This window comes from Cohnella sp. WQ 127256 (assembly GCF_024519285.1).
Classification (GTDB): domain Bacteria; phylum Bacillota; class Bacilli; order Paenibacillales; family Paenibacillaceae; genus Cohnella.
The window spans coordinates 230,687-346,029 of the sequence record NZ_JAMZCY010000003.1 but is presented as its reverse complement, the minus strand read 5'-3'; the positions used below and the strand labels follow the sequence as shown (position 1 = coordinate 346,029).

Sequence of the window (115,343 nt, the reverse complement as noted above, 5' to 3'; positions counted from 1 at the left end):
TGTGGGTTCCTTATCTTTGTCAACAATTGGTTTGTTATTATTAATATATACCACACTTCCAATAACAATCGAAGGGGAATCCTTAATGTTAGGTAAATTTAGGAGAGAACACCCCGTTCGTGCGCTCCGTCATTCAATTTGAGCCCTCACTATATGAAGCCTTCTTAAATGTTTAAAAAGAGAAAACACCGTAGAGCAATTTTCATCACTCTACAGTGTTTTCATTTTACAGAATGTAGGAAAAATGTGGGCAATCAGTGTTGCCCCGAGGAGAATCCCTTGCTACGCAAGGATTCGCCCTTATTACATCATGCCGCCCATTCCGCCCATATCAGGCATGCCGCCTGCTGGTTTGTTTGGTTCTGGCTTGTCAGCGATAACCGCTTCTGTTGTTAAGAAGATAGCAGCTACGGAAGCAGCGTTCTGCAACGCGGAGCGAGTTACTTTAACAGGGTCGATAATTCCAGCTTCGAACATGTTAACCCATTCGCCAGATGCTGCGTTGTAGCCTGTGCCAACAGCTTCCTTCTTCAGACGCTCAACGATAACGGAACCTTCTTGGCCAGCGTTAGCCGCGATTGTACGGATTGGCTCTTCCAGTGCGCGAAGAATGATGTTCACGCCTGTTTTCTCGTCGCCTTCAGCTTTAACAGCTGCAACAGCATTGTATACGTTAACGAGTGCAGTACCACCACCAGAAACGATACCTTCTTCAACTGCTGCACGAGTCGCATTCAAAGCATCTTCGATGCGAAGCTTGCGCTCTTTCAGTTCAGTTTCAGTCGCTGCGCCAACTTTGATTACCGCAACACCGCCAGCTAATTTAGCAAGACGTTCTTGCAATTTCTCACGATCGAAGTCGGAAGTCGTATCTTCGATTTGAGCTTTGATTTGGTTTACGCGAGCATCGATGTCAGCTTTGTCGCCAGCACCATCAACGATGATCGTGTTTTCTTTATTTACACGCACTTGACGAGCTGTACCCAACTGTTGAACAGTTGTGGATTTCAGTTCCAAGCCGAGTTCTTCTGTGATCACTTGACCGCCAGTAAGAGCCGCGATGTCTTGAAGCATTGCTTTACGACGATCACCAAAGCCTGGAGCTTTAACGCCAACGCAAGTGAATGTACCGCGAAGACGGTTAACTACTAACGTAGACAATGCTTCGCCTTCGATGTCTTCTGCGATGATCAGCAATTGCTTGCCGGCTTGAACAACTTTTTCTAGAACAGGCAAGATCTCTTGGATGTTCGAGATTTTCTTATCTGTAATTAGGATCAACGGGTTATCAAGATTAGCTTCCATCTTGTCTGTGTCCGTAATCATGTAAGGTGTAATGTATCCACGGTCGAATTGCATACCTTCTACAACTTCAAGATCCGTGTTGAAGCCTTTGGATTCTTCAACTGTAATAACGCCGTCTTTGCCGACTTTATCCATAGCATCCGCAATCAGTTGGCCAACTTCGTCATCCGCAGCAGAGATTGCAGCAACTTGAGCGATATCGTTGCGGCCTTCAACTGGCTTGGAAATCTTTTGAAGCTCTTCTACTGCAGCTCTAACCGCTTTATCGATACCTTTACGGATAACCATAGGGTTAGCACCAGCTGTAACGTTTTTCAGACCTTCGCGAATCATCGCTTGAGCAAGAACTGTTGCAGTTGTTGTACCATCACCAGCGATGTCATTTGTTTTCGTTGCTACTTCTTTAACTAGTTGAGCACCCATGTTCTCGAATGCGTCTTCTAGCTCGATTTCTTTAGCAATTGTTACACCATCGTTAGTGATAAGTGGGGAACCGAATTTTTTCTCAAGTACAACGTTACGACCTTTTGGTCCTAGTGTTACTTTTACTACGTTCGCCAATGCATCAACACCGCGAAGCATCGCACGACGAGCATCTTCACTAAATTTAATTTCCTTAGCCATCGTTAATTACCCTCCTTATGATCTGTTATGGATTAGCCTACGATCGCGTGAATATCGCTTTCTTTCATAATCAAATATTCTTTACCTTCATATTTGATTTCTGTACCTGCATATTTAGAGAACAACACACGGTCGCCTTCTTTCACTTCGAGCGCGATCCGTTCACCGTCTTTAGTCAAAGCTCCGCTACCTACCGCAATAATTGTTCCTTCTTGCGGCTTTTCTTTCGCATTATCCGGCAATACAATACCGCTAATCGTTTTTTCCTCTTTTGCGTTCGCTTCTACTAGAACGCGGTCACCCAAAGGTTTAATCATGTAAATAGCCTCCTTCTTAAATAGGTGTGATTTTTGAAGCCATTCTCTGTTAGCACTCGATTGTGTTAAGTGCTAATAACCATTTTCTATGATACGGTTTTTACGGATGGTTTTCAAGTCCTTTTACGTTAAATGCTGCACAAAAAAATGCGGATCTGCAATTCCTGCAGATCCGCATCCAGCAAACAAGCCATTTATTGATTTCTTATTGCCTTAATTAAGAATAAACTCATTTAGGTCTTGAAGTTTCCTACCAAGCCTTTCAGGCGAGATGCCATCGAGCTTAAGTTCTCAGCCGTCCGCGCCATCTCTTCCGTGGAGGATAATTGCTGCTCTGTCATCGCTGATACTTGTTCAGTGAAGGATGCAGTCTCTTCCGTAATCCGCGAAATGTCTTGAATCGATTGAACAACAGATGTGCTTCCCGCAGACATCTGCTCGACAGAAGCCGCAACATCCACAATGTTGGCGCTAAGCATACCGACCTTATCCACGATATCACGGAATGTTTCCTCCGCATTATGCATGCCTTCAACTGCAGAGAATACTTGACCGGCGCTTTGCTCGAACATAGTAGCAACCCTGCCAATATCGCCCGACATTGTGCCTATCGTATTTCCAATCTGAACAGCGGATTGTTGTGTCTGATCCGCAAGCTTACGAATTTCCCCTGCAACAACAGCAAATCCACGTCCATGTTCACCTGCACGAGCAGCCTCAATAGCAGCATTTAGCGCAAGCAAATTGGTTTGGTTAGCAACTTCCGATATGTATCCGATAACTTCACGTACTTCTTCGGATTTATCATTCAACCCTCTAACGACCTCTTGCAGGGAACGGAATGCCTTATCTACTTGAGCGATTTCTCCAGAAGTCGATTGCAACAATACTGAGCCTGCTGCTGCACGGCTTACAGTCGTTTGTGCCGCATCAGAAACTCCTGTTGTTGTTCCAGCGACCTGATTCAAACCATCAAGCGTCTCCTGCATCGTAGCAGATATTTCCTGAGACTGAGCAACTTGAGTCTCTGAGCCTGCTGCTACCTTCTCTACCGCTTTGGAAACTTCACTGCTCACTCGGGCATTCTCATCCGCACCTTGCTTAAGCAATATCGCGGATGCAGCTAGCTCTGCAGTGCTTTCACGAAGCTCTTTCATCATCTTCTGTAATCCATCAAGCATCTGATTCGCCGCTCCAGCCAGATCACCCATCTCATCCGTGGAGCGAATATGTATACGTCTAGTGAGATCTCCTCCAGAAGAAGCAATATTCCGAAGTGTACCCGTTACAGCACCGATAGAATCAGTGAGATTAGTTATCAACCACTTTAGTCCGAAACCGCCTGCTCCTGCCAAAATCACGAAAATAACAATTAGCTCGATGAACAGGGTCTTATTCTTCCCAACATCCATTCCTGTCAGTAATAGTAAGCACGCAATGATTAACAATACAACCATACCTAAGTACCCAATCGTGACTTTACGACCTAATGTCATATCGCGCATACACTTGTCCCTCCCATAATAGCCCATGTAAGCCCTTACTTTGAACAAGTGTACCATATTTTTCCGTTTTAGAATATCGAAATTTGAAGCTTTTTGTTTCTTTATCGGAGAAAAAATAAAACCTATGACCGAGAAGGTGGGGGCAAGTTAATCGTCCTGCTCTAGTTCTTTCTCCTCACGAATTTTCATGCGTTTTCCATATGCGATTTTCGACAAAATTACGCTGAGTTCATATAGTAAGATGAGGGGTACAGCAACAAGCAAATCCGATACGACGTCCGGAGGCGTAACCATGACACCAATAATAATTAAGATAAACCAAGCGATCTTCCGCATTTTTTTAAGTATTTGGGGCGTCAAGATTCCAATTCTGCTCAAAAATAAGATGATTAGTGGAAGCTCGAACAATAAGGATATGGGAAGTAGGATGTTGAATAAGAATGAGAAGTACTGAGTTACTCCATACGTCTGTTCCAAACCCAAGTTATCCGTGATTTTCTCTGTGAATAGAAAAGCCATAGGAAACACAACAAAATAGGAAAAGGCTAATCCGATCAGGAACATAACTAAAGCCCAAGGTACAAATTGTAGCGTAGCCCTCTGCTCCTTAACACCTAGCGCAGGCCGAACAAAAGCCCACAACTGAAACACAGTAAATGGAATAGCAATGATGAAGGAAATTAATATAGCGAACTTCATATAGAGCCCAATTGCATCCCATGGTGAGAAAGCATGCAAATCCAGATTGTCAATCGGAGCAGCCGCAACCAAATAATCGAACACTGGCTGAGATCCGAATAACCCTCCAACCAATCCGAGAACAAAAACGATTAAGCTATAAATAATCCGTTTGCGTAGCTCTCCCAAATGCTCTGTAAGCGGCATCCATGGGTCTTCTCGCGTAGAGCTAGAATTTTCACTCATTTCTATTCTCACCTCCATACAAGTGGACTACGACAAATCAATTCATACGACAACAGGGCTGCCCCCGTTCGCAAATGGATCATCTGCGGCGAGGGACAGCCCCTTTATTCATTCCTTGTCCATCCCGTTTATTCCGGGAGACGCCGTTCCGCCTTTGGTTTCTCCGCCTCTTCAGGAGAGACGTCCACACGGTTAGCTTGACGATCCTTAGTATCATCCAGCAGATCGTTCGCGCCCTTCTTGAACTCACGCAGCGTGCGGCCGAAAGCTCTTCCTAACTCAGGTAGCTTGTTCGGACCAAATAGTAGCAAAGCGATAAGTACAAGCAATATGATTCCTGAAGCACCAATTCCACCCATTCGTTAGCCCTCCATAATTGTACATATTATATGCAGGATACTTAACAGCGAAGAAGTCCGCCGTAACCCATATCAACGATATCTTCCTTAACGATACAATCCCCAGCCAATATTCTCGGCAACAAAACATCAAAAGAAGTATACGGATCATGCATGACGCATCCAGGTAAGCCAAATATCGGCACACCCTTTAAGTATCCAAACAGAAGCATCGATCCAGGCAGCATTGGCGTGCCATAACTAACGATATCCGTTCCCGCTTCAGCAATTGCCCCGGGTGTTCGATCATCGGGATCTACCGACATTCCACCAGTCACGAGTATCATATCATAACCTTGTTTCAGGAAATAGTGAATTTCATTGACAATTTTATGTCGATCATCGGGTGCAAATCGTTGTTCAGCAACTTCTGAGCCTAATGCTTCAAGCTTAGCCCTTACCGCAGGACCAAACTTATCTGTTATTCGACCCGTGAATATTTCACTTCCCGTTGTCAGCAAGCCAACATTGAGCGACCGAAATGGCCTTACGCTCACCGGTGCGACATTGTGCTTTTTTCGGTATTCCTCCGCTATTTTCTCGACTGCTCGCACTTTGTCCTCAGGTACGATAAGTGGAATAGCTCTAGTGGCCGCCAAAGCATCACCTGGGTTCACCACACGATGAGTCGTTATCGTAGCCAAAGCGATTTCACCGAGACGGTTAATCTCATCAACGACCTCACCTGAAATACGAGCTAATCCCGTAATTTCGGATTTTATGGAAACTTTGCCTTCATGCGGTTGTCCGAACACGGTGTTAGCCCCGCACAAAGAAACTGCCATCCGGAGTGCAGCATCATCTTCATGTAGATCAGTATGAGCAAGCTCAATAACGTACAGATTTTCTTTACCTATATCTTTCAGCTTAGGAATGTCATCGCTGACGACGACGTGGCCTTTACGGAACAGCCTCCCTTTAAACTCACCCGGAATAATTTGGGTGAGATCATGAGCAAGCACCATTCCGATAGCATCCTCAACTTTAACTTCTCTTAATAGAGAGGAGCTAATTAAGGTTGAATGAGTATCCGAGTTCATATCCGAAGGTAACCTAGAAGCTGTCACTTCGTATTCTCCCCTCGTAAACCTTTCACCTGGTCAAGTGCTTCAGGAAGAATATCCATGATTGCCATCAAATGATCATGAACTCCTTTTGGATCACCTGGCAAATTCAGAATCAAGGTCCGACCGCGAATCGCACATATTCCGCGAAACAGTATTCCTTCGCGTGAGCGCTGAGTGACGGTCGCGCGCATAGCTTCGGGAATCCCAGGTACAATTCTTTCTGCGATCATGAGCGTTGCTTCAGGTGTAACATCCCGATAGGCGAGCCCAACCCCTCCCGTCGTCAATACGAGGTCCGCTTGAAAGTAATCAGCCATTTCAATAAGAGCGGCACGAATTTCGTCTTGATCGTCTGGTACGATCCGGTAATCGACGATATCACCATGTAATTCCTCTTCAATTAATTCACGTATAACTTGAGCACTTGTATCTTCGCGTTCCCCGCGCGAGCCTTTGTCACTAGCTGTCAATAAAGCAACTTTCCAACGCATTATTCATCCCTCCGCACCCATGAGTACGAGCATTATCATGTTCCATTAATTCGACTATTCGGCAGCCAAGGCATAATCCCCGCTTTTGCCGCCTGTCTTTATAAGAAGCTTAACAGGTCCAATAACTATATCCTTCTGCAATGCCTTACACATATCATAAACAGTTAGCGCAGCCGCGGAGACAGCCGTTAATGCTTCCATCTCCACACCTGTCTTCCCCGTCGTTTTAACTTCAGCAGTAATCGTTAACGTGTCTTCACCATTATCCGAGAAATGAACATTCACACCTGTCAATGGAAGAGGATGACACATCGGTATCCAATCCGATGTTTTTTTAGCTGCCTGAATCGCTGCGATTTGTGCAACCGCTAGCACATCCCCCTTGGCTACGGATCGATCTCGGATACGCTGTAGTGTACCAGGTGCCATCGTCACTTGACCTTCGGCAATGGCGGTTCTCACCGTTACTTCCTTATCCGATACATCTACCATCCTTGCACGACCCTGATCGTTGAAATGTGTTAGCTTATCCTCATTGTTATCCATCATCTATCCCCCCATTAGAACCAAATGGCCTGTTCATCCGTCGCTAGACCATTTAATCGGAGATCATGCGACTCCATCGGCAACCGCTCTGTTACAACTTGATTTGCGTAGGCAAAACCGATCCATTGTGTATTATCGTTACGTGTCTGCTCTATTTCAGCGTACAAACGATCATAGTAACCCCCACCGTAACCCAATCTCCCACCCTGCAGATTAAAGGCCATACCAGGTACGAGCACCACATCAACGGGCTGCGTTATTTCCAATAAAGAAGTGCACTTCGGATCCGGCTCCGGTACTCCCCATCTTCCGGGAATCCAGTTAGACAAGGTTTCGACCTTGCGCAGCTCCATTCCTTCTTTGTCTGACAACATTCTTGGGGCAAAGATTTGGTCCCCCTTCTCCCAACACCATTCAAGCAATGGTAAAGGCGAGGCCTCCGAGCGAAAGGGCGCATAAGCACACAAATTCAAAGGACGATTTAACCGATTTCTTATTATACGGAGCATATTCTGCTCCAAAAGACTACATAACTTAAGGGAACGTTGCTCTCTATCCTCGAGAGATAAGCTATCCCTAACTGCTGCCATCTGACGACGCCATCTCGTTTTATCGAAATTTTCTTGGGTTTCATCCATTAGTGAAAAGCCTACCTTTAAAAGTCCGTGAAAATCTATTATCATTTTATCATTTAATGCCTAATTTCGCCAAAGAATAAGGGCTTGGACTTTTCTAACAGGTTTACGGTACACTTGGATCAAGATCAAAATGAATATTTCGGAGGGATTCCTCTTGCTTTTACATGCATCCAGCATTACTAAACATTATGGTGTTACACCCGTTCTTGACGGAGTTTCACTATTAATCAATGAACGAGACAGAATCGGTCTGGTCGGTGTCAACGGGGCCGGAAAATCTACTTTCTTGCGCATATTAGCCGGGGAGCTGACTGCAGATACAGGTTCGGTATCTAAGCCTAGAGAGTTAAAGATTGGATATTTGGCCCAAAACGGCGGTTTACAAGGACACCGTACAATTTGGGAGGAAATGAATTCTGCTTTCGGACCTCTGCTCGACCAAGAAAGAGCATTGCAGGAATTAGAAGCTCGGATCGCCGATCCGGTGGAGCTTGAAAATTCAGAACGCTACGAGGCATTACTCGTGCAATATGCCGATGTCAGCGAGAAGTTCCGTGAGAGTGGCGGGTATGAAATGAAAAACAGAATCCGCAGCATTCTCCACGGGATGGGTTTTGGGAGCTTCGCACCTGAAACTGAGGTCTCTTCTCTTAGCGGTGGACAACGGACTAGACTCGCATTAGCGAGGCTATTACTTGTCCAACCCGAGTTATTGTTACTCGATGAGCCTACCAATCATCTGGATATCCAAACACTGACTTGGTTAGAGCAATATTTACGATCTTATGCAGGTGCCATGGTCATCGTATCTCATGATCGCTATTTTCTCGATGCCACCGTCACATCCATCCTGGAGATCGAGCGTCATGCGGCAACTCGGTACACAGGGAACTACAGTCGTTTCATGGATTTGAAAGCAGCCGCTTTCGATCAACAGCTTAAGCTTTTTGAACAGCAGCGTAAGGAAATATCGAAAATGGAAGATTTCATACAACGCAATATCGTACGTGCCACCACGACTCGACGTGCGCAGAGCAGACGTAATGCACTCGAGAGGATCGAACGTCTAGAGAAGCCCGGCACACTTCGCCAAGCGAATTTCTCATTCTCTACAGAGCGTCGAAGTGGTAAAGAGGTACTTAGGGCCTTTAATTGTGCTGCAGCTCCGAAGGAAGATATGGCTCCATTGTTTAGCAATGTAACTTTTGAGGTTAAACGAGGAGAAAGGCTTGCCTTGCTCGGTCCTAACGGTGTCGGGAAAACAACGCTGCTGCGCGCACTTATCGATAGGCTTCCACTACGAGCGGGAGTCTTTGAGTGGGGGGCTGGTGTCTCGCTTGGTTATTACGATCAAGAGCAACGCGAGCTTAATCCATCCAATACGGTATTAGAGGAAGTATGGAGTGCCTATGCCCAGCATCCCGAAGCAGAGATTCGCACTGTGCTTGGTAATTTCCTATTCAGCGGAGACGATGTCCGTAAGAAAGTCAGTGCTTTAAGTGGTGGTGAAAAGGCACGGGTTGCCCTGTCTAAGCTCATGCTGCTCAAAGCAAACGTCCTTCTTCTCGATGAGCCGACGAACCATCTGGATCTGATGAGCCGCGAAGTGCTTGAAGCCGCACTGGATGAATACGAGGGAACATTGATCTTCGTCTCTCATGATCGCTACTTTCTTAATCGGATTGCCGATCGAATTGTCGAACTGGCACCGGACGGCACTGAACATTTCCTAGGAAATTATGACGAAATGGTTGCTAAAAAGCAGGAAATGCAAGAATGGGAAGCGTCACAGAACGATACCTCTTCGCAGCCTGCTCAAGGTGCCTTAAGCAATTACGAAGCGGATAAGCAAGCAAAGCGTGAAGATAGAGCACGTACTCGTAAACGGGAGCAAGCCGAAGCGGATATTGCTCGGTTCGAGGAGGAGCTTTCCGTGCTTGAGCTCGAAATGGCTTCTCCGGAAATGGTAACGGATTATATGAAGCTAAGAGAGAAACAGGCCGAAGCAGAACAGAAACGTCTAGCCTTAGAAGATGTTTATAAAACATGGGAAGCTTTAATGGAAGAGTAAGCTTTCGCGTTCGAAATGGCTTCGAAAAAGATATTCACACAGTTATGCACAGCTTGCAAAGGCCAATAGTGATCAGAGGTGTTGTTAGAACTTCCTCGAACTATTGGCTACGCAGGCTTTTTTTGTCGTATTTTTGAAGAATGGTACAGTTTTCCACCGTTTTATCCACAGTATCCACATTGTCCACACTTTTTTTTGCAAAAACTAATCCCATTTTCAATATCATTCAATGATTGATGTACCAGCACATTTTGTACATTGTCCACACTATACACATGGGTTGTGGATAACTTTGTCCACATCGCAAAAAAGTACTGTTGTTACGCCTATCTACAACCGTCTTCGATGTCCATTTGTGCGCTACAGTTCGGTTTGACCTAACTGCAGCACTATAACAACATAGCAAAGGGACTCCTTAAGCAATATGCTTATAGGAGCCCACAATCAACAATGAATCTATTCTTTTCTACCTATATAGAGCAGATGTGACGAACTCCCCAGTATATAAGGGCTTTCCGACGCCTCCATAATTAACTGTACAATCTGATCGAATGCTTCATCTCCTTGCTGCCGCCAATAGTCCCATTGCTCCGGTGTCATGGCTCCTGCAATGCTTCCAGATCCAATCAGTTTCAGACTCTCGAAACCATGAGCCTCCATGAAGGGCTTAACCTCATCGATATCGTAGTAATAGGCGCCCGTAAATCTCCCCTCATCTTGATGGTTGAAAACTCCCGTAGCAAGAAACTCCTTAATCCCGTTAATCGTATCGTTTGGTTTCCATGTCATGGGGAACAACATGGACGTCGTCAGATGCCTGATTTTAGACATAAAAGCAACAAAAACAACTCCGCCCCTTTTCGTAACACGATGCATCTCTTCCACAGCTTTCACACGATCAGCTTTAGTTTGCAAATGATACAACGGCCCCAGCATGATACATGCGTCAAACTGCTCATCTGCATACCGCCCAAGATCTCGGGCATCGTCGACATGAAATCCACTGAATCGCGATGCCACTCCAGACTCATGCGCTTTAAGCTTCGCTAACTCGACAAGCTTTGGTGTAAGATCCGCTAATGTAACCTCATAACCACGTTTCGCTAACTCAATCGAATACTTCCCTGGTCCCGCTCCGATATCCAAAACTCGGCCATTCACAGGGAGGTTCGCACAGATATGATGAAAATTAACCCTAAATTCAATAGGTTCACGATCCAAACGGCCCCATTCATCAAAAACACTGTAATACTGAATCATTTTCTCCAAGGGAATTCGCCTCTCCTATGAATAAACTAAGGACCGAGTTCCTGCCCCCTCATTCCCCTACAGCTTCTTGCCGGGATTCACTCATTTTACGAGCAAGAATGACACCATTAACCGCTGATACATAAGCCTTCGCGGCTGCCAGTATGATGTCCTTATGGATTGCGGTACCGATGTTTCGCTGCCCTCCGCTTACTACCGTGACAACAGCTTCACCGGAAGCATCCTCTCCTGTGGATAAGGAATGAAGCTCCAAATCCTCGAACACGGCATCGACTGGCATTGCCTCGCGAATACATTGGATAACCGCTTCAAGTGGGCCATCTCCAGCTCCTGTATAGGTGCGCTCTACCCCATCCTCCGAACTGAATATGGTGACAGATGCAATCCGAGAACGATTGGAACCGGCCAGCACTTGAAGGTCGACCAAGGCGTACGGCTGCACGATCGTATTTGTCGATTCACCAACCAACTGCATCAATACGTCATCCGTAATAATTTTCAGCTCATCCGCCTTTTCCTTAAAGCGGTTGTACAAATCCTCCATCTCGGAATCGCCCAGCTTAATCCCATATTCAGCTATCCGATGCTTAATGGCATGGCGTCCAGAATGCTTACCCAGAATAATCATGCTACGTGGAATACCCATGGCTTCCGGATCCATGATCTCATAGGTGTTACGATTTTTAAGCAATCCATCCTGATGGATGCCGGATTCATGTTGGAAGGCATTACGACCGACAATCGGCTTGTTGAACGCAATTGGAAAATGCATCGTACGGCTTACCATACGGGATGTTTCGAAGATGTGCTCTGTCGCAATCCCTGTTTCGACACCCATGGAGTCGCCCCGAGTTTCAATCGCCATAACCAGCTCCTCCAAGGAGCAATTCCCTGCGCGTTCACCCACACCATTCACACTGACTTCGACCTGCGTAACGCCATGACGGATAGCAGCAAGGCTATTCGCAACCGCCAGACCCAGATCGTTATGACAATGCGTGCTATAGACGACTTTATCTCCGCCCCGAACGCCTTCTCGAACACGAGTGAACAGGGGACCAAATTCCTCAGGTAGCGCATACCCCATCGTATCTGGGATATTAATGATCGTTGCTCCTTCTTCAATCGCTGCTTCTACCACTCTGAACAGAAACTCCTCACTGGAGCGAGAAGCATCCATCGGGGAAAATTCGATCTGATCGACGAATTGCTTGCCATAAGCAACCATTCCGCGAAGCATCTCAATCACTTGATCCTGCGTCTTGCGCAGCTGGAAATCGAGATGAATCTGCGAAGAGGAGATGAACAGATGCAATCTACGACGAGCAGCATCCTGAGTTGCCGCGATAGCCGAGTCAATATCCGCCTGAACACAGCGGGCGAATCCACAAATTTCCACATTCTGAAGCTCTCGTGAAATTTGCTGGATCGCTTGAAATTCGCCAGGACTAGAGACTGGGAAGCCTGGCTCGATAATATCAACACCCATACGTGCCAGTTGGCGAGCAATGACGATTTTCTGCTCTGGTTTCATGGAGGCACCCGGTGCTTGCTCGCCATCTCTTAGCGTTGTATCGAAAATTTGAATGCGTCTTTTAGCTGCTGCAGGCATTATGATTGTATTTACATCAGTGTTAGTACTTGCATTCGTAGTGGTTGTGTTAGTATTCGTTGTCATAGGTTTAACCTCCTTAGATTCATCCCAATTGGGATGTCCGATCAATCTAAGAGAACGACGGGTACAGAATTCCAGAAGCAGTAGGCGCGCTACCTATGACTGCTACCGGATAACAGAAAAAGCCCGTCGTCTCTTAAGGCTAGAGACGACGGGCTTGTAAGCCGCCGCGGTACCACTCTGCTTGGAGGGGTTCGTCTTCCGACGGACGAATTGATCCTCCCACTTGTGCGTGATCTCCATTCGTTCGGTCGATTGGAAATCACGAGCGCCCGATATCGAGGGCCAACCGTAGCGATGTACCAGAACCCAGCTAATTTAGCCAAGTTCTCTTCCACCGATCCGCTCCCGGGCGAGTTCGAATCCCTCTTCGTCTGCGTCGCACCAACCCGCAGCTCTCTGCTCCAGAGGAAACTCTACTACTCCCGTTCATTGCGTATAAATATATAAAAGCCCACTGTCTCTGTATAAGAGACGGTGGGCTTATTTAGCCATCCGCGGTACCACTCTTGTTGATATTTCCGATTGCCCTCTTAGCTTAGCATGGCTGGAAATATCCGCTTTGTGCCTGATCACGGGGGTTAACCGTATGAATGTACGCATCGGTTCTCAATTCCGAATGTTCCATTCATCCGCTCCCAGGTGAGTTTCTGGTTCCCGTCTACTGCGTTGCACCGTCCCGCAGCTCTCTGAATTCAGGGAGTACCTTACTATTCCTGTTCATCGCGTTTGCTTAAGTATGTTCCCCTTGGGGATTGGTTCTTATTATATTCACCATAAAATAATCTGTCAATTCATTTGTGCAAATTTATTTGTTCAATTCCTTGTTCAATTCATTTTCATACCGACCAATCTTCCAACGACAATATCGGCTCGGCCTTCAAATCCAAGGAAGAGAATTGCCCTCTCCGATATTTCAAATCAGCCGCCGCAGCGATCATGGCTGCATTGTCAGTACACAATTTGTTCGTTGGGATGAGCAAGGGCAAGCCAGCTTCCTCGCACAACGAGCTAAGTCGATCCCGCAACCCTCGATTTGCTGCGACCCCACCGCACAGAAGCATCTGACGAACGCCGAACTCCTTCGCTGCGCGAATCGCTTTTGTCGTAACCACATCAATAACGGATTGTTGGAACCCGCGAGCTAGCGCGGAGAAATCAGGAGACTCCCCCTTCATTCGGGAGCGATTGATCTCCGATAGAACAGCAGATTTCAAACCACTGAAGCTGAAATCATAGGAATCAGGCTCTAACCAAGCTCGCGGAAGCACCACTTCCTCCGTTGCTTCTTGGGCAAGCTTGTCCACATAAGGTCCACCCGGATAAGGAAAATGAAGTGCTCTTGCAACCTTATCGTAAGCCTCCCCAACGGCATCGTCTCTAGTTCTGCCGATAATGCGGAATTTCCCTTCTTCCTCTAACAATACGATCTCTGTATGTCCACCGGAAACGACAAGTGCAATCGCTGGATATATGATATCTCCGACCAAATGATTAGCATAAATATGACCTGCAATATGATGCGTGCCAATGAGAGGAACGTCCAACGCCAAAGATAAGCTTTTCGCTGCCACAACTCCGACTAATAACGCTCCAATCAGACCTGGACCTTGCGTCACCGCAACTGCATCAATATCGGGCAAGCTCACTCCCGCTTCGCGAAGGGCTTGCTCAATAATAATCGTAATGCTTTCCACGTGTTTCCGCGACGCGATCTCCGGAACGACACCACCAAACTTCTTATGTGTTTCAATTTGACTAGAAATGATATTAGACAGCACTTCCCGTCCATTTCGAACGAGTGCGACTGACGTTTCATCGCAGCTTGTTTCGATTGCTAGCAGCAAGTAATCACTATCCGAAGAGGGACCTGTCGAGCTGTTCATGTCGCTCATGCTTCTTCCCCCTCTGCCGCTCCTGCGACTTCCAAATCTTCGTTGTCTTCGGGCACTAAGTCTGCCCACATAATAAGCGCATCCTCCAAATTATCAGAGTAATACGCAGGTCGAACACCGGATGGATAAAATCCCATTTTACGATATAAGGACTGTGCGATTTCGTTAGAAACTCGAACCTCTAAAGTCATTCGCCTTGCACCGAGAAAATAGGCCGTTTTCATCATTTCTGAAAGCAGCTTTTTCCCATTGCCCGTCCCTTGATATCGTTCTCTAATGGCAATGTTCGTAATATGCGCTTCATCAATGATCAACCACATGCCGCCGTAACCTAGAATGGTGCCCTCAAGCTCCATGATCATATACTTAGCGAACAGATTTTGTGTTAACTCATTGCGGAAAGCATCGGCCGACCACGGAGCTGTAAAAACCTCACGTTCGATTTCCACAATCGTGTCGATATCGTCAAAATTCATCAACCGATAGATCATAAGGTCACTCTCCCCGCGAAGCAGCGAGAAGCTTCGCTTCTGCTTCCGTTATCTGCGTATAATTAGGTACGAATGTATGAATATCATCTCGCTCTCCTCGTCGAAAACGAAGCTCTGCAAGCTGGCCCACTGCTGCCGCATTCATATCGCACGCCATAATACGCAGCCTAGCTCCGGACTGCTCTGCTAACTCAATCGTCGCTTGATGGGGAGCGGTCTCCCCGACGAACCAGATTGCAGCAACCTGCGATTCAAGAGTTGCCTCCTCCTCAATTCGCTTAGCCCAATCTACGATCAAGCGGATTCCATCACCATCTACGGCTTCCCATTTGCCACAATGATCGGTCGTGAAACGCGAAGTATACACTTGGCCCCTGCGAGCATCCATTAGCGGGATAATCCAAGTATCGCGATCCTGTGCCATGTCCTCGTTAGCTTCCTGAAGTCCCTGCCATGCTCCATATGCTAGAGCTTCTAAGCTAGATACGCCAATAAGCGGCTTGCTCCAAGCCCACGCTAATGTCTTGGCTGCCGTTACCGCAATTCGGACTCCCGTATAAGAACCTGGTCCTTGTCCAACTGCAACAGCGTCCAAGTCAGTACCTTGCAAACCATTGCGGCTAAGAAGCTCCTTGATTTCAGATAAAATTCTAACGGAGTGATTACGCTCTGTGAAAGAGATAATAGAGTCGATTAGGATACCATCCCTGACAATGGCCGCCGTAAACGCTGCAGTCGATGTATCGAACGACAACACCGTCACGGAACTATCATCACTTTTCTTCTCATATCGCTTCATGCTGTCGGACCCTCCTCTTTTACTGCTTGTACCTGTAATTGTCTACACCATAATTCGTACTCTCGCCCAATGGGCTGGCAGGTGATTTTCCGCGATTCGGAACCCGTCGTCTCCAGATGAATATGCAAACGCTCAGACGGAAGAATAGGCTCTATTAGAGATGCCCATTCGATCAAAGTGACTCCTTCGCCATAGAAATATTCATCTAATCCCAGCTCATCCGCTTCTTCTAATGATAGTCGATAGATATCCATATGGTAAAAAGGGAGCTTAGCTCCCTCATATTCTTTAATAATCGTATAAGTCGGGCTGTTCACGATTCCTTGCACGCCAATTGCAGCTGCGAAAGCTTGCGCGAACCGCGTTTTGCCTGCACCTAAATCACCGTCCAATGCGAGAACAGTTCCAGGCTTAACAAGCTTCGCTAATTCCTCAGCAAAAGCGATCGTATCTTTCTCGGTCGATGCTTCCCTAACCATTCTCATTAGTGAATCGTCTTCCTGATTCCGTTGCATCCGTCACGTTATCCCTTCGAAAAATGATTATAACCACGCTTCTCTATTGGTTTCCTTACACCAGACACGCTTTCCATTATAACAGCAGGCGTTCCATCTTCAACTTCACCTATGAAAAATAGAGGGATTCCTTCCTTACGGAAGCATTCCCTCATCAACAGCTCATACTTCCTATCTACTGTTCCAAGGAGAACATAATCCTCTCCACCATAGAGTACAAAATCTAAAGGCTGGATGCCATTATGATGAGCATAGGCTGCTAGTTCACCTGAAACGGGAAGTAGCTCTTCCTTCAATATAAGCCCCACCTGTGAGGCTTCAGCTATTTCCCATGCTTCACTTGCAACTCCATCGCTCACATCATTAAGCGAGGCGCCCCAACCCTTCTCTAACAGGATTCGCCCCGCTTTAACGGATGGTGTCGGTCGTTGATGGGCTTGTACTAATCTTGGCGGGAGCGGTTCTGAAGCATGTTTTCCGTTGTCCGTCGCCTTCTTCAGCAAACCATGAAGACCTCCGGCCGACAATCCTGTAGGTCCCGTCAAAAACACTAATTGTCCAGGTTTAGCACCGTCGCGGCGAATCGCTTGACCCGCCTCAACCGTTCCCATAACCGTAACGGATACAACAAGCTGCTGGGGTGCCGATGTGGTGTCTCCCCCAATAATAGCCACGCCATATCGGTCTGCACATAAGTACAGCCCATCGTATAATTGCTTCATCCGTTCAGCATCCCATGACGGGGGTACGCATACTGACACTAGAGCAAACTTCGGAATTCCGCCCATTGCCGCGATATCGCTAATGTTAGCGGCGAGAGCTTTGTAACCGACATCCGATTCTCTCATCGTCACATTACGGAAATGAACTTCCTCGACCATCGTATCCATAGCAAGCAGCCACTCTTGAGAAGCGGAACCCCCATATACAACAGCAGCGTCATCCCCAATTCCTAGCGTCACACCGGCCTTAGCAAGGTAATCCGCGGACTGACGGCCTTCCGTCCAGACGCGAATGAGTCCGAATTCGTCCAGTGGCGGCACGACATATCCCCTTCCGTCATTTTGTTCCTTCATTATATCGGGGTGCACACGAACATGCAAAGCCCTCTTGACTTTATCTGGATTTATCTTGACAAATCATAATCAAATTCTCATCCGGATCCTTCAAGACGAAGAAGGAGACTTCTCCATGGTGTTCAAGTTGACCATGAAAGGACATTCCGCAATGGAGCGCGTAGTCATAAGCAGCTTGAATATTGCAAGTATCGAACATGAAGAGAATGTTGAATGCTTCTTGTTGTACATAGCGATTGCTATCTAACAACAAGGAGCTCCCTTGTGCTACGGGTACCGAATAAATGGACTGTGTCGCGGAATGTTCATCCACTGGCAATCCGAGTAAATTCGTATACCAGCTTGATGCTTTGCGCATATCCTTCACATCCACGAAGGTCCCGCTAATTCGTGCAGAGATTGGATGCGTTGTGTCCGGAAAATGATCCTCCTGACCCCCGTCTGCACTCCAACAAGCCATGATTACATGACCTTCGACATCTCTGAAATTGAAATAAGCCATAGAACCGTGGTGCTCAGGCTCGGAGAGCACTTCCGCTTTCTCTCGAATATAGGTGTAGGCTTGATCTATATCTGTGACCGGTAGTATGAACATCGGTTTCATATCCTCATTCCAATTCGGATTTTGTCGGTTATTCCGATTCGAGTCGAGAATGAGTCCCGTGCCAGGGAAATCAAGCCAATAAACTGGACCTCCATTCATTCTTTCCTCCATTAAAGGCAATCCAAGTAATTGACTATACCATTCGGCAGCACGTTGCAAGTCCGTCACATGAACGAATACGCTCGCAACTCGATTGTCTAAAGGCAGTGCCTGTTTCCTGCGGATAGGAAACCAAATCTCCATGATCGAATCCTGATGATCGTTTCCTAAATATCGCTCATCATAATACTCGAATTCTGCTCCAACAGCACAAGTATAATCAGAACTCGGGAGCCAGTCCTTGTAGTAATAATTGAAGGCTTGCCCTATTTCGTCGATAGGTCCTCGCCGTTGAATAACACAATACAGACCACCAGGTAATGACTCAGCAATCATCCCCTCGGGAACATGGTCTACGGACGAAACACTGACCCCTGCTAGGTAATCAAATGGATTACCCGGCACCATATCCACGTCAAATAGGCATAGTCCATAGCTTCCGCCGTTAATGTGACTGATTTCACGTCCCCGAGGGTTGAACCGCTGCCACAAATGAGAAATCTCATTCTCCGAAGGTGCCTTATCCTGTGTCGGTGTATAACGAATTTTCTGACCTACCACTATAAAAGGCTCTTTCCACGCAATTCGGGCTTCAATTTTCACTCAAATGCTCCCTTTCTGATTAGAAATGATTTGGAAAAATGGCTTTTATATCGCATATATGCGAATGTATATTCGCCTTTTCACCTGGAAATTCCTCCTTATTTAATTATGAGAATTATATTATTTAAGAGATTTTGGACTGATCTAGCAATAAAAACAAGATAAATCCCAGCTAATTGGAAGTATTTATAAAGTGATTTAAGCGAATCTAGCTGATAGACTTTGAGATATTCCAAGCCTAAGTCCACAACGGACGCGGAGAACCCAAGTTCACTGGGGTGAAGTCGCTATTGTGCGGCAGGGTAACTTTGAGCCCTAACCCGACAGCTAACTCTGTAGGCAAACAAAGGGAGGAATATCATTCATGAACAAGAACAACAGCAAAGGTCTGAAGAAGACTCTTATATTAGGAACACTGGCACTCGCCATTTCCATTCCAACAGGCGTAGGTGCTGCATCAGCAGCGAGTACAACTGGAGACAATTACGTGAAGTTACAAGTCTCACAATTAAATAGCCGTTTAGGTATCGATTTGAATGCATTACTTCAGCAATTAAAAGACAAATATCCGGAATTAACAAAGCCGTCCACTGGTACTGGAAACGGTCAAGTGACTCAACCAAGTAAGCCCACTGAACCTTCTAAACCTTCGAAACCGAACACAGGTACAGGATCTAACAACGGCTCTGGCTCTAATAACGGAAATACGAATAACGGCTCTGGCTCCAATAACGGAAATTCCAATAACGGAACTGGAACAGATACGAACACAGGAACGGGCACTGAAGCAACATCTGCCTACGCCACTCAAGTAGTTACACTTGTGAACCAGGAACGCGCGAAGGCTGGACTTAGCGCACTTAGCATGTCCAATGCTACATTAAACAAGATGGCTATGGATAAAGCGAAAGACATGTATAACAAGGGTTACTTTGATCATACTTCTCCGACTTATGGCTCCCCCTTCGACATGATGAAGCAATACGGAATCAACTACCGCAGTGCGGGTGAGAACATCGCCAAAGGTCAGCGTACTCCGCAAGAAGTCATGACAGCATGGATGAACAGCTCTGGTCATCGCGCTAACATTCTTAGTGCTAACTTCACCACAATTGGTGTAGCTTATTACAACGGTGTATGGGTTCAAGAATTTATTTCATAGAACCTGAATAGAAAGCTGTAAATAAAACAGGCTAAACAGTGTTGCCTTGGCAACCGTTTAGCCTGTTTTATTATTTATATTCGAACAAGTGAGTCCCTCTATTATTTAGGGGTTACTGCATTATCAACAGATGTTACGATTACAACTTCAGCATTCGTGATTCCTGGTAATGAACGTGTCATGACCGGAGAATGGTATGCCACAATTTTCGTACCCACCCTCAATTCAGTTCCAGATGATAGCAATGGGATCACTTTTGTCTTCTCCCAGATGTTCAGAATAATATCGTTGTTTGTGGATTGGTCAGAGCCTACATCGACATAGACTTGGCCTTCCGATGTATGGTCGGATGCCATGATCGTACCCTCAACTTTTATAACCTCCGTTGCTTTAACAACGATTTTGTCCGCATGTGTTTGAGCTGGATAGCTCATCGTCATCACTTCACCATAGTAGGCATCGATGCGAATATCACTTTTCAGAGCAGCTAAAGTTAATGGCTGTCCGTTCTGGTCCACGATTTTAGTTTTCTCATCCACTTTGAGAACAACGTAATCCGCCCCACCTTTTTCCATTGGATTCCCAATTACAGTGACATAACTATTTGTGATGTTTGTGATAATCCCATCTGTGCCTATAACCGTTTTCTGATCCGTTTCTTGGACTCTAGTGTCCACCAAAACATAATTTGCAGTTGATTGAGGCGGATTACTCTTCGTGGCTGCTGGACCATAGAAGGCTTTGACGCTCATACCTGGTTGGATTGCGCTTGCTTTGATCGCTTTGCCCTCTTGATCTAAAATCTTGGCTTTAGGGGCAAACCGTAACATTACGGTTTCTTCCTTCGAAGAATAGATACCTGTGCCTTTTACGACAATCCCGTTATCTTTAACTTCGGTTATTGTACCGTTTATACCAAGGAAGCTTTGTTCCTGGGCAACAAGCTTTATCGCTGTTCCCCTTGCTGGAAGGCTTCTCGTAATGTTGGCGCCGTAATAGGCTTTAACGACCATTTTCTTATTTATGATCTTATTTAAAGAGACCTTTTTACCTTTGGAATCAACAATTTTAGTATTTTTCGTAATAGCTAGAACGATTTCGCTTTGATCCGTTACAGCAAGGCCGCGACCTGTTACAGTAATGAATTTCCCCGTTTTATCGTTGACATAATCCGTAATTTTACCAAGTGTGCCAGGAGAAGTGTTCGCTTGGTTAACAATGAATCCATTGTGACCATTGTGAGTCGTTGCGGGTGGAACATCCTGGTGTTGTATATTTACTTGTCCAAAATGCTTGTTTACGTGTGACACACTCTGTGCACTTGCGGCGATTGGCATGGCAGCCATCGCTAGAATGGATGTGGTTGCTAACACCTTGTACATTTTATTCATCTGTCATTCCTCCATTGTGCCTGAATTTGTGTGATTTCGGATAGTCTGCTTTTCTTACATCCTTCTAGACGCTGATCAACTAGAAATGTTTCACAACTGAGGAAATTATCATTTCGCGTCTCCCTTCATGTCACGAAGACGGCAAAAAAAGACTTCACAGTAGTTAAGTAAACTAATGAGAAGTCTTTGAAACTATATAGGGGCATTCCGTGGCATTCAAGAAATCCAACTTCATAAATCTCTTTGTTTTTAAGCCATTTAAGCCTTCAGAACATCATGATCCACATACCGTTCGCCATTGAGCTCGCTAACAACATTAATGGCAACTTTAGCCCCATCTCCAGCGGTGACGATCGTGTGCATACTCACACCTGCTACTGTGCCGGCGGCCCAAATGTTGTCAATGCTTGTCCTGCCATCAGATGAGCAGTCCACAATTGTTTTGATTCTCGGCTCCGTACCTGGCTTAGTGCGAACCCCACTTGCTTCCGCCACATCCAGGAACATGCCAGTGGCAATAATAACATGACTCGCGACATAGGTTTCCCCATCGGTTTCAATCGTAATACCTTCATCTCCCGCGATCAGCTTCGTTGCCTTGGCTGCAACGATCTCAGCTCCTAATTGGGTTGCTTGCTGCTTACCTACAGCGACAAGGTCCGGTCCTGAAATCTCTGCTACTCCATAGTGATTTAGTATCCACGCACGTTTCGTTACACTTTGGTCACTATCGATGACAAGAGTTTTCTTTCCTGCTTTAGCAGCAAAAATTGCAGCACTTGCTCCTGCAGGACCGCCGCCGATAATTGCGATTTCATACACTTAAAATCACTCCTTCTGGGATGTATTGGAACTTCCTTATTGTAGCATGTGCAACACATACTTTCAAAAAGTAAGCCTCCAGGAGTGATCTTATTCTTTCATGACTTTTTCATACGATTAATTCGTAGGCTCTGTTAGCCTCTCTACCCGAACCGTCTGTGTATTCGTCGGACTTTCTCCAACCTGCACCGTGGCCATACCATTAGCGATATCGACATTCTCAATCCATACCGATTGACCATCATCTAATCGAACTGCGAAATTGGTGGACGAATCGTAAATTTCCTTCGCTCGTTGTACATTCATGGGATATCGTCCTCCATTGCGGCGGTTGTTGTTTCCGAGATTAATCCATTGTGAAGGGTCACTTGACCTCCTCCTAATCCTTCATTAACCATCCGATCAACATCCATGTCGTAGGCATCTCTGCCCTCGTATATGGAATCCGTACTTTCCTCTACATTTTCTTCTGTATCCATTGTTGTAATCTCCCTTTCTATTTCCATAATGATTGATGACCTTTTCCAATATTCCCTGCGTGATTGATTTCCATTCGGAGTGGGAAGCTTAAGGGGAAGAAGAAATATGAAGCAATCAGATGAACGGAGTAAAGGAGACTTCCTCTATGCATACGGTTTGGAAAGGTGCAATTAGCTTCGGACTGGTACATGTACCTGTTAAGATGTTTACCGCCACGGAGGATAAAGACGTTCATTTGAGACTTATTCACAAAGAATGTGGTACACCCATAGCCAATGTTCGAACATGCCCTCATTGTGAGAAGGAGGTTGAATGGGCGGATATTTCTAAAGGCTATGAATATGAAAAGGGACGGTTTGTATTGTTCGAATCAGATGAGTTAGACGCGATCAAACCAGAAAATACACGAACCATTCAAATCTTGGACTTCGTTGATTTGACGGATATTGACCCCCTTTATTATCAGAAGGCTTACTATCTCTCCCCAGACCAAGCAGGCTCAGGTGCCTACAATTTATTACTCGAAGCGATGCGCCAATCCGGGAAAATCGGCATTGCCAAAATCGCAATCCGCAGCAAGAGCAGCCTTGCTGCCATCCGAGCTGTAGACAACTGCATTTGTATGGAAACAATGCATTACCCCGATGAGATTCGCTCACTACAGCAGGTACCGAATTTACCGGAGCAGACAACCGTTAATGAAAGAGAGCTAACGATGGCGAAGATGCTTATCGACCAGCTCTCAGCGCCATTTGATCCCGCTAAGTATACAGATGATTATCGAGTATCTCTGCAGGAAGCGATTCAGCGTAAAATTTCTGGTGAAGGATCGGATATCGTCACGGCTCCTTCCGCAGAAAGAACCAATGTCATTGATCTTATGGCCGCACTACAAGCTAGCTTAGAAGCCGTTAAGCCAAATACCCCACCCCCTACAACCGATACAGACGACGGGGATCGGAGTAAAGCAAAACCTCGTGGGGCTCGCGGGCGCAAGAAAGAAGGGGCTGTAACTTAATTAGATAAATGAGCTTTAGAGGTGATGTATGGAGCCCATCCTTCCGTTTGAACCCCTTGTTTCTTCCATCGTACCTACCGGTGATAACTGGGTACATCAGGTCAAGTGGGACGGAGTAAGAATGCTATCGTATTACAATGCCAACGAGATCAAATTATTCAACAGGAAGAAACATGAACGTACCTATCAATATCCTGAATTGCTTACACCTTCCTATTGCAAAGCGAATTCTTTTATTGTTGACGGTGAAATTATCGCACTGGCTAGCGACGGTAAACCCTCTTTCCATGAAGTGATGCGGCGAGACGGCATTCGTGTAACGAGCCGGGTGCCTCAGGCCGCACAAGCTGTCCCGATCACCTATATGATTTTTGACATGATTTGGTGCAATGGAGAATGGATAAATAACAAGCCATTACACGAGCGTCAGCAGTTGTTGAACGATATGATCCTTCCTAATGAACACATCCAATTAGTAACTAACCATCTGGATGGTAATGCCCTCTTAGAGGCGATACGGAGCAAAGATATGGAAGGGATCGTATCCAAAAAATTAGATAGCCATTATTCGTTAGGGAGCAAGGATGGACGATGGATCAAGATCAAAAATTATGGAGATATTATCGCGGTTATTGGTGGCTTTCGGATGGAGGGTGGTGTAGTTAAAGCCATTTTAACGGGGCTGTATCGAGAAGGCAAGCTTATTTTTATCGGTAAAGTTGGTACTGGTAAATTGAGTTCAGCAGACTGGCGAGAGCTGACGGAGAGGTTAGTCGCGATCGAGACGATACATTGTCCCTTTGCTAATCAGCGTGATGAGTTTAAGAATGCCCGATGGGTCTTACCTCTGCTGACTGTCAAGATTCAATATTCGGAGTGGAGACAGCATGAGAACAGAACGATGAGACAACCAAGCATTCAAGCGTTCGTCGATAAGCCACCGATGCAATGCCTATTTGAATAACAATGGGAACAGGGGAGAATCGAATGGCACAGCCAAAAACGTTCGTAAGGCTAGGTGAATTTGAACTCGCTATCTCTCACCCAGACAAGTTGATCTGGCCGGAGGCTGGCATTACTAAGCTTCGCTATGTGCAAATTCTAGCTGGACTAGCGCCCTACTTGCTCCCTTATACCATGGATCGCTATCTAACCACCATTCGCTACCCAGAAGGGATACATGGCATTTCCTTTTATCAGAAAAATTGTCCTGAGCCCACGCCAGATTTCGTCCATATTGCGCAGGATGGCGATATCCGATATGTCGTTATAGATTCCGTTCCTACCTTACTGTGGCTGGGAAGCTTATATAGTCTGGAGTTCCATGTCTCTTCCGATGAAATTACCAATCCGTTGCCGAATACATGGATGCTTGATATGGATCCTACATTAGAGGAGGAGCCCCGTCTTATGGAGGCGACAGCCCTTGTTGGACAATTGCTGGATTCGCTAGGCTTACGCTCCGTACCGAAAACATCCGGAGCTACCGGCGTACAAATCGTCATGCCGATTGAACGAGGTCCAAGCTTCGAGGATTTGAGGCGCTTTGGAAAGTTCGTCTCCGAGTATCTGGTCGTTCAGCATCCTAAGCTGTTTACGGTAGAACGGATGAAGAAGGATCGTGGCGACCGCATCTACCTAGACTATCTTCAGCACTACGCAGGCAAGACGTTGCCGGCCCCTTATTCTCCACGCGCTCGATCGGGAGCTACCGTTTCTACACCTCTTGCATGGGAAGAAGTCGCCCGCGACGTAAAACCAACTGATTTCCACTTACTCAACATTGGAGCGCGACTTCAGGCTCAAGGTGATCTTCTCGCTTCTGCTCCCCGTCAGTCACTTGCCCCGATCCTCGACAAGCTTCCGCGCAAATAACTCTTCATAATAAGGGAGATAGAATACGGGACATCGCTTCTCTTGCTTTTTGTCTGCGCGGACGCTTTTGAAACTTTTGTAAATTAATTTCCACACTGTCCTTCAAGTCCTGTAAGAAATCCTTCTCCACCTGAGAAATCGCAATGGGATCGAATAGATGTGCATTAATCTCAAAATTACTGTAGAAGCTGCGCAAATCCATATTTGCCGAGCCAACAACGGAAATAAACTTGTCCACGACTAGTGTTTTTGCATGAACGAATCCTTTTTTATACTGCCATATTCGGACTCCTGATCGCATCATCTCTTCGACATAAGACAATGTCGCATAATGTACAAGCCAAGTATCTGGAACATACGGAATGATAATTCGCACATCCAAGCCACTTCTTGCCGCGTCTTGAAGAGCCATAGCAATACTTGCACTTGGAATGAAATAGGGGGTCGTCATCCATATTCGCTCCCTTGCTGAAGTCAGCATCGCGAAGACGGAATCGTGAATCGCATCCCCTCGACGATTAGGCCCTGCAGGAACGATCTGCACAGCCTCGTTGTTCTCACAGCTATGTATGGGAAAGAATGATGGATCATCAGGCTTCTCACTTGTAGCCATCTCCCAATCTCTCAGAAACACCTCCTGCAGCCAATACACAGAATCCCCCTCTAGCATGAGGTGGGTATCCCTCCAATAGCCGAGTCGCGGATGTTTCCCTATATATTCATCCCCTATATTAATGCCACCAACAAAGCCGATCTCCCCATCCACTACGAGGATTTTTCGATGATTACGATAATTCATTCGTTTCTTCAGAAAGGTTGGTCTTAACGGAAAGAAGCAGGCGCACTCCACGCCGCCCAGTTCCAATATCCGTATATAGGATTCCGGTAGCTTAATGCTGCCAATTCCGTCGTACAGCAATTTCACCTTTAAGCCTTCCCGTACCTTCTGAATCAGCGCTTGCTGAAATTCCCTTCCGACCCCATCATCCCTAATGATGTAAGCTGAGAGATGTATGTGGTTAGTCGCATGACGAATAGCTCTGAGCATTGCCTCGTAGGTATCCATGCCATTATTAAATATTTGGCTTCTATTTTTACCGGATATCGGCAGTTCTCCAACCTTAAGCATCGCCCGGAACAATCTCGTACGCGGAGCTTGCTCGGACATCGGCAGCTGAGAGGCATTTGTAATATTGGTGCTCATCGCGAGCAATCTCGCTCTTCTTCGCTGATTCAAGTTGCCACGTCGACGTGCTTTTCTGCTTCTGCGGTATTCCGTAGCTAGAAAATAATACAGAATAAACCCGACCAGTGGAAACAGGAACAGAATAAACAACCAGGCCGTTGCATGTGCGGGTCTGTGAAATTCAAGCACCAATATTGTAGCCGCTTGGAATATAAAGATGAACAAAAGGATGCTTAGTCCAAGCATAATCATTCAATTACCCTCGCTGTCTCTTAATGATTTATTGGAATGAAAGAAAGGTTTCAAGAATAAATAGCATTATGACAAGTTTACAGTTAATTACGAAAGCGAAAGGAGAGCCGATGGCACATCGTACACGAAAGGACAAATGGTCGCTTCTGCTCATCAGGGACGCTGATCGTCGAGTCAAGCAATACCGAGTGTCCAGGAGAATGGTGGTGTGCCTCCCTCTCACTGCGGCGATTGCCGTCGCGGGTGGATTCGCCTACCTAGAGCTGAAGTCAACGAACCGAATTCACGATTTGGAATTCCTTCTTGCTCAGGAGACCGCTCTTAATGACAACATCGTGGCTGGGAAAAACTCCGAAGTGAAGAGCTTACAGCAGAATCTCCGGCTACTCAACTCTCAAACCAACCGTCTGCAAACTCGGATGAACGAGTTGAGCGAACTAGAAGGAAAGCTTCGGCAATTCATCGGCAAATACGGAGATCCTACAGCTGATTCATCCCTTGCCGAATACTCACCCGCTTCGGAGGTCGCTGCCTCCGTCGTTAGCTCGACTTTACAATCGGATCGTCTATACTCAGCCGCCACGGAGTCAACGATTACGGATTTCATCGAGTTATCACAGATGCTAGACGGAATGGCGAACGCCATGGAGGACAATCTTCGCAAAGCCGAGCTTAAACGTGCTGAGATCGCTGCAATTCCCTCTGAATGGCCTACAGTATCAAGACGGCTTACCTCCGGTTTCGGTTATCGGACTGATCCTATTACAGGTCAATCCACGTTCCATGCTGGCGTCGACATCACCGGGGATATCGGAGATCGGATTTATGCAGCCGGAGATGGTAAAGTCAGGGACGCCGGATTCAATCGTACACGTGGTAATTATATCATCATTACCCATCGTAATGGATTGGAATCATGGTACATGCATTTAAGCGTCATCGGAGTGAAAATAAGTCAGCAAGTCAAGCGTGGAGATTTGATTGGAGAGATGGGAAATAGCGGGCGAAGCACAGGGCCACATTTACACTTTCAAATCGTCGCCAGCGAGGAACCCGTTAACCCTCTTCCTTATTTACGACAGGTGAAGGAGGACTGATGACCATCTTCAATAACAAGAAGCATCCGCCAGGCATGACCGATACACTTATCGGAGCTGGTACAGAAATGAACGGATTTCTAAAATCCCAAGTGGGTGTAAGAATCGAAGGAGCCTTCTACGGGGATATCGAGAGCAAAGGGGATATTGTCATCGGAGAAGGTGGTGTGGCGAAATCCAACATTACCGCAAGAAACGTTACAATTGCAGGCAAAGTCTACGGGGATGTACATACCCTCGGCAAGCTGATCATCACCCCAACAGGGCAATTGCACGGAAGCTCGCATGCAGCTATTCTTAACGTGCTAGTGGGTGGCATTCTTAATGGCAGCAGTAAGATGGAGCAAGTTGAAGCGATATCCAACATTGCTCTCTCGGATGGCTCCATCGCGATTTCTGGCTCTATCTCGTTAGGTCATGTAGAGAATAAATCGAAACAGGCGGGTTAGTATCCCGCTTGTTTCTTTATATGATGATCATAGACATTACCCAAGCGACTGAACTACCGACACAAATCCCGCCCACAACTTCCATCCGTGTATGTCCCATACTCTCTCTTAACGGCCGTGGCTGTACACCCACGATACCTACTTGACCGATTTGATTCAGAAACTCAGCATGCTTCCCAACCGCTCTCCTTAATCCCAAAGCGTCGATAATGACGATAAAACATACCGCAATACCTAATGCAAAAATCGGATTATCGAAGCCTTCTCTAAATCCGATTAGAAAGGTCACTGTCGTTATTATCGTCGTATGAGTACTAGGAAATCCACCGTTTCCAATGCGACTTCTTGCCTCTTTCCCATAACGTAAAGAATTAATTAGAAATTTAAGTGTTCCGGACACCAACCAACCTAATAAAGGCGCCAATAGATACATCATGATTCCCCTACACTTCCTTCTATCGTCTTAGTCACGCGCTTCTGAGTGGCATTAGGTTTAGACCACGCTCTGGACAGTCCTTTAACCGCCTGCTTCCCCAAAGTAATCATTGGTTTCTCGATACAAAGATACAATAAATAAGAAAGCAGGATGTTAATCATCATGAATACGGTAAAAGCGAGCATGATCGTAAGTGACTTACTTTCTAAATGGAGTTGAATAAAATAAGCAACAATTGCTGGGAATAGGATCATGTGGGATAAATAGAGTGAATAGGAGACATCCGCCCCGAAAGTAGCAAGTCTGATGGACAGCATGGACTTGCCCGCTGCGATGAGTTTATGAATGCTAGGATGAATATAAGCCTTTCCTTCATTAGAGAACAGGAGACCAACTAACATGATAATGATCAAGCTAGTAACGAAATCCTGGAAAGAAACGATTAATAGCAGCGCTATACCGAGATGCCACTTGCTCATTTTGTTCAATGCCACACTGGCCATGATCACACCTAGAATAAAAAAGTTCAGCTTGTACGTAATCAAGGAGGGTGAACCAAAGGTTAGAAACATTCCTTCGTCCCAAACGCCCATTGCTTTGAGCGATACTCTCTCCAGGAGGACCGATAGGATGAGTAGAAAAGAGATCCGCGAGTTCACAAGCCACTCGCTCTTAAATAGGAACAAAAACAAAAACGGAAAAATCATATAAAACTGCATCTCTGTTCCCAAGCTCCAGGCAGGGTTTAGGATGCTAATATTCATCCCGGGAATAAATCCGTGTATAAACGTCAAATGTCCGAATAATCCCCAGAGGGTAGGAGGATCATTATAAGGAGCATTACTCTCGTAAGCATTACCCGTTACATATAAGAAATTATCGCTTATGAAGTCTGAATTTATTTTATACAGAAAATAGGCCGCTAAAATGCAGACGAGATAGATCGGATACAGCCTGAATAACCGTCTAAGCCAGAACAGTAGGAACGTCTTCCTATCCTGGGGATTTTCCACACCACTTCTTAAAATATATTGATAGGTCATTAGGAAACCGGTTATGATCATGAACCCATTCACTGCCGGGTCTGGATTCAAAATAATGCCATCGATATATGGATTATTAGAACCTCCTAAATAATCGAAAAAGTGACCGATCACGACCCAAATAGCAAACAAGAATCTCGTTCCGTTCAGAAAACCCGTATCGATCTGCTTCATTATTGAATCCCTCTTTATCTTTAGAGCCTAGGATTGAGAAATCATAATCACTCCAGCCACGATGGTAATCAAGCCTGCGATCTTGATCGTAGAAATCGGCTCGTTGAATAAGAAGTAAGAGCATATAAATACGAGAACGTAGCCAACTGCAACCATTGGGTATGCCTTGGAAAGATCCACCTTGGCGACCGCGAATATCCATGTCACAGACGATAGCGCATATAAGCACAAGCCCAACAGCACGGAAACGTTCGTGAAATACTTCATCAGTAATTCCTTAGCGCCCAATCCCTCCTGCGTAACGCCTAGCGTTCCCCACTTAATAGCCACTTGAGCAGAAGCCCCAAGCACAACAGAAACAAGTATTAACAGTAACGATTTAACCATAGTAGAATAGAATGGCCGTCGTGAGTAACCCATACAAGGCGACCGTCATCAAAATGGGCTTATCCTCAAACAATATTTTTTCTGGACTACCACCAGAGCCTTTCACGTGAATCAGATAGAGGTATCTGAAAATGCCATAAATGACTAGCGGAATCGTCCACATTAATTTCAAGGAATGCCCCGAAGTAAAAGTAAACAAGGAGTAGCAAATAATCGTCGCTGTTGTCACAATACTACTCATTTGGTTAATGAGCTCTGAAGAATATTGATCCAGAACTTTACGATGTGAGCTAGGACTGCTATCAAGAATATTGACCTCGTGCCTTCTCTTACTTATGGCGAGGAATAATGAAATCAGCATAATACATAATAGAAACCATGGAGTTAGCTCTTCCTCGATGACAACTCCACCGGCAATCGCTCTAAGTACGAAGCCGAACGCTATCGTCATAATGTCGAATAGGACGATATGCTTTAGCTTGAACGAATAGGCAATGTTCAGTACGAAGTAAAGCAATAACAATCCTCCAAAGCCTGCGCTCAAGTAGAATGCCCCTGCAACGCTTGTAACGAAGAGCAGAACACCTATTGTAATTGCAACGCTGGGGCTTAAAGCACCGGAAGCCATCGGCCGAAACCTCTTCGTCGGATGATTCCTGTCCGCTTCTCTATCTACATAATCATTCAGAATGTAAACACAGCTTGATACAAAACAGAACATCAAGAAGGCTACAAATACCTGAGCAAAATTCGACGAACTAATGGTATCAATCGAGAAAATCGCAGCAGCAAATATGAGCAGGTTTTTCGTCCATTGCTTCACTCTCAGTTGCTCGATAATGAGTAATAACTGATCGAATGGCCTGACCTTAATGCCCTTCTCATCTAAGCTTGAGTGTACTGCTTGGGGAGATTCCATTACGCTGACTTCCCTTCTTTAGTAGAACTCTTGATCATGCCGTTCCTGATCTGGATAATATTTCTGAGGGGTTGAACTTTCTATCCACCAGTTCTCCCCTCAAGTCCTCACTTGTTTGCGTGACGATCATTTCGATCTCTTGGTTGGAATAAAGATTGTATGAGCTATTTGCATTCATGGAAATGACATGACCCGCGGTAATTTCCATAATTTGATTTCCGTTGACTAGTACTCCACTTCCGGATAAAATCGTCCATATTTCGTGGTGGGATTCAGGGAGCTGATCCCTCTTGTTTTTCTCCGCGAACATATGCACTCTCTTGGTAATCGTTCTACTCCCGTTCTGTGTCTCTGTTTGATCAATAATCCGGTAATGCCCCCAGCTTAACTCTTCATACTTCGGGCTCTGTTCTATTTGCTCTACCCATTGTTTAATCCCTGGTGTCGCACACTTGCTAGCCACGATAATGCCATCTGGACCTGCAGCGACAATGATATCTGTTAAGCCGATCACAGCAACCGGAATATCTAATTCGTTTACTAGATGCGTATTCGTGCAATCATCGCTAATGATCCCTTTGCCGATAATCGAATCAGATATTTCTTCCGTTAACGTATTCCACGTTCCAAGATCCTTCCAGAAGCCAGTATAGGATATGACCGCAACCTGTTTGTTTTTTTCTACGACTGCACGATCGAAACTAATCTTCGGTAGCCAATGGTATTGTTCGAGAAGCAATTGATATTGAACTGGAAGATCCTGATCCAGTAACAATTCAATAAGGGTTCTTAATCTTAAAGCAAACACTCCACAATTCCACATCGCTTGCTGCTCTATGAATTCCATCGCTTGTTCCGTGCAGGGCTTCTCATGGAAGAGTTGAATTTTTCTCCAGTCCTGAGCTTCATCACCTTGTTCACCCGGAATGATATATCCGTATTTCTCAGATGGATGAGTTGGCTGTACTCCCATTAACACGATTGCAGCTTGAGATTCATTCAATGCTGTTTCTAGTTGTTTTAGCCTCTCAAAGAAAGGGGCGTCTACGTATGGGTCAACCGGCATAATAATAATCACTTCATCCAAATCGGTCTCTTCCATGGAGTATAAATAAGAGGCTGCCAATAAGATGGAAGGGTAAGTATCCCGACGTTCCGGCTCTACGATCAGTCGCAATTGATTGCCTAATTGGTTGCGTAACACCTCGAACTGGCTGTCGTTGGTCGCAAGATATGTTGAGGGCTGTAGGCCTGCCGTACCGAGTTGTCTCCATACCCGCTGAACCATCGACTCCCGTTCACCCTCGTCGTTAAGAAGCACTTTAAGAAATTGCTTAGATCTGCTATCATTCGACAACGGCCACAGTCTCTTGCCCGATCCTCCGGACAATAACACTAGCTTCATTTCATCCCAACCTTCTGTAGGAGATCACGGTTATTCGTCTCTTCCAAGTGGCACTCAGAAATAAATTCTCTCATTTCCATGCGAAATCTTTCCTCAGAAAACCGTTCCGCATTTCTCCGGCAAAAAATCGGCAAGAACAGGTGTTGCGTCTCTTCAAAACGGAGAACCGCATCGATAATCGATTGAGGGGATTGCTCGTAGAAAAATAATCCCGTAGGCTTTCCATCCGACTCTGTTCTGACTGTTTCCAATGCGCCTCCTTTGCCAAAGGCGATTACCGGAGTTCCGCAAGCTTGTGCCTCCACTGGAGTAATCCCGAAATCTTCTTCGGCTGCAAATACAAAAGCCTTTGCCCGACTCATGTACGATTTCAGCACTTCTAATGGCTGATAACCTAGTAATTCAACATTGGGTCCTGCTTTAGCGGCAATTTTCTTGAAATCTGATCCATCACCAATCACAATTAGACGTTTATCTTTCATCTGGGTGAAGGCTTCAACAATGATATCCATTCTTTTATAAGGAACCATTCTTGAAGCCGTAAAATAAAAGTCTTCCTTGTCGGTTTCGCATTGAAACTTCTCAACATCTACCGGCGGATAGATGACCTTGGATTCCCTGCGGTAAACCTTCCAGATTCTCCGAGAAATATATTGCGAGTTAGCGATAAAATGATTCACACCGAACGCGGTTCGAGTATCCCACAATCTCAACTGATGGAGGAAATATCGGGTCATCCATCCCTTCAATCCTTTTCCCGAGCCCGATTCCTTCAAATATTGATGCTGCATATCCCAAGCGTACCGAATCGGAGTGTGCACATAGGAAATGTGCATTTGGTCCGGTCCCGTAATGACGCCTTTGGCAACGGCATGATTACTGGAAAGAATGAGATCGTATCCAGTCAGATCGAATTGCTCGACGGCTAGCGGCATCAAAGGAAGAAACATCCTGAATTTTCTTCGGGCGAATGGAAGCCGCTGAATAAACGAGGTAAATACTTTGCGATCCCCGATGAACGCGCGGTTGTTCGCATTCAAGAAGTCAACTGTCGTATATAAATCCGCTTCCGGGTACAGGAGTAACAATTGCTCCAGCACACGTTCGGAGCCTGCGTATGTATCTAGCCACTCATGAATAATTGCGACTTTCACCGTCGATCACCTCTTTAATAAGAATCGCTGTCCGTTCCGCACAATCTGACCAATGATACTGCCTCGCCCTTACATTGCCCCGTTCGCGTAAGCTGATCTTAAGCTCTTCGTCGCTCGAAACTCGCAGCATTGCACTAGCCAACTCCGCTTCATTATCGGCCGTAAAATAAAGTGCCGCATCTCCGCATACTTCCGGTAAAGACCCTGACGTTGAAGCAATGACGGGAGTGCCTGCAGCCATTGCTTCCAGTGGTGGAAATCCGAAGCCCTCATACAGGGAAGGGAAAATAAATGCCGTTGCTTGTGCGTAGTATTGATGGAGCTTTTCCTCTTCCACAAAGCCCGTAAAAATTATTCGATCTTTCAAGGAAGTCATCTCTCGAAAAACCGACTCATCCTCCGTCATGAAGCCTTCCTTCTTGCCTACGATAATGAGTCTATGCGGGAGCCGATCCGCAAGTAATCGGAATGCACGTATGAGCACAGATACATTCTTGTGCGGCTTCACGTTGCCAACGTACAAGAAATAGGGAACTTGTTCGTTACTCCCTTGTACAACTACGGCTTTTCCCTCGATCTCATACCAGCTTTGATCGATGCCATTGTATATCGTCTTGAGTTTGGGGGTAACACCGACCCATTTCTCAAATTCATATTTGGTAAAATTCGAAACGCTAATAATATCCTGTGCTTTGCGATGAACCGCTTGGAACATTATCTTTGCATACCATTGCTTATGAATGCCTTTAACAAAACGACGCATCGCGAGGTGAAATACGTCGTGTACAGTTACGAGTTGCTTTCCTTTATAGAAAAGCGGAATGTTATAATGCGGCGTCCACAGCAGCGTTGTTTCTTGCGGAATCGCCCGATGCATCGCCCATTGCTCCTTCAGGGAATACACTTCGGCATCAACTGAACGAATAACAACCCGTTCCTTGTAAGGCTCAATCCATTGAGAAAGATGATTCGGCGAACCGATGAGGCAGATTTTAACGTTAGGGAGCTTCTCTATCACTAGCGGCACCAATTGCCGAATATACGTACCGATCCCGGAATGATTAATCATTCTAACGTCTATCGTCAGCATGAGTTAATACGCTCCCTTTTGAAACAACACCAACAGGATCGTCTTAAAGAGAATATAGAAGTCAAGGCGAAGGGATTGGTTGTATACATAATGAAGCTCCAGATCTTTCCGCTCCGGATAACCGACGTTGCTTCGGCCCTTAATCTGCCAATAGCCGGTTACTCCAGGCTTGACGGATAAGAAGTCGAAGGACTGCTCCCCATACTCCTCAAGCTCTTCATAGATGATCGGCCGAGGACCTACTAAGCTCATCTCCCCCCGCAATACATTTATCAGTTGGGGCAGCTCATCCAAGCTCGTTCTTCGAATAAATTTACCTATTCTCGTAATCCGAGGATCTTCATCCCCTTCAAGCTTGTAATTGTTGGCTACGTACTTTGCGAATAGTGGCTTGTTGTCCTTCAATATTTTCTCCGCGTTATGGACCATGGATCGGAACTTTAACATTCCGAACATTTGATACTGATGTCCAATCCGTTGTTGTTGAAACAATACGCTACCTTTAGGATCGCTAATCTTGATGATCACCGTGATCACTAGGAATAGGGGAGCTAGCAATACGAGTCCACTAAATGCCCCTATAACATCTATGATTCGCTTGGATATGTAATGTAGTGGAAAAGCAGCCTTGATCGGCCGAGCAGCCGCCCTGATTGTACCCGGCCATTCTACTGAGTCTAATCTCATTTTCTCCATATTTGTTCCCATGCACTCACCTTTCTTTTCCTATCAAAATAAGAACATCACCAGCCAAAAAGATACAATAAGTATCACTTAATGAAAAGATGAGTGCGCAAGCTCTCTTCGTACACCTAACTTTAAGCTACAATATGTATCGTGTCAAGATTAAAAAAAGCCTTATTTAATCATGTTTTCGAATAATATCGACTTGTTTTCAAAATAAAATAAGAGGTATTGATACAATTAGTGTCATTGTGTTATGATACGAATTGTTACATTTAAATAATGAGGATTTGAATGGAGTTCATGATTTGGAAGGAGTTTGTTCCTATGAAGATATCCCTGGTTCTATCGACTTTGGATAGAGTGGAGCCTCTTGAAAGGTTCTTTCATGGCTTGCGAAGCCAAAGCTATCGTAATTATGAAGTCATCATTGTCGATCAGAATGAGGATGATCGTCTTACCGGCTTAATTAAACAATATGAATCGGAGTTCACGATTAAGCATGTTACTTCTCCGAAAGGGCTTTCCATTGCACGAAATAATGGGCTCGAGCACAGTGAGGGGGAGATCATTGCGTTCCCGGATGACGATTGCTGGTATTCTGCCGAAGTCTTACAACAAGTTGTTACTTATCTCAGAGCTCATCCTGAAATGGACGGAATAAGTGGACTTTGCAGAGACGACAATGAAACCGTGATCGGAAATCCATCCCCTACAGCGGGGACGATCAACAGAAGATCCGTATGGCGAATGGGGATTTCCTGCGCCATCTTCATTCGCAGGAATCTGATTGAATCCGGCATACGATATAATACTTCGCTTGGCGTAGGCTCAGGTACTCCATTCGGCTCCGGCGAGGAAACTGACTTCTTGCTTCAAGCCATTGAACGCCATTTCCGAATTTACTATACTCCCGAACTGGTCATCGGTCATCCCGCTCCAATGTTGATCTATTCAGAGCAGCAAAACCGCAAAGTTTACGCTTATGGTTGTGGATTTGGACGTGTGCTTAGGTTGAACGCTTACCCGCTTCACCAGGCACTGTACTTTTTTGCAAGACCTCTCGGTGGCATAGTCGTTTCGTTATTACAATTTAATAGAAGAAAAGCGATCTACTACTACAATTCGTTGTCGGGAAGAACGAAGGGGTATTTCTCAATTCAGTAGAATAGTTTTTCTTGGTTTACGGAGAATTGGAGGATCAGAGCGCACCATGCGGACGAAAAGAGCGATTCACAATTTTGCTACAAGTGTACTGATGCAATTCACTGCATTTTTACTAGGTCTTATCATGCCCCGGCTATTCATCTCAACTTACGGTTCTGAGGTTAACGGAATGATTTCTTCTATTAGAAATCTCCTTGCTTATCTCATGATTGTAGAAGGTGGAGTCCGGAACGCTTCGATCTCTACCTTATATACCCCCTTGTCCAACAAGGATCAGGGGGCGGTGAATGGAATTTTATCCGCTTCGAGAGTTTTATTCAAACGCGCCGGCTATATTTTCCTCGTGTTAATAATCGTCGTGTCCGTCTTGTATCCCTTTATCATATCTAAACACGTGGACCCCATCACTTCTCTTCTTATGGTGCTGCTGCTAGGAATGACGAGTTTGGTGGATCTAGCGCTCATCGGGAAATATTACGTACTTCTAACCGCAGATCAGAAAGGCTACATATTTACTTACATTCAAATGATAAGCATGGTGTTAACTGCCGGGATTAACATCATCTTGATCTACTCTGGCTTTAGCATTGTTGTCGTGACCGCCGCAGCAATCATCGTCATTGCTTTAAGAGTTGCGCTGTTAAGGACCTATATCTATAAGAGATATTCGAGCTTCAATTATCATTCGGAACCTAACAAACAAGCGATAGGACAACGTAAAGATGCTTTCGTTCATCAAATTACCGGCTTGGTGATTGTTAATTCGCCGATTCTACTGATCACATTATTCTGCGGACTAAAAGAAGTAAGCGTATTTGCCGTGTACAGCATGGTTGTATCCGGAGTCATCACTTTAATATCGGGCTTATGCGACGGAATGCTGGCTGGACTTGGAGATGTTATCGCTAAGAACGAGAGCTCAATACTCAAGAGAAGCTTTGCTAGCATAGAATTTTCCTACTTTCTCATTATCTCCTGCTTATATACAACAACGTTCCTACTATTGATTCCTTTTATCAAACTCTATACTTCGGGTTTTACGGATGCAAATTACTTACGGCCAACTCTGGTCATAATGTTCATTGTCGTAGGAGTGCTACAAAATGTTCGTGAGTTATTCAAAACGGTTGTCTACGCTGCTGGTCACTTCAAGCAAACAAGGAATCGCTCTTTGATAGAAGCAGGAATTAACGTAGTGATGTCCATCCTCTTTATTTACCTTTTCGGAATGGAGGGGGTTCTCCTCGGGGCGATCTGTTCTTATACCTACCGAACAATTGACTTCGTGAGGTATGCGTCCATTCACATCCTCAAGCGTTCACCCCTGTTGACCTTACGTAAGGCATTACGCAATGCCTTACTGGCCTTGATCGCGGCTGTCCCGCTCTTGGTCATGCCGATCGGGGCAGCCAACCTATTCCAACTTTTCTTATGGGGAGTAACTATTTTCATTTGGTCTTTTGTCATCATTTTTGGCGGTAACGCCTTACTGGAACGAGATGCAGCACGGGATATCGTGAATCGTGTCAGAACGATGGTGAGCTCTAAGATCAGGACAAACCAACAGATTTCTGAACATTAATACGATTCTGACTAATTAAGAAGGTGATGAGCATGAAAAGAAAGACTTTAGCCATTATCGTTAGTGGATTAATTGTTCCAAAGTGGATATATGATACCCTCTCAAATCTCGTAGCAAATCCGGGGCAAGATGTTCATATCGTCGTCATTCCGAACCATCCGGTTAAAGGGATATTCTCATGCGACGGTATGATCGGAAGATCCATTGACAAGCTTCCTTCCAAGATCAAGAAAGTGCTCGGCAAAGGGAACAGGAACGCCTTCAAGCCGATGGATATCCGTCATCTCACGGAGCGAACATCTAGGGAAAATAATACCCGATATAATCAAATCGATCAGGTACTTTCCTTAATCGGTCCGTTGCCTGAGTTGATGCTTACCAATCTTAGGACACACCAGTGCGGCATCGCAATTTTAACCGTTCAAGCAGCCTACTTAAATTCACCTCAAGATCTGAACAACTTTGACTATACGGAGCCTGGTAGCGGACTTGCGCTGTTCGAATACGAAAGCGTCTACGGTGTCTTCGCGCAAGATATTAGTACGACAATCGCAAGATCCAATAGCTGGATATTGAACAATCTTTGCTCAGTTCTTCCCTACGTCATTCCTGAGCTCTTACATAAGGCACTTTCCATTAGTTCAGAGCATTCAAAACAAAAGAAGCTTGGAGGTTCAGTTAAGCCTCAACAGCATCCGATCAGCATCTCCCCCAGCTTAGATCGAAACCTAAAATACGCGATCGACAGATTCAAAGCTCCTCCGAAGTGGGAGTTAATGTACGCCCAGCGAAATATGGACCTCTACGACCTATCCTCCTACCGGCGATTGCAGATCCCTCTTTATACGGAGTGGGCAGATCCCTTCGTAGTTAATCATGAGGGGAAAAGTTATGTATTCTACGAAGACTATCCCTACCGACTATCTAAGACAGCACATCTATCTGCAGCGGAAGTCCGATCCGACGGCACTCTGAAGCTTTACGAGAAAATTATCGTCGAGCCCTTTCACTTATCGTATCCGCAAGTATTTCGTATCGAGAATCAATATTATATGTTGCCAGAAACGAGCCAAGATCGCTCTTTACGACTCTATCGCTGTCTAAGGTTTCCTGATCAATGGACACTTGAAAGACGACTAATGCAAGGAAAAGACTGCGCGGATAGCACTTTATTTTATTCTGAGGACCGCTATTGGCTATTTACAAGCCATTCCACCGGGAGTGAGGGCCATAACTCGAACCTATATCTGTATTCCACAACCGATTTGTTCGCGGACGAATGGACCTCCCATCCCCAGAACCCGATCCATACGGACATTAGGCGCTCAAGAATGGCTGGCCCGATTTATGTAAAGGACGGTAAGAGATACAGGCTATCCCAATACTCAGAACATTACTACGGAGAAGCAATTAACTTCAATGAAATCATCGAGCTTAACGAAAGAACCTATCGTGAGAAGCCAGTTAGTCGCCTAGGACCTTCAGAAGATCATCAGATTGCCGGCATACACACCTATACGGAAACAGAAGAGTTTCGATTTGTAGATGTATTAAGAAAACGATGAAAGAGGTGATATCAGATGAATGAAACGATTGGCGTTGTCGGATTGGGTTATGTAGGTTTGCCATTAGCGAATGCATTTGGTGAGAAGTATACCACAATCGGCTTCGATACTAATGAGCAACGGGTTAATGCGCTAATTCAAGGAATTGACCACACCGGTGAAGTTGGATTGGCGGAACTTAGAGCTTCCCGGATTCAATTCACGACGGATCCTACTCGACTAGAGGAATGTAGGTTTATTGTCGTCGCAGTCCCTACTCCAATTGATCATGCTAAGAAGCCAAATCTAACACCTTTAATTAAAGCATCAGAGACAGTCGGCAATCATTTACGAAAGGGGACGGTCGTCGTATACGAATCCACCGTCTACCCTGGCACAACTGAAGAAATTTGCATTCCAATTCTGGAGCGTCATTCTGGATTGATAGCAGGTAAGGACTTCAAAATCGGTTACTCGCCCGAACGCATCAATCCCGGGGATAAGCAACACACGTTCAAAACGATTACGAAGGTCGTATCCGGTCAGGATGAGGAAAGCTTAGAATTGATCGCCGATGTTTATGGCTCCGTCGTAGACGCTGGGATCTTTCGAGCAAGCTCAATCAAAGTAGCTGAAGCGGCTAAGGTCATAGAGAATACACAGCGTGACATCAACATAGCTTTAATGAACGAATTAGCCATTATTTTCGAACGATTAGGTATCGATACCACGGAAGTACTGGAAGCATCCAGTACAAAATGGAATTTTCTGAACTTCAAGCCTGGTCTAGTCGGTGGACACTGTATCGGTGTCGATCCCTATTACTTAACTTATAAAGCCGAAAGTGTCGGGTACCACCCCGAAGTCATTCTCGCTGGTCGCCGTGTCAACGACAGAATGGGCCAATATGTCGCCACAACCCTTGTTAAGCAGATGATTCTGAGAGACATCCCTGTACAAGGCTCCAAAGTAGCGGTATTAGGGCTGACCTTCAAGGAGAACGTTCCTGATATTAGAAACACGAAGGTCATCGATATTATCAAGGAATTAAAGGATTACGGAGTAGAGGTTAACGTGATCGACCCTTTCGCCAATGCTGAAGAAGCCATGCAAGAGTATGGCATTCAACTTAAAACGATGGAGAGCGTTTATTGCTCGAACGACGCCGTCATCGTTGCTGTACCGCATAATGAATTTGTTTCCATGGGTTGGAATGGCATCGTATCTTTGCTCAGGAACACCCATGGGATCGTCATCGATGTGAAAAGCACACTGAAGGTTGATGGATGCCCGAAGAACATTACCCTTCGCCGCCTCTAGAGACCTTAGGATTCGGAGGAATAGAGATGAACCACTTTGACAAGATCAAGATTTTATACGTCCTCCCCCAATTGATTATCGGGGGCGCTGAGAAGCAGGTATTGGAAACCATAATGTACTTGGACAGGAATATCTATGAAGTTTACGTATGCTCCTTAAGCCGCGACAAAATGAGCTTAAAGGAACAATTTATTAGCGCAGGTGCGCGCGTAATCGATATTCACAAACGCTCGAAATACGATTTAGCAATCGTATGGCGATTATCTCGATTCCTCAGACAACATCGAATAGCAATCGTACATTCCTATTTGAATAATGTATGGGCCAGAATTGCCGGAATCTTGGCGCGCACTCCAGTCATTATCGCTGCGGAAAGAAGCGTAGATAGCTGGTGGAAATCGAGCTTCCACCTGTTTGTCGACAGTGTATTGGAGAGATTTACTGATCATATCCTCGTTAACTCGGAAGCCGTTCGGAATTACTATGCCAAGCATTTACGGTTTGCCAATAACGGCAAGATCAAAGTCATCTATAACGGAATCGATGTTAACCGATATGCCAATGGTATTCCTCCCGAGGCAATGAAACAGCAGCTCGGTATCGATGGCAATCAGATCACCGTTGGCATCGTGGCCAGTCTGAAGGAGGTCAAGGATCATTGGACCTTCTTCAGAGCGGCGAGACTTATTCTGGATCAAGTCAGCAACGTGACATTCGTGATCATTGGTGATGGAGAGTTGCGGGAGAGGCTACAGGAGTTCACTAAGCAGCTGGATATCCAGGATCAAGTCCGATTTCTTGGTCTGCGCAATGATATTGCCGAGTTGATGGCTGGGATCGATATTAGTGTGCTCTCTTCCATCCAAGAGGGGTTTTCCAACTCGATCCTCGAAGCGATGGCTGCAAGCAAACCTATGGTAGCTACGGATGTGGGTGGCAACGCGGAAGCTGTCGTCGATGGCGAAACCGGATATATCGTCCCTTCTGGAAGAGAGGATCTATTAGCAGATGCTTTACTGGAATTCATTCGAGATGAACGGAAGAGAAGTGAGTTTGGCGAGCGAGGACTCAAGAGGGTCAATGAACACTTTGGAAGAGAAGATCGATTTCTAGAGTTGCATGAGTTATATGTTCAATCGCTTCAATTGAACGGAAAATATACGATGAAACAGGAGAGATCCCAATGGCAAAATGTTTAGTTACTGGCGGTGCAGGCTTTATCGGATCAAATTTAGTAGAAGCTTTACTTGCAGCCAATCATGAGGTTCGCGTGCTAGACAATTTCTCAACAGGGAAAAGAGAGAACCTACAAGAGTTTGGCAATCGAATCGAATTATTCGAAGGAGATATCCGCGATCTTGAGCTATGTCAGATGGCAGCGACCAACATGGACTACATCTTCCACCAAGCCGCTATAGGATCCGTTCCACGATCTGTATCTAGTCCTCTTCATTCCCACGAGAATAACGTGAACGGCACGTTGAATATCCTCATAGCTGCTAGGGATAATCATGTCAAAAGAATCATACTCGCTTCCTCATCTTCTGCCTATGGAGACAGCGAAGTAATGCCTAAAGTGGAAACGATGAATGTTCTGCCTCTATCCCCCTATGCGGTTACGAAGTTAGTAACGGAATTCTATGCTTCGGTCTTTCATAAGGTTTACGGCTTGGAAACCATCTCGCTGAGGTACTTTAACGTATTCGGACCCAAACAAGACCCTGATTCACCTTACGCAGCCGTCATTCCCAAATTTATCAAATCTCTCCTCAACAACGAAGGCCCTGTCATTCATGGAGATGGCGAGCAGTCTAGAGACTTCACATATATCGATAATGTCGTTCAAGCTAATCTAAGGGCAAGTGAAGCTCCAAGTGACGCCTGCGGTAAAGTGTATAATGTTGCTTGCGGCGATCGGATTTCTATTAATGAGCTATACGATAAGCTATGTCTAATGCTTGAAAAAAGCGTAAAGCCGAATTATGTGGAAAAGCGTACGGGAGACGTTCAGAATAGTCTGGCCGACATTGGCTTAGCGACGACCAACTTAGGTTATTATCCGGATGTTACTGTAGCACAGGGATTAGAGAGCTCCATTAAATGGTACACACAGCAACTCACTCGTGTGGCATCCTATTAATTTTGGCTAGTTTGCTCCGTTAGGGAAATCAAAAAAATGTCTCCAGTCCCTCTGCTAAGAGGTTACTGGAGACATTTTTCTTTGCTTTAGAGAGGTTCCACGATCAGGTTGTCCCATCTGGCTTTTACAGAAGGAGAGCCCAGGATCGTCAAGTAAAATCCGACACCGCGAGAGGAACCAAACTGTGCGAACAATTCCGGAGAGAGAGTATGATCTATGATGAGAACATCATCCTTGAACACCGAGATGCGATTTCCTCCCGCTCTGATCCCGATTTTGTAATACACACCATTCATTAGTGGAATATTCTTGGACGCGAGCACAACCGTTCCTGTAGAGTTGTCCCTTTTATAGAGCCAAATCCCGTCGTATTGCAACTGTACACGCAAGTAATCAGTCGCATTGATATGATGAAAAGTAATTCCAGGGGAGTAGTAATTCGAATTACTCGTGTGATCCCCTTTGACTTTGCAAGAAACAAAAAAATTTGCTGACCCGACGTCAGATATCGCAACTGCTAGGTTCGTCGACTTCTGTTCGGAAACATTATACGCTTCGTTGCTTATGATTCCCCAAGTGCCGTTATACGCTGTCCAAGTCTGACCCGTATTCGCAGTCCCCATCGAGGTTACGCTATCCGCGCGATCGAACAAATCATAGGCTAGCGTACGGTGCGCTGTCGCAAGCACCCCAGTATCTGAAACCGTGAGAGTAAACGGTACTCCACTTGGAGAACGAATGACGCAACCTCCAATATTTCCGCTCAGTTCCGTTTCGCCAATCGGACAATTCATGGCGTTCGAGAGGGTTCGATATACCGTTTGGGCGATATACCTGTAACCGACATCTCCCGGATGAATGGCATCACTGCCAGAGCCTCCGCTATAATCCAGGGGATGAATTCCGTACAACCCTTGCACGTGCGCGGCTTCATAATTAGAGAACCAAGCCTGATACCCATCGATAAGCGCGCAATCGTATTGGTTCGCCAGTTCATACATAACCGCTACAAAGTTAGGCCAGCTTCCCCAATTTCCCCAGCCTTCGCCTGGAGGTTGCGTCACATATAGTAGCACCGGCGTTCCTGTCGCTTGAAACCCACTAATTATCGTACCCATATGCGTTTTGAAAGTGCCCGCTACGTAATCCTCCACATCATTAGCACCTAGTGCAAGGATAACCAGATCTTGAGGGGCTTTCTGCCATGAGGCAGCCGGATTGTTAATCGCCCAATCGTTAGCGTTCCAGCCTTCTATTCCGACACGGCTTAAGAGAATACTAGGGAAATTTTTCTCGACGACTATCCCTGCTGTATTGAAATTGCCGCTAGTCGCACGTATTCCTATCGTATGAGTGCCCGGTGTGACAGTAAACGAAAGCACTCGAGGAGTATCTGAACTAACCGAATTGTCACCAATGTTAGTCTGTACGGCTACTCCATCTACATAGACGCTGCATTTTCCGCCGTTAGAGCCGTTGCAATCCATGTACAGCAAAGTGAACTTACTACAGTCCACGTTCATATAACGGATTTCATCACCACTAGCATGTCGAATATATTCCCCGCAAAATCCCCCGAGTACACGTGTACCCGTAAAAGGTAAACCAGTCGAAGCCGTTACAAACTGTACGCGTTTAGGCTGTCCATTCAACCCGGATGCCGCATTCGGCTGACCAATAAGCGGACTCCCTTCCCGAGCTGCAATACAGCCAATTCCTGCATCACCATAAGCTTCTGTGATCAGTGAGTATAACTGGGCGACCCATGATTGGGTCGTCTCATTTGAGCTGTATACTCCTCGAGTAATGGAATCCCCTAGGCATAGAATACGAGTTATTCCTGTCCGGGTTTTCGCTTTCACCGAAACATTCGTAATGGCCGACAAGTTGTACCCGAAGTCTTGCGTGGGCATTAGTTCAGTCATCATTCCTCATCTCCTCATGGTCTTGTTAGCGCAGCGGCCTGTAATGTAACGTTGCCATCTCCATAGTCCTCGTGCAAGGTATAGGTTACGATCAAGCTTTGTCCTGCGCGATTTCCTTTATAAGAAATGGTGTACATCCCGTTCTCCACATCTGAGGCATTATCTATAGAGCGATCTGACCCTAATATCGTCCCATCGCTCAACGCTACCGTTAGTTCCCCCTGCGCTCTGTACGCACCCACATACAATTTCAGTATTTGCTCGGTTTGATCGGCGGGAAGCTGAAGCTTAAACCCATTGCCTTCACCTGGAGCGAACAGACCCCCATCGTTCTTGACATCGTTAATCGAATGAGTTCCATTCACCCAGCTATATTGAATGTAATTGTCCGAATAGGGCACGCTCTTGCCTAGTATCGTATATTGGATTTGTTGAGTCACTCCGTTCTTACGGTCAACCTTTGCCCCCCAATGCACCCAATCCGTCTTCCCTTCATCCGATAGATGAACATGATTAGGAGTTGCAGCTATTCGGTAGGGCAATTCGGGCTCAGTGATAGGCAAACTATTCGTTCGCTCATGACGAGATGGTGTCCCAACATCCTGAACTAATCTAAAGCCGATAGTCCCAGAGCGGTCTCGTCCCGGTGACATCAACAAATATTTGCTATGTTTATTCAGCTCATAAGCTTGTGGAAAATACCATTTGGAGCCTTGAGGCGAATAATAGCTTCCCCCACGTAGCACGGCTGTGCGAGTATGCTCGTCCGTATATTCATCCGTCCATTGCCATACGTTTCCGACAAGATCCATAACCCCGTATGAACTTGCCCCTAGAGGATGCGCATCAACCGTATCGGGTGAAGTCAACGAGCGACCTTTAGCTGGAACAGGGACCACAGATGATTTGAAGATATTCCCCCAAGGATAAAGCCGGCTGTCCTTGCCTTGGGCCGCTAACTGCCATTCCCATTCATGTGGCAATCGCTTCCCTTTCCATTGCGCATATGCCCGGGCATCTTCGATCGAAATCCATACAACTGGCTTGTTTCCCCAGCCGGCTGGGTACGTTCCGTTCACCCAATGCTTAAGAAAGTTATCACTATCGTTCGGCTTATATTTCGTGGCAACGATAAATTCCCTAAATTCGGAATTCGTTACATTATATATATCGATATAATAGGGTCTAATCGTTAACATCTGCCGATGGCTTCTGGAAGGCTGACTTTCCCATGGATATTGAACATCATTCCGATACTCCCCTCCCTCGATTTCCGTTCCGATCACCTCGAAGTCGTACTCTCCGCCTGGAATATAAACCATTCGACCAGGTGTACTAGACGCAGGCACTGTCGGTGGGATAAGCGTTATCTTCTGTGGAAGGAAGGTAAGACTATCGGAATAACGACTCAACGGCTTTTGGGAGTAGCTCTTCATCAATGGAATAAATTTCGTAAAGAAGTCTTTAGGCAAATCCAATGTCGATTCATAAGATAGAATCGCGCCAAACCCACTACCTTCTATTTCAAAGCTCAATGTAGCGCTCGTTCCCTGGATTGAAGGGATTAGCTGCTCTCCATGCCATAGATCGAAATAGGTTGTTCCAGGCTGATAGGGAACTTTGATTTGATTCCCGTTCAGATTCCCGTTCCCCCGATTCACCAATGTCCACAACACTAAGTCGCGATCGACGTCGGGAAATTTACTAGCAAACACATCCGATTGCTGAACCGTTGGTGTAAACGGCTCCCACTCTGGACTCGTCAAAAGCTTCGCGAACTTTCTTTCGATTGTCGCGACTCGCCGGATGGCTTCCATATCCCTATCGGTCATCTGGTTCCAGATTCCCCAAACATTTTCCCAGGTTTCCAGCCCCACCCCGTTGAAAAACGCAGATTGCAGCATTCCGATTTTGTTGGTGGACCAACGAGAATTGACATGAACCATTTGTCGAGGCTCAAGCCATTTATTCTTGCTGACATATGGAATTTTAGAATCCGACACGTCCGTGCACCAATACCCCCAGCTCATCGTATTGTGAGATACCCCTTGCAGGTTGTCCTCCAAGCCCTTTTCCGGCTCTAACGCGAGCGCTTTGCCCAAGGCAAGACCTTGATCCCAATAAGTTCTCGGCAATTCATACATCACATCGCCGTTAATGCCATCTGCACCTATATCCACTAGTAGCCTCGTAAGTGCCTCACTATAGTCCTTATGGATGCGGGTTCCGTTATCCCAAGGATATATCGGAAACAGCACCCTCACATTGCGTTCGTGAAAGTCCGAGATCATCCGTGTTACACCGTCGATCCCCCCCGGCATCCCACGAATCATATCCACTAAATTACGGTCATCAATTCCAATGTTCGGATATCCCGGCCATAGGAGCACAGAATCAATTCCACCATATCGGCTATTGACGTCATCCAAATATTTATCCACCGTATATCGGTCAGTGATTGGATCATAGAAGTACGTATCCTCGATCATCAGTTGCGTTTGGATCAAGCTGCTCTGAGTCCATTTCAAATCTGGTCTTACATAAGGGGAATTGGGGCTGGATGGATCGTAAGGGATGGAGGCGAATTGACTATCTCTCCACTCCTTCATCGCCTGTAGCCAATTTGAGAATTGAGAAGGCTGCGAAGGACCTGCAATTTGTTGTGGACAGGTTGTTGCATCCAAGCTATATGCATAAGAGTTCCCGTTATGGAGGGGAAGTGCAGTAATAAGGAGGACAAATAGGCTAACAATAATCTTCATGAGTTGACCTCGACCTCTACAAACGAGCATCTCTATCTCCCCTATCGCGATCCCATCTGTTAGTTGAAGCTACCAACCTTCATTACGTAATCGGTAATCATAAGCGAATTACTAACTACTAATATTAATATAATTAAGCTCAATACGACTTTGCCGAACTGCTGACGATTTTTGAAGAGATCATTAAAGATCAAAGCAAGCGATATTAAGAATGCCCATGCGAAATAAGAGGTATACAAGACAAACGACTGTTCCACCACGCCCCACCCAATAATTCCGATTAACAATAAGGATATGAATACCCAATAAACACTGATTAAAGCTAACCTAGAACGTTTGAGCTTTGAGAGGCTAAGGCAGGATAATAAGAAAATCGTAATTCCCAGTACATATTGAAATCCGCTTGCTTCACCGGAGGAAATTATTCCATCAACGATGAGAGAATCAGGCGCAATGAACAGGGAAGGAATGAATTGAACATAATAGAGTAGCTTGTCCCATTGGGTAATACTTTCCCCGTAAGCATATTGCGAATATGCGAACAATTGATGGACTGCACTTAAGAGCTCATACAATTGTCCGAAAAACACGATCACGCAAAATGTTGCAAACATCATCTTAAACGCCTTTACCAAGTAGCTTCTCCAGTCAGCCTTCTTATCGAACACCACAAGGGGAAGCATTGCGAATGACGACGTTAGAGTTGAACCTGCTACCACTAATGCTGATCTCCCATCTGCTCTTCTCACGAACAAATAGACGAAAATAACGAGAGTAAACGTAGATAGTGCATATTGCTCAATGGTCATTGTGAAAATAAATGTGGAGAATGAAACCAAATAAACGACCGCAAAGAGCCTGGCAAAGGATAAGTTCATCTCCTTACTCAGCATTTTCTTAATCAAGATGGCGCTAATCGCGAACATACCCGCTTGTCCGATCGAGATCAAATATCCATAAATGGTTTCGAATGGGATTGGAGCCCCCGACGATTCAACAAACAATTGAATGACATAGGCTAGCGGTGTACAAATCATAGATAGCGGAAAACCGATAATTCCAAACAGTAGCTGCCTAAAGTCGTTCTCCGACGAATTGGGGGTAGTAAATCCGTCAATCGGATACAGCAGTTCTGCCGTATCTGTATTAAAGATGACATCTCCGGCTATGCTCCCATCACTCATAGGGAAAATAAAAGCACTTGTTCTAAGCAATACAATGAGATTAACAATAGCAAAGAGAATGATGTAGCCATAAATCAGGGAACGATCAAACAGGTCCAGCTTCTTCCCGAAGGAGATGAGTTTTCTTAGATACTTACTAACCAGTACATACCACAACATAAAATAATTAATCGTCAAAATCATGATCAACAATAAGAGAAGCCCCACAACTACATAGGTATTAGTAGAATTCGGTAAGAATCCATGTAGCGTGCTCTTAATGCGACTACAGTAGGCAAACAGAGACAATGCGGTCAGAACCAATACGAGCTTAAAGTGACGAAATCTTAAAAACTGCTCTTTGTAGGCCTCCCAATCCAACTTTCCCAGAGCATAATACGATATTCCGAAAATAATCAACACACCTGAAGGCAACGAAAGGAATAAGTAGCTAATATCTGTAAGAGAATAGATCGCTGTAAAAGAAGATAGTAGACTGGCCATTATTATTCTCTGTGATTGTTTAATCAAATCAGTGAACCCCCATTTCATCAGGCCCTGAAACTGCCAAGACTATAAATATATTGAACGATATGATAGGCATTGAATAGGAATACGACCAGGACCAAACTGATTAGTACGCTTTTCCCGGCGAAGATATGCTTTGCGAATAATCTAGCATATCCTAATGCGAACAACACGAGGAATGCCCAGCCAAAATAAGAGGAGTAGAGGATTAAAGATTTCTCTACCGTTCCCCACCCCACAACCCCTAATAGTAAAAAGGAAATGAGTACCCAGTACATAGAAGCCAACGTCAGACGTGATTTCTTCACGTACAACAGGTTGGAGAGAACCACAAGGACAATCATTGCGCTTAATGCATTGTAAAGCCAATTCGCTTCACCAAGCCTTAGAACATCTTGGACAATAAACGTCGCTGGCGCGATAAACATGGATGGCAAGAATTGATAGTACTGAACGATCTTATCCCACATTGTAAGACTTTCACTGCTCGAGAATTTGGTCAATAAATGAGTCACTTGGTCAGTTCCTTCCATGAGCTCATAGAGCTGACCGAAGAATACCAACGCGAATACTGTCAACAACACGATATGAACTGTTTTCATCAAATAAGTTTTCCAAGTCCCATTCCTCGATTCGAATACAACGAGAGGCAGCATGGCGAACGACGAGGTTAACGTTGTGCCTGCTACGATGTATGATAGAGTACCACTTCGCTGATTCACATAGAAATATACAAAGACGAGCAAGGTTAGAAGAGATACCGCATACTGCTCAATTGTCATCGTAAAGAGGAGTGTAGAAAACGATGTTAGGTACAGCAAGGCAAATAGATTCGCATACGTTTCATTCATTTCTTTATGTAACAGACGCTTGATTAATATTGCACTAATAGCGAAAAGAAGGGCTTGTGCTACGCTGATTAAGTAGCCATAGATGATTTCGAAGGGAATTGGAACTTGCAACGAATTGAGAATAGTGTGAATGAAATAGGATATCGGAACGAAAATCATTGCAAGCGGAAACGCGACAATTCCGAACAACAGCTGCCTAAAATCATTTTCACTCGTATTTGGTGAGGAGAAAACATCGCGTCCATCCAGGAGCTTCGCGCTATCTGTCGAGAAGATCACATCGACTAAATAATTGCCATCAGGGTCCACCGGATAAATAAACGCGCTTGTTTTTAGTAGTACGAGCATACTCACTATCGCGAAGATAGCAACATACCCATAGATCATGCTTTTCTCTGTTCTGCTTAATTCCATTACCGATAGCATTATTTTTTCTAAATACCGCTTCATTAGCAAGTACCAAAGAGTAAAGAAATTAACTGTTACGATAACGAATACTATGACTACTGCAGCAGCGATTAAAAAGGTATTTCCGGTTTTGTCGAACGCTGTTTCAAGCGTTGTTTGGAACTGTTTCATAAAGGAGATGACAGACAGAATCGTACAGGTATAAATGGTTTTTCTATATTTGTATTGGGGAAAATCCTTCAATTCTTTAATGATGTCGAATTTCTTCAACAGCTGGAAGATCACAATGAGTACAAGACCGACCCCGATTGGAATGGGAAGAATCCCATACTTGCCAGACACAACTAAGGAATAAACCGCAGTGAAGGACGCCAGCATTGCTGTAATCATAATTCGGGAAAGTAAAGTGTATTTCATACAGTCCTCTCATTTCCATCCATTTGGTATTTTATAACGTAATACAATGCCGAAATAATCCCAATATGTAGCCATAAGTAGGGTCTGAGTATGTTTTGATTAAATTGCAAGATGACCAATAAAGCAGAGAGTGAGTAGATTAAGCTCAACAAAATGTGCTTCATTTCATAGCTTGTCTTTTTTATCAGTTTGAGCGGAGCGCAGATGATCAACCCAATGTAAATGACAAAAGGGATAAAACCAAAAACTCCACTCGCTGCAAGAACCTCAGCAAAAATCGAGATTCCTTCATACCTCTTTGCATCACTCTGATCCAACACTCTAACTCCATTTAGCTCCCCGATAGCAGGAGAAACGCCACCTAGACTATATCCAACAATCGGACTGTTGGTAAAAACTGTATAAGTATCATCGAATTGCTGCATTCTCCCGATGGATGAATGAGCAGCCGTTCCTTGCAAACCAGTTCCGTTCAAAATAAAATTCAAGTTTTGAAATCCAAAGAGAAGCTGGTAACCCATTATCGATAAGGAAATCAGAAACAAGATACCGAACAATTTAATGTTTATTCTCCCTTTGGTAAATATCCCGATCACAGATTTAGTTAATTTGAATGCCACAACACCTGCCATCAGCATCCAGCCGATTCTTGACGTAGTAAGAACCATAGCGCCTGAGATCACATAGAACATTATTTTTAGGTGTTTTTGCGGTATCAACGAAATTTGGAAGTGGGATAGGTAGTACACCATAACCCAACCAATAAATAAATAAGTAGAGAAGTAAGAAGGTTCATACGAGAAACCATTCACTCTTGGAAATCCTTCCTTAAACCACTGCTGGATAAAGAGATTAATGCCCAAGACACCTGCAGCAAATTGGATATAGCTGAATGCGGACAAACAAACAAATGAGTAAACATAATACCTATACAGCTTTAAAAATTTCTCCCTGGTATCGAATAACGCGAATGTAGAAAGTATCAAAAAAACATTAAAAATATGCCAAACAAAATATCCAATATTTCGTGTTAGGTATGTGGTGTTGTTTATAAATAAAAGTAAAAACACTGTCCAGAAAAACAAACTAACAAATCCAAGCGGCAGTCGCTCTTTTTTCACAATAATAAAGACTACAGCACCTATCCCCATAGGAATTGACAAAAAAATTTGCGACAGACGAAACGTGAAACCACCAATGGCCACGGATAGAAGATCGAACGATATCGTAAATACTCCACAATAAAAGAGAAAATGAACCATTTGAATTAAGCTGGACTGGATCTTGCCTTCAACTCTCGAATCAGGCGTATAAGCAACATTCATTCCCATTTTCCTCGATTCCAGATTCGGCTGCTTCTTCTATGCTGTATTCGCTACTCTTAATAGTAATAGACATAATCATTTTTCGTTCTCTTTTTGTTGTTTAAGATAACCCCAATGACATTCGCCTTTACATGTTCAAGCTTCGCCAGTGCTTTCTGCGCCGCTTCCCGTTTCACCCCGCCATGTTTAACAATAAATAAGACTCCCTCGCATTTAGAGGAAAGGACCATGGAATCGGAAACGGCTAGAATAGGAGAAGAATCAATAAGAATGATGTCGTAAAGCGGCTTCAACTGACTTAACAATACCTCCATGCTTGAAGAGTCAAGAAGCTCCGCTGGATTAGGTAAGAGCTGTCCCCCTGGGATGAGATTCAGATTAGGAATTAAAACATCCATAATGACATCTTCGATCTTACATTGGTTCACAAGTAGATTGCTTAATCCTAAGCGATTGGAAGCATGAAAAACTCGATGTAAAGTCGGGTTTCGCAAATCCGCATCTATGAGTAACACCTTTTTCCCAGCTTGTGCATAACTGATACCTAAATTACTTATCGTTGTGGATTTCCCCTCGTTCGGAAACGTAGATGTCACCATAATAGTCTTAACTTGCTTCTCTACGGAAGCATAATGGATATTCGTGCATAAAGATCGATAGGACTCTGTGATCACGGATTTTGTATGAAATTGAGGTATCAATTTATACTTGTTGATTGATACTGACATGAATATTGTCACCTGCCCTGTTTTTCTTTAAATATACCTTGTTAATTTCTGATTTTTTTATTTTTGTAATGACACCTAGCGTAGGCTGACGGAGATATTGCAGAACGTCTTTTTCTGTTTTGATCGTATCGTCGAGATATTCCCAGATCATTACAATTCCTACGGAGCACATCAGTGAAAGTATGAATGCAATTACTAGCTTGAAGATTAAACCATGCGATACTGGAGCAGGTTGTTCCGTCATTCTTGCTTCACTTAATATTGTTACATTATCTACATTCATAATTTGCGGAATTTCCCGCTTAAACATTTGAGCGATCGCATTAACCGTAATTACCGCCTGTTCGAACGATGTATCACTCAGAGAAACATTAATAACTTGTGAACCAGAACTGGATACCACTTTCACACCAGATACGAGCTGATTAACATCTAAAGTAATATCTGGGTGCTCCAGCAACACTTTATCCAAGATAGCAGTCGATGCAATAATTTCTTTATATGTCCCTATTAGCATCATATTGGAACTGATTTCGTTGGAATCCGGTACCCCCAAACCTCTATCATGATTCACACTTGTCACAATGAGCTTTGTACTAGCTACATATACAGGTTTAGAGTAGAGATAATGATACGTGACAGCTATTCCACAAATCATCACAACAACACCACAGATGAACCAAATCCTCTTTGCCAAAATCCTGAAAAAATCCTTAAGCTCTAGCTCCATAATGTTTCTTCAATCCCTTTCAATGAAACATATTGTATCATTCCCATCTTTAATTTATGATACATTTAGTAACATGTCAACACTTTTTTGGTTTAAATATTAGTAGTTCCCATCGCCGAAATGCAAAAAAAATAAGCAATATCGCTTATTTTTACGGTCAGTTGAATATTAATGCCTTATTTAGCAATCCAACCACTACTCCCTGTCCCACCCGACTCCTTCACATAAAGCGTTTTTTTCGAGCCGCCATCCGTTCTCATATAGATTGAACCCACGCTTGCACTTACTTTACCGCTAGGATCTCCCTTACCAGAGTAAATGCCAGCACCAGATTGATATACTTGCGGCTTCAGTTCCCCTAACCTGCCAACTTGAAACACCGTGCGTGCAGCAGAAGGCGTGCTATTGTAAGGAACCGCTTTAATCAGCAGAGCGTTGTCTCCACTGTCGTACATCGAAATATAGGGAGAATCAATACCGTCCCTGGAATAGAAGCCATAATTTGCGACATGATAGACATCCGGGTTCTCCGTAAGCATCGCCGTAAACGCATTTCCATTGCTATCGGTTCCGCTTTTATTATCAAGTGCGCCATTTAAGCTCCGTATATACATGGATCCCTTCTTCAGGTCATTACCTACGCCTGCAATATTAATGAAGCCTTCCCCTTTGATCGTTCCGCCTTCCATTTTAATCCCCAATTGTACGTCACTGTTCCACCCTTCGCCAACAATAAATAGGTTACTCTTCTCTAGAAGCACGTTTCCTCTACAAACCATTCCAATGGCACTCTTGCTTTCATCCAACCATAGAGTCCCTTGTAAGATAGAATGATAAATATAGATCGCTTTCCCGGTAGTCCCCCCCAAATCAATGCCAATTCCGCCCGATGGAACATTAATCATAAAATTCCTTAGCCGAGTATATCCAAAGCTATTTGTCCCGTTCTGCCGTTCAAATTGTATACCCACCTTACAGTCTTTAATGATCAATTCATTGCTGAAGGTACCTTCCGCCCAATAATTTCTATTCGTGATTTTAACGCCTACACCGTTCACATAGTTCTCAATTTGGAGATGATCGAGTTCGAAATCGAGTGTGTCTACAACTTCGATAGCCGCAGCATTCAATTTGTCATTTCCTCTAATTGATAAATTATAAACTCCTGCTCGTTCAGAATAGTCTTGGTTTGAGATCATCTGAATCGCAAAGTCATTCGATACATGATCGATCAGGGTGCAGGATATACCAGATCCTACAATCATAATGTTGGGGTACGTGATTAAACCTTTATCCAACCGATATACACCACGCGGTAGTTTGACGACCCCCCCGCCCTTAGAACGACAATCATCGATGGCCTGCTGAATACCTTTAGAAGAGCTTGTCTTTCCAGTAGGATCAACTTTATAATCAGCCGGATAAACAATCGTTTGGGTTGAATCATCCATGAGCTTCACACCTTTCGCTATCTTTTATACTCATTTAATTGTATTCAGACCCAGCAATTCTGGTATAGATGAAAATCCAATTATTTAAAAATAGTCATAGACTTAAAAGTTTCTTTTTTGTTTCCACAGAAGAGGTGACCACCAACGTTTAGTCCGATGAGGGATAACAGGTGTTCCTCTATCAATAGCCCCCCCATGGGCCAATTGCTGCGCGTTCGCACGTAAGATCTCCACTCTATCGTGACCAAGCTCCGATTCTAGTAGCAAATAAGCTTCACCTAATCTAAATCCCCGCTTATTAAGATCATGAGCATCGGATGCCAGTATATGAATCCACCCATTTCTCGCCATTAACCATGCTGCTTGTTGTACAGATTGTCCAAAGTGGCCAATTAAAGAAGGGGCAGTTAGTTGAAATAGAACTCCCAACTTTATTAATTCATAAAGCTTTTCCGGTTTTCGAATAAAAGGAACATGGCGTTCTGGATGAACGATGATAGGAATATAGAGATTAGCTATTAAGACATTTATAAACGAATTCAAGCTTTTGGGAGTTTGACGGGATGGAAGTTCCACCAATACATATTTGCTATCTCCAAGTGTTTGAAGATCGCTCGCTTCAAAGTCACTTCTATGATGGATACCCAAATGATACTCTTGCCCTACCCAGACCTTTAATGGAATATTGGCGACTCCTAATTCATTGTTCATTTGATTTACTAATGATCTAATCTTGTCTGAACGATTAATATAATTCCCTTTGCCATGATGAGGCGTCGCGATAATTTCCGTTATGCCATGTCGTATAGCTTCTCTAGCCATTTCCAACGATTGATCCCAATGATCTGGTCCATCATCGCACATGGGAAGAATATGACAATGCGTATCAATCACAATAATCGCCTCCGGATGATACTTTTATATATACAATTTGTATTATTTTTTTCAAACTTAAGATACACTGAGCACAGATGTCAAGTTTTTCTCTTTTTTGCAACAAAAAAAAGATCGCCCCAGTGAAGCGCCCCCCCTTAGACTGAACCATTGCAAGAACGAGAACTAAACCTAGGTAATCCTCCTAAGAATGTGGTATAAGTCTTGAAGGAACCTTTAACTACATATCGACTTCCAGCAGAACCCAAAATTGTAGGTAATGTATTTTTCACATAATCTCCTTGATTGTAAGGACCACTTGTTGGCATAGAAGGCCTATAACATGTTTTTTTACTGCCTTGGTATTGTTAGTCATAATATAGCACCATCCTTATTCAGTAATGATCTTACTACCTCACTACCTTGACTAGGGATCAAAATGAGTTAGTTGTGCGCAGTAGTTTAAGGAGCATCGATAATGTACGAATTATAGAAGCCACGCATGTCTGAATCAAGCCCTGCTGTAGCTACAAGTTGTTTCGTATTAACTAATGAATATACCGACTTCTGCTACGATCCTTGCCCGTTTAATGATACTCAAAAAGACATTTAGTAACCAAATCAAATATTGGTGAGACAGGAATACTCCTGACTCACCAATTTTCTGAAGTTTATATAATTCTTAAAAAATGAGGAGTTACGTAAGTGAACCTATCTACTTTCCAGACGATCCTTTCTTCTACCTTTATCATTATAGTTCCTATGCCGTAATATCTCGTTTCCGGAACACCGTCCAGGATATCAAGTTAAATATGGCAAAGTAGGCAGCAAGAACCCCTAGGGAGAAGCCTAACGTCATCGGATGACTCGGAATAGGTCCGGTTCCCCCATCCATGTAGGAAGTGAGGTCGAGATGCATGAACAGTACATACTTAACCCACACCTTATCCGCCATAGCGAACAAGCCTGTGATGATATTGCCTGCGAAGAGGAAGCCGATGGATAATCCGATTGCTAGACCACTACTACGGAATGCGGAAGACATCATAAAGCCGAATGTAACAATGATAATCAAAGTAACAAATTGGTACAAGTAATATTGCAGGACATCACCCCAACCTACTATCCCCGTCGACACTATGCCTCCAAGATCGTTAGAATCAGAAGTAGACCCGAATAATGCCAGATTAATGAGCATGGTAACAATAAAAGCAACAATCGTAAAAAATAATGCAAACATCATAGTCGCAATATACTTAGATAGTAATATAGCCGAACGACTCCAAGGACGAATTAATAGCAGCTTTATCGTGCCACGCGAAAATTCGCCTGCTACAGTATCTGATGAGACAACGACAGTAAAGATGATAATGAGACTAAATAAAAAATAAGATTCCAGCATGATTAAGGGCCAACTGGTCGTGTCGTCATCTCCACCTGCAAGAAGTACGACTAAGGATACGAGAATCGGAATTAGCACAATAAAGCTAAGCATAATCCAAGTACCTACACGGCGGTATATTTTCATATTCTCATTTTGAATAAGCTTGATATAGTTAACCAATCGTTTCACTCCCCGTCATCTCGAGGAATTGGTCTTCCAACGACTTCGTCTTCACACGAATTCCGTAGATATTAATTCCTGCTTCTACCAATCGACGATTGATAGCCGCAATCCCCGCACGATCAGAAGACAACGTTAGCAGGCCATCACTAATACGACCCGAGCCCTGACCTTCAAGAATGCCTAACGCTGCATCCGGATGGTCCACGTCAAATTGTACTTCTTCCAATGTGGGCTTACTTCCAACACCAGATTCCCCTCTAATAGAGCGGACATCTATGATCTGACCCTTCTGCAAGATCGCTACTCGATCACACATCAATTCCATCTCGGATAACATATGTGAGGACACGACTACGGCCGTTCCTTCATCTCTAGCTAACAAGCGTAAATAATCCCTAAGCTCACGTATTCCAGCAGGGTCCAAACCATTCGTCGGCTCATCAAGCACTAGGAGCTTAGGTCGATGCATAATCGCCTGAGCAACACCTAGTCGCTGTCTCATTCCAAGAGAATACTTCTTGACCTTGTCGTGAATGCGATCTTGAAGTCCTACAAGCTCGATAGCTTCCTGAATTCTTTCCTTCGTAATAGAAGAGTTCATCCGAGCATAGTGAAGCAAATTCTGATATCCCGTTAGAAACTTGTACATCTCCGGATTTTCTACAATTGCTCCAACTTGAACAATTGCTTTAGGAAAGTCCGTGCGGATACTGTGACCCCCAATATGAATATCTCCAGAGGTCAATCCCATTAATCCTACCATCATTCTTATCGTTGTCGTTTTCCCTGATCCGTTCGGACCCAAAAAGCCAAAAACTTCGCCCGGTCGCACCTCAAAGGACACGCGGTCGATAATCGTTCGTTTGCCGATAACTTTAGTTACATCCTGCAAGCGAACGATAGGAGCCTGTGACATGAATTCCCCTCCGTCTACTAAATTAACACTTCATAATTATACCAACAGAAGGTAGGAAATCCATATTTTTATGTAAATTTAAGCTGATCTTGATTGATGCTCGCAACGAACACAGCAGCCAAGGGGATAGAGTACACGATAATACCCGGTACGAAATAATGCCATTGCCTGCTCCATCGTTTTCAGCTGATTGCATCTCACACAATAGAATAAGACGGATTGTTCCATAATAGCCCCCTAGTGGATTGAAATAACGTTATGAATCCATAAGCATTCTCGATTGAATTCTCTGACGTTCTGCCGGTGTAACGGTATAGTAGTAAATTCCGTTAATCATCTTCCCTTTTCCTTCCAAATATAAGGTTTCAATATTATGGATTACGGGACGGTATTTTATTGCCAGATTAATCATGTCCTTCGAGGTCAAATTGGTGCGGACATAATCAGAAAGATGTGATAGGAGACGCGGAAGCTTTGTTATCGAATTCACACTTATAACCTGATCGACAGCACTGGATAGTACTTGTCTTTGTCTTTGGGTTCGACCAAAGTCCCCTTGTGGATCTTCCTTACGCATACGGCTATAGGCTAAGGCTTCCTCTCCGTCCAAATGCTGTGCTCCTAAAGGGAAGGACCTTCCTTCATATTCGAACGCTCTTTGGTTAACAACATCTACACCATCTAATGTATCTACAATATTAACTAAGCCTTCCATATTCGTTTTCATATAATAGGAGATGGGTACTCCAAACAAATGCTCAACAGCCTCAACCGCCAAAGAGGACCCCCCGAAGGCATACGAATGATTAATTTTGTCGTATTTCCCTGAGTTAGGCATCAACGTTCTTGTATCACGTGGAATCGAGATAGCAACAACTTCTCCTTTCTTAGGTTCAATTGTCATTAAAATCATCGTGTCACTACGTCCTCGATCGCCTGCTCGCTCATCTACACCAAGCAACAAAATGCTAAAGGGATCCTCTTCCGATAAATTCGGGTTTCTTAGTCGCTTTACTCCTTCTTCATCGAGAGAAAGTCTAGATTTCTCATCCATAGGAGCCACTACGGATACCTCTGGGCCTAAACGTCCTTCATTATTCGAATCTATGTCCGTTGTTACAGGAGTATCCATTTTCTCAGCCTCAGGCTCTATTTCAAACACAGGATTTACCCACTTCGTAGAAGGAAGTGGCTCATACATCGCATCCATTGTTTTTTGCATGGAGTACCAAAGATAACCCCCACTTAGAATTGCAATAACAAATAGAGAGATTAGGGAATAGACGATAATCTTAATTACTAAAGCCCGTTTCACAGTTCGTTTCTCCCTTCCTTCCCACCCTATGAAGTAACATCAAATTGTCTAAACTGCCCATCATTGTTGCGATCGGAGATTTTCTTATATAACGTATGAATATGCGGACTTGATATGATGACCTTCTGCATGTAATCATTTAATCGATACTGATATGCCTGTCTCTCTAGGCCAGTCATTAACCATCTCGCTCCATAAGTATGTAGACCATCCTCATGACCTGTGTGTACAATAACAGTTCTCAATTTCACAAAATAATGACCCATCCTATACTCAATAAGCCACTCTACGTCCTCACGAACTGGAATGAGCAAATTTGTAGTAAACTGACAGCCTCCCACACTCATATTGTTGAGTAAGATAACCTGTTTTCGGCTTCTAATTTCTCGCACATCAACACGCCAGAGCGACAACTCTGCGAATAGTGGCGTAGTTAGTTTAAAGCGAATATGTTCGCGCCGATTCTCTACAAGCACATCATCCATGTCATCACCTTATTTCTCAAACGCTACAAATCGTATCTAACACATAAATTCAATGTACGATACACAATGTAACACGTCAAGAGAAAAATTGGCTCTTTTAGATGAAAACTTATGTTTATCACACTCGAAAAGTGGATATTACTATAAAATAGTAAAACTTTGCGACAATTTGTTTCAAATAATGCATTTATCTTCTATCCATATTATGATGAATTTAATGACCATCCTGGGAGGGATATGATGGATATCGGCAGTCGTCTCGCTTTCTTAAGAGACCAACGCGGTTTGACCCAAGAAGAGCTATCTTCATCCCTTGGTATCTCACGTGCGGCTCTATCACACTATGAGAAAAATCGTAGGGAACCAGATACGGAAACATTGGGTAAAGTCGCAGACTTGTTCCAGGTTTCGATAGACTATCTAGTAGGAAGAACCCCTCAATCCACTGTTACCTTGGATCCAGAAGTTCGCCAATTCACTGACGAGCTGGAATTAGCAGACGACCAGCTACTGGAGCACTTTGCTCTAACCATTGATGGCCGTAAGCTGTCTGCCGAGGAAGCTCGTCGATTCATAGCCTTTGTCCGTGCAGAACGGAATATGGATAAGTAGGGGCAATAATTAATTAGACAACAAAATAAACCCCAGTAGCTAATCAGATGAACGAACACATCTGTTCCCCTACTGAGGTTTATTTGAGTTTTCATTATGTATCGAAAGTTAGGATAAGCAAATTAAGACCGCTGTACTGAATTCTTATATTCCTCCGGCCATTTCTCCTTCTGAATCCCTAGCTGCTCCAAAATCTTGCGGATGTCTACTTCCAATGGTTGATTACTTAAGTTCAAACCTATCGGTATATCCCTCTCCATCTCCGCTCCCAAGCCCTCTCTTCGATTTCTCGGTTTTGAAACACTAATATCAGTATAGTTTAAAGACTATGCGGAGGGTGTCGAGTGATAGGACAGGAGGTATAATTAATATTCAGAACTTTTGTCGAATAAGCCCAGTTCTAGGTGAAATAACCTATAACATAAAAAAAAGAACCAGCTCCTGAAATTCAGCTAGTTCATTTCGTATTTCGTTCAATCCAGGTCATTATCATTTCCTTAAGCTTGCCGATATTCATGAAAGCAACAATAGCGCTTTGACTACGACTATTGGAACTTATTTGTTCTTCAAAATACACTAATCCATGCTTCAAATCAAACTCTTTCACTTTTTTCATATTCACTAAGTTCGTTCGATCTAGCTTCTCGAAGCCAAGTGCTTCCGTATGTTTCGCGTACATACTAAGTGATGGAATCAGAGGATAAAAGCTGCCTTCGGGCGTATGGAATACAACTGCTCCATCCTCTGTCTGGATATATAATACGTCTTCCATATCCATCATGATGACTTCACTATTGTTGTTTCGATCCCGTGTGACTGGCTGATTCATGAGTTCCACTCCACTGTTATTTCCCGATCGTTACGGGTAGACGGCTGCTGGAGATACTCCAACAGCCGCGTAGCACCTACTTATTCAATAACTCAGCTGGTACATCTGGACGATGACCGAAAAAGGCTGCGCAGGCAGTAGTAACGAATACAACAGCAACCAAACCAAGTGCAGTAGCTAATAAACGCGCAAACTTCTTATTCATGTGACTCCACCCCCTTATATGGTAATAATGTCAACGAAATAATAAACCAAGAGACTGCCAAGATTTCCGATTGAATTAGTATATTTGAAAGAACGAGCACTAATCCAGTGTATTTCATGATGTTTAGTGTCCGATCGGAAATCCGCGTCTTCCCCCGCATATCAACAGGCGCATATTTCCATACCAAGAGTGCACTTATTGCAGTAAAGGTGTATAGGATCGGTGTGCTTATCGGAATAAACGGTACAACCACTACCGCTGCCGAGGAGAAAATGATACATAAAACCGGGGAACTTAGATGATGCCCACCTGCCAAATATCTTAAAGACGTCATTGCCAATACGACTATACATGTCTCTTGAAACTTTCCAATCATAATTCCAATTACTAGACTCAACACTATCGTTAAGGTGTGTGTTAACAAAGCAATAAGAGCAAATTTCATCACTTCTTGGCTGACATGTTGACGGTCATTATGACGATAGACGTAAGCGCTAATACGTGCAGAAAAAGCTTCGATCACGTTATCATCTCCTTCTTATGAGCGATTTTTAGAATAATCAGAATGGCGAGGAAACAAAGTAAACAGCTTGCAGTTAGCGTGCTGTGCAAAAAGCTTAGCTTGAGAAACACGAAGACAAACCCCGATATAAACAGACATGAAACAATGGAGATGACCAACAGCGCTATATTTAACTTATCCATTGTCACCTTTTCATCCATACGGTCCGGAACGAAAGAAAATCCTATTCTTTTTCTAAGCAACCAAAGTGCGATTGCTAGAGTTAATGTCGACCCTACAACTTGAATCAACTTCGCATTTAACAACGTACCGCTAAGCTCTTCGAGTGTGAAGACACTTTGAAGTAATAATACAATTGTAGATTGGACTAAGATATAAACTAAATAACCCGTTATAACCATCAATAAAGCATAAAATATATGAATTCGGAATATTAACCAGGCAAAGATTATGAACCATAACAGCATAAAGAATGGTGTAACACTATCCATATCCAACACGAATCTCAGTAAATAAGAGGTTTGTGCCATGACAGCCGCTGCAATAAAGGTATATGTCAAATATCCTTTTATCGAAAATCTAAAAATCGCCAACATCAAAGCAAACATTGCAATAACTTCATACATATTCACCGAGATATCTAACAAAAATTGAGACATTTTTTGCCTCCCGCAATGCTACTTATAGTCATTTTAATTTTACACCTAAATTTACCATAATGGAACAATTTTAATAGATTTGTATATAAAGAGATTGCATGGTTTCTGATTCCATGACAAAAAACGCCGATAGAAGCGCTAGTGCGCACCTCTATCGGCGTTTTGATGAATTGTCTATTCGATTTAGTTGCCGCCAGCGCGGGATAGATCACGCATATTAGCTTCGAATGCAGCTAGCAATGCTTGTTCTCCGCTAAGTCCTTGTGCCTCAACTTTGGCAATTTGCTCCATCATCCGTTTGTAATCCTTCGGAATGATTTTAACCACATTCTTAACCATGTTACCCCAATCAGCTAACACTCGGCTACCCAGTTCACTGTTTGTGAATTGGACATGGTTACTAATCATTGAGCGCACTTCTTCGATCTCAGCCGCATTCTCTAGATGCTCTAAACCAACCATTTCGAAGTTGCAGCGTTTCACGAATTGCCCATCCCAATCGATGACATATGCGATACCGCCCGACATACCTGCTGCAAAATTGCGACCCGTCTTACCAAGAACGACAACGCGTCCACCTGTCATATACTCACAGCCGTGATCGCCCACACCTTCAACGACAACATTCGCACCGCTATTACGCACCGCGAACCTCTCACCAGCAACGCCGCGAATATAAGCTTCACCGCTCGTCGCTCCGTAAAGTGCCGTATTCCCAATGATGACGTTATCCTCCGCAGCGAATGAAGCTTTCGAGGACGGATAGATGGCAATTTTCCCGCCTGACAAGCCTTTACCCACGTAGTCATTGGAATCGCCTTCGAGTGTTAAAGTCATTCCTTTAGGAATAAACGCACCGAAGCTTTGACCCGCAGTTCCTACAAAATGGAATTGAATCGTATTTGCAGGCAAACCGTCTTTGCCGTAGCGTTTCGTTACTTCTGAGCCCACAATCGTTCCAACAACTCGATTCGTATTTTTAATCGGGAACGTCATTTGTACTTGCTGCTTACTTTCCAATGCCGGAGCCGCAGCTTCAAGCAAGGATTGCATATCAAGCGACTCTTCCAACAAGTGATTTTGTGCCTTAGCATTATAGCGATATGAACCCTCTGGCAATTCCGGCATATATAGCAATGGCTTCAGATCGATCCCTTGCGTCTTATAGTGCTTAATCGCCATGTTGGAATCCAAGCGATCTACACGTCCGACCATCTCTTCAACCGTACGGAAACCGAGCTCCGCCATAATTTCTCGGAATTCCTCTGCCACAAATTTCATAAAGTTGATCGCATGCTCAGGTTGACCCATGAACTTCTTACGCAGCTCTGGGTTTTGCGTAGCGACACCAACCGGACAAGTATCCAACTGGCACACGCGCATCATCACACAGCCGAGCACGACTAGTGGAGCCGTGGAGAAACCAAATTCTTCTGCGCCGAGTAATGCAGCAATTGCAATATCACGACCGGTCAACATTTTACCATCCGTCTCAACAACAACACGGTCACGCAAGTTATTCAAGATAAGCGTCTGATGCGTCTCTGCAAGACCAAGCTCCCAGGGTAAGCCCGCATGGCGGATCGAACCGATTGGAGAGGCTCCCGTTCCTCCGTCATATCCGCTCACAAGGATAACATCGGCACGCCCTTTGGCAACGCCAGCTGCAATCGTGCCTACGCCAACCTCAGATACGAGCTTCACGTTAATACGAGCACTCGGATTCGCATTTTTCAGATCATGGATCAACTCAGCTAAATCCTCAATGGAGTATATATCATGATGTGGTGGTGGAGAGATAAGCCCCACGCCCGGTGTCGTTCCCCGAACTTCAGCTACCCATGGATAAACCTTGCGTCCCATGAGCTGCCCGCCTTCACCTGGCTTAGCCCCTTGTGCCATCTTGATCTGGATCTCTTCCGCATTGGTCAGATAATAACTCGTTACTCCGAAACGACCCGAAGCAACCTGTTTAATTGCGCTCCGACGCGAATCACCATTCGCATCCGGAATGAACCGAGCCGGATCTTCTCCACCCTCACCGGAATTGGATTTACCCCCAATTCTGTTCATCGCAATAGCTAGTGACTCATGCGCTTCTTTACTAATTGAACCAAATGACATCGCACCGGTTTTGAATCTTTTGAAAATCGCTTCAACAGGCTCCACTTCTTCAATCGGAACTGGAGGTTGATCGAAGTTAAATTTCAATAAAGAACGAAGGGTACGTACCTCCTCGTATTCGCCTTGAACAAGTGCCGAATATTTCTTATACGTAGCGTAGTTGCCCGTACGGGTTGCTTGTTGAAGCGTATGAATCGTCTGTGGATTAAACAGATGATCCTCCCCGTCTTTGCGCCATTGGTATTCTCCACCGGAATCTAGCTCACGCTCGGCTCCTGCTTGTTTGGAGAACGCACGTTGATGCGCAACTAACGTCTCTTGTGTAATGACATCAAAGCCTATTCCTTCAATTCGGGACGCTGTACCCGTGAAGAATTGTTCGACGACTTCTGTATTCAGGCCGACTGCTTCGAAGATTTGCGCACCACGGTACGACTGAATCGTAGAAATCCCCATCTTGGACAGGACCTTCACGACACCCTTAGTTCCTGCTTTAATATAGTTTTTGACCGCTTTCTCATGCGAAATGTTCCGAATCATGCCTTCGCGGATCAGATCATCTAACGTCTCGAAAGCAAGATACGGGTTAACCGCACTTACACCGTATCCGAGCAGCAGTGCAAAATGATGCACCTCACGAGGTTCGCCGGATTCAAGCAGGATACTCACTTTTGTCCGAGTTCCTTGACGAATCAGGTGATGATGCACGGTCGAAACAGCAAGCAAGGAAGGAATCGCCGCATTATCGGCATCCACACCCTTATCGGACAAAATGAGGATGTTATGTCCTTTGGAAATAAGACGATCCGCTGCTTCACATAGCAGCTTAAGTGCTTCACGCAAGCCAGCTTCTCCATCTTTAGCCGCGAAGAATATCGGCAACGTGATCGATTTGAAGCCAGGACGGTGGACATGACGCAGCTTCGCGAACTCTTCATTCGATAGAATAGGCGTGTATAGGCGAATCTGGCGACAGCTTTCCGGTTCCGGAAGAAGCAAATTCCGCTCAGGTCCAACGGTTGTATACGTCGACGTCACGATTTCCTCGCGAATGGCATCGATCGGTGGATTCGTTACCTGTGCGAACAATTGCTTAAAATAATTAAACAAACGCTGTGGTTTCTCCGACAGCACAGCTAGAGGGGAGTCGTATCCCATTGAAGCAAGTGGCTCCACACCCGTGAGCGCCATTGGCTCCATCACTTTACGAATATCCTCAAATGAATATCCGAACGCTTGCTGACGCAATTGTACGGTATCATGATCCGGTTCAGGAAGCTCCGCTGCATCTGGGAGATCTTCTAAATCAACCAAGTGATTATCCAACCATTCGCGGTACGGATGCTCCGTCACAATCCCACGTTTCACCTCTTCATCAGAGATGATGCGTCCTTCCTTCGTATCCACGAGAAGAATACGACCTGGGCGTAAACGGTCCTTCAGTACAATATCTTCTTGAGGAATATCGACAACCCCAGCTTCAGAAGCAAGTACGATCAGATCGTCCTTCGTAACGTAATAACGGGCAGGACGTAAGCCATTGCGGTCAAGAATGGCTCCAATTTGTACGCCATCCGTGAACCCTACAGCAGCAGGACCATCCCATGGCTCCATCAAGCAGGCATGATATTCATAGAAGGCTCTTTTCTCTTCGTCCATATGCTCATCGTTCTGCCAAGGTTCTGGAACCATCATCATCGCTGCATGTGCCATAGAACGACCAGACAAATACATGAACTCGAACGTATTATCGAACATGGCTGTATCAGATCCATCTGGAGCGATGACCGGTTTAACTTTGTCCAGATCATCCCCGAACAGCTCGGAGTTAAACAAGGTTTGACGAGCGTGCATCCAGTTCACATTGCCTCTTAAAGTATTAATCTCACCGTTATGAATCAAGTAGTTGAACGGATGCGCTCTTTCCCAGCTTGGAAAAGTATTCGTGCTGAACCGGGAATGCACAAGAGCCATCGCTGTTTCTAATTCCGGATTGTGAAGCTCACTATAGAAGAGTCCGACCTGTTCCGTCGTGAGCATCCCTTTATATACAATTTTCTTACTCGACAAGCTCGGAAAATAGAACATGTCCGCGCCTTCGATACCGGAGTAACGAATCGCTTGCTCCGAACGCTTACGAATGACATATAACTTACGTTCGAAAGCCATATCATCTGCCAACACAGCTGAGCGTCCAATAAACGCTTGACGGACAAAAGGTTTAACCTTCTTCGAGGATTCGCCTAATGACTCATCGTTAGTCGGAACCGTCCGCCAACCGAGTAAAGTCTGACCTTCTTCTGCTATAATCGACTCGAATATTTGCTCGTGATTACGGCGAGTCAATTCCTCTTGCGGAAGAAATACCATCCCCACCGCGTATTGACCTTCTTCAGGTAGCTTAAAGCCGAGCTTTGCCGTCTCTGCGAGGAAGAAGTGATGTGGAATTTGCAATAAAATCCCTGCTCCATCTCCCGTGCTAGGCTCACTCCCCTGACCACCGCGATGCTCCATATTAAAGAGCAGCGTTAAAGCCTGCTCGACGATATTATGTGATTTCTGACCCTTGATATGTGCGACAAACCCCATACCACAAGCGTCCTTCTCATATTGGGGATCATACATTCCCTGTTTAAGAGGTAATCCGTTACGCATCTCTCTCATAATCAATCAACCTTTCTATACACAATGTTGAGAAAATAAACAATAACGGCTACAATTCCCGTCCAAAATGACCTAAAATAAAGAGGTTAGTGGAAAGTACGGGAAGAACCGGGGATTTGGAGGTAATGCGAGACATTCGCGGCGTTCATAAATATACACTTCATATTTATATAATTTTAACACCGCCGCCAAAAGAATAACAATTTAATATTTTTATGGTTTTGATAAGCATTGTTATATGCCAAAGCGATTTATCATGATATCCAAGGAGGAATTTACCACTATGAAAATCAACTTTCGCAAACCATTAGCAACGATATTTGCAGCAATCCTAACCCTAACTGTAGTCTCTACTGCGACCGCTGCCAACAATGAAACGACATCCCAAGACATTTATCGGATCGTTGCTTTAGGTGATTCGATCAGTGTAGGCTTTGAACCGACACCGGAGATCATTGCCGAAACATCAGCACCTTATGGCTACGTCGATCGTTTGTATGAACAAGCGTTGTTCCACAGTCGTTCCGAATTTGCTAACTACGCCATTATGGGCTTAACGACTCCAGGACTTACCAAGCTACTACAAGGCGCAACAGACAGAAAGCCGTTGTCCTCAGCCGACCTACAGGATTTCTCCTCTTTCCAAGCGGGAGTATCCAAGCAAGCAGATCGCATTGCCGCGCTAACCCCTCAGCTTGCAACAGATCTTGCCAAAGCCAATCTCGTCGTATTGACGATTGGCGGCAATGATTTCAGTTCCATTGTTAAGGACGCAATTGACATTAGTAATGACAAGCCTATTGAGTCTGCACGACAAATTATACAGGACAGCTTCGAGATTAGAATGAATGAATATACAAAAGATTTGGATAAAATGATGAGTCACTTGCACGAGCTCGCCCCTGACGCACAAATTGTCATCTCGGATCAATATTTGCCTTTATTTAAGGGTCACCCTTTGTATCCTGTTTTAGTGGAAGCTGTTAATAAACTTGCTGATAAATTAGATACATTCGCAATTGATCTTAACCAAAAAGGTATCCCAGTTCGTATCGCTCACATCTCCACTAAATTTATAGGGAATGAAGCATCATTTACTTACTTTAACGCATGGGAAAAATATGATACTCACCCCAAGCAAGCCGGATATGAAGCCATCGCACAATCCTTCGCTGAGATCGTTTGGAAGCAGTATGTTAAACCTGCACCTCGAGCGGCTGATGTTCCTATCTCCGTAGTCATTAACGGTAAGGAGCCTCCCAACAAAGCTGTATTGCTCAAGGGCACTACCTTCCTAGCACTACGCGACGTAGCGAACGCGGTTGGCGCTGATCTAAAGTGGACTCAAAAAACCAATACGGCCATCTTCTCTAAAAATGGTCGGGAAGTCATCGTCACGATCGGAGCAAAAACCATTATCGTGAACGGTGTGACTCAACCCTTAGAAACACCAGCCTACTTCCAGCAGGTCGGCAAAGAACAAAAGACGTATGTACCACTCGCTGTCATCAGTAAAGGCTTAGATTATCAAGTCATCTACAGCAAGAAGCTGAATACTGCCTTTATCAATTCCTAGTCATCTCGTTATGATGTCTCATTCATAGAAACAAAGGGCTCCCTTCGAAGTCGAAGGGAGCCCTTTATTCATCGCTTACACTTTAATATCTAGATTTCCGCCCATGTGCGGAAGCACACTTTTTTCCATTAGCTGTATGAGTTCTTGTCCCTGTTGCTTCATTGAATCCTGCGATTTAGCGAGTACTGCAATACCAACCTGCTGTTTAAGGGAACCACTTGCTGCTGATGCCAATCCACCAATGCTACTCATTATCTCACCTCCATCTACTTAGCTGTGACGCGAACTGTGACCGTCTTGCCACCGAATGTCGCTTTGATCGATGCGCTTCCTTTGCCTTTTACGGATATCTTACCATCAGAGACAGTTGCTACAGATGACTTGGAAGTTGTCCATACCGCTTTGGAGGTCACATCATGAGATTTACCATTCTCGTATAATGCTGTCAGGTCCACGCTAACTGAAGCACCGACATTGGACTTAAAGGTTGTAGATGATGCTGTAAGCTTGGTTAGCTTGGCTGTAACCTCATATGGAACTACCAAGGTCTTCTCTTGGATTGTTGCCGTCAGATTCCCGCTACCTTCGCTTAAGCCTTTCACGGATGCTCCTTTAACCGTAACATGATCCTCGTTCGAAGCCTTCCATTCAATTCTAGAACCTAGAATTACTTTCTTGCCACTTTTCGTCGTTCCCGTTACTTTAATCGATTGAGATTTCTTTAAGGTTAAGCTAACATTCTTTGGCTCGATGAGGAAAGAAATAAATTCTTCTTCTACCGTTACTTTAATCTTGACCGTATGATTCAGATAAGTTCCAGTTAAAGTTGCAGTTGTTGCCAGCAACCCTTTCATTTTCGTTTCTTTAACTAATAGCTTCGGTGTTGAAGATTTCCACACGATTTCATCGGTAACTGGTGCTTCTTCCCCATTCTCGTAGATGAGTTGAACTTGCGGAAAATCAACCTCTTTACCTATAACGACACTAATCGTTTCCGTAGAAGGGATCAATGTTAGAATTTTGTCGTGGACTTGTACGTAAACCGTATCGCTAACAGAAGTACCTGGAGAGGTCTCCATTGATGCCGTTAGAGTTGCCGTACCTTTACCTATAGCTTTCCATTTGCCATCCTCAATTTTAACGACTCGTTGGTCGTCCGATGACCATTCCACATATTTACCGATATCTTTCTTGTCGCCCGCTACGGTTTCACCAGATACGTCTGGAAGAGTACCGGTTTCGTCTACAAAGACATCCAACGAATCTTTTTCGATCTCAACCGTGTTAATCGTTGGATAGACCGTAATGGAGACATTTTTGGATATTCCCAAATAAGATGCGGTGATTTGTACAGTACCTACACCCTTCGGCACGGCATATACTTTCCCGTTTTCTTTCTTAATAATAGCGACCGCTTGGTCGGCATCCGCGATTTTCCATTCAACCAGATTCGTTACATCTTGTGGAGTCGCTGCACCTTTAATCGCTGTTGCACTTAATTCAACACTTGTTCCATACAAGGTGACATAGATTTGTTTCTCCGGAGTCACTTTTAGAACCTCGTATTCCGTTCTTACGATCACAGTGACGGAGTCCGATACGCCGTATTTCGTGGCAGTTATGACAGCTGTACCTTGTCCGACGGCTGTTAGCTTACCCTTCTCATCGATCTTAACGACAGAAGCGCTGCTGCTGGACCATGTAGCGGTTTCAGTAGCTGTTTCCGTACCACCCGCCTTAAAACTAGCTATCGCTGCCAAGTTCAAGTCTGGGGCTCCGACATACATTTCGATCGGTCCCGAGATGGAATTGCCATCCTTCTTAATATCAATCGAAGAATATGGCGTCTTGGCCGTAAGGGTGATCGAGTCCGATTTCCCCTTCAACTTAACAGTGATCGTAACCTCACCTGTACCTAGCAATTTAACCGTACCATTCGTTACGGTTGCAATTGCGGAGTTAGATGTTGTCCATGTGGCCGTGGAAGTAATGTCCTCCTCAGGGGAAGAGCCTTTAATTGCCTTTGCCGTAAATAGCAGATCCAGACCTAAATCAACATCCTTCTTATCTGGAGCATCAACGGATTCTAGCTTGAGCTTGATGTCGTCATAAGCATACTCAGATGTCACATAGAACGTATCTGTTTTGTCACTGTATCTTGCAGTAATGGTAGCTGATGATACAGCACCTGTAGCTTTTACGACACCTTTAACAACTTGCACGGATGTCGAAGTAGAAGACCATGTCGCGGATTCCGTTATGTTTCTCGCTACGTTATCACCACTGATATTCGCATACGCGTTTAAGATGATCGAATTATCATCAACATATAATTTTCCGGTTTGAACATCAGGGGTAATAAAAATGGAATTAACCGTTTCCGCAGCGGAAGCGACACCGCCATACGTACTGCCAACTAAGGCGATAACAAGGAACATCGCGAGAATACGATTATAAAATTTACTGGGACGGGGAGACGGTGACTGGTGTTTCGCTGTTTTGTTCCACATAATCATTTGTAAGCATACCCTCCATAGACAGTTAGTCTAATTCCATAAATTAAACACTCTTCTTATATAACGGCTTCAACCTCCTATTATTGAAGGTGAAATTTAAATTTCTCTTTTTTTCGACACAAAAAAAGCTGTTCCCAAGTTCAATTTGAACTCTGGAACAGCTTCCTTATTGCGTTTAAGCCCCGTAATCGTTACGCAAAATATTCAATTTCTCCAAACACAGCTCCGACCAGCGCTTTAATTGATCTATTCGCTCCATCTCGGCATGAAGTGCAGTATGCAGTGACTTAGTGTAATCAGGGACTACTCCTGTATAGGATTGTGCGACCTGAATCGGCACCCAAACCTTCTCTGTGTAGGAGAGTGCCCTCCGTTCATGGAATATAACGACATCTGGATCTTGCGAGCTATGGAGATCACCTTGAGTTGGATGCTGCAATACCGCTAAAACTTTCACTAATACACGCCGATCATCGCGATCTATGATTTCACCGACATAATTCGCTGTCTTGTGCGCAAATTTTACAATTTCTTGGGCTACACTCGTTTCTTCCATATCATTCATTATCTCCTTTAGCTGTTTCTTATCATTGTACCACTTGTTACGAGTCCCGCTTCAGCGTAATATAGTAGTAGGAAAAGTGGAGGAATATTTCTATGCGTAAAAAACGAGTTCTGCTGCTTTCCGAAGGTTTCGGTACCGGACATACTCAAGCCGCATATGCGCTGTCGGTTGGTTTGCGCCAGCTTTCTCCGCGAATTCAGACACGCGTCATTGAGTTGGGCACCTTTCTTAATCCTATTATTGGTCCCTTGATTTTATCCGCATACCGCAAAACTGTAACCAAACAGCCTAAGCTAGTCGGCAGAATGTACCGTAGCGGCTATCATAAATCATTAAACCGGATGACGCAATTCGCGTTACATAGATTATTTTACAATCAAGTAGCAGATGTTGTCCGCCAATTGAAGCCTGATTCTATCGTCTGTACTCATCCAATCCCTAATGCAGTCGTGAGCCGTTTAAAACGACTAGGACTGGATGTCCCTTTGTATACGCTAATAACCGATTACGATGCTCATGCGACCTGGACCAATCCTGAGGTTAACACCTATTTGGTCAGCACGCCCGCCGTGCGCAACAAATTAATCGCTCGCGGGGTTCCTCCGACTTCCATCGAAGTGACTGGCATTCCCGTACATCCGAACTTCTGGCATCCTCATGACAGAGCTGAAATCCTTAATCAGTTTAAGCTCAAGGACATGCCTACCGTTCTCATTATGGGCGGTGGCTGGGGCCTCCTATATGGAGAAGAGCTGGTAGAGTACATGGCTTCTTATGCCGATCGGGTTCAACTCATTTTATGTATGGGCAATAACGTGAAGGCACGTGAAAAGCTGCTATCTGATCCACGCTTCCAGCATTCCAATGTTCATGTGATCGGATATACGAATGAAATCAGTAAGCTCATGGACGTCTCCGACTTGCTTGTCACCAAGCCCGGGGGGATGACATGCACCGAAGGTATGGCTAAAGGCATTCCAATGCTCTTCTATGAGCCCATTCCAGGTCAAGAGGAAGAGAATGCCGAATACTTCGTTACCCATGGCTTTGGCGAGCTAATGAAGAACAATGAGACGATCGACCGTTGGTTCCGATTGATTCAAGAGCCGTATGCAGCATACCAGCATCGAGATACGTTACTTGCTTTACGTAATGCGGAATATCACCCAGCTAAGTGCTCTGAGGCGGTTCTCGCTTTAATGGAGTAGGGGCATCTAGTAAATAGCCAGCCCACATAGGCAAACTTAAAGAAGCACCTTCAACCATTGAGCGGTTAAAGGCGCTTCTTTGTCTTATCCTCCGATACAATCCCCAGCTCCTTCTAATGAATTTTTACGGTATTGCTGTGGAGTATAACCCGTTATCTTCTTAAAGGTTCGGGTAAAGTGAGATAAATTATCATACCCCAAATGACTCATGATATAACCGATTCTATGCTCCGATCGCACCAACATTTCTTTAGCACATTCAATACGTTGCCGAACGATGTATTCTGAAAGTGAAAGTCCTGTCTTCTTACGAAAAAATCGAGACAGGTAAGCTGGATGGAAGTGCACGTATTGGGCAATTTCTTCTCGTGTCATCTGCTCTAACAAATGCTCTTCAATGTAGTCTATGATTTGCCGCAAAGAAGAATCGTTGGAATGGCGAGCATGCCTCATATGCAGCAGCTTATTGATTTCGTTCCACTGCTCATCCATAGGTTCCTCAGCCTTCTCTTGAGGCAGCTCACGCATCGGAACGGATTGGCCAATCTCAATATCGACGTCGGCGTACAAGAAGCTATTGGCAACCTTACGCAGTTGCCTGCAGCGATGCTCTAATCCTGAAGTCATCGGATTCGCACTAGGTAATCCGAACAGGAAAACAACAGTTCCATGGTGTATTCGTAAAGTCGTTCCACTAAGCGGATATCTAATCATTTCATCGGATGCATTACATAGAGCATATTCCAATAAATTGCGATCATGATCGGGTAGGGGAATATGCCATCTTCTCACTAAAATCCTAATAGGCAATATCCAACTGCTCTCCGACCCTGTAAAGTCCATCTATTCCCTCCTTCCTCTATAGACTTCAGCGATAGTGTACTAGAATGGAATAGAATTTATCTATATACAGTGATGACTTACATAGCACTATGATGACTTTATTTATGATTCACACCTCTATGATTACAAATGGAAGGGAAAAGCCTCCAGAACCACTCTACTTCAGTGATCATGGAGGCTTATAAATCTAAGTTAAGTTAAGGTTCTATTCCCCAAACCAATGCACCGTTTACATACAGCGTCACTTTACTCCAATCAGCATAAGCTGCCTTCGTCGAATCGAATGAGTAATCGTTCGTTTCGTTGAAATTACTCCAGTCCGTCTTCGACATTCTCAATTGAATATCCCCTGACTGCCCGTTCGGCGCTATCGAACCCGCCCCGGAGGTGAACGATAGCTCCGCATAGGTGTCCGCACCCGTTCCAGATGCGCTACCGAACGTAACTTGAATGTTCGTGCCGCCAATCTGCGCCCAATCTATCCAGGCATTCATCGCCGCACTACTATCTTTCGTAAAGTAATATCTCATTTTGAGATTACTCATGCTCACCGCTGCTGTACCTGTATTCTTAATGTTCAGATGCGGTTTAATTTGGTTATCCGTCGCGTTCGTATCCCCGGCCTTGTACTGAACGACCAAGTTTCCTGTCGGCGGCGCTTGCGGTGTTGCGCTTGCTTGCCCTGAATCCACACTCGGTCCCGCAGCGTTCACTGCATTGACGACATAATAGTACGTCGTTCCGTTCGTTAACCCAGTGTCCGTGAAGCTCGTTGCGGTTACGCCCGTTGCAATGCTCGTGTAGGGTCCACCGTTAGTCGTCGCCCGCTTAACCGTATAACTCGTCGCTCCGCTTGACGCCGTCCAGCTTAAGGCGACTTGCGCATTGCCACCCGTTGCGGTCAAGCTAGTAGGCGCTACGGGAACCGTCAGCACAGCTAGCGGCGTTGCGCTCGCTTGCACTGAATTCGTACTCTGTCCCGCTGCATTCCCTGCGCTGACGACATAATAGTACGTCGTTCCGTTCGTTAACCCAGTGTCCGTGAAGCTCGTTGCGGTTACTCCCGTTGCAATGCTCGTGTAGGGTCCACCGTTAGTCGTCGCCCGCTTAACCGTATAGCTCGTCGCTCCGCTTGACGCCGTCCAGCTTAAGGCGACTTGCGCATTGCCACCCGTTGCGGTCAAGCTTGTAGGCGCTGCGGGAACCGTCAGCACAGCTAGCGGCGTTGCGCTCGCTTGCGCTGAATTCGCACTCTGTCCCGCAGCATTCCCTGCGCTGACGACATAATAGTACGTCGTTCCGTTCGTTAACCCAGTGTCTGTGAAGCTCGTTGCGGTTACTCCCGTTGCAATGCTCGTATAGGGTCCACCGTTAATCGTAGCCCGCTTAACCGTATAGCTCGTCGCTCCGCTTGACGCCGTCCAGCTTAAGGCGACTTGCGCATTGCCACTTGTAGCGGTAATACCTGCTGGCGCTGCTGGAATCGTTGGCGTAGTAGTGCCACCTAGCAAGCGATCATATTCTGCGTATGCCGTCGCAATATCCACTTGCGACCAGAACCGGTGATACTTGAAGGTAGGTACACCGTTATCCCATGTTTTGGTCGTTTGATTATAGGAGCTGTTATAAAGATTAGTTAAATAAGACCACTTCGGATCCTGCGTAATTTTGGGACGAAGCTGTGCATAGCTAATATACGTACCATTTCCGCCTTTAGCTGGATCAGAAGCAATCCCCCCGGTTCCAGGAATCGTGTTGCCTTGTCCGAAAGTACCGCTCCAGCCAGTAGGAATATAGATTTCCTGCGTAAAGTAGCGGTTGTAGTCTTTACGTTGCTCATCTATGGCAATTCCAAGTCCGTCGTTATAGTTCCAGGCTGTACTCAACAGCCCATCCGCAATCGTTTTCGCTTGATTGCCCAATGGTGTAAAGTTACCCGTCTCAGCCTTCGTCCCGGCAGCAAAGTAGGAGAGTGCTTTAACATAGCTTCCGAGAACACCAACATCCTGGCTCGGATTCTTGGTAATAACGTGGAAATTCGGATTGCCTGTAAAGGTTGAGAAGCTGTTCCAAGTATCTGGTTGGCCACTCCATTCTTGCCCGCTCGGTATCCAGAATTCACCCGGTGCAGCAACGGTAGCTATAGCGGGATTATTGCCGCCAAGAACGCGACCTCCGGAACCATTCAGATAATAGCCGTCAGCATCAGACAGAGGCTTCTGGTTGACAAAAGTATAATCGAGCGACCAGTCGATCCATTTGGAAATTGCGTTCTTAGCCATTTGGAAATTCTGCGAGGTTGTATCCCCACTTGAGGCAAGGATGTAGTACATCTCTGCTACCCGTTCCAAAGGCCAAGCCTGAAAGCCAAACCAGGTATTCGATCCCGGATCTTGATATACCGGATTTTCTTGGTAGGCCAATCCATGGAAGGTACTCACTCCAGACGGATAAGCGCTATAGCTACCGTTCCAGCTATTCGTCGCTCCCCCTCCGATGGCTCCTTCAGCGGACAATAGCCAGTTGTAGAATTCTAGCTGCCTTGTCAGCGACGTATTCCAATCGGCTTGTCCCGTCGCAGAGGTAGGATTAAGACCCCCGGTCGTCGTTCCTAGCGCATATGCCGCTACTGGATTTTGATAAGCCTGGTGGGCATGGCTCGATCCGATCCGCCAAGCCCAATTGCCCCCTGAACCTAGCCCACCGCCCCATGCGGTATACCAGGAGAGCAAGTACAGCGAGGAGTTTTTGCCACTGCCCGCAGCAGGCGTGCCGTCGTTAGCGCTACCGATTTGTTGAAAATATTTATCGTACATGCCGTAACGCAGATAATCGCCCATTTTCTTCGCTTTGTTCAAGATCGCCGTGTTGTTGAACCCTAGCTGCTTCGCCCAGAAGATAACTTGGACCGCCCGTGCATCGGCATCCGTCGCGTTCGTGTACCGCCATTGGGCCGCAGGGACTTGACTCTCTTTCGTAAACAAGGACATGAAGCCCTCGTTCGGTTTGCCGAACGTCTTATTATCCTGAGAAGGATGACCGATCGCTTCCCAAACCGATTCCTGCTCACCCCGTTGGAACGTGTTCGCATACGTAACTTTATGAGATGGATTTAATAGATTTCCGTATCCGTACCAATTATCAACGTCAACCAGCCAGTGCATCAGGTAGGTTTGGTTGTTGCCGTAAGTTGCTTTCAATTCCGCATCCAATGGATCCGATCCCGCCGCGTATTGCCCCGAGAGTTGGGAGGGATATTGATCAGGGAAAGGTTTCTCAGCGGCATACGTGGCAGGACTGCTTGGATTATAGTAGCTCATCGTTGGCTGTTCCTCTGCGCCGTCCCCTTCGTTTATTGGAATGATATATTTCTCCATGTTCGCCCAGGCTGCTTCCAGCTTAGACCAATCACCGGTGTAGTGACCATATAGCGTCTCAAGCCAGAGCCAGTAGCTATAAGCTTCGGAGGTAGACATGTGCCCATAATCCGGTGCTTCACTGATCAAAGTTTCAATGGAATGATATGGCACTCCCTCAGGTGAGAAATAGCCATTCACCGGGTTCTTGATCTGACTATAGAGCTGCATGAATCTCGTTTCGTTTACGGAAGCAGCTGCGGCCTCCTTCGGCGACACCCACAAGCTTGCATAAGCAGCTAAGATAATACAGACGGCTAACCACCATATAAATCCCTTACGAATTAGACCCTGTGTCATTTCCCATTCCTCCTTCGTTTAATTGTTGTATTAAGGCTCCATTCCCCATGCAAGCGTTCCGTTTAAGTAAAGCGTAGCCTTGCTCCAATCCGTATAAGTTGTCTTCGTTGGGTCATAAGAATAATCACCCGTCTCATTGAAGTTCGACCAGTCTGTCTTCGCCATCCTTAACTGGATGTCGCCTGTCTGTCCATTTGGTGCTAGCGAGCCAGCTCCGGGAGTAAACGAGAGCTCTGCATACGTGTCCGCACCCGTTCCAGATGCGCTACCAAATGTCACTTGAATGTTCGTTCCACCGATCTGCGCCCAATCAATCCAGGCATTCATCGCTGAACTGCCCTCTTTCGTAAAATAATATCTCACCTTCACGTTGCTAAGGCTCACCGTCGTGGAACCTGTATTCTTAATGTTCAGATGAGGTTTAATTTGGTTGTCCAACGCATTTACGTCACCGGCCTTGTACTGAACGACCAGACTTCCTGCCGGTGGCGCTATTGGTGTTACACTGACTTGCACAGAATTTGCACTTTCTCCTATCGCATTCACAGCACTAACGACGTAATAGTACGTCGTGCCATTCGTTAGACCTATTGCCGGGTAGCTATTAGCGGTGACCCCAGTTGCCACGGTCGTATAGGGTCCTCCATTCGTGGTCGCCTGCTTCACGTTGTAGCTGGTTGCACCTCCGGAGGCCGTCCAGCTAAGCGTTGCTTGCAGATTACCGGCAGCAGCGATCAAGCCTGTCGGTGCCGCTGGTAGAGTCGGTGCTAGCGGAGTGGCACTGATCTGCGCAGAGTTCGCGCTCTGACCAACAGCGTTAACCGCACTCACCACATAATAATAGGCTGTTCCATTCGTTAGGCCCGTGTCCGTATAGCTCGTGGTAGTTACTCCTGTAGCTACCGCAGTGTAAGGTCCGCCGTTTGTTGCGGCTCGTTTAACGGTATAACTCGTCGCTCCACCAGATGCTGTCCAGTTCAACGCAACTTGAGCATTACCGGACACTGCGACTAGCCCTGTTGGTGCTATTGGAGGTGTCGGAACGACAGGACCCGGTTCATTGCCGAATACCTTTATTCCATTGTCGTACACAGGCATAAATGCCGTCTTGATCGTCGAAGCACTCGCGAGTCCTTGGGCGGAATAATCATTATTTGGATTCCAGAACGAGGTCCCCGCAGGTGCCGCTAAGCGGAACTGAATCTCCTTCTTATAAGCCGATTGGCCACCCGGATAGATTTTCGTGCCCGTGAAATCGATAACCAGATAATAGATATGATTAGTGGCGTCATAGGGCAGAAGCGTAGATACGGTAGCTCCTTGGTTATAGTTCGTGCTAATTGTAATATCGTTAACAGACTTTCCAGCATTGTAGACTTCCGTCAAATCGACGTAATAACGGAAACTCAGCTTATCCCCCATCCGTGCAGGCCAGCCAGAACGGTTGTTCAAGAGTGCCTTGATTTCCGTATAATTCGGTCCAGTACTATTGAAGGAAGCTTCGACGAACATTTCGTCCTCCTTCGTTTCCACTGGCGGGAAATTGGCAAGTGGCTGTTGACCTGTGCCGTAAAGAAGATTCATTTTTGCGAGTACACCAGTAAATCCGGCATTATAATCCGTTGCAACCTCATTGCTGACATAATCACCGATCGAATCCGTGTAGCTATCACTGCTGTTCGGACCGCCTACCAATGCTCCATATAGAACGTGGCGATGGCTTGCAGGAACCGTTTGACTATCCGCATAAGATCCATGCGATGTCCTATGGTGCGGATGCTGCGGCGAATTCGCACCGTAACCGATCACGTAGCTGCTATTGCGCGGATTGTCACCGAGCGCATATAGCGCTTGATTGGTGGCAAAGGTTCGATATTTGTTCTTCTTGGTCGTATCCGTGACCCAGTCGGAATAGACGAATGCAAGGAACGATGCATTCATTGAGTACCGTAGTGAGCCCCAGGTATCTAGCCACGCCAAGCCTCCCGGCGTATACGTGACCCTCTCGCCCGTACCTGAGATACCGGAGGTCCAGTAGTCCAGATTACGTTCCGTGGAGGTGACGAATGCAGGGTCATTCGTAATTCGAGCCAATAACAGTTGGGCACCGTAATGTTTGTCATCCCATGCATGGGTCCACTTATAGCCCCAATTCGTTGACTGCCCCTCTTTCCCCCAATTGTTAGAAGCTGTAATAGCCTTCGTTAAATAGGCATTGTCATTGGTCGCTAAATACAACCAAGTTGCACCCCAAGACAATTCATCCCAATATCCGGACCAGGAATTATAGAAGGATTGGGCATCCGATACGCAATCACTATATTTGCCCTTGTACGTATCAGCGAATGAATACAGCTGCTTAGCATGCGTGAGCAATGTGGCCGCATATATGGGATCCGTTTCTGCGAATACGATGGAGGCCGCTGCTAATGCCGCCGCGGTTTCTCCTGCTACGTCCGAGCCTGGACAGGTTGCTGAAATCTTGTAAGAGGGCCGGTTCATCTGCATCACTTCTGCTGGTCCCCACCAGGCATGATCCGTTCCACCTTGCCCGACCTGAACATACAGTTCATTGGGCGCCGTATGAGCTTTAATAAAGTAGTCCGTAGCCCATTTAAGATTATCTAGAATTTCCTCGTACTGCCCTGCCTGCTTATATCCGTCTTCATACTCGTAGACGGACCAAGCCAGCATGGTCGCGGATGCAGCCATTGGCAGCCCGAATTTAACGTGGTCTCCAGCATCGTACCAGCCTCCTGTCAAATCCTTGCCCACATCCGCCCCATCTGTCATTCCCGAATCTCCACGCCATGGCACGCGATTATTTGCCGGAAGGTCCCCCGAACGTTGCTCCTCGAAAAAATAAATCGATTTTTGCAATGCTTCCGCGTAATTATAAGTACTAGCTGAAGCTTTCGCCGTAGGTGAAGCGAATGGTCCCGTCCCAAGCAGCAAAGAGCACCCGATAGCCGTCGATAACGTTATACATAACGCCTTTCCCCACACTTTTCCCATAAGAACTTCCCTCCAATTTGATTTGAATGATGAGTCACTCTCCGTCACCATGCTCGATTTGAGCAAACACCACCTTTTCTGGAAAAAGTTATCCATCCCTGTTATTTCATTATAAGACCGCGAACTATCCCGAATTGTGCGGATTGTAACCTCTTTATCGCGTTTTGTAACCGCTTTTCGTATACGCAAAAAAAGCCTGGAAATATCCCTCGCAAGGAACATCGACCAAGCACCCGTAATATCAAAAAACGGCCTCACGATCCATGAGGGATCGCGAAGCCGCCTTCATACCTATTTATAATGCGCTACCCCCATAGAGGAAGCGATACTCCCAATGCTTACCTGAGATACTATCCGTGCGAACGCCGCCTGAAACCTTCGAATACGTGTGCAGCACCTTGCCATCGCCAAGATAGATTCCCGCGTGGCTGATTTTCTCACTCAGCGGCTTTTTGCCAGCGTAGCTGGAGGAATTCGTACCTTTGTAGTCCATAAAGAACATAAGATCTCCACGCTTAAGCTGCTTCCAATCGGTCGTTATCGCACCTTTGTCCCGTACATACTGACCTTGCCCTCGCGAGTCAGCAGGTAGGGTTACACCGATTGCATCCTTGAACATTTGTCGGATCAGATCGGAGCAGTCAAAGGTATTCGTGTTATCACGGCTGGAGCCATATTCGTAAGGAGTACCTAAATACTTCATCCCTGCAGCAATGATCGATTCCACTTGAGTCGTGCCATTACCAGTGCCATTACCCGCTGGAGGCTGTGTTGGGGTAGGATCAGGGATCGTTCCCGTCACCTGTATGTACTTGCTATCTGTGCTTACATATCCCGATTGCCCTTTAGAATCCGTCACAGCGTACCAATAAGCGTTCGGCTTACCCGTAACCTTCACCTTTTCGCCTTTTGTCATAAATCTGATACGTGTAGCACTAGTCGCAGGTTTTGTACGGAATGATACACTTCCGACAATCGTCGCATTGTTATCGGAGGTCACTCCACTTCCGCCTGTCGAGCCGGACGAAGAACCGTTTATTCGAATATACTTACTGCCGGAAGAGATGTATCCAATACTCCCGTATACATCCTGTACTTGCAACCAATAGCTATTGTGCGTAGCCAGCACGACAACTTCCTCGCCTTTACTAATCATACGAATAATCGAAGCAGACGCACTCGGAGATTTGCGGAAAATGACCCCGGATTGAATCGAGCCTGTTGTGACAGCAGCGTCTGCTTGGGAATTGGGGATAGAGACCCAAACCATTACAGCCGCCAAGAGATACATCAACGTACGTTTCACTTGCACAGTCCTCCTCTGGATTTGGCATTAAGGGGGAATGCCCCTTACTTGCTTCATTATAGAGAGATGACCAATGCTTTCCATCGGGCGTGACGCCCAGCAGCTAGGATGAGACATGGGGGAAAAGGTCCAGCTCACCATAGGTCCATGGCACGTTAAGTCCCGTCCATAGCGGGAAATTCAAGAGCGATTTCCCCAAACTTACCAGTGAGTTCAGGATAAATAAACAAAGAACCGACGCGATTAGTCGTCGGTTCCTTTATTCAGCCTACTTTTGGAGGTAAATAACGGAATTACACATTACTTAAGGCCCATCTTAATATCAGGATAATTTCCTGAGAACGAAGCTTAAGCTTCGTTCTCTCCGGGCTCAACATGAACATGTACGTTTAATATATCGTGCTTACGTCTCAGCCTCATCTCTACTGTGTCACTAATGCTGTGACTTTCGATAAGAGACAGCGAAGGATCTACGGTTACGATGACATCGACAAGAACAGTGCTTCCGTGAATACGGGCGCGGATATCCTTAATCTCCCTCACCCCTTCTGTCCGTTCAACGACACCTCGGAGCGTCATCAATTGCTTTACATCAAACCCATCTGTCAAGTCACGTGTTGCTGACCAGAAAATATCCCACGCTGTTTTCAGTATGAGCAGCGCAACAACTACCGCCGCAACAGCGTCAAGCCAAGGCCAACCAAGTCCCGCTCCAAAAATACCCACAGCAGCACCGATGCTGACTATAGCATCTGAGCGATTGTCTTGTGCGGCTGCCATTAACGCCTGGCTACGAATTCGGCGGGCCAGACGAACATTAAACGCATAGACGCCAAACATAGCAGCCGCAGCCGCAATCGCCACCCAGCCCGCGGCCATTTCTGGTACTTCATAGTGACCATTCCATAAGTTGCGGATTGCAGCCTGCCCTACCTGCAAGCCAACCGTCGCCATGATGAAGGACGCGAGTAGCGCAGCTACCGTCTCCGCTCTCAAGTGACCGTAGGGGTGATTAGCATCCGGTGGCCTACGAGAGATGCGAAGACCGATCAGGACAGCGACAGAAGCGACGATATCTGTGACGTTGTTGAAGCCGTCAGCTAATAACGCCTCCGACGAGAATACCCACCCCGACGCCAGCTTTAGAGTAGAGAGCAGAAGATATGCACAAATACTAACCCATGCGCCTTTTTCTCCTTTTTTGATATCCTCATAGATGTCCATCGTCATCGCACACCTCCTCACTCGATTACGTTCATCATTATATTAACAAAAACGCTTGCCGATTAGTCGCGGCAAGCGTCTCGTATTATCTATCTTCTTCTGGAATTAATTTAGCACGAAGCGCCTGTACTTCAGGATGCTCCAAGTATTCGTCAAAGGTCATCATCCGATCGATAATTCCGTTCGGAGTGATCTCAATGATCCGGTTAGCGATCGTCTGCATGAACTGATGGTCATGAGAAGTGAAGATGATCGGACCGTCAAAGTCGATTAATCCATTGTTGAGTGCTGTGATAGACTCCAAGTCCAAATGGTTCGTCGGCTCATCAAGCAGAAGCACGTTGCCATTCGTAAGCATCATACGAGAAAGCATGCAGCGAACCTTCTCTCCCCCAGATAAGACGGAGCCCTTTTTCAAAGCCTCGTCCCCTGAGAACAACATCCGGCCAAGGAAGCCACGGATGAAGGACTCGTCTGGATCCTTCGTGTATTGGCGAAGCCAGTCGACTAAGTTCAAGTCTACTCCATCAAAATAAGCGGAGTTTTCTTTCGGGAAATAGGCGTTAACCGCAGTAACTCCCCATGAAACCGCACCTTCTTCGGGTTCCTTTTCTCCGACAAGAATTTGGAGCAGCAATGTTTTCGCATTACCGTAAGGTCCGACTAGTGCGATCTTGTCGCCTTTATTGACAACGAAGTTAACTCCGTTCAATACCTTTGCCCCGTCTAAGGAAGCGGAAAGGTTCTCTACAGACACAACCTGCTTACCAACTTCACGCTCTGGCTTGAAGTTAATGAACGGATATTTACGATTCGAAGGACGAATATCATCCAACGAGATTTTATCCAATGACTTCTTCCGGCTTGTCGCTTGCTTCGCCTTGGATTTATTAGCAGAGAAGCGCTGAACGAACTCCTGCAGCTCCTTGATCTTATCTTCCTTCTTCTTGTTCTGATCGCGCATGAGCTTCATCGCCAATTGGCTAGACTCATACCAGAAGTCGTAGTTACCTACATACATCTGAATCTTGCCATAGTCGATGTCCGCAATATGGGTACATACTTGGTTTAGGAAGTGACGGTCATGGGATACAACGATAACGGTACCCTCATACCGAGACAAGAAATCTTCTAACCAGTTGATGGACACGAGGTCCAAATGGTTCGTAGGCTCATCGAGCAGCAAAATATTCGGACTTCCGAACAATGCCTGTGCGAGCAACACGCGTACCTTCTCATTACCGCTAAGCTCTGACATCAGCTTGTCGTGTAGCTCAGTTGTAATCCCAAGACCATTGAGCATGCCGGCTGCTTCACTCTCAGCTTCCCAGCCGTTCATTTCTGCAAAGTCCGATTCCAGCTCACCCGCACGCATGCCATCCTCGTCGGAGAAGTTTTCTTTCATGTAGATAGCGTCTTTCTCTTTCATGACCTTGTACAGACGCTCATGGCCCATAATGACGGTTTCCAGTACTTTGAACTCATCATATTCATAGTGGTTTTGCTTAAGGACTGCAAAACGTTCACCTGGTGTAATGTGAACCTCACCCGAGCTTGATTCGACTTCACCGGAAAGAATTTTTAGGAACGTAGATTTACCCGCTCCATTCGCACCGATTAGGCCGTAGCAGTTGCCGGGGGTAAATTTAATATTTACATCTTCGAACAGGGGGCGTTTGCCAAAACGTAGGCTTATGCCAGATACGGTAATCATGAGTCTAATCCATCCTTTTCTTTAGGGGTTTCTAAATTATGGCTTTCAAAGCGCATCGTCTCGCCGTGCTGCAGCAACAATAGCTTCTCGGTAGGAATGCCTAGCTTAGCTCTGGCGGCTTCCAACCGCTGCAACGCTTCTGACGGAGTATCGTCTGAGAGCTTAAATGCACCGTAATGCATAGGTACGAAATATTTGGCACGAACATCCAAGAAAGCCTGAAGAGCCTCTTCTGGACTGACATGCTGTGAAGCCATGAACCATTCAGGGTCATAGGCTCCGATTGGAAGCAGAGCAATATCGATATCGAACTTCCGCCCAATCTCGCTAAAGCCGCGAAAATAACCGCTATCTCCTGCGAAATAAATGGTCGGACCGTGATCGATTTGCAATATCCAACCTCCCCAATGGGAAGTATTCATGTCCCAAGGGTTACGACGAGTCCAATGCTGCGCTGGAACGAAGGTAAACTTTACACCACGGAAAGACGTATCCTCCCACCAATGGAGCTCTTGGGATTGAAGGAAGCCACGCACGATCAGCTTTTTACGTAAGCCGGCCGGTACAATCATTTTCTTGGGGCCTCTAAGCCTACGTAAGGAAGAAACATGTAGATGATCATAGTGGGCATGAGAGATGAGAACGACATCGACAGATGGCATGTCCGATAATTCGATGCCTGGTGGGGCTAGTCTTTTTTGAAACGCCATTCTCCGCGCCCATACAGGATCCGTGACGATGTTCAAGCCCGCCATCTGTATGAGAAACGTGGAGTGACCGATCCATGTTATTGTCGGCTCACTGTGGTTTTGATGCAGGAATCGCAGGTTCGGTGCTACATTAGGAACGCAATCACCATATTCCTTTGTCCGCAGCTTACGAATCCGATCCTCACGCCAACGGTCGAATTGAGCTTTGGATGCTTTTCCAGCACCTATAGAGTCCAAGTTACCGAAGCGCCTTCTCAACATGAAATCCCTCCGATGATGTGCTCATGTATACTATAGCAGGAAACACTGAAATGTACCAAGGTCCTAAGGAAAAAGTGGCTTCAAAATTACTCATCTGCAGCTTTGCAGTTACTAATTTAACGCTCCGATAATGGATTAGTTTCCTTATGAATGAGATTTAAGAAGATTTTGGATGACCCTTTAATCGATTTTTGGCAATTCGGTTGCGAATACGGTATTGTGGAAGAAAATAAAGAAAGCGAGGGGAGTTCCTTGAAATTATTGTCCATTGAGCCCACCCCAAGTCCAAATACGATGAAGCTGAACGTTGATGTTCGGCTTGATCCCGGCGTTCAGTTGAATTACGGGAAAGACTCCAAGACGCCCGCTACGCCTCTGATCGCAAAGCTACTAGAAGTTCCCGGAGTTAAGGCGATCTTCCACACCTCAGATTTCCTGGCGCTAGATCGCAGAGGGAATGCCGACTGGGCAGTTATTCTTGACGGGGTTAGAGAAGCATTCGGTATCGCAAGTGGTGGATCGTTAACTGCAAATGCGGTTGACGCAGCAGCAGGCTTCGGTGAGGCTCATGTCCGCGTGCAATTATTTCGCGGAATACCTATGCAGCTCCGAGTCAGAAGTGGCGGCCAAGAGTTTCGTGCGGCGATGCCCGAACGGTTCTCGCAAGCTGTATCCGAGGCAGCTGGCTCTACATTTATACGCGAGCGTGTGCTTGAGGATCTAGGCGTACGTTACGGTGAACCGCAAGAGGTCATCGATGAAATTCAGCGCGAGCTTGAGGCTGCCTATTCGGAGGCTAGGCTACGCGATCTTATTGAGCAGGCCAAAGCAGCCGGCCCAGAAGCCGCACCACCTGCGCCACCGGCACCATTGACGGGAGATCAGGTGTTAAAGGCTCTCGACTCCCAAGATTGGCGGGAAAGATATGCCGCTTTGGAGCGGTTGAAGCCAAAACCAGAGGACATAGAGGTTATCGCTCGTGCTCTGAAGGATAGTCAGCTTTCTGTGCGCAGACTTGCGACGGTATATCTTGGCGATCTTCGTACACCCGAGGCTATGCCTTTGCTATTCACCGCGCTTAAGGATTCATCGGGATCCGTTCGTAGAACGGCTGGTGATACTTTGTCCGATATCGGTGATCCGATCGCGATCTCCCCGATGATCGAGGCTTTGGAAGATTCGAACAAGCTCGTCCGTTGGCGTGCTGCACGGTTCCTCTATGAAGCTGGGGATGAAACCGCTTTGGAAGCTCTGCGCCAAACAACGACAATCGAATCGGAATTCGAAGTCCGCCTTCAAGCAGAGATGGCGGTCGCTCGAATTGAACGCGGCGAAGAAGCCGCTGGCTCTATCTGGCAGCAAATGACTCGCATGCGGGAGCAACAGCAGGATGGAAATCAATAAAAGCATAGAAGGATGGAGAAGCTCCACTCTATCTTTACCCTTTGTAATCAGAACGTAACATATCCTTCATCTTCTCTTCATGTTCAGAGGTTAAGATAAACACATGACCCCCCTTTGAAATATAAACTTGAGGCTTGCGGCCCGTTGCCGCAAGCCTCCCTTTTTTATGAATGAGCTACAAAGTTAATCCCTTCCCCAATTTCCCCCTGCAACCAAGGAGCAAATAGGTTGACTGAAGTTTAGTAAAGGGACATATTGTAATCAGAACGTAATATCCCCTTCATCTTCTCTTCATGTTCAAAGGTTAAGATAAATACATGACCCCCCTTTGAAATATAAACTTGAGGCTTGCGGCCCGTTGCCGTAAGCCTCCCTTTTTTTAAACTAATTTTAAATGAATTCAACCTGTGTGAGTAGCGCTTTCATTTTTGTAATCGAATCGTAATATGCCCTTCATCTTTTCAACATATTAAGGGGTTACAATACATACATGACCCCCCTTTTCAATAATATATAATTTTAGGCTTGCGGCCCGTTGCCGCAAGCCTACTTTTTTTGTAAGGAGATTTGGAAAAAGGATTTCACTGTCGGCCAAAAGGAAGGATCTCGCTCAGAAGCGCTATGTCCCTCAGCATCTACGAATAGATGCGCTACATCTGGGGCGCGGGCTAGCACATGATTGAGCTCTGTCATCGGGATAAATCCGTCCTTGCGTGAATGTACAAGTAAAACTGGCGTCCTTCGTCCATGAGAATTATCTTTTAATATTCTGGCCGGATTTGCACGTTTCATCATTGCAGTTGAAATTCCACTTCTCCATAACATCATTCGTGGTATAAGTTGTGCCAGTGGAAATTGTGGAAGCCTCCTACGTCTCAGCTCAGCGCCAATCATCGTTGCAAATTTTACAGGCATCGAATCCGTGACTAACGCGGCTATCGGAGCTTGCTCATCAAGGGCAAGTACAGCGCCATATGCACCTAGAGAATGACCAAGTACGCCAATTCGATTAGTATCTGCTTCAGGACGCTTACATAGCCATTCTATTGTCGCCAATAAATCATCGCGGAACTGTAAGCCTGTTGGTGTTTTGAAGAAATCACTTTCCCCATGACTCCGAGCATCGTACATGAGAATCGAGTAGCCTTCTTCATATAAAGGAATCGCGTACCGGAGTACTCTAGATCGGTTGGAGCCCCAGCCATGTGCGATAATAATAACCGGTCCAGGCAATGGATCCTTGGAGTCAGCCCGTGATAGGAACCAGCCTTTCACGGTTTTACCCCCGCTTTTCCATTCTGTTTCTTCATAGGGCACTGATGGAACCTGCTCATTGGGCACAAGACGAGGTCGCTGAGCTTTCACAGTTATTCCGTACAAAGCTGCGAATGCGCTTCCTGTCACCGCACTGAAGCCACCAAACATCCAACCGATCACCGCGATGCTCATTCCAATCCCTCCGCTGCTCAATCATTGATTGTATTTTACCCTAAATCGGCTTGAAAAACGGTATTGCAAACAAAAAAACGGCATTGCTGCCGTTCAAAATAAAAAAAGTCAGCTCAAACGATTCGATCGAAGATCATGGCGTTACTTTCGGGGTAATGATCTCAAGAGGCTTCACGTTACCGTAAAAAGGAGAAGCGCCTCGATCACTTGCAGCCCACTTAATAGCGTTCGCAATGATACGAATAATTGGTTCCTGATAATAAGTCGGATACGTCTCATGCCCTGGACGGAAATAAAAGATTTTCCCCTGTCCTCGTGTATACGTAATCCCACTACGGAAAACTTCTCCGCCTTCGAACCAGCTAACCAGCACGAGCTCGTCCGGGTCCGGCACATCGAAGAACTCTCCGTACATCTCTTCTTCGTCCAGCTCGAAATACTCCGGTAAACCTAGCGCGATCGGATGGGTAGGCTTCACGATCCAGAGACGCTCCTTCTCATCCGCTTCCCGCCATTTTAACGCGCAAGTCGTTCCCATTAGTTTTTTGAATATTTTGGAGTAATGTCCCGAATGTAGGACGATCAGCCCCATTCCTTGCAGCACTCGTTCCTGCACACGTTGAACGATGCCATCATCAACCTCGTCATGAGCTTGATGTCCCCACCAGATCAGAACGTCAGTTGCGCCTAATGTCGCCTCGGTCAGTCCATGCTCCGGCTCATCCAATGTGGCTGTACTTACCTCAAACCCGAATGGGGAAAGCCCATTCTGTAGCGCACGATGAATCCCTTCCGGATAAATCTTCATAACCTCCGGATTGTATCGTTCGTGACGAAACTCATTCCATATCGTTACTCTTATGTTCGGGTTCACGCTCATTTTTTCACCTCTGACGCACTTTGCATTACACCAGACGCAGCTTCGATTTCTGCAACTGTAATCGTCCTTTTACTCACATACGCTTGTTCAACCGCTTCAAGAACCCGCTGGTTCAAATAACCGTCGCGCAAGGTAGCCGTTTCCTCCCGCACAGTTCCGCGTACCAGATCGACGAAATCCTGCATCTGCTGCAGCCGATACTCCTCCGACACCTGAATCTCTTCCTTTATTGGCTTACCCTCCTCGTTCGGATGAGTCCAATGGAGAGTGTCCCCGTACTCCCAACCCATTTGAAGCGCCCCCGTATCTCCGTATACGGAAATTTCGAATTGATTTTGACTGCCATACGCGTTGCGCGACGTTTGGAAAACAGCTGGAATGCCATCCGTTAAAACCGCGACGAACGCGGTGAAGTCATCGACGTCCACATCAACCGGACTGCCGGTTAACGGATCCTCGCGTTGCGCAATTAGAGAGCTCATTATCGCGGATATTTCCAACGGCTCGCCGACCAGAAATCTAGCGGCATCCACCATATGAGAGCCGAGATCCCCCAACGCACCCGTACCCGTAATGGATCGATCCATCCGCCAATTCATTTTCGTTTCAAACAGGGGTCCGCCCCATTGCTGTAAATATTGGAGAAACACATGACGCACCTTACCGATCTTTCCACTTCTGATCATTTCACGTGCCAGACGAAATGACGGGGTGTACCGGTAAGAAAAGCCAACCATGCAAGTCGAAGCTGTCTGAAGCGACTCAGAAATCTCCATTAACTTTTTCGCCTCGGCATAGGTCCGCGTAAATGGCTTTTCTGTCATGATAGGCATGCTGTGGATCAAACAAAGACGGATGATCTCGTAATGGACGTTATTTGGCGTAATGGATAGTACCGCATCGACACCAGAGTCGCGTATTAAATCCTCGGGACTGGAGTATTGCGAGCTCAACTCAATTCCGTGCTTGCTGCCCCATTCTGCTACTTTTGCAGTGTCCAAATCGCAGATCGCAGTGATGGATGCTCCCGCAATCCGCTCAATCTGCTCCGCATGTACAGACGCCATTCCACCTAATCCAATTAGCCCTAATCGTATTTCCTTCATCATATGATTCCTCCAGCTAGTCTAATTTGCAGACGGTCATTTAATTCCTGTCATGGTCATTCCTTTAATGAAATAACGCTGAGCGAACAAGTACACGACGAAGATCGGGATAAAGCTCACCACATTACCCGCCATGAGAATGTTCCATTCCGTTGACCATTTGCCTTGCAGCTTGCTGAGGCCAAGCGGCAGGGTCATGAGTTCCTTGCTGTTTGTCGCAATCAGCGGCCATAGAAAGTTATTCCAAGAGCTCATGAAGGCAAAGATCGTAAGCGCAGCAAGCGTCGGTTTAACGAGAGGCAGGATAACGCTCTTAAAAACGCGGTAATAGGAGGCTCCGTCTATGAACGCGGCCTCAAGTAGCTCATTTGGGATCGTCATGATGTTCTGTCGCATGAGGAACGTTCCGTAAGCGCTGAATACCCCAGGTAAAATGAGTCCCGCATAAGTGTCGATGAGATTCGTTTGGGAAAATAAGATAAACAGCGGCACAAGCGTCACTTGGCTCGGAATCATCATTGTAGTCAGGAACAGAATAAATACAGATTGGCGGCCTCTAAACGGGATTTTGGCGAAGACGTAAGCTGCCATTGCGCATACAAGTAGTTGAATGATGGTTGTCGCGATCGCGATACCGATGCTGTTGAGCAGAAACCGATATAACGGGAAAAACTGCTCAATCTGCCGGAAGTTATCCATATTCCAATGGGAAGGGAGGAATTGTGGCGGCATCTTCACGGCCTCCAGCTTCGCCTTGAACGCCCCGGATACCATCCACACAAAAGGGAACACGAGGATGATGGAGGCAGCCGCTAGGAATAAATGCGTCAAAGCACTTTTAAGCCTTGAGCTTCTATCTTTCATAGACGACCCACCTCCGTTGCAGCTTCTGCATGATCATCGTTACTGTGAAAATAATAAGGAAGAGCACCCAGGACTGAGCTGCGGCAAAACCCATCTTGTTGAATTGAAAGGCGTTCTTGTAAACCTGCTCCACGATCGTACTAGTAGCTCCCGCAGGACCACCGTTGGTCATAATCAGAACCTGGTCGAACAATTGAAACGAATTGATTAGCGAGATCGTCACTATGAAAAACAATGTCGGAGATAACAACGGAACAGTGATGCGCCACAATTTACTCCAAGCTGATGCCCCATCTAGATCTGCTGCCTCGTAGTAGTCTTCAGAAATATCCTGTAGTCCCGCTAGCAAAATAATGGAGACGAATCCGATGTCCTTCCAAATCGTCACTGCGATGATAGCAACGAGTGCCCAATGATCATCCTGCAGCCATATCGGACCATGAATACCGAGCTTGAATAACAAGTAATTAATCAAACCACTCTGTCCGTTTAATAACCATCGCCATACGATAGAAACAGCTACCCAAGAGGTGATGACCGGGATAAACACTGCAGCACGATAGAACTTAATTCCTCGAATGTTCCGATTCAGAAGCACTGCAAATAAGGTACCAAGGATCGTAATAAGAGGCATGTAGCCGATCAAGAACAAGAAAACATTCTTGATCGACGTGTACGATTTCTCATCCTTAAACACCTCAGCATAGTTATCCCAGCCGATGAAATGGATCTGAGTCCACTTACTGAGTAAATCCCAATCCGAGAAGCTAATGACTACCGAGGAAACCATGGGAACGAGTTGGAATGCCAGCAATCCGATCAGGGCTGGGAGCAAGAATACTAAGGCGGCAATACGGCGGTTCCACTTACGTTGTCCGACCATTCTCATTTTCCTTTCTCATTGAAGTGAAGTGGAACAAGCCGTATGCCCCTCTATTCAAGGTGTTCGCTCCCAGCCTACAAGGGTTACTTACTCAGCAGCTCTTCGACTTTCTTCTGTGCAGCATCGAGCGCCTTCTGCGGAGTGGACTTCCCAAGCTTCGCTTTATCCAGTTCGTCGCTTACTGCAGTTTTCAATTCATTCCACTTCTCTGGTTTAGGACCAACTGGAGGAAGTACGAGAGAATCAAGCGCTTCAGAGACAATCTTCTTAGAATCCGGAGGCGTCTGCTTGTAGTACGCATCCATGACCGCTTCGTCGGCAACGGCTGGCACGCTCCATCCAGCGGTAATTCTTAAGCTCACAGCGGCTGGATCACTGGAAATGAACTTCATAAATCTCCATGCTGCTTCAGCATTTTTCGTGTTTTTGGAAGCGACAAGACCGTCCGCGAAGAAATGGTGAGCTTTCTGTGTTTGACCTGGCTCAAGAGCGATGTCCCATTTAAACGGTGCTTCCTTGAAGCCATTAAAATTCCAAATCCCAAATCGAGCCATAGCCAGTTTACCTTCTTTAAATGCGTTCAAGTCTGCGTCCGGCTGATTGAAGGTGTCATCGTTTAATGCAGGTGAAACTTTGTATTTGCTCGCTTTGTCGATCATCCACTGAAGTGCCTCCACGTTGGCAGGGCTGTTCACCGTTGGTTTACCTTCAGAATCGAATACTCCTCCACCATTTTGCACGATCGTTTTATAAAACTCATAGAACTGAATCGGAGCATAAGTGCCCCACACGCCATTCTTAGCATCAGTTAACTGTTTAGCCGCCTCCAATTCTTCTTTCCAGGTCCAGGAAGCATCCGGATATTTCAAGCCTTTGGCGTCGAACAAATCTTTGTTGTAGAACAGCACGACGTCTGAGAAGCTGTGCGTGACACCCATTTGTTTGCCATTGTAATTGAAAGCATCGTAAGCTAACTTCTTATAAATTTCCGGTTTGAATAATGTATCCGCTGTAATTGTCGGATTTAGGTCGAGTAAGAGATCCTTGGAAGCATACGTTCTGAAATTCTCGTAACCAACCTCGAACAAATCTGGCTCACTTCCGCTTGCGAGGAGCGTGTTTAGCTTCGTGTCGTAATCCGCATAAGGTACAACCTCATAATCCACAGTGACATCCGAATTTACGGCTTGAAAAGCATCCACAATTCCTTTAAGCGTTTGCTCCTGTCCGTTCGCGGTGTACATCATTAATTTGATCGTAACCGCTTCTTTGGAAGGGGATGGGGATTCGGACGGTGAGGGTGACGGTGTCTCTGACGATGACGGAGATGGAGACTCTGAAACCGTTGCTGACGGTGATTCTGAAGTTGCTGGTGCCGAGCTTTCCGCATTGTTTCCCTTATTAGATGCGCATGCACTTATAATCATCATGATAGCCAGTATGATAATAGCTCCACTTTTCTTCAACATTTGAACCCTCTCCTTATTATGAGCTTAAGGTCTTTCTCTTTAAGGCGACTTACCTCCGAGCATTTCACCCACACCCTCAACGACCGATCCACCTCCTTTAAAAGAGCCAACTTGGGCGAATCATCCATCGAGTAATCGTTAGGTCAGCTTAAGTACGGTATCGCGGTCTATAAGTGAAAGTGGCATAATCGTCGGCTCTTGGGGCAGCCCTTCCTTAGACTTTTCGATTGCAGTTAGCAAACGATCCGCTGCCATAATTCCTCTTGAAACTGCATCTTGCTTGATCGTCGTCAATGGAGGTGTGCACAGCCGGGCAATGGAAATATCGTCAAATCCAACGACCGATACATGCTCGGGTACTTCCTTCCCTTCGTCCCTAATCCCTTGGATAACACCCATCGCCATCAGGTCACTTGTTGCGAATGCTGCTGTAATTTCTGGACATTTAGCTGCGATTAACTTTCCAGCCTCTTGCCCGAATTGATACGTTACGGAATGCTCGAATACATGATCCGGATTATAAAACAACTCCGCTTCCTTAAGCGCCCTCTTGTAGCCTAGAAATCTCTTCTCAACAACCCCATCCTTACGAATCATACCGGTGACGAGTGCGATATTCGTATGACCATTGTCAATCAGATGCTTCGTTGCCATATAACCGCCGAGCTCATCATCAATGCCCACGACGTGGAAATAGCTATCGTAAATATAGCTGTCCACAAGCACGATGGGCATCCGCACCTTTTTCAAATCTTCATAGAAGCTTTCTTGATAAATGCCGGTAATAATCGCTCCGTCGAGATTCCGCTGCATGGACGTGTCGAGATAACCTTCCCCCTTCTCAATGCCAGACAAAATCATGTGGTATCCAGATTGCCTTAGTCGGGCTTCGATCCCGCAGATCAATTCCGAGTAGAACGGATTCTGTAGCAGTAGCTGCTTCTGATCCTCGGTCTGGGGAATGACGACGCCTATTAGCTTTGACTTGTTATTGACGAGGCTACGGGCAGATAGATCAGGGATGTAGTTAAGCTCTTCGGCCGCGCGACGAACTCTGGCAACGGTTTCAGGAGAAACTTTGCCTTCACGTCCGTTCAGCACGTAAGACACTGCTGCCGTTGACACGCCTGCCCTAACCGATACATCACGAATGGTAATGCGCTTCATCTTCGTCACCTGCTCCCGGGTTAAGAAAAGCGTCGCTTTGATTAAACGTTTAACCTTACGAGGTGAGTATATGACGGTAAATTCACAAATATTAGAAGTTTTTTTAGGAGTTAACCGATATTTTTATTAGAAAATTGTTTAATCGATTAACCATATTTGGGAATGCACGTACATTAAGAAGAACCAACAGGGATCTGTTGGTTCTTCTTGGGTTCAGACAATTAGTACGAGCGGTTATGCGAATAGTGTGAGTGGTTATGAGAATAGTGCGATTAGTGCGAGCGGTTATGAGAATAGTGCGAGCGGTTATGAGAATAGTGCGAGTAGGTTGAGCGTGTGTAGCTCACTCTGTTTAACAGCGAGCTGTGTTGCTAATAGGGATCGAGTTGCTAATTACTTGTTCGAAATCACACTGATGGGATGCTGCAGTTCGATGTTACCTAACTGCATACTCGATATCACACTGGTGGGATGCTGCAGTTCGATGTTACCTAACTGCATACTCGATATCACACTGGTGGGATGCTGCAGTTCGATGTTACCTAACTGCACGCTCGATATCACACTGGTGGGATGCTGCAGTTCGTTGTTACTTAACTGCATACTCGAAATTACGATCGCAAAGACCTCTGGACGCCAAATAAGCTCCCTTAAATGCCGAAGGTTCATTTCCTAAACCTTATGACACCGGAACCCCTGTGGGCGCATATCCTGCATTAATCGTCATTCGCCCATGGGCAAAGGAGGAACAACAATGCCGAAATCTCGATCGACGGGTGCCAAGCCACTATTGCGTAAAGCAACCGCTGATCCGAAAGCCAAACTCTCTTCACGACAAACCCAACCCAAAACTAAAAACACATCTGGAAAAAAGATTTCAGCTAAAGGGGCTATCGTACATTTACATCAGAACGAGGATCAGCCAACTTATAAGACTCACCCGATTCCTTGGTGGGTATTTCCGCAAGAACAAGACCGTGGATTGCTCGGAGGTTTATTGGGAGGCGGTCTAGGGGGTGGACCCGGAGGTCCAGGTGGACCTGGCGGCGGCATGTTTCCTCCAGGTCCCGGAGGTCCGGGCGGACCCGGGGGCGGCATGTTTCCTCCAGGTCCCGGTGGTCCGGGTGGTCCCGGCGGCGGTATGTTCCCAGGTCCCGGAGGTCCGGGCGGACCCGGCGGCGGCATGTTTCCTCCAGGTCCCGGTGGTCCGGGCGGTCCCGGCGGCGGCATGTTTCCTCCAGGTCCCGGTGGTCCGGGTGGACCCGGGGGCGGCATGTTTCCTCCAGGTCCCGGTGGTCCGGGCGGTCCCGGGGGCGGCATGTTTCCTCCAGGTCCCGGTGGTCCGGGCGGTCCCGGGGGCGGCATGTTTCCTCCAGGTCCCGGTGGTCCGGGTGGTCCCGGGGGCGGCATGTTTCCTCCAGGTCCCGGTGGTCCGGGTGGTCCCGGGGGCGGCATGTTTCCTCCAGGTCCCGGTGGTCCGGGAGGACCCGGCGGCGGTATGTTCCCAGGTCCCGGTGGTCCGGGTGGTCCCGGCGGCGGTATGTTCCCAGGTCCCGGTGGTCCGGGTGGTCCCGGCGGCGGTATGTTCCCAGGTCCCGGTGGTCCGGGCGGTCCCGGGGGCGGCATGTTTCCTCCAGGTCCCGGAGGTCCGGGCGGTCCCGGGGGCGGCATGTTTCCTCCAGGTCCCGGAGGTCCGGGTGGACCCGGCGGCTTCCCACCACGACCGCCATTCCCACCTGGCCCTGGACCGTTCCCGCCCCCCCCATTTCCAGGTCCCGGACCTTTTCCACCCGGTCCGTTCCCGATTCCGATCCCCATTCCAATTCCTATTCCAGGACCACAGCCATTTCCGCCACAAACCGCTTACATCACCGTTCGAATCACCGGGGGAGCTGCATTTCCTAGAGTAAATTACACGAATTATATTCCGTTCTATCCAGGTATCACGATTCGCCAAGCTTTAGCCTCAACCGGTCTTGTCGACTTTGGTCCGGCTGGATTCATTCGCAACGTAGCAGGTATTCTGATTAGTGGAAACACGGAAGTTCAACTTCGCTATAATGGTCGAGTCATCCCTCAGACGTTGCTTGATGCTCCTGCAGAACCAGGTAGCTTCATTGGCTTGGAGCTCCTCTACGGATTGACCGGAGCTATCCCGATACCACTCTAATCGGCTAGCTGCCTTCCACTTCACGCTCTACCTTGCGACGTAACAGGAATGGAACGGATAAAGCAACTGCAAAGACGCATCCCGCAATCAGAAACTCTCTCCAGCTTCCCTTAGTCAAGCTGGCTCCCAGAAAGTTGTATGCGAACGTCCCTGGCAGTGTTCCAATAATGGTTGCGGGTAAGAATGCCCGCAACCGTACCTGTGCGATACCAGCGGCATAACTAACTAAGTCGAAAGGCACAAATGGTGCAATTCGCAATAGGAGCACCATCATAAACCCCCGCCGCTCCATCGCTCGTTCAATTTTAACCAACCTCGGATCTTCTTTTCCTCGAAAAAAGCCCCCGCCAATTTTTTTGGCAACAAGAAAAGACAGTACCGCTCCCGTTACTGCCCCCACCAAGGTGTAGATCATTCCAAACCACGTTCCAAAAGCCAGTCCACCCGCCATTGATAATACAGACGCCGGAAATAAGATGAACGGCCTTACGATATAAATTGCAATATAAAGAAACGGTGCCACCCATCCAAACGACAACACCCAGGTACGGATCGATTGCGGGTTCACATTGATATACTTAAAATCAATCCACAACAATACCACGACAACTATAACAGCCACCGCTATTTTCCAAACTGTTGAACGACGCAAGCGGACAAGCCCCTTCCTTTATTTTACATCCGTTCCTATCATACAAAATAAGATGTCAAATTACAAAAAACAATTGACTTCGCAAAAAAAATCAAAAAATGCTTGTTTTAATCCGTTATTCTGTAAATAGAAATCGAGGTGAACAGATGAAAAAGTATGAAACAGCCATTCAAAGAACAATTGACTGGATCGAATCCAATATACACGAACAAATATCGGCTGAGGATATTGCGGATGGGGTCAGCTTTTCTAAGTTTCACTTTCATAGAATTTTCCAATCCTCCGTTGGGATGTCTGTTGCTGTTTATATTCGGATGCGACGACTTGCGAACGCCGCGGTTGCATTGCTTCAGTCAGACGAACGGATCATCGATATTGCCATGTACTATCAGTTTGAGTCACAAGAAGCTTTTACACGTGCATTTAAGAAAATGTATGCTCTGCCACCGGGTCAGTACAGAAGGATAATGTCAGATGTGACAACAAAAAAGGAGGATATCGGGATGGAAAAAGAAAACGTAGGTTGGTTTTTAAGTGGGAGTCATCCGTTTAACTATGAAATGGGGGTTGACCGTGAAAATGTGCACCAAGGAAGTGTATCCGGTTATATCAAATCAAAAACGGTACAGGATATTTCGGAATTCGCAACGATGATGCAGCAGTTTAAAGCGGATAAGTATAGACAACAGAGAATTAGACTCTCATGCTTCATTAAGACAAAAGATGTTCAACAATTTTCAGGATTATGGATGCGGGTCGATAACGCTTCAGGCGATATTGTACAGTTTGATAACATGAGCAATCGGCCTATTGTCGGAACGAATCATTGGAACCATTACGCCGTAGTGTTGGATATCCCAGACAATAGTGCCACCATTTCATTCGGAGTGCTTTTATCTGGATCGGGGCATGTGTGGACAGACCAATTTTTTTTCGAAAAAGTGGATAACAGTGTGGAAACAACAAACTTAGAGTCTCCATCCGTTCTTTTGGACGAGCCGATTAATTTATCTTTTGAAGAAGGTATGTAGGGGGTCGAGTTAGAGGTCGCTGAATAAAAGGCTCACAGAGGGAGACGGACACCAAATGGAGATTAGAAAGTTTCGTGGATCAGATATTCGTCAGATTGTTTCATTGTTCTATGAAACTGTACATTCGGTAAATAGAGTCGATTATTCGCAAGAGCAGCTTGATGCTTGGGCACCCAAAGAGGAGATGACGCTCAAGCTAAGAACTTGGCAGGACTCAATGAATCGCAATGTCACTTTTGTTGCTGAAACTGTTGGAAAACTCGTAGGATTTTCTGACATGACTCCAGAAGGCCACTTAGATAGACTTTACATTCACAAAGATTATCAAAGGCAAGGAATAGCTTCATCCTTGCTGGTCCATCTCGAATCTGAAGCAAGGAAACTTGGTCTTAAAGAAATGGATACAGAAGCAAGCATTACGGCTAAGCCATTTTTTGAACATCATGGGTTCAGAGTCATTCAACAGCAAATTGTAGAACGCAGAGCGGTTAAACTCGTTAATTTCAAGATGGTTAAGGAGTTGTAGAACCTGAGTTCTATACTAAAATGGTCGTTGTCTTATAGAAAAGCTGCCCCTAAGATCTTTCAGGGGCAGCTTTTGTTCATAATATGCAATTAGTGCGATGCTTCATCCTTCAATGATTTTAAGCGTTTCATAACATCGTTGGCACCACGACCGAAGTAATCGTGGAGCGTGCTGTATTCTTGGTAAAGTCTCTCGTATATCGCAACGTTCTCAGGAATCGGCTTGAACGTCTCTTTGCGAACACGTGCCATCGCTTTGGCTGCATCAACGACGTTATCGTAGCCACCTTTAGCACTTCCAGCGGCAACTGCGCCAAACATAGCAGCTCCTATCGCAGGCGTTTGCTTAGAATCCGCGATTTTGATCTCACGATTCGTAACGTCAGCATAGATCTGCATAAGCAGATGATTGCGCTGCGGTAATCCACCACACGCGTACACTTCGTCTACCGGAACTCCATTGTTATGGAAAGCATCGATGATTTTGCGCGTACCGAATGCGGTTGATTCAAGTAATGTGCGGTACACTTCCTCTGGCTTAGTAAGCAAGCTGTAACCGACAATAACACCCGTCAAGTTTGTGTCGACAAGCACAGAACGATTACCATTCCACCAATCGAGCGCGAGTAAGCCCGTCTCTCCTGGTTTATAGGCCGACGCACGTTCAGTCAGCCACTGATGAACGCCCACTCCATCCTTCTCAGCAGCTTCCTTCACATAAGCAGGAACCGCTTCCTCTACGAACCATTCGAAGATATCCCCTACAGCAGACTGTCCTGCTTCATAACCAAGATAGCCTGGGATGATTCCGTCTTCGACGACGCCACACATTCCTTCGACTTCTACCTCTTCTGTTCCTAGCAGCATGTGGCAGATCGAAGTTCCCATCGCCATAACAAGCTTGCCCGGTGTAACAACTCCAACAGCTGGAACAGCGGCATGCGCATCCACATTACCTACCGCGATGGCTGTCCCTGGATTCAATCCCGTCAGCTTCGCCATCGCTTCCGTTAACTCACCCGATTTGGTGCCGAGCGCCACGATATCCCCGCGAAGCTTCGTCTCTATTAAATTTTCCAAGCGAGGGTCCAGCGCCTTGAAAAATTCTTTACTTGGATACCCATCCTGCTTATGCCAGTTCGCTTTATAGCCAGCCGTACAGCTATTCCGTACAAAATTACCCGTCAACTGTGAGACAACCCAGTCTGTCGCTTCCGTGAACAAATCTGTTGCTTCATAAACATCTGGCGCTTCATTGACGATCTGCCACACTTTGGCGATCATCCATTCAGATGAAATTTTGCCGCCATAACGGGGCAGGAATTTCTCCCCGCGCTCAGCCGCTATCGCATTCACACGATCTGCCTCATCTTGTGCCGCATGATGCTTCCATAGCTTCACCCAACCATGAGGATTATCCTTCCACTCCGGTTTGAAGCAAAGCGGCGTGCCTTGTTCATCCACAGGGAGCATCGTGCACGCAGTAAAATCGATCCCTAATCCGATGACATCGGAAGGGTCAATTTCCGACTGCTTAAGAACGGCTGGAACAGAACGACGAAGAACTTCAAGATAGTCGTCGGGATGCTGCAAAGCCCAGTCATGCTCCAATGCTTGACCAGAAGTAGGTAGCTTTTCATCAATAACACCATGTGGATATGGCGTAACATGATCCGCAACCTCATGACCGTTAGTCAGATCCACAAGAACCGCACGTCCAGATTGAGTGCCGTAATCAACGCCGATAGCATATTTATGGCTCATAAGATGGCCTCCTAAGGGATGGGGATAAATAACTAATGCTTCGAATCTTCAGGCTGACCATAATAAGCAGTCGCACCATGCTTACGTAAGTAATGTTTGTCCAGCAGTACTTGATTCATGGAAGAAACAGTAGGGTGCAATTGTCTTGTATGATAAGCCATCTTCGCGACTTCCTCTAAGACAACAGCATTATGAAGCGCTTCCATGGCATCTTTTCCCCATGCGAATGGGGCATGACTATTCACAAGCACACCCGGAACCTGGTCTGGGTTTATTTCACGGAAAGTCTCGACAATAACATTACCTGTTTCTGCCTCATACTCCCCTTGAATTTCTCCATTCGACATTGGCCGCGTACAAGGAATTGTACCATAAAAATAATCCGCTTGGGTCGTTCCGAACGCTGGAATTTCTTCACCCGCTTGCGACCATATCGTTGCCCAAGGCGAGTGGGTATGAACAATACCGCCCACATTGGGAAAAGAACGATAGAGCACCAGGTGAGTTGGCGTATCAGACGAAGGTCGCAACGTGCCTTCCACCACTTTCCCCTCCAAATCAACAACAACCATTTGTTCAGGAAGTAGCTTCTCATAAGGTACACCACTTGGTTTTATGACCATTAATCCAGATTCTCTATCGAATCCACTCACATTCCCCCAAGTAAAAGTCACAAGACCGTACTTGGGCAATTCCGCGTTAGCTTGACATACCATCTCTTTAAGTTGTTCCAACAAGTTAAACACTTCCTTTCCCTATATCAGTAGCGATTTTCAAACAACCCGAATCGTAATATACAGCTCACATTATACACTTGTACGTACATGCGTGTCGATAGTTTCCGTTAACGTCTTTCCATAGTCGATTGACGAACAATCAACTTAGGAGGAAATAATATTTCTTTATCGTTCGGAGTCGTAACGTTCTCTAATTGAGCAATAAGAAGATTAGCTGCGTGCTCACCTAGTCCTGATTTGGGATGTTCGATCGTCGTCAGCTTAATTTCTGTTGCCGTTGCTAAGAAAGAATCATCGTATCCGATGACGGATAAGTCCTCTGGGATTCGCAAACCCAAATCTCTGACCGTATCGAGCATAGATACCGCTAATTGATCGTTATAACAAACAATGGCCGTGGGTGGTTCATCCGACAGAAGGAGCTCCCGAAGCATTTGTTGTGGACGTTCGCTCTTATCCTCAGTCGAATATCTTACGATCTTCCCACCGTCAGGGGAAATATGATGTTCCCTGCAAGCACGGATAAACCCTTTCATCCGCCTAACCCCTTGTAAATCATCCGTCTTAAAAAAACCAGCAATTCGCTGATGTCCCAATTCGAGCACATAACTCGCAGCCATTAGACCACCAGCGTCGTCATCGACCCTGACGCTTGGACAATCTAAATCTGGATACGACTCATTAATCATCAGCATTGGAATTCCGTGATCCTCTATGGCTAGATAGTTATCAAAGTTAGGATTTCCTTCGGCGCTTTTGGTTGGCTCCACGATAAGTGCGCAAACAGAGTGGCTAAGCATAATTTCCAAGCACTCCCGCTCTCGATCCTTACGATTGTCAGTGCTAGAAAGCAGAAGTCGATAACCCTTATCCTTTAATGCTGCTTCTACTCCCCGAACAATGGAGGGAAAAATATAATCGGAAATAGAGGTCGTAATCAACCCTACAGTTCGGTTACCGGAAGAGATTCGGCGCTCTGCCGATTTCCTGTTCACAAAGGTTCCTTTTCCTTGCTCTCGTGCAAGCCAACCTTCTTGTACAAGCTCCCCTATCGATTGACGCACAGTTTGGCGGCTTAATGAAAATTGCTCTGCAAGTTCATTCTCAGATGGCAGCTTATCTCCCGGGCGATAGCGCCCGCTAGCAATCCATGACAAAATTTCTTCTTTCAACTGCAAATATTTCGGCGATTGAGAACTCATATCGGGCACCTCCAAGTCAAACGGCAACATCAAAATCATTAAGATCAGTATAGCACACGAGCAAACTTGTACGTACCTTTTCGAGCTTAAATCCTTTTAGTTGTATGGTACTATTTTAAGCTAAAGAAATCGTTGCTGAGTTTCAAACTATGCTATAGTTTCATTATCCAATTTTTGTGAGGGAGATATCTCTAATGAGCCAAATGATTTATACAACGGAATTCATCGATATTAGCGCCGATAGTGAAAAAAAGCATGTCCATATCGAGCTATCCAGCAGCGGTTACCGACCTAAGTACGTCTCACTATTCATCGACAATAGCCAGGAACTCGACCAAATTATTGATGCATTGCAAAAAGCGAAGGCCTATTTGAAGTGATTCGGAATCGCCAAAGCATTTTTTTGGCCTTCGTATCCTTTCCCAAGAAGGAATCCGGTAAGTTGCGAACAGTGGGGTTTCTGGGGGGGCCTTATGTAAAACCGTGTACGCCCCCTTACTCAGAGTAGGGTGTACACGTGTGTGACAACTGATCGAATCCGCATAAAACCAGAGAAACAACAACACGAGTCACACTGGTCCAGTATCCTCTAATGGCGGAATTAGCATAGCCTCGCGCAGCTCCTCCCGATCCAATAGCGGCTCCATATCCTCAATTGGACGGCCAACACCTAGCTTCGGATGAACTGCCGAATGCTTAGATATCTCAACCTCTACTACTACTGAGCCAACGGGATAGAGGAGAGGGTTCGATGCCAGAAGGGAGTCCAGCTCCCCCCCCAACTCGCAGCTCGAAAACCCGGAATCCCATATGCTACGGCCACCTTCACAAAATCTGGACAGCTATAACCGTCTACGGTTGAAGCCTGACGCCCATTAAAATAAACGTCCTGGAATTGACGAACCATTCCCAGCGAACGATTATTCAGAACCACGATCGTAATGGGCAGCTTCCAATGAACGAGGGTTTGTAGCTCTTGGATATTGACCTGCATCCCTCCGTCCCCCGCAATCATAACCATTCGCCTATCGGGCGCAGCGAATGCAGCACCAATGGCCGCAGGAAGACCAAAGCCCATCGCCCCTATCCCCCCAGCGTTTAACATTCGTGCTTCACCTCGAAGTAGAAATGACTGACTCGCCCACATCTGGTGTTGGCCAACGTCGAGACAAACGATCGTCTTATCGTCGACAACGCAATCTCCTAATGTTCCATCAGCCTATTCGGATCGATGGCTTCATCCGCCTGCTGCATTCCACCCGTTGGATACTTTTGCTTATAATCGGATAGCCGACCTTTCCAAGCTAGCCAATTCCCTTCCTGCTGAACCAAATCTGTTTTCCCGTGGATGTATCTTTCCCCGTGTCAACCAACGTTACCTTCCATGGATCCGTACACCTCTGGTGCATGTACATGCTACCCCCGTCTGCAAAGTCAAACGTTACGTCTGATTCATGCAAATAATAATGGGCGAAATATTCCTTAATAAGCACACCTTTATACCCGAGCGGAATAATAAACTCTTGAAACCCGTAATGGGAGTAATGCTTCATAATATGCCACAAAATCGGCTTATCCCCAATTTCGATTAGCGGCTTGGGCTTGATCGCCGTTTCTTCACTAATACGTGTGCCGTAGCCCCCTGCGAGAATGACTACCTTCATAGCATCTCCCCCTATCCAACCCCTCATAGCGGATTATCCGACAGATTGTCTTCTATTACATATGTCGCAAGGGATCGCAGGGTGTGGGACAGGGCGAAACAACAACAAAAAACCATTCTTAATAGAATGGCGAAAATACCGTTGATATTCCAAATCAAGTAACGTGTCCTTACCTCAATCAAACCAGCCTTTGCGCTTAAACCATATGTACATCCCGCCGCCAAGCACTAGCATGACACCAATTACAACGAAATAACCCGCGTTCCACTCCAACTCCGGCATATTAATAAAATTCATCCCATACACCCCGGCGATAAAGGTTAGTGGCATGAAAATCGTCGTTATAACGGTTAAGGTTTTCATGATGGCATTCATCCGGTTGGAGCGTAGAGAATCATAACTATCTCTAAGATCCGCTGTCATCTCTCGGTTCGACTCAATCATTTCCGTCAGCTTCAGCAAATGATCATAAATATCCATGAAGTAAGCAACTTGCTCCTTCAAAGCTGCGATTTTATCCGAGTTAATGATCCGATACAACAAGTCCCTCATTGGAATGACAGTACGCCTTATTCTTAGTAGATCAGAGCGAATGTCGTAAACCTGCTCTGTCAGCTCCTGAATATCCGCTTTATTTTCCCCTTGCGCCTCTAGCTCGTTTAATTGGTCTTCTATTTTATATACCGTTGGAAAATAGTTATCAACGAGCTTATCCATAAGCAAATAAGCGACGTAGTTATGGTCCTTCTTCTTATAAACGTCAGGAACGATAATTTTCCGCCAAGCCTCTTCCACTTCCTGCGAGGGAGAGAGATGGAAGGTGACAATTCCTCGTGGACCGAGAAAAAAATCGACTTCCTCCGCCTTAAGCGACTCTGGATGAAGAGAATGTAGCACAAAAAAATTCGTATCCTCATAATGATCTACTTTGGGTCGTTGAAGAAAATGCATGCAGTCCTCGATGGCTAGGGGATGAAAATTAAAATAGCTATCTAAGAGGTGAATTTCCTCGTCCGATGGACAATCGAAATCAACCCAAAACCATTTGATATTGTCGTTCATCAGGTTATTCAGAGGGACATCCTCTAATAATTCCAAATTTTCCGTTACCGCCATTATACGAAGCAAACGCCTCACCTCTATCGTTTATTATGCCTCGAATCGGAAGGAATTGGCAACTCTCAGCTATCTTTAACGTTGCTTATTTGTTCTTGGCAAGAATCTTATTCGCTTCTTCGCGGAATTTAGCCGCGCCTGCTTCGACTGTTGTCTTCTTGTACAGAATTTGTTCAGCAGTATGTTTCAGCAGCTTATTCACTTCAACAGCTCCAACTGGGTTCGGCGGATCCATCTGACTGCTGTTCTGTTCAACCCAAGCCACATAATCGAATACTTTGGCTTGATCAGGTGTTAAGCTAGGCTTCAACGCTTCCTTCACCTTGGAGGAGACAGGAACTCCACGTTCGCCCTTGATGATTTTGTTCGCTTCAATATCATTCACCCAGAAGCTAATGAATTTCGCTGCTTCTTCTTTAGCTTTAGAGTTTTTGGAGATGGAGAAGTACATGCTCGGCTTCAAGAATAACGCTTTGTTGTCGTTCCAGCCTGGTACAGGTAAAATTTCTAGCGGACGTTTCGCTACACTCGAAGAATGAATGAACTGGTTGGACCAACCCCATGTGCTAACCGCGTTACCCAGCTCAAACTCTCCATCTTCAGGAGTACCCTTCTTCTGAGCCAGCTTCTCAAGAGACAACAGACTACCATTGTCATACCATGATTCGTACATATTGTAGAAACTGATGAACGGCTTATCGTCGGCATAGCCTAGACTTCTGCCATCTGCAGCATACATATGCTGGCCTAGAGCTCTCAAATAGAACGGGAAGAATACATCATGTCGAAGATCTTGTGCCAGAATTTTACCTTGCGTCTTCATGATCGGGGCCAGCTTCGTGAAGTCATCCCAAGTCCAATCTTGGGTAGGCATCGTTCCACCCGCTTTTTCTAGCATCACTTTATCAACCACTGCGAGCAGAGCATTAGAGCCAAGATTCATAGCGAATAATTGGTCACCCATTCTACCACCGGACAATGAAGCCTCGCTAATGGAGCTAACATCCATTGCACCATTTTGAATAAACGGGGTTAAATCTTCAAGCTGACCATGTCCACCATACTGAGAGAGGTAAGAAATATCCATTTGGATAATATCGGGAAGGTTGCCTGCAGTCGCATTCGGAGCGAGCTTCTTCCAATGATCATCGAAGGATGCATATTCTGGTTCGATTGTAACGTGAGGATTAAGGGACTCATACAGCGCGATAACTTTCAATGTATAATCATGACGAGCTTGACCGCCCCACCAAGCGATTCGAAGAGTGACAGGGTCTTTCTTATCGCTAGCCGTTGCTGTTGGAGATGCTTGTCCCAAGCTGGCTGAAGGCGATTCTGCTGGCGATGAGTATGCCGTATCCTTCTTGTTGTTTGATACACATCCGATGATACTGATGACTAAAGCGAGCAAGACTAGTCCTGTTAGTGCTTTTTTCATTTTTGTATCCACCCCTGATCTATCAGCTGATTATAATTCTAACTTATCTTTAATTAGAATCAATACGTGATCCCTGATCGTGCATCCGAAACTGGGACACCCATTACCTAAAGCTCATAAATTGACACCTCATCCAGTCTCAGTTAAACTTAAACTAAATCTAATTTAAGGAATGATGGCGATGAGAAAAGCGGGTGCGATGACCGTACAACGCAAAACGATATACGATATTCTTACCGCCACCGATGATCATCCTACCGCCTCCGACATTATCGAAAGGCTTAAAGCCGGCGGGCATAACTTTGCTTATGCGACGGTTTACAATACACTTAAATATTTAACAGAAGAAGGTCTGATTCACGAGCTCAAGCTCGAAGGGGATGCTAGTCGTTACGATGCTCGAATAGATGATCATCAGCACATCGTCTGCACTTCTTGCGGCAAAGTCGATGAGGTATGCGTTCAACCGCCTTCTGAATGGCTTCTTGCTATTGCCCAACAAACCGGATATGAGATTACCGAGGAGCAGTTTCTGTTCAAAGGAGTGTGCGCAGAATGCAAGAACGCGAAGAAATCCGCCCATTAAAAGAAATAGCCGTCAGCAATGAAGGATTGATCTCGCCGATGGATATGAATGAGCTTGGTTATTGCGAAATTACAAACCGGATACTGATCATCAGCCCTCGTCCCGCATCTCTTCGTTCTCTCGTCGCAGTTCTTGCGGAGAAATGCTATGACGTTATTCTGCTTCATCATGCCGATGACCCCCTTCTCAGCATGGTACAAGGAAATATTATCGTCATTGACCGTACAGCACCGCTTCCTCAAGCTGTCACGGCTGCATGGCCTAGTGACGGATCATCACCTGTCCTTGCGCTTGTCAATGATGCCGAATCCGTTTCCTTGCTTGGAGAAGAATCAGTCACTTGGCCAGGGCCAATAGAGGAAGTCATTGCGAAAATCCAACAACTCTCCTTACAATATACTGTGCCTGTCGAAGAATCGCGTAATTATGTTTTCAAGGAAATCATTATTGATCCCGATCGCATGGCCGTCACTCGCAATGGTGTGAAGGTCGACTTAACCAAAACGGAGTACGATCTTCTTAGAACGATTATTGTCGCGGACGGGAAAGTCTTATCCAGGCAAGAGCTCATGAATAGCGTGTGGGGAGAGCAATACTTCGGAGGCAGCAACGCGGTCGATGTACACATCCGAAGCTTGCGAAGCAAATTGGAGGATGACCCGAAGGAGCCACGTTATATTGCGACCGTACGAGGTGTGGGGTATCGTCTCGCTGATTAATCTGAACCGATAGAAGGACCATCCATCTAAGCTGCCAGCTTGGGGGATGGTTCTTCTTTTCCACTTTTTATTTTTCACATGAATCATTCGATAAAATTGGGTGCAAAGTAAACCCATCCGTTAATTAAGGAGGGGCTTATCATGTCCAAGCAGCAAGGTCATGCAACCAAAAATACGCGAACGAAAACTTCGGATAAGAAGGGCAACAACAATTCAAGTAAAAACTAAACCAAAGGTGGGGGAGTAAAATGGCTGGAAGAAATAACAAACCGGACAACGACGGACCCGCTAGTAGCCCGAGCCAGCTCGGACAATTTGGAAGCAAACTCGCCGAAGATAATGAGGACGAGTTTCAAGCTGCTTTAGCGCAAGAGTGCGAGATCGCAGAGGAAGCCTGCACGATTGTTGAGGAACCCGACCACTAAGCGCTGAATGAAAATGTCACTTAGTTTAGTTTCGCATCGCATCGCATCGCTTTGACGCTATCCCTAACGCTCAGGAAACAAATTAGTTTTCTGAGCGAAGGGGATTTTTGCTTCTTCCCTTGATAAGTCCGCCACGCGGTCTTATCCCCAGCAATTTTGCGACTTTCGGTTAGATAAGTCCGCTACGCGGTCTTATCCCAGCAATTTTGCGACTTTCGGTTAGATAAGTCCGCCACGCGGTCTTATCCCAGCGATCTTGCGACTCCTGTGAACTAAGCCAGCCCTAATGTTATCAAACATAAAAAAAAGCCGCTCTCTCCCTTTTAACAAGGAGAACGAGCGGAGTGTGCTCAAAATCATTTATTGCTTCTAAGATAACATATTTCCGTATAATCAACAGCAAACAAATGCTTTAACTCTCCATTCGACTTAGTGCTCAGCGTTTTCTAAAAATCTCTCACAATCGAGCGCAGCCATACATCCTGTTCCTGCAGCGCTAATCGCTTGACGGTATTTGTTATCTTGAACATCGCCGCAAGCGAAAACGCCTGGGATATTCGTTTCTGTGGAGCCTGGGTTAACAATCAAATAGCCGGTTTCATCGGCATTCAATTGCCCGTCCAAGAAACGGGTATTCGGCGTATGTCCGATTGCAATGAATAAACCGTCCGTCGCAATCGTCTCTTCCAAGCCGGTTTCATTGTTCTTAACCTTCAGACCTGTAACACCCATCGGTCCACTTTCAACCTCAAGTGGAGTACGGTTTAGGCTCCAGCTGATTTTAGGATTGCTACGTGCGCGGTCCTGCATAATTTTCGATGCACGAAGCTCGCTACGACGGTTAACCAATACAACCTCAGATGCAAAACGCGTTAAGAAATGAGCTTCTTCCATTGCAGAATCTCCGCCACCAACAACGATAATTTTCTTGTTGCGGAAGAAAAATCCGTCGCAAGTCGCACAAGTGCTTACTCCGCGTCCAACGTTATCTTTTTCTCCTGGGATACCTAAATACTTCGCAGAAGCTCCGGTAGAAATAATAAGTGTTTCCGCCGTCAATTCGCCCATGCCTTCCACCTGCAAGGTGAACGGACGCTTAGACATATCTACGCTATTAACCCAGCCAGAACGGAATTCAGCTCCGAATCGCTCTGCTTGCTTTCGCATGTTCGCCATAAGCTCAGGTCCCATAATGCCCTCAGGGAATCCTGGGAAATTTTCCACTTCAGTTGTTGTCGTCAATTGACCACCTGGTTCAGGTCCCTCGATCACTAATGGATTCAAGTTCGCCCGTGCTAAGTAGATCGCTGCCGTTAATCCTGCAGGCCCTGTTCCGATAATAATTGTTTTATGCATGCTTATACACTTCCTCATCGTGTTCTAGTATAAAAAAATCATACCATTCATGCCCGAAAGCTGCATGAAGGTATGATGAATGTTAGATGAAGGTTTCATGAAGATGGAATGTTCTCTCCAACCCCACTAGTGCTCGGCAGCATTAACAAACCGTTCCAAGCCTTGCTTGAGGTTATCATATGCCCAATTCACATGTCCCTCATTCTCGTATTTACGATAAGCGCACTCTACAAATAGAATGAGGTCGAGGTACAGATCGTATAGCTTTCTTCGCGCAATTTGCGAGGGCTCTGTCGGGAACAAGCCGTATCCGCGCCTAAACGGCTCCGAAGGATTAAAGCGGCTGAAATAATGCTCCATTAAGGGATCTCCCCAAATTGCGCGCTCAAAATCGATAATTCCCGTTATTTTACCGTCCTTCACGAAGAAGTTCCCATCCCATAGATCCCAGTGAAGTAGTCTTGGCTCTTGGACATCATTCATTACATCCAGCCGCTGTTCAATAAGCTCTTCCAACTCGGAATACGATATAGGTAACGAAACCCCTGCATCTTTACCATCCTCAAGAACCCCTAAGATCATCCCACGAAAGGAGTCACGCCAGGATTGACCCGTAGGTTGAGTATAGAAACCGTAGCCCTCACCTTTAACATCATTGATCAACCGATTAAGCTCACCGAGCTCATGCTCAATCGTTTCCCGTGCCTCTTCAGTCAAGTCATCTTTAACTTGATTATATGGCGTACCTTCCAAGTGCTCCATGATGAAATACTCAGCAGGCAAAAGGGATAAGGATTGATCGTATGCAATAATATGCGGGATCGGCAATTGTTTAATCGACGACAGCTGCCGCATAGCCTGGACCTCTGTCTTCATTGTCTCGACCTCACAGCGCATAAATTGCGTGTTCACTGAGGGTCGAATCTTTAGAACAACCTTTCTTCCATCCTCTAGCTCGACCTTATACGCACTATTCGCCCAGCCATCTGAGAGCTCGGTATAAGAGTGAATAGAACAGCCTAATGCATCTTTAATAGCCTGATTAAGCTGGTATTTGTCTAGTTTTGTTTTATAAGCTCCTTCCATGGATAGGGACATGCTCCTTTCGTCCAATACGATCTGTCCGGAACGGACCAGCGGGTAAGCCACAGCCATTCACCAAATTCGCTTCGGGGTAGTTAGCCCATGCATATCTTACGTTGATGGGATTATGAAGGGTATCACTCCATACCCAAACTGTGTTCCCCTCAATACTCGCTGTCGCAGCAACGAAATCACTATCGTCGCCTGCAACCTGGAAGCCGATTAAGTCCCCATCTCTGGTTGCAAGTCCACCCTCACAACAATCAAACCGCAGGTTTACTTTGCCAGCCTCTACAGTCATATCTCGGAATACGGGTCCGGAGCTAACGACATCGTGCCTCCCATATACCGAACTTAGAGCCACTCGCGCCAATCGATCCCCTACTGGCTTCTTATCCAGCGGATGAATATCGTCCTTCTCACCACAGTCCAGAATGACTGACATTCCCGTGTTCGCTACCCTTTCGGTCACGATCCATTGTGATTCCCTTAACAGCGGCCACTCTTCTCCATCCGGTTTGCCATCGTGCGCGAAACCTGGAAGCTGTACGAATAAGAACGGCAGCTCCAGACTCCCCCAATCTTCTCGCCAGGTCCGTATCAAAGTAGCTAACAGCTTATCGTAAAGGGCTGGCTTATGCGCATCACTTTCTCCTTGATAGTAGATGAACCCTTTCACACCGTATGGAGCCGCTTTGCGAATCATTGTTCCATAAAGCCCCGTCGGTCTGTAGAAGCTTTGCTCATTTAGAGGGGGCCAAGGGTAATTACCTAACTCCTCGCCCTTTAAGCCCGCAGATTCCTTACGATTATACTCAGCCAATACCTCTTGATATTGCTTCTGTTCGATCACACGCGCTTCAAGAGTTGAGTTGTTTAAGCTGATCTTATAATCATCGATATAAGCTCGGAGCTCTGTATCCGCTACAAGTACCTCCTCAGGAATCCAGCAGGAAGCCGATGTTCCCCCCCAGTTACAGCCAACGATTCCAATAGGGATATTAAGCGAGTGTTCTAGCTCCTTCGCGTAATAATAACCTACCGCGGAAAATTCGCCCGCTGTTTCCGGGGAGCATATTTCCCATGCTGCATGATGCTCAAGTCCGTCTTCATAAGCAACTCTTGGCACATTGTAGAAACGGACTTTAGGAAGATCAGCCAAAGGGATTTCTAACTCGCCTCCCTTAGAATGCTTCAATCGCCATTCCATGTTAGACTGACCACCAGCTAGCCACACATCTCCGAACAGTACATCTTGAAACACAATCGATTCCTGACCGGATTCGACTGTTAATTCATAAGGACCTCCCGCTCCAAAGGCAGGAAGCTCAATCTTCCAATCTCCATCTGCAACAACTGAGTGCACGTGCGTCCCCTGACAGGATACCGTAACGGTTTCACCCTCGGTACCTTCCCCCCAGATGGGAACTACGCTATCCCTTTGCAGAACCATATGATCCGAGAAAATCTGATTAACCTTGAGCATCCTACTCATATGCAAGAACCTGCCTTTACGGTTTGTTCTTCTTATATCTCACAAAACAACACCCATGTCTATACTAAATCGTAAACACTTACCAGCTAAACGTATATTGTCCAGATCCTACGACGAGCACAACTGCGTTATCTCCTTGCTCAACAGAGCTTATACCTACTATTTGAATGAGAGAAGCCCCACTCTCTCTAACGGATTCTAGCACGGCTCCCGGAAGATGGATTTCCGCGGTTGTATTCACAGGAACGGTAACCTCCAGCTCCATCGCACCGTTATCTGTTTTTTTCCAATACGAGCGAATATCCCCATACATAGAATCCAATCGACCCTCTGCCCATGTTAGTCCTTCTCCGGGCTGTGGTCGGATCATTATTCGTTTATAGCCTACACCCTGTTCATCCGTATCAATCCCAGCGACAATACGGTATAGCCAATCGCCGATCGCCCCATAAGCGTAATGATTGAAGGAATTCATATCTTTACTCCAGAAGCTACCGTCCTCCTTGATCCCATCCCAATGCTCCCAGATCGTCGTCGCACCTTTCGTGACAGGGTACAACCAAGATGGATAGTCTTGTTGGAAAAGAAGCTTATACGCAGCATCATTATGGCCATTGTCACTTAGTGCTAGATTCAAATAGGGCGTTCCTACAAATCCCGTCGTCAAGTGATACTTGCTCTCTTCCAGCAGCTCTATCAATTTCGCTGCTGCCCGCTTCTTCGCGTTTCCTTCGAGTAATCCGAACGTTAACCCT

The 115,343-nt window shown here is 45.8% G+C and carries 101 protein-coding genes, 1 pseudogene, 1 riboswitch and 1 other annotated feature (1 of these 104 cut by a window edge); of the genes and pseudogenes, 24 read left to right on the top strand and 78 right to left on the bottom strand.

Annotated elements, in window-relative coordinates; translation table 11 throughout:
• Positions 1-303: 303 nt before the first annotated feature.
• From groL to M1K58_RS11675, 9 genes are all read right to left on the bottom strand, one after another.
• Positions 304-1,929 carry a chaperonin GroEL gene (gene groL / locus M1K58_RS11715; RefSeq protein WP_256759027.1) on the bottom strand — a complete coding sequence of 542 codons (1,626 nt, stop codon included), beginning with the start codon at positions 1,927-1,929 and terminating at the stop codon, positions 304-306.
• A 32-nt stretch (positions 1,930-1,961) separates the two neighbouring features.
• Positions 1,962-2,246, bottom strand: a complete 285-nt coding sequence (gene groES, locus M1K58_RS11710; protein WP_130605926.1) for a co-chaperone GroES — start codon at positions 2,244-2,246, stop codon at positions 1,962-1,964.
• Between the two features lie 233 nt (positions 2,247-2,479).
• A complete protein-coding gene (locus M1K58_RS11705) occupies positions 2,480-3,751 on the bottom strand; it encodes a methyl-accepting chemotaxis protein (RefSeq protein ID WP_256759026.1) in 1,272 nt (423 codons plus the stop codon).
• 147 nt (positions 3,752-3,898) lie between these two features.
• Positions 3,899-4,675: a twin-arginine translocase subunit TatC gene (gene tatC, locus M1K58_RS11700; protein WP_256759025.1), complete on the bottom strand. Its 777-nt coding sequence runs from the start codon at positions 4,673-4,675 to the stop codon at positions 3,899-3,901.
• Between the two features lie 128 nt (positions 4,676-4,803).
• The gene (tatA, locus tag M1K58_RS11695) at positions 4,804-5,034 is read right to left on the bottom strand and encodes a twin-arginine translocase TatA/TatE family subunit (protein WP_256759024.1); all 231 of its coding nucleotides are present in this window, start codon (positions 5,032-5,034) and stop codon (positions 4,804-4,806) included.
• 41 nt (positions 5,035-5,075) lie between these two features.
• Complete coding sequence (locus tag M1K58_RS11690) at positions 5,076-6,113, bottom strand: molybdopterin-binding protein (protein ID WP_256759046.1); 1,038 nt, start codon at positions 6,111-6,113, stop codon at positions 5,076-5,078.
• Between the two features lie 23 nt (positions 6,114-6,136).
• Positions 6,137-6,631 carry a MogA/MoaB family molybdenum cofactor biosynthesis protein gene (locus tag M1K58_RS11685; RefSeq protein ID WP_256759023.1) on the bottom strand — a complete coding sequence of 165 codons (495 nt, stop codon included), beginning with the start codon at positions 6,629-6,631 and terminating at the stop codon, positions 6,137-6,139.
• 54 nt (positions 6,632-6,685) lie between these two features.
• Positions 6,686-7,180 carry a cyclic pyranopterin monophosphate synthase MoaC gene (gene moaC / locus M1K58_RS11680; RefSeq protein WP_372339150.1) on the bottom strand — a complete coding sequence of 165 codons (495 nt, stop codon included), beginning with the start codon at positions 7,178-7,180 and terminating at the stop codon, positions 6,686-6,688.
• A gap of 11 nt (positions 7,181-7,191) precedes the next feature.
• Positions 7,192-7,815 (bottom strand): 5-formyltetrahydrofolate cyclo-ligase, encoded by a 624-nt coding sequence (locus tag M1K58_RS11675; protein ID WP_256759022.1) that lies wholly within the window; start codon positions 7,813-7,815, stop codon positions 7,192-7,194.
• Between the two features lie 154 nt (positions 7,816-7,969).
• Between M1K58_RS11675 and M1K58_RS11670 the strand changes: the two genes are divergently transcribed.
• Positions 7,970-9,886: an ABC-F family ATP-binding cassette domain-containing protein gene (locus tag M1K58_RS11670; RefSeq protein ID WP_256759021.1), complete on the top strand. Its 1,917-nt coding sequence runs from the start codon at positions 7,970-7,972 to the stop codon at positions 9,884-9,886.
• Positions 9,887-10,342: 456 nt separating this feature from the next.
• Here M1K58_RS11670 and M1K58_RS11665 read toward each other — a convergent pair whose 3' ends face one another.
• The 8 genes from M1K58_RS11665 to M1K58_RS29670 form a co-directional block, all read right to left on the bottom strand.
• Complete coding sequence (locus M1K58_RS11665) at positions 10,343-11,155, bottom strand: class I SAM-dependent methyltransferase (RefSeq protein WP_256759020.1); 813 nt, start codon at positions 11,153-11,155, stop codon at positions 10,343-10,345.
• A gap of 49 nt (positions 11,156-11,204) precedes the next feature.
• The gene (locus M1K58_RS11660) at positions 11,205-12,767 is read right to left on the bottom strand and encodes a 2-isopropylmalate synthase (protein WP_256759044.1); all 1,563 of its coding nucleotides are present in this window, start codon (positions 12,765-12,767) and stop codon (positions 11,205-11,207) included.
• Between the two features lie 530 nt (positions 12,768-13,297).
• Positions 13,298-13,563, bottom strand: a binding site (T-box leader).
• 106 nt (positions 13,564-13,669) lie between these two features.
• A complete protein-coding gene (gene tsaD / locus M1K58_RS11655) occupies positions 13,670-14,725 on the bottom strand; it encodes a tRNA (adenosine(37)-N6)-threonylcarbamoyltransferase complex transferase subunit TsaD (protein WP_256759019.1) in 1,056 nt (351 codons plus the stop codon).
• Positions 14,722-15,216: a ribosomal protein S18-alanine N-acetyltransferase gene (rimI, locus tag M1K58_RS11650; protein WP_256759018.1), complete on the bottom strand. Its 495-nt coding sequence runs from the start codon at positions 15,214-15,216 to the stop codon at positions 14,722-14,724. The genes tsaD and rimI overlap by 4 nt, the downstream gene beginning before the upstream one ends.
• Positions 15,217-15,220: 4 nt before the next feature.
• Positions 15,221-16,015, bottom strand: a complete 795-nt coding sequence (tsaB, locus tag M1K58_RS11645; RefSeq protein WP_256759017.1) for a tRNA (adenosine(37)-N6)-threonylcarbamoyltransferase complex dimerization subunit type 1 TsaB — start codon at positions 16,013-16,015, stop codon at positions 15,221-15,223.
• Positions 16,012-16,530, bottom strand: a complete 519-nt coding sequence (tsaE, locus tag M1K58_RS11640; RefSeq protein ID WP_256759016.1) for a tRNA (adenosine(37)-N6)-threonylcarbamoyltransferase complex ATPase subunit type 1 TsaE — start codon at positions 16,528-16,530, stop codon at positions 16,012-16,014. Before tsaE ends, tsaB begins: the two co-directional genes overlap by 4 nt.
• Before the next feature lie 8 nt (positions 16,531-16,538).
• Positions 16,539-17,573 (bottom strand): thiamine-phosphate kinase, encoded by a 1,035-nt coding sequence (thiL, locus tag M1K58_RS11635; RefSeq protein ID WP_256759015.1) that lies wholly within the window; start codon positions 17,571-17,573, stop codon positions 16,539-16,541.
• A 73-nt stretch (positions 17,574-17,646) separates the two neighbouring features.
• Positions 17,647-18,912, bottom strand: a complete 1,266-nt coding sequence (locus tag M1K58_RS29670) for a GyrI-like domain-containing protein (protein ID WP_256759014.1) — start codon at positions 18,910-18,912, stop codon at positions 17,647-17,649.
• Positions 18,913-19,137: 225 nt separating this feature from the next.
• Positions 19,138-19,270, top strand: a riboswitch (cyclic di-AMP (ydaO/yuaA leader).
• Positions 19,271-19,276: 6 nt separating this feature from the next.
• On the opposite strand from M1K58_RS29670, the gene M1K58_RS11625 reads away from it, so the two are divergent.
• Positions 19,277-20,074 (top strand): CAP domain-containing protein, encoded by a 798-nt coding sequence (locus M1K58_RS11625; RefSeq protein ID WP_256759013.1) that lies wholly within the window; start codon positions 19,277-19,279, stop codon positions 20,072-20,074.
• A gap of 101 nt (positions 20,075-20,175) precedes the next feature.
• Here M1K58_RS11625 and M1K58_RS11620 read toward each other — a convergent pair whose 3' ends face one another.
• The 4 genes from M1K58_RS11620 to M1K58_RS11605 all read right to left on the bottom strand — a co-directional run bounded on the left by M1K58_RS11620 (position 20,176) and on the right by M1K58_RS11605 (position 22,766).
• The gene (locus M1K58_RS11620; protein ID WP_256759012.1) at positions 20,176-21,465 is read right to left on the bottom strand and encodes a peptidase; all 1,290 of its coding nucleotides are present in this window, start codon (positions 21,463-21,465) and stop codon (positions 20,176-20,178) included.
• Positions 21,466-21,723: 258 nt separating this feature from the next.
• Positions 21,724-22,287 carry an FAD-dependent oxidoreductase gene (locus tag M1K58_RS11615; protein ID WP_256759011.1) on the bottom strand — a complete coding sequence of 188 codons (564 nt, stop codon included), beginning with the start codon at positions 22,285-22,287 and terminating at the stop codon, positions 21,724-21,726.
• A 117-nt stretch (positions 22,288-22,404) separates the two neighbouring features.
• Positions 22,405-22,593 carry an H-type small acid-soluble spore protein gene (locus M1K58_RS11610; RefSeq protein WP_256759010.1) on the bottom strand — a complete coding sequence of 63 codons (189 nt, stop codon included), beginning with the start codon at positions 22,591-22,593 and terminating at the stop codon, positions 22,405-22,407.
• Positions 22,590-22,766 (bottom strand): hypothetical protein, encoded by a 177-nt coding sequence (locus tag M1K58_RS11605; protein WP_256759009.1) that lies wholly within the window; start codon positions 22,764-22,766, stop codon positions 22,590-22,592. The genes M1K58_RS11610 and M1K58_RS11605 overlap by 4 nt, the downstream gene beginning before the upstream one ends.
• A gap of 146 nt (positions 22,767-22,912) precedes the next feature.
• Between M1K58_RS11605 and ku the strand changes: the two genes are divergently transcribed.
• The 3 genes from ku to ligD are packed head-to-tail and all read left to right on the top strand — an operon-like array spanning position 22,913 to position 25,660.
• Entirely contained in the window at positions 22,913-23,785 is an 873-nt protein-coding gene (ku, locus tag M1K58_RS11600; RefSeq protein ID WP_256759008.1) for a non-homologous end joining protein Ku, read from the top strand.
• Between the two features lie 28 nt (positions 23,786-23,813).
• Complete coding sequence (locus tag M1K58_RS11595) at positions 23,814-24,749, top strand: ATP-dependent DNA ligase (protein ID WP_256759007.1); 936 nt, start codon at positions 23,814-23,816, stop codon at positions 24,747-24,749.
• 23 nt (positions 24,750-24,772) lie between these two features.
• Positions 24,773-25,660 (top strand): non-homologous end-joining DNA ligase, encoded by an 888-nt coding sequence (gene ligD / locus M1K58_RS11590; RefSeq protein ID WP_256759006.1) that lies wholly within the window; start codon positions 24,773-24,775, stop codon positions 25,658-25,660.
• A 4-nt stretch (positions 25,661-25,664) separates the two neighbouring features.
• On the opposite strand, the gene cls is transcribed toward ligD, so the two are convergent.
• Positions 25,665-27,098, bottom strand: a complete 1,434-nt coding sequence (cls, locus tag M1K58_RS11585) for a cardiolipin synthase (protein ID WP_256759005.1) — start codon at positions 27,096-27,098, stop codon at positions 25,665-25,667.
• A 110-nt stretch (positions 27,099-27,208) separates the two neighbouring features.
• Between cls and M1K58_RS11580 the strand changes: the two genes are divergently transcribed.
• On the top strand, positions 27,209-28,195 hold the full coding sequence (locus tag M1K58_RS11580; protein WP_256759004.1) for a M23 family metallopeptidase: 987 nt from the start codon (positions 27,209-27,211) through the stop codon (positions 28,193-28,195).
• A complete protein-coding gene (locus M1K58_RS11575) occupies positions 28,195-28,644 on the top strand; it encodes a bactofilin family protein (RefSeq protein WP_256759003.1) in 450 nt (149 codons plus the stop codon). Before M1K58_RS11580 ends, M1K58_RS11575 begins: the two co-directional genes overlap by 1 nt.
• A 16-nt stretch (positions 28,645-28,660) precedes the next feature.
• Here M1K58_RS11575 and M1K58_RS11570 read toward each other — a convergent pair whose 3' ends face one another.
• From M1K58_RS11570 to M1K58_RS11535, 8 genes are read right to left on the bottom strand one after another with little or no spacing between them, the layout of a single operon-like run.
• The gene (locus tag M1K58_RS11570; protein WP_256759002.1) at positions 28,661-29,080 is read right to left on the bottom strand and encodes a divergent PAP2 family protein; all 420 of its coding nucleotides are present in this window, start codon (positions 29,078-29,080) and stop codon (positions 28,661-28,663) included.
• Positions 29,077-30,297: an acyltransferase family protein gene (locus tag M1K58_RS11565; RefSeq protein ID WP_256759001.1), complete on the bottom strand. Its 1,221-nt coding sequence runs from the start codon at positions 30,295-30,297 to the stop codon at positions 29,077-29,079. The genes M1K58_RS11570 and M1K58_RS11565 overlap by 4 nt, the downstream gene beginning before the upstream one ends.
• 27 nt (positions 30,298-30,324) lie before the next feature.
• The gene (locus M1K58_RS11560) at positions 30,325-30,627 is read right to left on the bottom strand and encodes an SMR family transporter (RefSeq protein ID WP_256759000.1); all 303 of its coding nucleotides are present in this window, start codon (positions 30,625-30,627) and stop codon (positions 30,325-30,327) included.
• 49 nt (positions 30,628-30,676) lie between these two features.
• Positions 30,677-31,603, bottom strand: coding sequence for a decaprenyl-phosphate phosphoribosyltransferase (locus M1K58_RS11555; protein ID WP_256758999.1), 927 nt, complete (start codon positions 31,601-31,603; stop codon positions 30,677-30,679).
• A gap of 34 nt (positions 31,604-31,637) precedes the next feature.
• The gene (locus M1K58_RS11550) at positions 31,638-33,008 is read right to left on the bottom strand and encodes a sugar phosphate nucleotidyltransferase (protein WP_256758998.1); all 1,371 of its coding nucleotides are present in this window, start codon (positions 33,006-33,008) and stop codon (positions 31,638-31,640) included.
• On the bottom strand, positions 33,005-34,162 hold the full coding sequence (locus M1K58_RS11545; RefSeq protein ID WP_256758997.1) for a glycosyltransferase family 4 protein: 1,158 nt from the start codon (positions 34,160-34,162) through the stop codon (positions 33,005-33,007). The genes M1K58_RS11550 and M1K58_RS11545 overlap by 4 nt, the downstream gene beginning before the upstream one ends.
• Positions 34,140-35,252 carry a glycosyltransferase family 4 protein gene (locus M1K58_RS11540; protein WP_256758996.1) on the bottom strand — a complete coding sequence of 371 codons (1,113 nt, stop codon included), beginning with the start codon at positions 35,250-35,252 and terminating at the stop codon, positions 34,140-34,142. The genes M1K58_RS11545 and M1K58_RS11540 overlap by 23 nt, the downstream gene beginning before the upstream one ends.
• 3 nt (positions 35,253-35,255) lie before the next feature.
• Entirely contained in the window at positions 35,256-35,939 is a 684-nt protein-coding gene (locus M1K58_RS11535) for a sugar transferase (protein ID WP_372339152.1), read from the bottom strand.
• Between the two features lie 324 nt (positions 35,940-36,263).
• Here M1K58_RS11535 and M1K58_RS11530 point away from each other — a divergent pair, with 324 nt between their 5' ends.
• Genes M1K58_RS11530 through M1K58_RS11505 form a run of 6 tightly spaced genes read left to right on the top strand, consistent with a single transcriptional unit; the run spans position 36,264 to position 43,689 of the window.
• Positions 36,264-37,103, top strand: coding sequence for a glycosyltransferase family 2 protein (locus M1K58_RS11530; RefSeq protein WP_256758994.1), 840 nt, complete (start codon positions 36,264-36,266; stop codon positions 37,101-37,103).
• A gap of 46 nt (positions 37,104-37,149) precedes the next feature.
• On the top strand, positions 37,150-38,685 hold the full coding sequence (locus tag M1K58_RS11525) for a lipopolysaccharide biosynthesis protein (RefSeq protein WP_256758993.1): 1,536 nt from the start codon (positions 37,150-37,152) through the stop codon (positions 38,683-38,685).
• Between the two features lie 32 nt (positions 38,686-38,717).
• Positions 38,718-40,250, top strand: coding sequence for a glucosamine inositolphosphorylceramide transferase family protein (locus M1K58_RS11520; protein WP_256758992.1), 1,533 nt, complete (start codon positions 38,718-38,720; stop codon positions 40,248-40,250).
• Between the two features lie 15 nt (positions 40,251-40,265).
• Positions 40,266-41,549: a nucleotide sugar dehydrogenase gene (locus M1K58_RS11515; protein ID WP_256758991.1), complete on the top strand. Its 1,284-nt coding sequence runs from the start codon at positions 40,266-40,268 to the stop codon at positions 41,547-41,549.
• A gap of 26 nt (positions 41,550-41,575) precedes the next feature.
• On the top strand, positions 41,576-42,748 hold the full coding sequence (locus M1K58_RS11510) for a glycosyltransferase (protein WP_256758990.1): 1,173 nt from the start codon (positions 41,576-41,578) through the stop codon (positions 42,746-42,748).
• Positions 42,733-43,689: an SDR family oxidoreductase gene (locus M1K58_RS11505; RefSeq protein WP_256758989.1), complete on the top strand. Its 957-nt coding sequence runs from the start codon at positions 42,733-42,735 to the stop codon at positions 43,687-43,689. Before M1K58_RS11510 ends, M1K58_RS11505 begins: the two co-directional genes overlap by 16 nt.
• 86 nt (positions 43,690-43,775) lie before the next feature.
• Here M1K58_RS11505 and M1K58_RS11500 read toward each other — a convergent pair whose 3' ends face one another.
• The 13 genes from M1K58_RS11500 to M1K58_RS11440 all read right to left on the bottom strand — a co-directional run bounded on the left by M1K58_RS11500 (position 43,776) and on the right by M1K58_RS11440 (position 61,133).
• Positions 43,776-45,617: an SGNH/GDSL hydrolase family protein gene (locus tag M1K58_RS11500; protein ID WP_256758988.1), complete on the bottom strand. Its 1,842-nt coding sequence runs from the start codon at positions 45,615-45,617 to the stop codon at positions 43,776-43,778.
• 11 nt (positions 45,618-45,628) lie between these two features.
• Complete coding sequence (locus M1K58_RS11495; protein ID WP_256758987.1) at positions 45,629-48,376, bottom strand: formylglycine-generating enzyme family protein; 2,748 nt, start codon at positions 48,374-48,376, stop codon at positions 45,629-45,631.
• Positions 48,377-48,435: 59 nt separating this feature from the next.
• Positions 48,436-50,070 (bottom strand): hypothetical protein, encoded by a 1,635-nt coding sequence (locus tag M1K58_RS11490; RefSeq protein ID WP_256758986.1) that lies wholly within the window; start codon positions 50,068-50,070, stop codon positions 48,436-48,438.
• Positions 50,071-50,090: 20 nt separating this feature from the next.
• Positions 50,091-51,743, bottom strand: a complete 1,653-nt coding sequence (locus tag M1K58_RS11485) for a hypothetical protein (protein ID WP_256758985.1) — start codon at positions 51,741-51,743, stop codon at positions 50,091-50,093.
• Positions 51,740-53,074 carry a hypothetical protein gene (locus M1K58_RS11480; RefSeq protein WP_256758984.1) on the bottom strand — a complete coding sequence of 445 codons (1,335 nt, stop codon included), beginning with the start codon at positions 53,072-53,074 and terminating at the stop codon, positions 51,740-51,742. Before M1K58_RS11480 ends, M1K58_RS11485 begins: the two co-directional genes overlap by 4 nt.
• 50 nt (positions 53,075-53,124) lie before the next feature.
• Positions 53,125-53,796, bottom strand: a complete 672-nt coding sequence (locus tag M1K58_RS11475) for a CpsD/CapB family tyrosine-protein kinase (protein ID WP_256758983.1) — start codon at positions 53,794-53,796, stop codon at positions 53,125-53,127.
• The gene (locus M1K58_RS11470; RefSeq protein ID WP_256758982.1) at positions 53,771-54,526 is read right to left on the bottom strand and encodes a YveK family protein; all 756 of its coding nucleotides are present in this window, start codon (positions 54,524-54,526) and stop codon (positions 53,771-53,773) included. The genes M1K58_RS11475 and M1K58_RS11470 overlap by 26 nt, the downstream gene beginning before the upstream one ends.
• Positions 54,527-54,702: 176 nt before the next feature.
• A complete protein-coding gene (locus tag M1K58_RS11465; RefSeq protein WP_256758981.1) occupies positions 54,703-55,977 on the bottom strand; it encodes a glycoside hydrolase family 55 protein in 1,275 nt (424 codons plus the stop codon).
• A gap of 102 nt (positions 55,978-56,079) precedes the next feature.
• Positions 56,080-56,871: a tyrosine-protein phosphatase gene (locus M1K58_RS11460; protein WP_256758980.1), complete on the bottom strand. Its 792-nt coding sequence runs from the start codon at positions 56,869-56,871 to the stop codon at positions 56,080-56,082.
• A 739-nt stretch (positions 56,872-57,610) separates the two neighbouring features.
• Positions 57,611-58,423, bottom strand: a complete 813-nt coding sequence (locus M1K58_RS11455; protein WP_256758979.1) for an ABC transporter permease — start codon at positions 58,421-58,423, stop codon at positions 57,611-57,613.
• Complete coding sequence (locus M1K58_RS11450; RefSeq protein ID WP_256758978.1) at positions 58,407-59,333, bottom strand: ABC transporter ATP-binding protein; 927 nt, start codon at positions 59,331-59,333, stop codon at positions 58,407-58,409. The genes M1K58_RS11455 and M1K58_RS11450 overlap by 17 nt, the downstream gene beginning before the upstream one ends.
• Before the next feature lie 256 nt (positions 59,334-59,589).
• Positions 59,590-60,648 carry an LCP family glycopolymer transferase gene (locus tag M1K58_RS11445; RefSeq protein WP_256758977.1) on the bottom strand — a complete coding sequence of 353 codons (1,059 nt, stop codon included), beginning with the start codon at positions 60,646-60,648 and terminating at the stop codon, positions 59,590-59,592.
• Positions 60,649-60,674: 26 nt separating this feature from the next.
• Entirely contained in the window at positions 60,675-61,133 is a 459-nt protein-coding gene (locus M1K58_RS11440; protein WP_256758976.1) for a hypothetical protein, read from the bottom strand.
• Between the two features lie 240 nt (positions 61,134-61,373).
• Here M1K58_RS11440 and M1K58_RS11435 point away from each other — a divergent pair, with 240 nt between their 5' ends.
• A complete protein-coding gene (locus M1K58_RS11435) occupies positions 61,374-61,745 on the top strand; it encodes a helix-turn-helix domain-containing protein (protein ID WP_256759043.1) in 372 nt (123 codons plus the stop codon).
• Positions 61,746-61,867: 122 nt separating this feature from the next.
• On the opposite strand, the gene M1K58_RS11430 is transcribed toward M1K58_RS11435, so the two are convergent.
• From M1K58_RS11430 to gltB, 6 genes are all read right to left on the bottom strand, one after another.
• Positions 61,868-62,005, bottom strand: coding sequence for a hypothetical protein (locus tag M1K58_RS11430; protein ID WP_256758975.1), 138 nt, complete (start codon positions 62,003-62,005; stop codon positions 61,868-61,870).
• A 197-nt stretch (positions 62,006-62,202) separates the two neighbouring features.
• Positions 62,203-62,574, bottom strand: coding sequence for a LytTR family transcriptional regulator DNA-binding domain-containing protein (locus M1K58_RS11425; RefSeq protein WP_256758974.1), 372 nt, complete (start codon positions 62,572-62,574; stop codon positions 62,203-62,205).
• Positions 62,575-62,650: 76 nt separating this feature from the next.
• Positions 62,651-62,779 carry a cyclic lactone autoinducer peptide gene (locus M1K58_RS11420; protein WP_256758973.1) on the bottom strand — a complete coding sequence of 43 codons (129 nt, stop codon included), beginning with the start codon at positions 62,777-62,779 and terminating at the stop codon, positions 62,651-62,653.
• Positions 62,772-63,302: an accessory gene regulator ArgB-like protein gene (locus M1K58_RS11415; protein ID WP_256758972.1), complete on the bottom strand. Its 531-nt coding sequence runs from the start codon at positions 63,300-63,302 to the stop codon at positions 62,772-62,774. Before M1K58_RS11415 ends, M1K58_RS11420 begins: the two co-directional genes overlap by 8 nt.
• Positions 63,299-63,961 (bottom strand): hypothetical protein, encoded by a 663-nt coding sequence (locus tag M1K58_RS11410; protein ID WP_256758971.1) that lies wholly within the window; start codon positions 63,959-63,961, stop codon positions 63,299-63,301. Before M1K58_RS11410 ends, M1K58_RS11415 begins: the two co-directional genes overlap by 4 nt.
• A gap of 183 nt (positions 63,962-64,144) precedes the next feature.
• Positions 64,145-68,749 carry a glutamate synthase large subunit gene (gltB, locus tag M1K58_RS11405; RefSeq protein ID WP_256758970.1) on the bottom strand — a complete coding sequence of 1,535 codons (4,605 nt, stop codon included), beginning with the start codon at positions 68,747-68,749 and terminating at the stop codon, positions 64,145-64,147.
• A 283-nt stretch (positions 68,750-69,032) separates the two neighbouring features.
• Here gltB and M1K58_RS11400 point away from each other — a divergent pair, with 283 nt between their 5' ends.
• Positions 69,033-70,325 (top strand): stalk domain-containing protein, encoded by a 1,293-nt coding sequence (locus M1K58_RS11400; protein WP_256758969.1) that lies wholly within the window; start codon positions 69,033-69,035, stop codon positions 70,323-70,325.
• A gap of 75 nt (positions 70,326-70,400) precedes the next feature.
• Here M1K58_RS11400 and M1K58_RS11395 read toward each other — a convergent pair whose 3' ends face one another.
• The 3 genes from M1K58_RS11395 to kapB all read right to left on the bottom strand — a co-directional run bounded on the left by M1K58_RS11395 (position 70,401) and on the right by kapB (position 73,397).
• A complete protein-coding gene (locus M1K58_RS11395; protein ID WP_256758968.1) occupies positions 70,401-70,577 on the bottom strand; it encodes a YjfB family protein in 177 nt (58 codons plus the stop codon).
• Positions 70,578-70,591: 14 nt separating this feature from the next.
• The gene (locus tag M1K58_RS11390) at positions 70,592-72,841 is read right to left on the bottom strand and encodes a hypothetical protein (protein WP_256758967.1); all 2,250 of its coding nucleotides are present in this window, start codon (positions 72,839-72,841) and stop codon (positions 70,592-70,594) included.
• A gap of 175 nt (positions 72,842-73,016) precedes the next feature.
• Positions 73,017-73,397 (bottom strand): sporulation phosphorelay system protein KapB, encoded by a 381-nt coding sequence (kapB, locus tag M1K58_RS11385; RefSeq protein ID WP_256758966.1) that lies wholly within the window; start codon positions 73,395-73,397, stop codon positions 73,017-73,019.
• Positions 73,398-73,498: 101 nt separating this feature from the next.
• On the opposite strand from kapB, the gene M1K58_RS11380 reads away from it, so the two are divergent.
• Complete coding sequence (locus tag M1K58_RS11380) at positions 73,499-74,614, top strand: MGDG synthase family glycosyltransferase (RefSeq protein ID WP_256758965.1); 1,116 nt, start codon at positions 73,499-73,501, stop codon at positions 74,612-74,614.
• Between the two features lie 84 nt (positions 74,615-74,698).
• Here the strand turns inward: M1K58_RS11380 and M1K58_RS11375 are convergent, their stop codons facing one another.
• The 7 genes from M1K58_RS11375 to M1K58_RS11345 form a co-directional block, all read right to left on the bottom strand.
• Positions 74,699-75,457 (bottom strand): helix-turn-helix domain-containing protein, encoded by a 759-nt coding sequence (locus M1K58_RS11375; protein WP_256758964.1) that lies wholly within the window; start codon positions 75,455-75,457, stop codon positions 74,699-74,701.
• A gap of 197 nt (positions 75,458-75,654) precedes the next feature.
• Entirely contained in the window at positions 75,655-79,173 is a 3,519-nt protein-coding gene (locus M1K58_RS11370) for a glycoside hydrolase family 48 protein (RefSeq protein ID WP_256758963.1), read from the bottom strand.
• 30 nt (positions 79,174-79,203) lie between these two features.
• Positions 79,204-82,188: a glycoside hydrolase family 9 protein gene (locus M1K58_RS11365; RefSeq protein ID WP_256758962.1), complete on the bottom strand. Its 2,985-nt coding sequence runs from the start codon at positions 82,186-82,188 to the stop codon at positions 79,204-79,206.
• A 295-nt stretch (positions 82,189-82,483) separates the two neighbouring features.
• Positions 82,484-83,494, bottom strand: coding sequence for a C40 family peptidase (locus tag M1K58_RS11360; RefSeq protein WP_256758961.1), 1,011 nt, complete (start codon positions 83,492-83,494; stop codon positions 82,484-82,486).
• 348 nt (positions 83,495-83,842) lie between these two features.
• Positions 83,843-84,724 (bottom strand): cation diffusion facilitator family transporter, encoded by an 882-nt coding sequence (locus M1K58_RS11355; protein ID WP_306220350.1) that lies wholly within the window; start codon positions 84,722-84,724, stop codon positions 83,843-83,845.
• Positions 84,725-84,803: 79 nt separating this feature from the next.
• Positions 84,804-86,432, bottom strand: coding sequence for an ABC-F family ATP-binding cassette domain-containing protein (locus M1K58_RS11350; RefSeq protein WP_256758960.1), 1,629 nt, complete (start codon positions 86,430-86,432; stop codon positions 84,804-84,806).
• Positions 86,429-87,403, bottom strand: a complete 975-nt coding sequence (locus tag M1K58_RS11345; protein WP_256758959.1) for an MBL fold metallo-hydrolase — start codon at positions 87,401-87,403, stop codon at positions 86,429-86,431. The genes M1K58_RS11350 and M1K58_RS11345 overlap by 4 nt, the downstream gene beginning before the upstream one ends.
• Positions 87,404-87,553: 150 nt before the next feature.
• Between M1K58_RS11345 and M1K58_RS11340 the strand changes: the two genes are divergently transcribed.
• Positions 87,554-88,807: a virulence factor gene (locus M1K58_RS11340; RefSeq protein ID WP_306220347.1), complete on the top strand. Its 1,254-nt coding sequence runs from the start codon at positions 87,554-87,556 to the stop codon at positions 88,805-88,807.
• Between the two features lie 546 nt (positions 88,808-89,353).
• On the opposite strand, the gene M1K58_RS11335 is transcribed toward M1K58_RS11340, so the two are convergent.
• From M1K58_RS11335 to M1K58_RS11305, 7 genes are all read right to left on the bottom strand, one after another.
• Positions 89,354-90,256: an alpha/beta hydrolase gene (locus tag M1K58_RS11335; RefSeq protein WP_256758958.1), complete on the bottom strand. Its 903-nt coding sequence runs from the start codon at positions 90,254-90,256 to the stop codon at positions 89,354-89,356.
• A gap of 133 nt (positions 90,257-90,389) precedes the next feature.
• Positions 90,390-91,130 carry a ThuA domain-containing protein gene (locus tag M1K58_RS11330; RefSeq protein WP_256758957.1) on the bottom strand — a complete coding sequence of 247 codons (741 nt, stop codon included), beginning with the start codon at positions 91,128-91,130 and terminating at the stop codon, positions 90,390-90,392.
• Between the two features lie 2 nt (positions 91,131-91,132).
• Positions 91,133-92,245, bottom strand: a complete 1,113-nt coding sequence (locus M1K58_RS11325; protein WP_256758956.1) for a Gfo/Idh/MocA family protein — start codon at positions 92,243-92,245, stop codon at positions 91,133-91,135.
• A 33-nt stretch (positions 92,246-92,278) separates the two neighbouring features.
• Positions 92,279-93,106, bottom strand: a complete 828-nt coding sequence (locus tag M1K58_RS11320; RefSeq protein ID WP_256758955.1) for a carbohydrate ABC transporter permease — start codon at positions 93,104-93,106, stop codon at positions 92,279-92,281.
• A complete protein-coding gene (locus M1K58_RS11315; RefSeq protein ID WP_256758954.1) occupies positions 93,096-93,995 on the bottom strand; it encodes a carbohydrate ABC transporter permease in 900 nt (299 codons plus the stop codon). Before M1K58_RS11315 ends, M1K58_RS11320 begins: the two co-directional genes overlap by 11 nt.
• 77 nt (positions 93,996-94,072) lie before the next feature.
• Positions 94,073-95,458 carry an ABC transporter substrate-binding protein gene (locus M1K58_RS11310; RefSeq protein ID WP_256758953.1) on the bottom strand — a complete coding sequence of 462 codons (1,386 nt, stop codon included), beginning with the start codon at positions 95,456-95,458 and terminating at the stop codon, positions 94,073-94,075.
• A gap of 138 nt (positions 95,459-95,596) precedes the next feature.
• Complete coding sequence (locus M1K58_RS11305; protein WP_256758952.1) at positions 95,597-96,625, bottom strand: LacI family DNA-binding transcriptional regulator; 1,029 nt, start codon at positions 96,623-96,625, stop codon at positions 95,597-95,599.
• A 754-nt stretch (positions 96,626-97,379) separates the two neighbouring features.
• Between M1K58_RS11305 and M1K58_RS11300 the strand changes: the two genes are divergently transcribed.
• Positions 97,380-98,795 (top strand): hypothetical protein, encoded by a 1,416-nt coding sequence (locus M1K58_RS11300; RefSeq protein WP_256758951.1) that lies wholly within the window; start codon positions 97,380-97,382, stop codon positions 98,793-98,795.
• Between the two features lie 4 nt (positions 98,796-98,799).
• Here the strand turns inward: M1K58_RS11300 and M1K58_RS11295 are convergent, their stop codons facing one another.
• Positions 98,800-99,447: a TVP38/TMEM64 family protein gene (locus M1K58_RS11295; protein WP_256758950.1), complete on the bottom strand. Its 648-nt coding sequence runs from the start codon at positions 99,445-99,447 to the stop codon at positions 98,800-98,802.
• Positions 99,448-99,593: 146 nt separating this feature from the next.
• On the opposite strand from M1K58_RS11295, the gene M1K58_RS11290 reads away from it, so the two are divergent.
• Positions 99,594-100,478: a helix-turn-helix domain-containing protein gene (locus M1K58_RS11290; RefSeq protein ID WP_256758949.1), complete on the top strand. Its 885-nt coding sequence runs from the start codon at positions 99,594-99,596 to the stop codon at positions 100,476-100,478.
• A gap of 55 nt (positions 100,479-100,533) precedes the next feature.
• Positions 100,534-101,004 carry a GNAT family N-acetyltransferase gene (locus M1K58_RS11285; protein ID WP_256758948.1) on the top strand — a complete coding sequence of 157 codons (471 nt, stop codon included), beginning with the start codon at positions 100,534-100,536 and terminating at the stop codon, positions 101,002-101,004.
• Positions 101,005-101,093: 89 nt separating this feature from the next.
• On the opposite strand, the gene M1K58_RS11280 is transcribed toward M1K58_RS11285, so the two are convergent.
• The 3 genes from M1K58_RS11280 to M1K58_RS11270 all read right to left on the bottom strand — a co-directional run bounded on the left by M1K58_RS11280 (position 101,094) and on the right by M1K58_RS11270 (position 104,706).
• Complete coding sequence (locus M1K58_RS11280) at positions 101,094-102,767, bottom strand: ribulokinase (protein WP_256758947.1); 1,674 nt, start codon at positions 102,765-102,767, stop codon at positions 101,094-101,096.
• Between the two features lie 32 nt (positions 102,768-102,799).
• Positions 102,800-103,504: an L-ribulose-5-phosphate 4-epimerase gene (araD, locus tag M1K58_RS11275; protein WP_306220345.1), complete on the bottom strand. Its 705-nt coding sequence runs from the start codon at positions 103,502-103,504 to the stop codon at positions 102,800-102,802.
• Between the two features lie 107 nt (positions 103,505-103,611).
• Positions 103,612-104,706: a GntR family transcriptional regulator gene (locus M1K58_RS11270; RefSeq protein ID WP_256758946.1), complete on the bottom strand. Its 1,095-nt coding sequence runs from the start codon at positions 104,704-104,706 to the stop codon at positions 103,612-103,614.
• A gap of 194 nt (positions 104,707-104,900) precedes the next feature.
• Here M1K58_RS11270 and M1K58_RS11265 point away from each other — a divergent pair, with 194 nt between their 5' ends.
• The gene (locus tag M1K58_RS11265; RefSeq protein ID WP_256758945.1) at positions 104,901-105,086 is read left to right on the top strand and encodes a hypothetical protein; all 186 of its coding nucleotides are present in this window, start codon (positions 104,901-104,903) and stop codon (positions 105,084-105,086) included.
• Positions 105,087-105,424: 338 nt separating this feature from the next.
• Here the strand turns inward: M1K58_RS11265 and M1K58_RS11260 are convergent, their stop codons facing one another.
• From M1K58_RS11260 to M1K58_RS11245, 4 genes and pseudogenes are all read right to left on the bottom strand, one after another.
• Complete coding sequence (locus M1K58_RS11260) at positions 105,425-105,883, bottom strand: thiamine pyrophosphate-dependent enzyme (protein ID WP_256759039.1); 459 nt, start codon at positions 105,881-105,883, stop codon at positions 105,425-105,427.
• 130 nt (positions 105,884-106,013) lie between these two features.
• A pseudogene (locus M1K58_RS11255) lies at positions 106,014-106,370 on the bottom strand (sugar phosphate nucleotidyltransferase); the annotation flags it as partial.
• A gap of 174 nt (positions 106,371-106,544) precedes the next feature.
• Entirely contained in the window at positions 106,545-107,498 is a 954-nt protein-coding gene (gene corA, locus M1K58_RS11250; protein WP_256758944.1) for a magnesium/cobalt transporter CorA, read from the bottom strand.
• Between the two features lie 73 nt (positions 107,499-107,571).
• Complete coding sequence (locus M1K58_RS11245) at positions 107,572-108,924, bottom strand: ABC transporter substrate-binding protein (protein ID WP_256758943.1); 1,353 nt, start codon at positions 108,922-108,924, stop codon at positions 107,572-107,574.
• 181 nt (positions 108,925-109,105) lie between these two features.
• On the opposite strand from M1K58_RS11245, the gene M1K58_RS11240 reads away from it, so the two are divergent.
• From M1K58_RS11240 to M1K58_RS11230, 3 genes are all read left to right on the top strand, one after another.
• On the top strand, positions 109,106-109,510 hold the full coding sequence (locus M1K58_RS11240) for a Fur family transcriptional regulator (RefSeq protein ID WP_256758942.1): 405 nt from the start codon (positions 109,106-109,108) through the stop codon (positions 109,508-109,510).
• Positions 109,480-110,229, top strand: coding sequence for a winged helix-turn-helix transcriptional regulator (locus M1K58_RS11235; RefSeq protein ID WP_256758941.1), 750 nt, complete (start codon positions 109,480-109,482; stop codon positions 110,227-110,229). Before M1K58_RS11240 ends, M1K58_RS11235 begins: the two co-directional genes overlap by 31 nt.
• Positions 110,230-110,477: 248 nt before the next feature.
• Positions 110,478-110,654, top strand: coding sequence for a hypothetical protein (locus tag M1K58_RS11230; RefSeq protein WP_256758940.1), 177 nt, complete (start codon positions 110,478-110,480; stop codon positions 110,652-110,654).
• Between the two features lie 429 nt (positions 110,655-111,083).
• Here M1K58_RS11230 and trxB read toward each other — a convergent pair whose 3' ends face one another.
• The 4 genes from trxB to M1K58_RS11210 form a co-directional block, all read right to left on the bottom strand.
• Positions 111,084-112,010 carry a thioredoxin-disulfide reductase gene (trxB, locus tag M1K58_RS11225; RefSeq protein WP_256758939.1) on the bottom strand — a complete coding sequence of 309 codons (927 nt, stop codon included), beginning with the start codon at positions 112,008-112,010 and terminating at the stop codon, positions 111,084-111,086.
• A 126-nt stretch (positions 112,011-112,136) separates the two neighbouring features.
• Positions 112,137-113,096, bottom strand: a complete 960-nt coding sequence (locus M1K58_RS11220) for a phosphotransferase family protein (RefSeq protein ID WP_256758938.1) — start codon at positions 113,094-113,096, stop codon at positions 112,137-112,139.
• Entirely contained in the window at positions 113,080-114,588 is a 1,509-nt protein-coding gene (locus tag M1K58_RS11215) for a sialate O-acetylesterase (RefSeq protein WP_256758937.1), read from the bottom strand. The genes M1K58_RS11220 and M1K58_RS11215 overlap by 17 nt, the downstream gene beginning before the upstream one ends.
• A gap of 79 nt (positions 114,589-114,667) precedes the next feature.
• Positions 114,668-115,343, bottom strand: partial view of a family 78 glycoside hydrolase catalytic domain gene (locus M1K58_RS11210; protein ID WP_256758936.1) — the 3' portion only. It continues 1,976 nt past the right edge of the window; 676 of the gene's 2,652 nt are visible here — the last part of the coding sequence; its start codon lies off the right edge, out of view — the gene reads right to left on this strand; its stop codon occupies positions 114,668-114,670.

Bases quoted from the DNA above. Each gene is read 5' to 3' on its own strand.
- M1K58_RS11300 (WP_256758951.1), top strand. From the start codon at position 97,380: ATGCCGAAATCTCGATCGACGGGTGCCAAGCCACTATTGCGTAAAGCA.
- M1K58_RS11540 (WP_256758996.1), bottom strand. From the start codon at position 35,252: ATGCTGACGATAGACGTTAGAATGATTAATCATTCCGGGATCGGTACG.
- M1K58_RS11245 (WP_256758943.1), bottom strand. From the start codon at position 108,924: ATGAAAAAAGCACTAACAGGACTAGTCTTGCTCGCTTTAGTCATCAGT.
- M1K58_RS11520 (WP_256758992.1), top strand. From the start codon at position 38,718: ATGAAAAGAAAGACTTTAGCCATTATCGTTAGTGGATTAATTGTTCCA.
- M1K58_RS11575 (WP_256759003.1), top strand. From the start codon at position 28,195: ATGACCATCTTCAATAACAAGAAGCATCCGCCAGGCATGACCGATACA.
- M1K58_RS11390 (WP_256758967.1), bottom strand. From the start codon at position 72,841: ATGATTATGTGGAACAAAACAGCGAAACACCAGTCACCGTCTCCCCGT.
- M1K58_RS11230 (WP_256758940.1), top strand. From the start codon at position 110,478: ATGGCTGGAAGAAATAACAAACCGGACAACGACGGACCCGCTAGTAGC.
- M1K58_RS11675 (WP_256759022.1), bottom strand. From the start codon at position 7,815: ATGGATGAAACCCAAGAAAATTTCGATAAAACGAGATGGCGTCGTCAG.
- rimI (WP_256759018.1), bottom strand. From the start codon at position 15,216: ATGATCTATCGGTTGATGAATTTTGACGATATCGACACGATTGTGGAA.
- M1K58_RS11400 (WP_256758969.1), top strand. From the start codon at position 69,033: ATGAAAATCAACTTTCGCAAACCATTAGCAACGATATTTGCAGCAATC.
- M1K58_RS11340 (WP_306220347.1), top strand. From the start codon at position 87,554: ATGAGATTTAAGAAGATTTTGGATGACCCTTTAATCGATTTTTGGCAA.
- M1K58_RS11440 (WP_256758976.1), bottom strand. From the start codon at position 61,133: ATGGATGATGTGCTTGTAGAGAATCGGCGCGAACATATTCGCTTTAAA.
- M1K58_RS11480 (WP_256758984.1), bottom strand. From the start codon at position 53,074: ATGGGAATGAATGTTGCTTATACGCCTGATTCGAGAGTTGAAGGCAAG.
- M1K58_RS11705 (WP_256759026.1), bottom strand. From the start codon at position 3,751: ATGCGCGATATGACATTAGGTCGTAAAGTCACGATTGGGTACTTAGGT.
- M1K58_RS11660 (WP_256759044.1), bottom strand. From the start codon at position 12,767: ATGCCTGCAGCAGCTAAAAGACGCATTCAAATTTTCGATACAACGCTA.
- M1K58_RS11355 (WP_306220350.1), bottom strand. From the start codon at position 84,724: ATGACGATGGACATCTATGAGGATATCAAAAAAGGAGAAAAAGGCGCA.
- cls (WP_256759005.1), bottom strand. From the start codon at position 27,098: ATGATTATGCTTGGACTAAGCATCCTTTTGTTCATCTTTATATTCCAA.
- M1K58_RS11365 (WP_256758962.1), bottom strand. From the start codon at position 82,188: ATGGGAAAAGTGTGGGGAAAGGCGTTATGTATAACGTTATCGACGGCT.
- M1K58_RS11335 (WP_256758958.1), bottom strand. From the start codon at position 90,256: ATGAGCATCGCGGTGATCGGTTGGATGTTTGGTGGCTTCAGTGCGGTG.
- M1K58_RS11285 (WP_256758948.1), top strand. From the start codon at position 100,534: ATGGAGATTAGAAAGTTTCGTGGATCAGATATTCGTCAGATTGTTTCA.
- M1K58_RS11450 (WP_256758978.1), bottom strand. From the start codon at position 59,333: ATGTCACAGGCTCCTATCGTTCGCTTGCAGGATGTAACTAAAGTTATC.
- M1K58_RS11380 (WP_256758965.1), top strand. From the start codon at position 73,499: ATGCGTAAAAAACGAGTTCTGCTGCTTTCCGAAGGTTTCGGTACCGGA.
- M1K58_RS11685 (WP_256759023.1), bottom strand. From the start codon at position 6,631: ATGCGTTGGAAAGTTGCTTTATTGACAGCTAGTGACAAAGGCTCGCGC.
- M1K58_RS11610 (WP_256759010.1), bottom strand. From the start codon at position 22,593: ATGAATGTACAACGAGCGAAGGAAATTTACGATTCGTCCACCAATTTC.
- M1K58_RS11625 (WP_256759013.1), top strand. From the start codon at position 19,277: ATGAACAAGAACAACAGCAAAGGTCTGAAGAAGACTCTTATATTAGGA.
- M1K58_RS11425 (WP_256758974.1), bottom strand. From the start codon at position 62,574: ATGAATCAGCCAGTCACACGGGATCGAAACAACAATAGTGAAGTCATC.
- moaC (WP_372339150.1), bottom strand. From the start codon at position 7,180: ATGATGGATAACAATGAGGATAAGCTAACACATTTCAACGATCAGGGT.
- M1K58_RS11420 (WP_256758973.1), bottom strand. From the start codon at position 62,779: ATGAATAAGAAGTTTGCGCGTTTATTAGCTACTGCACTTGGTTTGGTT.
- tatC (WP_256759025.1), bottom strand. From the start codon at position 4,675: ATGAGTGAAAATTCTAGCTCTACGCGAGAAGACCCATGGATGCCGCTT.
- M1K58_RS11310 (WP_256758953.1), bottom strand. From the start codon at position 95,458: ATGTTGAAGAAAAGTGGAGCTATTATCATACTGGCTATCATGATGATT.
- M1K58_RS11505 (WP_256758989.1), top strand. From the start codon at position 42,733: ATGGCAAAATGTTTAGTTACTGGCGGTGCAGGCTTTATCGGATCAAAT.
- M1K58_RS11290 (WP_256758949.1), top strand. From the start codon at position 99,594: ATGAAAAAGTATGAAACAGCCATTCAAAGAACAATTGACTGGATCGAA.
- M1K58_RS11485 (WP_256758985.1), bottom strand. From the start codon at position 51,743: ATGAAATACACTTTACTTTCCCGAATTATGATTACAGCAATGCTGGCG.
- M1K58_RS11325 (WP_256758956.1), bottom strand. From the start codon at position 92,245: ATGATGAAGGAAATACGATTAGGGCTAATTGGATTAGGTGGAATGGCG.
- M1K58_RS11215 (WP_256758937.1), bottom strand. From the start codon at position 114,588: ATGAGTAGGATGCTCAAGGTTAATCAGATTTTCTCGGATCATATGGTT.
- tsaD (WP_256759019.1), bottom strand. From the start codon at position 14,725: ATGAGCGACATGAACAGCTCGACAGGTCCCTCTTCGGATAGTGATTAC.
- M1K58_RS11470 (WP_256758982.1), bottom strand. From the start codon at position 54,526: ATGGAGCTAGAGCTTAAGGATTTTTTCAGGATTTTGGCAAAGAGGATT.
- gltB (WP_256758970.1), bottom strand. From the start codon at position 68,749: ATGAGAGAGATGCGTAACGGATTACCTCTTAAACAGGGAATGTATGAT.
- M1K58_RS11350 (WP_256758960.1), bottom strand. From the start codon at position 86,432: ATGATTACCGTATCTGGCATAAGCCTACGTTTTGGCAAACGCCCCCTG.
- M1K58_RS11240 (WP_256758942.1), top strand. From the start codon at position 109,106: ATGAGAAAAGCGGGTGCGATGACCGTACAACGCAAAACGATATACGAT.
- M1K58_RS11220 (WP_256758938.1), bottom strand. From the start codon at position 113,096: ATGGAAGGAGCTTATAAAACAAAACTAGACAAATACCAGCTTAATCAG.
- ku (WP_256759008.1), top strand. From the start codon at position 22,913: ATGCATACGGTTTGGAAAGGTGCAATTAGCTTCGGACTGGTACATGTA.
- M1K58_RS11570 (WP_256759002.1), bottom strand. From the start codon at position 29,080: ATGATGTATCTATTGGCGCCTTTATTAGGTTGGTTGGTGTCCGGAACA.
- groES (WP_130605926.1), bottom strand. From the start codon at position 2,246: ATGATTAAACCTTTGGGTGACCGCGTTCTAGTAGAAGCGAACGCAAAA.
- M1K58_RS11515 (WP_256758991.1), top strand. From the start codon at position 40,266: ATGAATGAAACGATTGGCGTTGTCGGATTGGGTTATGTAGGTTTGCCA.
- M1K58_RS11235 (WP_256758941.1), top strand. From the start codon at position 109,480: ATGCAAGAACGCGAAGAAATCCGCCCATTAAAAGAAATAGCCGTCAGC.
- M1K58_RS11475 (WP_256758983.1), bottom strand. From the start codon at position 53,796: ATGTCAGTATCAATCAACAAGTATAAATTGATACCTCAATTTCATACA.
- M1K58_RS11525 (WP_256758993.1), top strand. From the start codon at position 37,150: ATGCGGACGAAAAGAGCGATTCACAATTTTGCTACAAGTGTACTGATG.
- kapB (WP_256758966.1), bottom strand. From the start codon at position 73,397: ATGGAAGAAACGAGTGTAGCCCAAGAAATTGTAAAATTTGCGCACAAG.
- M1K58_RS11510 (WP_256758990.1), top strand. From the start codon at position 41,576: ATGAACCACTTTGACAAGATCAAGATTTTATACGTCCTCCCCCAATTG.
- ligD (WP_256759006.1), top strand. From the start codon at position 24,773: ATGGCACAGCCAAAAACGTTCGTAAGGCTAGGTGAATTTGAACTCGCT.
- M1K58_RS11270 (WP_256758946.1), bottom strand. From the start codon at position 104,706: ATGAGTTCTCAATCGCCGAAATATTTGCAGTTGAAAGAAGAAATTTTG.
- M1K58_RS11565 (WP_256759001.1), bottom strand. From the start codon at position 30,297: ATGAAGCAGATCGATACGGGTTTTCTGAACGGAACGAGATTCTTGTTT.
- groL (WP_256759027.1), bottom strand. From the start codon at position 1,929: ATGGCTAAGGAAATTAAATTTAGTGAAGATGCTCGTCGTGCGATGCTT.
- M1K58_RS11620 (WP_256759012.1), bottom strand. From the start codon at position 21,465: ATGAATAAAATGTACAAGGTGTTAGCAACCACATCCATTCTAGCGATG.
- M1K58_RS11555 (WP_256758999.1), bottom strand. From the start codon at position 31,603: ATGGAATCTCCCCAAGCAGTACACTCAAGCTTAGATGAGAAGGGCATT.
- M1K58_RS11535 (WP_372339152.1), bottom strand. From the start codon at position 35,939: ATGAGATTAGACTCAGTAGAATGGCCGGGTACAATCAGGGCGGCTGCT.
- tatA (WP_256759024.1), bottom strand. From the start codon at position 5,034: ATGGGTGGAATTGGTGCTTCAGGAATCATATTGCTTGTACTTATCGCT.
- tsaE (WP_256759016.1), bottom strand. From the start codon at position 16,530: ATGCAACGGAATCAGGAAGACGATTCACTAATGAGAATGGTTAGGGAA.
- M1K58_RS11465 (WP_256758981.1), bottom strand. From the start codon at position 55,977: ATGGATGATTCAACCCAAACGATTGTTTATCCGGCTGATTATAAAGTT.
- M1K58_RS11435 (WP_256759043.1), top strand. From the start codon at position 61,374: ATGGATATCGGCAGTCGTCTCGCTTTCTTAAGAGACCAACGCGGTTTG.
- M1K58_RS11530 (WP_256758994.1), top strand. From the start codon at position 36,264: ATGAAGATATCCCTGGTTCTATCGACTTTGGATAGAGTGGAGCCTCTT.
- M1K58_RS11315 (WP_256758954.1), bottom strand. From the start codon at position 93,995: ATGAGAATGGTCGGACAACGTAAGTGGAACCGCCGTATTGCCGCCTTA.
- M1K58_RS11580 (WP_256759004.1), top strand. From the start codon at position 27,209: ATGGCACATCGTACACGAAAGGACAAATGGTCGCTTCTGCTCATCAGG.
- M1K58_RS11265 (WP_256758945.1), top strand. From the start codon at position 104,901: ATGAGCCAAATGATTTATACAACGGAATTCATCGATATTAGCGCCGAT.
- M1K58_RS11690 (WP_256759046.1), bottom strand. From the start codon at position 6,113: ATGAACTCGGATACTCATTCAACCTTAATTAGCTCCTCTCTATTAAGA.
- M1K58_RS11320 (WP_256758955.1), bottom strand. From the start codon at position 93,106: ATGAAAGATAGAAGCTCAAGGCTTAAAAGTGCTTTGACGCATTTATTC.
- M1K58_RS11495 (WP_256758987.1), bottom strand. From the start codon at position 48,376: ATGAAGATTATTGTTAGCCTATTTGTCCTCCTTATTACTGCACTTCCC.
- M1K58_RS11595 (WP_256759007.1), top strand. From the start codon at position 23,814: ATGGAGCCCATCCTTCCGTTTGAACCCCTTGTTTCTTCCATCGTACCT.
- M1K58_RS11345 (WP_256758959.1), bottom strand. From the start codon at position 87,403: ATGTTGAGAAGGCGCTTCGGTAACTTGGACTCTATAGGTGCTGGAAAA.
- M1K58_RS11605 (WP_256759009.1), bottom strand. From the start codon at position 22,766: ATGGATACAGAAGAAAATGTAGAGGAAAGTACGGATTCCATATACGAG.
- M1K58_RS11280 (WP_256758947.1), bottom strand. From the start codon at position 102,767: ATGAGCCATAAATATGCTATCGGCGTTGATTACGGCACTCAATCTGGA.
- trxB (WP_256758939.1), bottom strand. From the start codon at position 112,010: ATGCATAAAACAATTATTATCGGAACAGGGCCTGCAGGATTAACGGCA.
- M1K58_RS11410 (WP_256758971.1), bottom strand. From the start codon at position 63,961: ATGTCTCAATTTTTGTTAGATATCTCGGTGAATATGTATGAAGTTATT.
- M1K58_RS11305 (WP_256758952.1), bottom strand. From the start codon at position 96,625: ATGAAGCGCATTACCATTCGTGATGTATCGGTTAGGGCAGGCGTGTCA.
- M1K58_RS11370 (WP_256758963.1), bottom strand. From the start codon at position 79,173: ATGACACAGGGTCTAATTCGTAAGGGATTTATATGGTGGTTAGCCGTC.
- M1K58_RS11395 (WP_256758968.1), bottom strand. From the start codon at position 70,577: ATGAGTAGCATTGGTGGATTGGCATCAGCAGCAAGTGGTTCCCTTAAA.
- M1K58_RS11430 (WP_256758975.1), bottom strand. From the start codon at position 62,005: ATGGAGAGGGATATACCGATAGGTTTGAACTTAAGTAATCAACCATTG.
- M1K58_RS11550 (WP_256758998.1), bottom strand. From the start codon at position 33,008: ATGAAGCTAGTGTTATTGTCCGGAGGATCGGGCAAGAGACTGTGGCCG.
- tsaB (WP_256759017.1), bottom strand. From the start codon at position 16,015: ATGAAGCGATATGAGAAGAAAAGTGATGATAGTTCCGTGACGGTGTTG.
- M1K58_RS11375 (WP_256758964.1), bottom strand. From the start codon at position 75,457: ATGGACTTTACAGGGTCGGAGAGCAGTTGGATATTGCCTATTAGGATT.
- M1K58_RS11500 (WP_256758988.1), bottom strand. From the start codon at position 45,617: ATGATGACTGAACTAATGCCCACGCAAGACTTCGGGTACAACTTGTCG.